General features: G+C 45.0%; 88 protein-coding genes and 2 tRNA genes. 70 read left to right on the top strand and 20 right to left on the bottom strand.

The window, feature by feature from the left end; genetic code table 11:
• The 6 genes from BLR50_RS06440 to BLR50_RS06415 all read left to right on the top strand — a co-directional run.
• A partial coding sequence (locus tag BLR50_RS06440; protein ID WP_205408674.1) for a transposase occupies nt 1-214 on the top strand: 214 nt, incomplete at its 5' end.
• Between the two features lie 395 nt (nt 215-609).
• Nucleotides 610-1,914 (top strand): ABC transporter substrate-binding protein, encoded by a 1,305-nt coding sequence (locus BLR50_RS06435; protein WP_162840348.1) that lies wholly within the window; start codon nt 610-612, stop codon nt 1,912-1,914.
• A 122-nt stretch (nt 1,915-2,036) separates the two neighbouring features.
• Entirely contained in the window at nt 2,037-4,310 is a 2,274-nt protein-coding gene (locus BLR50_RS06430) for a tetratricopeptide repeat protein (RefSeq protein WP_162840347.1), read from the top strand.
• Between the two features lie 66 nt (nt 4,311-4,376).
• The gene (locus BLR50_RS06425) at nt 4,377-4,733 is read left to right on the top strand and encodes a late competence development ComFB family protein (RefSeq protein ID WP_162840346.1); all 357 of its coding nucleotides are present in this window, start codon (nt 4,377-4,379) and stop codon (nt 4,731-4,733) included.
• 170 nt (nt 4,734-4,903) lie between these two features.
• Nucleotides 4,904-5,344, top strand: coding sequence for a LytTR family DNA-binding domain-containing protein (locus BLR50_RS06420; protein ID WP_162840345.1), 441 nt, complete (start codon nt 4,904-4,906; stop codon nt 5,342-5,344).
• 26 nt (nt 5,345-5,370) lie between these two features.
• A complete protein-coding gene (locus tag BLR50_RS06415; protein ID WP_162840344.1) occupies nt 5,371-5,826 on the top strand; it encodes a DUF3021 domain-containing protein in 456 nt (151 codons plus the stop codon).
• A gap of 105 nt (nt 5,827-5,931) precedes the next feature.
• Here the strand turns inward: BLR50_RS06415 and trhA are convergent, their stop codons facing one another.
• Nucleotides 5,932-6,576, bottom strand: a complete 645-nt coding sequence (gene trhA / locus BLR50_RS06410; protein WP_092639734.1) for a PAQR family membrane homeostasis protein TrhA — start codon at nt 6,574-6,576, stop codon at nt 5,932-5,934.
• A gap of 208 nt (nt 6,577-6,784) precedes the next feature.
• Between trhA and BLR50_RS06405 the strand changes: the two genes are divergently transcribed.
• The 3 genes from BLR50_RS06405 to BLR50_RS06395 all read left to right on the top strand — a co-directional run bounded on the left by BLR50_RS06405 (nt 6,785) and on the right by BLR50_RS06395 (nt 8,493).
• The gene (locus BLR50_RS06405) at nt 6,785-7,216 is read left to right on the top strand and encodes a hypothetical protein (RefSeq protein ID WP_092639732.1); all 432 of its coding nucleotides are present in this window, start codon (nt 6,785-6,787) and stop codon (nt 7,214-7,216) included.
• A 258-nt stretch (nt 7,217-7,474) separates the two neighbouring features.
• On the top strand, nt 7,475-7,999 hold the full coding sequence (locus BLR50_RS06400) for a GNAT family N-acetyltransferase (protein WP_092639730.1): 525 nt from the start codon (nt 7,475-7,477) through the stop codon (nt 7,997-7,999).
• A 263-nt stretch (nt 8,000-8,262) separates the two neighbouring features.
• Entirely contained in the window at nt 8,263-8,493 is a 231-nt protein-coding gene (locus BLR50_RS06395; RefSeq protein ID WP_092639728.1) for a hypothetical protein, read from the top strand.
• 158 nt (nt 8,494-8,651) lie between these two features.
• On the opposite strand, the gene BLR50_RS14860 is transcribed toward BLR50_RS06395, so the two are convergent.
• A complete protein-coding gene (locus tag BLR50_RS14860) occupies nt 8,652-8,810 on the bottom strand; it encodes a M23 family metallopeptidase (protein WP_092639750.1) in 159 nt (52 codons plus the stop codon).
• A 225-nt stretch (nt 8,811-9,035) separates the two neighbouring features.
• On the opposite strand from BLR50_RS14860, the gene BLR50_RS06385 reads away from it, so the two are divergent.
• The 3 genes from BLR50_RS06385 (at nt 9,036) to BLR50_RS06375 (ending at nt 10,474) form a co-directional block, all read left to right on the top strand.
• Entirely contained in the window at nt 9,036-9,464 is a 429-nt protein-coding gene (locus tag BLR50_RS06385) for a Fur family transcriptional regulator (RefSeq protein WP_162840343.1), read from the top strand.
• A gap of 46 nt (nt 9,465-9,510) precedes the next feature.
• On the top strand, nt 9,511-9,885 hold the full coding sequence (locus BLR50_RS06380) for a metal-dependent transcriptional regulator (RefSeq protein ID WP_092639724.1): 375 nt from the start codon (nt 9,511-9,513) through the stop codon (nt 9,883-9,885).
• A 103-nt stretch (nt 9,886-9,988) separates the two neighbouring features.
• The gene (locus tag BLR50_RS06375; protein ID WP_092639722.1) at nt 9,989-10,474 is read left to right on the top strand and encodes a GNAT family N-acetyltransferase; all 486 of its coding nucleotides are present in this window, start codon (nt 9,989-9,991) and stop codon (nt 10,472-10,474) included.
• A 70-nt stretch (nt 10,475-10,544) separates the two neighbouring features.
• On the opposite strand, the gene BLR50_RS06370 is transcribed toward BLR50_RS06375, so the two are convergent.
• Complete coding sequence (locus tag BLR50_RS06370; RefSeq protein WP_092639748.1) at nt 10,545-11,492, bottom strand: RluA family pseudouridine synthase; 948 nt, start codon at nt 11,490-11,492, stop codon at nt 10,545-10,547.
• A 406-nt stretch (nt 11,493-11,898) separates the two neighbouring features.
• Between BLR50_RS06370 and pyrE the strand changes: the two genes are divergently transcribed.
• The 6 genes from pyrE (at nt 11,899) to BLR50_RS06340 (ending at nt 19,687) form a co-directional block, all read left to right on the top strand.
• On the top strand, nt 11,899-12,486 hold the full coding sequence (gene pyrE / locus BLR50_RS06365; protein ID WP_092639720.1) for an orotate phosphoribosyltransferase: 588 nt from the start codon (nt 11,899-11,901) through the stop codon (nt 12,484-12,486).
• A gap of 74 nt (nt 12,487-12,560) precedes the next feature.
• Complete coding sequence (gene radC / locus BLR50_RS06360) at nt 12,561-13,202, top strand: RadC family protein (protein ID WP_092639718.1); 642 nt, start codon at nt 12,561-12,563, stop codon at nt 13,200-13,202.
• 65 nt (nt 13,203-13,267) lie between these two features.
• A complete protein-coding gene (gene uvrB, locus BLR50_RS06355) occupies nt 13,268-15,229 on the top strand; it encodes an excinuclease ABC subunit UvrB (RefSeq protein WP_092639716.1) in 1,962 nt (653 codons plus the stop codon).
• A gap of 78 nt (nt 15,230-15,307) precedes the next feature.
• Nucleotides 15,308-18,130, top strand: a complete 2,823-nt coding sequence (gene uvrA, locus BLR50_RS06350; protein WP_092639714.1) for an excinuclease ABC subunit UvrA — start codon at nt 15,308-15,310, stop codon at nt 18,128-18,130.
• A gap of 130 nt (nt 18,131-18,260) precedes the next feature.
• On the top strand, nt 18,261-18,419 hold the full coding sequence (locus BLR50_RS06345; RefSeq protein WP_092639712.1) for a rubredoxin: 159 nt from the start codon (nt 18,261-18,263) through the stop codon (nt 18,417-18,419).
• 65 nt (nt 18,420-18,484) lie between these two features.
• Nucleotides 18,485-19,687 (top strand): FprA family A-type flavoprotein, encoded by a 1,203-nt coding sequence (locus tag BLR50_RS06340; protein WP_092639710.1) that lies wholly within the window; start codon nt 18,485-18,487, stop codon nt 19,685-19,687.
• Nucleotides 19,688-19,802: 115 nt separating this feature from the next.
• On the opposite strand, the gene BLR50_RS14265 is transcribed toward BLR50_RS06340, so the two are convergent.
• The 9 genes from BLR50_RS14265 to BLR50_RS06295 form a co-directional block, all read right to left on the bottom strand.
• On the bottom strand, nt 19,803-20,069 hold the full coding sequence (locus tag BLR50_RS14265; protein ID WP_143008056.1) for a hypothetical protein: 267 nt from the start codon (nt 20,067-20,069) through the stop codon (nt 19,803-19,805).
• 124 nt (nt 20,070-20,193) lie between these two features.
• Nucleotides 20,194-20,778: a GrpB family protein gene (locus BLR50_RS06330; protein WP_092639706.1), complete on the bottom strand. Its 585-nt coding sequence runs from the start codon at nt 20,776-20,778 to the stop codon at nt 20,194-20,196.
• Between the two features lie 79 nt (nt 20,779-20,857).
• A complete protein-coding gene (locus BLR50_RS06325) occupies nt 20,858-21,100 on the bottom strand; it encodes a carbon storage regulator (RefSeq protein WP_092639704.1) in 243 nt (80 codons plus the stop codon).
• A gap of 3 nt (nt 21,101-21,103) precedes the next feature.
• Nucleotides 21,104-21,538: a flagellar assembly protein FliW gene (fliW, locus tag BLR50_RS06320; protein ID WP_092639702.1), complete on the bottom strand. Its 435-nt coding sequence runs from the start codon at nt 21,536-21,538 to the stop codon at nt 21,104-21,106.
• A 74-nt stretch (nt 21,539-21,612) separates the two neighbouring features.
• Nucleotides 21,613-22,233 (bottom strand): DUF6470 family protein, encoded by a 621-nt coding sequence (locus BLR50_RS06315; RefSeq protein ID WP_092639700.1) that lies wholly within the window; start codon nt 22,231-22,233, stop codon nt 21,613-21,615.
• A 48-nt stretch (nt 22,234-22,281) separates the two neighbouring features.
• Nucleotides 22,282-23,265 (bottom strand): flagellin N-terminal helical domain-containing protein, encoded by a 984-nt coding sequence (locus tag BLR50_RS06310; RefSeq protein WP_092639698.1) that lies wholly within the window; start codon nt 23,263-23,265, stop codon nt 22,282-22,284.
• A gap of 33 nt (nt 23,266-23,298) precedes the next feature.
• A complete protein-coding gene (flgK, locus tag BLR50_RS06305) occupies nt 23,299-24,807 on the bottom strand; it encodes a flagellar hook-associated protein FlgK (protein WP_092639696.1) in 1,509 nt (502 codons plus the stop codon).
• A gap of 35 nt (nt 24,808-24,842) precedes the next feature.
• A complete protein-coding gene (locus tag BLR50_RS06300; RefSeq protein ID WP_092639694.1) occupies nt 24,843-25,325 on the bottom strand; it encodes a flagellar protein FlgN in 483 nt (160 codons plus the stop codon).
• A gap of 42 nt (nt 25,326-25,367) precedes the next feature.
• Nucleotides 25,368-25,679: a flagellar biosynthesis anti-sigma factor FlgM gene (locus BLR50_RS06295; protein WP_092639692.1), complete on the bottom strand. Its 312-nt coding sequence runs from the start codon at nt 25,677-25,679 to the stop codon at nt 25,368-25,370.
• A gap of 637 nt (nt 25,680-26,316) precedes the next feature.
• On the opposite strand from BLR50_RS06295, the gene flgB reads away from it, so the two are divergent.
• From flgB to BLR50_RS06140, 31 genes are all read left to right on the top strand, one after another.
• Nucleotides 26,317-26,685, top strand: a complete 369-nt coding sequence (gene flgB, locus BLR50_RS06290; RefSeq protein WP_092639690.1) for a flagellar basal body rod protein FlgB — start codon at nt 26,317-26,319, stop codon at nt 26,683-26,685.
• Nucleotides 26,686-26,745: 60 nt separating this feature from the next.
• Entirely contained in the window at nt 26,746-27,183 is a 438-nt protein-coding gene (gene flgC / locus BLR50_RS06285; RefSeq protein WP_092639688.1) for a flagellar basal body rod protein FlgC, read from the top strand.
• A gap of 39 nt (nt 27,184-27,222) precedes the next feature.
• Nucleotides 27,223-27,537, top strand: a complete 315-nt coding sequence (gene fliE / locus BLR50_RS06280; protein ID WP_092639686.1) for a flagellar hook-basal body complex protein FliE — start codon at nt 27,223-27,225, stop codon at nt 27,535-27,537.
• Between the two features lie 52 nt (nt 27,538-27,589).
• Nucleotides 27,590-29,185: a flagellar basal-body MS-ring/collar protein FliF gene (fliF, locus tag BLR50_RS06275; RefSeq protein WP_092639684.1), complete on the top strand. Its 1,596-nt coding sequence runs from the start codon at nt 27,590-27,592 to the stop codon at nt 29,183-29,185.
• A complete protein-coding gene (gene fliG / locus BLR50_RS06270) occupies nt 29,163-30,185 on the top strand; it encodes a flagellar motor switch protein FliG (RefSeq protein WP_423230284.1) in 1,023 nt (340 codons plus the stop codon). The genes fliF and fliG overlap by 23 nt, the downstream gene beginning before the upstream one ends.
• Complete coding sequence (locus BLR50_RS06265; RefSeq protein ID WP_162840342.1) at nt 30,178-30,972, top strand: FliH/SctL family protein; 795 nt, start codon at nt 30,178-30,180, stop codon at nt 30,970-30,972. Before fliG ends, BLR50_RS06265 begins: the two co-directional genes overlap by 8 nt.
• A gap of 69 nt (nt 30,973-31,041) precedes the next feature.
• Complete coding sequence (gene fliI / locus BLR50_RS06260) at nt 31,042-32,346, top strand: flagellar protein export ATPase FliI (RefSeq protein WP_242871702.1); 1,305 nt, start codon at nt 31,042-31,044, stop codon at nt 32,344-32,346.
• Nucleotides 32,347-32,368: 22 nt separating this feature from the next.
• Nucleotides 32,369-32,812 (top strand): flagellar export protein FliJ, encoded by a 444-nt coding sequence (gene fliJ / locus BLR50_RS06255; protein WP_092639678.1) that lies wholly within the window; start codon nt 32,369-32,371, stop codon nt 32,810-32,812.
• 155 nt (nt 32,813-32,967) lie between these two features.
• Nucleotides 32,968-34,221, top strand: coding sequence for a flagellar hook-length control protein FliK (locus BLR50_RS06250; protein WP_162840341.1), 1,254 nt, complete (start codon nt 32,968-32,970; stop codon nt 34,219-34,221).
• 15 nt (nt 34,222-34,236) lie between these two features.
• Entirely contained in the window at nt 34,237-34,722 is a 486-nt protein-coding gene (locus tag BLR50_RS06245) for a flagellar hook capping FlgD N-terminal domain-containing protein (RefSeq protein WP_092639674.1), read from the top strand.
• Between the two features lie 74 nt (nt 34,723-34,796).
• The gene (locus BLR50_RS06240; protein WP_092639672.1) at nt 34,797-35,195 is read left to right on the top strand and encodes a TIGR02530 family flagellar biosynthesis protein; all 399 of its coding nucleotides are present in this window, start codon (nt 34,797-34,799) and stop codon (nt 35,193-35,195) included.
• 76 nt (nt 35,196-35,271) lie between these two features.
• On the top strand, nt 35,272-36,570 hold the full coding sequence (locus BLR50_RS06235; protein WP_092639670.1) for a flagellar hook protein FlgE: 1,299 nt from the start codon (nt 35,272-35,274) through the stop codon (nt 36,568-36,570).
• Nucleotides 36,571-36,688: 118 nt separating this feature from the next.
• Nucleotides 36,689-36,889 (top strand): flagellar FlbD family protein, encoded by a 201-nt coding sequence (locus tag BLR50_RS06230; protein ID WP_092639668.1) that lies wholly within the window; start codon nt 36,689-36,691, stop codon nt 36,887-36,889.
• 46 nt (nt 36,890-36,935) lie between these two features.
• Complete coding sequence (locus tag BLR50_RS06225; protein ID WP_092639665.1) at nt 36,936-37,811, top strand: motility protein A; 876 nt, start codon at nt 36,936-36,938, stop codon at nt 37,809-37,811.
• 60 nt (nt 37,812-37,871) lie between these two features.
• Nucleotides 37,872-38,714: an OmpA/MotB family protein gene (locus BLR50_RS06220; RefSeq protein WP_092639663.1), complete on the top strand. Its 843-nt coding sequence runs from the start codon at nt 37,872-37,874 to the stop codon at nt 38,712-38,714.
• 42 nt (nt 38,715-38,756) lie between these two features.
• The gene (fliM, locus tag BLR50_RS06215; RefSeq protein WP_092639661.1) at nt 38,757-39,749 is read left to right on the top strand and encodes a flagellar motor switch protein FliM; all 993 of its coding nucleotides are present in this window, start codon (nt 38,757-38,759) and stop codon (nt 39,747-39,749) included.
• Nucleotides 39,750-39,764: 15 nt separating this feature from the next.
• Nucleotides 39,765-41,009, top strand: coding sequence for a flagellar motor switch phosphatase FliY (gene fliY / locus BLR50_RS06210; protein WP_092639659.1), 1,245 nt, complete (start codon nt 39,765-39,767; stop codon nt 41,007-41,009).
• A 19-nt stretch (nt 41,010-41,028) separates the two neighbouring features.
• A complete protein-coding gene (locus BLR50_RS06205; RefSeq protein WP_092639657.1) occupies nt 41,029-41,391 on the top strand; it encodes a response regulator in 363 nt (120 codons plus the stop codon).
• Nucleotides 41,392-41,414: 23 nt separating this feature from the next.
• Nucleotides 41,415-41,789, top strand: a complete 375-nt coding sequence (locus tag BLR50_RS06200; RefSeq protein ID WP_092639655.1) for a FliO/MopB family protein — start codon at nt 41,415-41,417, stop codon at nt 41,787-41,789.
• Nucleotides 41,773-42,567: a flagellar type III secretion system pore protein FliP gene (gene fliP / locus BLR50_RS06195; protein ID WP_092639653.1), complete on the top strand. Its 795-nt coding sequence runs from the start codon at nt 41,773-41,775 to the stop codon at nt 42,565-42,567. Before BLR50_RS06200 ends, fliP begins: the two co-directional genes overlap by 17 nt.
• 36 nt (nt 42,568-42,603) lie before the next feature.
• On the top strand, nt 42,604-42,867 hold the full coding sequence (gene fliQ, locus BLR50_RS06190) for a flagellar biosynthesis protein FliQ (RefSeq protein ID WP_092639651.1): 264 nt from the start codon (nt 42,604-42,606) through the stop codon (nt 42,865-42,867).
• Nucleotides 42,868-42,886: 19 nt separating this feature from the next.
• Entirely contained in the window at nt 42,887-43,666 is a 780-nt protein-coding gene (gene fliR / locus BLR50_RS06185; protein ID WP_092639649.1) for a flagellar biosynthetic protein FliR, read from the top strand.
• A 34-nt stretch (nt 43,667-43,700) separates the two neighbouring features.
• Nucleotides 43,701-44,771, top strand: coding sequence for a flagellar biosynthesis protein FlhB (flhB, locus tag BLR50_RS06180; protein ID WP_092639647.1), 1,071 nt, complete (start codon nt 43,701-43,703; stop codon nt 44,769-44,771).
• Nucleotides 44,768-46,816, top strand: coding sequence for a flagellar biosynthesis protein FlhA (flhA, locus tag BLR50_RS06175; protein WP_092639645.1), 2,049 nt, complete (start codon nt 44,768-44,770; stop codon nt 46,814-46,816). Before flhB ends, flhA begins: the two co-directional genes overlap by 4 nt.
• 36 nt (nt 46,817-46,852) lie before the next feature.
• Nucleotides 46,853-47,638: a sigma-70 family RNA polymerase sigma factor gene (locus BLR50_RS06170; RefSeq protein ID WP_092639643.1), complete on the top strand. Its 786-nt coding sequence runs from the start codon at nt 46,853-46,855 to the stop codon at nt 47,636-47,638.
• A 45-nt stretch (nt 47,639-47,683) separates the two neighbouring features.
• Entirely contained in the window at nt 47,684-48,448 is a 765-nt protein-coding gene (locus BLR50_RS06165) for a flagellar hook-basal body protein (RefSeq protein WP_092639641.1), read from the top strand.
• 45 nt (nt 48,449-48,493) lie between these two features.
• Nucleotides 48,494-49,225, top strand: a complete 732-nt coding sequence (locus tag BLR50_RS06160; protein WP_092639639.1) for a flagellar hook-basal body protein — start codon at nt 48,494-48,496, stop codon at nt 49,223-49,225.
• A gap of 45 nt (nt 49,226-49,270) precedes the next feature.
• Complete coding sequence (locus BLR50_RS06155) at nt 49,271-49,894, top strand: chemotaxis protein CheC (RefSeq protein ID WP_092639637.1); 624 nt, start codon at nt 49,271-49,273, stop codon at nt 49,892-49,894.
• Nucleotides 49,895-49,923: 29 nt separating this feature from the next.
• A complete protein-coding gene (locus BLR50_RS06150) occupies nt 49,924-50,388 on the top strand; it encodes a chemotaxis protein CheD (RefSeq protein ID WP_341465411.1) in 465 nt (154 codons plus the stop codon).
• A 23-nt stretch (nt 50,389-50,411) separates the two neighbouring features.
• Complete coding sequence (locus tag BLR50_RS06145; protein WP_092639633.1) at nt 50,412-51,818, top strand: DUF342 domain-containing protein; 1,407 nt, start codon at nt 50,412-50,414, stop codon at nt 51,816-51,818.
• Between the two features lie 19 nt (nt 51,819-51,837).
• Nucleotides 51,838-52,464, top strand: coding sequence for a PilZ domain-containing protein (locus BLR50_RS06140; protein WP_092639631.1), 627 nt, complete (start codon nt 51,838-51,840; stop codon nt 52,462-52,464).
• A gap of 36 nt (nt 52,465-52,500) precedes the next feature.
• Here BLR50_RS06140 and BLR50_RS06135 read toward each other — a convergent pair whose 3' ends face one another.
• Both BLR50_RS06135 and BLR50_RS06130 read right to left on the bottom strand, forming a co-directional pair.
• A complete protein-coding gene (locus tag BLR50_RS06135; RefSeq protein ID WP_092639629.1) occupies nt 52,501-52,815 on the bottom strand; it encodes an EscU/YscU/HrcU family type III secretion system export apparatus switch protein in 315 nt (104 codons plus the stop codon).
• Nucleotides 52,802-54,220 carry a hypothetical protein gene (locus BLR50_RS06130; RefSeq protein WP_092639627.1) on the bottom strand — a complete coding sequence of 473 codons (1,419 nt, stop codon included), beginning with the start codon at nt 54,218-54,220 and terminating at the stop codon, nt 52,802-52,804. The genes BLR50_RS06135 and BLR50_RS06130 overlap by 14 nt, the downstream gene beginning before the upstream one ends.
• A 172-nt stretch (nt 54,221-54,392) precedes the next feature.
• Here BLR50_RS06130 and BLR50_RS06125 point away from each other — a divergent pair, with 172 nt between their 5' ends.
• The 4 genes from BLR50_RS06125 (at nt 54,393) to BLR50_RS06110 (ending at nt 59,059) form a co-directional block, all read left to right on the top strand.
• A complete protein-coding gene (locus BLR50_RS06125) occupies nt 54,393-56,522 on the top strand; it encodes a chemotaxis protein CheA (protein WP_092639625.1) in 2,130 nt (709 codons plus the stop codon).
• Between the two features lie 40 nt (nt 56,523-56,562).
• The gene (locus BLR50_RS06120; protein ID WP_092639623.1) at nt 56,563-57,069 is read left to right on the top strand and encodes a chemotaxis protein CheW; all 507 of its coding nucleotides are present in this window, start codon (nt 56,563-56,565) and stop codon (nt 57,067-57,069) included.
• A gap of 104 nt (nt 57,070-57,173) precedes the next feature.
• Nucleotides 57,174-57,980: a CheR family methyltransferase gene (locus BLR50_RS06115; RefSeq protein ID WP_092639621.1), complete on the top strand. Its 807-nt coding sequence runs from the start codon at nt 57,174-57,176 to the stop codon at nt 57,978-57,980.
• A 53-nt stretch (nt 57,981-58,033) separates the two neighbouring features.
• Nucleotides 58,034-59,059: a protein-glutamate methylesterase/protein-glutamine glutaminase gene (locus tag BLR50_RS06110; RefSeq protein WP_092639619.1), complete on the top strand. Its 1,026-nt coding sequence runs from the start codon at nt 58,034-58,036 to the stop codon at nt 59,057-59,059.
• A 102-nt stretch (nt 59,060-59,161) separates the two neighbouring features.
• Here BLR50_RS06110 and BLR50_RS06105 read toward each other — a convergent pair.
• Nucleotides 59,162-59,253: transfer RNA gene (locus tag BLR50_RS06105), tRNA-Ser, on the bottom strand.
• Nucleotides 59,254-59,408: 155 nt separating this feature from the next.
• Between BLR50_RS06105 and BLR50_RS06100 the strand changes: the two genes are divergently transcribed.
• A complete protein-coding gene (locus BLR50_RS06100) occupies nt 59,409-60,542 on the top strand; it encodes an acyltransferase family protein (protein WP_092639616.1) in 1,134 nt (377 codons plus the stop codon).
• Nucleotides 60,543-60,712: 170 nt separating this feature from the next.
• Here the strand turns inward: BLR50_RS06100 and BLR50_RS06095 are convergent, their stop codons facing one another.
• Complete coding sequence (locus BLR50_RS06095; RefSeq protein ID WP_092639614.1) at nt 60,713-63,667, bottom strand: GH36-type glycosyl hydrolase domain-containing protein; 2,955 nt, start codon at nt 63,665-63,667, stop codon at nt 60,713-60,715.
• A gap of 252 nt (nt 63,668-63,919) precedes the next feature.
• Between BLR50_RS06095 and BLR50_RS06090 the strand changes: the two genes are divergently transcribed.
• The 6 genes from BLR50_RS06090 to BLR50_RS06065 all read left to right on the top strand — a co-directional run bounded on the left by BLR50_RS06090 (nt 63,920) and on the right by BLR50_RS06065 (nt 69,215).
• On the top strand, nt 63,920-64,282 hold the full coding sequence (locus BLR50_RS06090) for a PadR family transcriptional regulator (protein ID WP_092639612.1): 363 nt from the start codon (nt 63,920-63,922) through the stop codon (nt 64,280-64,282).
• Nucleotides 64,263-65,291: a hypothetical protein gene (locus BLR50_RS06085; RefSeq protein ID WP_092639610.1), complete on the top strand. Its 1,029-nt coding sequence runs from the start codon at nt 64,263-64,265 to the stop codon at nt 65,289-65,291. Before BLR50_RS06090 ends, BLR50_RS06085 begins: the two co-directional genes overlap by 20 nt.
• A gap of 140 nt (nt 65,292-65,431) precedes the next feature.
• Nucleotides 65,432-65,507 (top strand) — tRNA-Pro (locus tag BLR50_RS06080).
• A 289-nt stretch (nt 65,508-65,796) separates the two neighbouring features.
• The gene (locus tag BLR50_RS06075) at nt 65,797-67,329 is read left to right on the top strand and encodes a histidine kinase N-terminal 7TM domain-containing diguanylate cyclase (protein ID WP_092639608.1); all 1,533 of its coding nucleotides are present in this window, start codon (nt 65,797-65,799) and stop codon (nt 67,327-67,329) included.
• A gap of 133 nt (nt 67,330-67,462) precedes the next feature.
• Nucleotides 67,463-68,356 (top strand): DUF2156 domain-containing protein, encoded by an 894-nt coding sequence (locus BLR50_RS06070; RefSeq protein WP_092639606.1) that lies wholly within the window; start codon nt 67,463-67,465, stop codon nt 68,354-68,356.
• A gap of 25 nt (nt 68,357-68,381) precedes the next feature.
• Nucleotides 68,382-69,215 (top strand): GNAT family N-acetyltransferase, encoded by an 834-nt coding sequence (locus BLR50_RS06065; RefSeq protein WP_092639604.1) that lies wholly within the window; start codon nt 68,382-68,384, stop codon nt 69,213-69,215.
• A 38-nt stretch (nt 69,216-69,253) separates the two neighbouring features.
• Here the strand turns inward: BLR50_RS06065 and BLR50_RS06060 are convergent, their stop codons facing one another.
• Together BLR50_RS06060 and BLR50_RS06055 are read right to left on the bottom strand one after the other, a co-directional pair.
• A complete protein-coding gene (locus tag BLR50_RS06060) occupies nt 69,254-70,201 on the bottom strand; it encodes a polymer-forming cytoskeletal protein (RefSeq protein ID WP_092639602.1) in 948 nt (315 codons plus the stop codon).
• Between the two features lie 16 nt (nt 70,202-70,217).
• Nucleotides 70,218-70,844 carry a YhbD family protein gene (locus BLR50_RS06055; protein WP_092639600.1) on the bottom strand — a complete coding sequence of 209 codons (627 nt, stop codon included), beginning with the start codon at nt 70,842-70,844 and terminating at the stop codon, nt 70,218-70,220.
• Between the two features lie 375 nt (nt 70,845-71,219).
• On the opposite strand from BLR50_RS06055, the gene BLR50_RS06050 reads away from it, so the two are divergent.
• The 4 genes from BLR50_RS06050 to hydG all read left to right on the top strand — a co-directional run bounded on the left by BLR50_RS06050 (nt 71,220) and on the right by hydG (nt 75,211).
• Nucleotides 71,220-72,074: a PhzF family phenazine biosynthesis protein gene (locus BLR50_RS06050; protein WP_092639598.1), complete on the top strand. Its 855-nt coding sequence runs from the start codon at nt 71,220-71,222 to the stop codon at nt 72,072-72,074.
• 339 nt (nt 72,075-72,413) lie between these two features.
• On the top strand, nt 72,414-72,701 hold the full coding sequence (locus BLR50_RS06045) for a TM1266 family iron-only hydrogenase system putative regulator (RefSeq protein WP_092639596.1): 288 nt from the start codon (nt 72,414-72,416) through the stop codon (nt 72,699-72,701).
• Nucleotides 72,685-73,728 (top strand): [FeFe] hydrogenase H-cluster radical SAM maturase HydE, encoded by a 1,044-nt coding sequence (gene hydE / locus BLR50_RS06040; protein WP_092639594.1) that lies wholly within the window; start codon nt 72,685-72,687, stop codon nt 73,726-73,728. Before BLR50_RS06045 ends, hydE begins: the two co-directional genes overlap by 17 nt.
• 64 nt (nt 73,729-73,792) lie before the next feature.
• Complete coding sequence (gene hydG, locus BLR50_RS06035) at nt 73,793-75,211, top strand: [FeFe] hydrogenase H-cluster radical SAM maturase HydG (RefSeq protein WP_092639592.1); 1,419 nt, start codon at nt 73,793-73,795, stop codon at nt 75,209-75,211.
• Between the two features lie 28 nt (nt 75,212-75,239).
• Here hydG and BLR50_RS06030 read toward each other — a convergent pair whose 3' ends face one another.
• Nucleotides 75,240-76,142, bottom strand: a complete 903-nt coding sequence (locus BLR50_RS06030) for an ornithine carbamoyltransferase (RefSeq protein ID WP_092639590.1) — start codon at nt 76,140-76,142, stop codon at nt 75,240-75,242.
• A 140-nt stretch (nt 76,143-76,282) separates the two neighbouring features.
• Here BLR50_RS06030 and hydF point away from each other — a divergent pair, with 140 nt between their 5' ends.
• The 6 genes from hydF (at nt 76,283) to BLR50_RS06010 (ending at nt 80,392) form a co-directional block, all read left to right on the top strand.
• Nucleotides 76,283-77,494 carry a [FeFe] hydrogenase H-cluster maturation GTPase HydF gene (gene hydF / locus BLR50_RS06025; protein WP_092639588.1) on the top strand — a complete coding sequence of 404 codons (1,212 nt, stop codon included), beginning with the start codon at nt 76,283-76,285 and terminating at the stop codon, nt 77,492-77,494.
• 3 nt (nt 77,495-77,497) lie between these two features.
• Complete coding sequence (locus tag BLR50_RS06020) at nt 77,498-78,883, top strand: aspartate ammonia-lyase (RefSeq protein WP_092639586.1); 1,386 nt, start codon at nt 77,498-77,500, stop codon at nt 78,881-78,883.
• Nucleotides 78,884-78,974: 91 nt separating this feature from the next.
• A complete protein-coding gene (locus BLR50_RS14465) occupies nt 78,975-79,130 on the top strand; it encodes a hypothetical protein (RefSeq protein ID WP_162840339.1) in 156 nt (51 codons plus the stop codon).
• A gap of 67 nt (nt 79,131-79,197) precedes the next feature.
• Nucleotides 79,198-79,347, top strand: coding sequence for a CPC_1213 family protein (locus tag BLR50_RS14460; RefSeq protein ID WP_162840338.1), 150 nt, complete (start codon nt 79,198-79,200; stop codon nt 79,345-79,347).
• A 6-nt stretch (nt 79,348-79,353) separates the two neighbouring features.
• Nucleotides 79,354-79,995: an HDIG domain-containing metalloprotein gene (locus BLR50_RS06015; RefSeq protein WP_092639584.1), complete on the top strand. Its 642-nt coding sequence runs from the start codon at nt 79,354-79,356 to the stop codon at nt 79,993-79,995.
• 28 nt (nt 79,996-80,023) lie between these two features.
• Nucleotides 80,024-80,392, top strand: a complete 369-nt coding sequence (locus tag BLR50_RS06010; protein ID WP_092639582.1) for an HsmA family protein — start codon at nt 80,024-80,026, stop codon at nt 80,390-80,392.
• A 54-nt stretch (nt 80,393-80,446) separates the two neighbouring features.
• On the opposite strand, the gene BLR50_RS06005 is transcribed toward BLR50_RS06010, so the two are convergent.
• A complete protein-coding gene (locus tag BLR50_RS06005) occupies nt 80,447-81,406 on the bottom strand; it encodes a D-2-hydroxyacid dehydrogenase (RefSeq protein ID WP_092639580.1) in 960 nt (319 codons plus the stop codon).
• Between the last annotated feature and the right edge of the window lie 324 nt (nt 81,407-81,730).

Below are 81,730 nucleotides of genomic sequence, written 5' to 3'. Positions count from 1 at the left end.
TTTAATGATATTTGATAGGCATGCAAATTTGAAGTATAAGTATGGGAACAGGCATTTCTGGTGCAGAGGATATTATGTTGATACAGTAGGAAGAAATGCAAAAGTAATTGAAGAATATATCAAAAACCAATTACAAGAAGACATAGCTTCAGATCAAATATCATTCAAAGAATACATAGACCCGTTCACGGGTAGCAAGGAAACAAAGGCATGAAAAACGAACAGCCGCTTTAGCGGCTGCCCGTAATAGTAATGCGGTTGGCGGAACCATTCAGTGCGTCTTGAGACGCTGTGCCAGTAATATGCCCTTTTAGGGCTGGTGCATACCACCAGTTTAACTGGTGGTTTTGATTATCAGTGCGTTTTTACGCTTTTCTATAAAAAATTATATAAACATTATATATTAATACTCAGAATATCTGGTTGCAAATATGGGTGTCAAAGGCTATAATATTACCTGTATAGATATAATTTTCAAAGAAATTCTGTGTAAATAGTCGAAACGGTTAAGCGCAGATACGTTTCTTTGAGCGGGTTATCTTGTATTTTGATGGTTTTATGTCTTTCCTTACGCCTGGCATAAACCTTTGGGAAGGAAGGATTAAGCCTATGAAAAAGGCGGCGGCCTATTTAATTGCTGCAATATTGTGTTCTACAATGATCACAGCCTGCGCACAGGGAATTGACATACACAATACAACAATGGGCGATGAGTCCTCGGCTTCGACGTGCGCGGCACAGCTAACAACCTTTACTCTTTTTGCGGATGACAGCAGCGATGGTGCGGTGTATAAGTCCTTACTTGAAGAATTTAAGGCCAAAAACCAAGCCGTTCAGATTTCAGATACCTCAGAAGCCTTTAGCGAGGATATTGTAACAGAGCTTGCTGCGGCGTTTGAGAGTGGTAGCCAGCCTGATGTATTCTTTTTTCATACAGGCGTCAATGCTGCCGCATTTACTAAGGAAAACCTTATAGTGCCGGTGGATGAGATTAAAGTAAAATACCCTGATTATGCCCAAGATATAGCGCCCTATGCGCTGGAAAGCATAGCCGACGGCGGCAAAGCGATGGCGGTGCCGGTTCGTGGCTTTTATGAGGGGCTTTTTGTAAACACCGACCTGTTTGAGCAATACGAGCTTGAGCTACCTACCAACTGGCCGCTTTTTGTTAAAGCGATTAATGCCTTTTCAAAAGCGGGAATTATTCCGGTTTCTGCTTCTCTTAACGATACTCCGCACTATCTTCTTGACCAACTTATTCTTGCTGCAGGTGGTGCACAGAATTATAAAACGCTCCCTAAGGCGGTGGGTGAGGTGCCTCAAAGCTGGCTTAGCGCAATGCAGACACTTTCATCATTAAACAAGCAGGGCGCTTTTGGGCAGCCGGAGGCTTGCTCTTCCGAGGGTGAAGCAACCGACCTGTTTATGCAAAAAAAAGCTGCTATGAAAGCAGACGGCTCATGGCTTGTGGCAAGGCTGGAAGCAAGCGGCCTGGGCGATTCTACCATAGTGCTGCCATTTCCGATGCCTGAAGGCGGAAAACGTACAGACGGTGAGATAACGGGAGGGTTCTCCTCCGGTTTCTATATCTCCAGAAAGGCGTGGGATGATGTCCAAAAACAGGCTGCTGCCGTTAAGCTGGTAGAGCAGTTAACCACCGCCGAGGCTATCGGCCGGTTTAGCAATATCGCGGGGCTTCCCGCAGTAAAAGGCGGAAAGCCCGTTTCGCAGAGCAAGCTTGCGCAATCGGCGTTCGAGCTTTGCAGCAAGGTGAGCACAGCCATTAAACCGCTGGATGCGCGAATGGACGCAAATACATGGAATTCCGTTATCTCTAACGCAGCCGCAGTAGCAAAAGACGAACAAACAGCCGAACAGGTATTCGGAAAGGCGTTTGACAACACCGCCAATTAAAAGAATAATGCAGGGTGTTGAAAAAACCGGCAGATTGGAATATAATGGTAAATATAATTTCGAGCCTAAAAAGGATTTGGCCTTTTAAAAAACAATACGACGAAAAACGAGGAGGAGTTACAGTGCAGGGAAATACAGTTGCAAACAAGATTATGACTGCGCGCTTTGAGCCAGATAGCAGCGATACCTTTACTTTTTCTGTAGATCTGGTATCGGAGGAACTTAAAAGAAAAAAATGTACCATTGAGATAGCGTTTACCGATAGCCTATCCGGTAAGCCGATACATATAGCCGATGAAAATGAATATACCCAGTTTGCAAACGACAGGTCGGAGATTTGCATCTCCGTACCCGTTAAGCGCGAGGCTTTCGCCGGCAAAAAGATGCGTATCAACGTTCCTTACGAGATATTCTCCGATCTTTCCCCAAATCGCCGCGTAACCGCTAAGGTTTCCCTGCTTCTGAAGGATGAGGGGGAACAGGATTCAGCGAGCTTTGACCTTATCGTGAACCTCGGCAAAAAGTTTACCCTTTACTCGCTCGATAAATATGCCAAGTACCTGAAAACAATCGGCACCGAACAGGAAAAGCTTGATTTCGCGCTTGCACAGCTTGAAAAGGGCAATAAGGATCATGAGCTTTTCAATGCGGTGCTGGAACTGTTAAAAGACCTCGCAGAGAACGCTAACAATACGGCGGCGCAGTATACCCTTTATCGCGTATACCGGGATGAAAGTCTCGGCGTGTTTAATGCGGTGGTTGCCGTTAGCTGGTTAAAGCGTTCGGCGGCAGGCGGCTACGAAAAAGCCGTACAAGAGGTTGAAAACACTAGGAACTTGGAGGAGATAGAGAAGGCTGGCGATGAAAATGCCCTGTCGCTCTATAAAAAGGCTGCCGAGAACGGCGATGTGGACGCGCAGTATACCATGTATGAATACGCCACCCGCCCCGGAGATAACTTTAACGAAGAGTCGGCTGCCCACTGGCTGAAGCTTGCAGCCGGAAACGGCCATCGCGAGGCGGTTGAGAGGCTTTACAACATCTATAACGATTCCTTTGTTTCAGATGAATCTGTAGCCGATTACCTCTCGGTTATTGAAAAAGCCGCGGCCAAGAACTGCGGCGAGGCACAGCTTACGCTGTTCAATGCATTCTTCAGCGGTGAGTGCATGGGCCGCGAGGTGAGGATTGATAAAAAATATGCGGTAGAAAATCTGCTCAAGGCAGCCAATAACCGCTGCTATGCGGCGTGCTATAAGATATGGTCGCTCTATGTAGGCGGCAACGACCTGCTGATGGACGAGGAAACCGCAATTAACTGGCTAAAGGTTGCGGCAGATAATCATGTGCCGGAGGCACTGAATGATCTTGGAGAGTTGTATATCGAAGGCAAAAGCTTACCAAAGGACAACAATAAAGGTATCGAGTGTATCCTGAAAGCGGCGGAGCTGAACAACCACGGAGCGCAGCTAAAAGTATATGGTATGTACCGTGCCGGCCGCTATAAGGATGTTCTGCTGGAGAAGGATCTGGGCAAAGCTTTTTCCGGCTTGATTGATAATGCAAAAAAGGGTAACCCCATCGCCCAATTGACGCTATGGGAGCTTTATAAAAAGGATAACGAGGTTATGTTTACCCGTCAGGAGGCCATTGGGTGGTTGATGAAGGCCGACAGCCTGAATTATTATCCTGCTACCTACGAGCTGGCCAACCTCTATCTTACCGGTGAATACACCGATGTCGACCTGCAAAAGGGTGCAGCACTGCTGGAAAAAGCGGCAAAATACGGTGAAGGTAAGGCGCAGTTTGCGTTATATCAGCTTTATTATACCGGCGAATACCGTTCGTTAAAAACCGAGGTAAACAAAGAACGTTCCTATAAATGGCTGCTGCTTTCCGCAAAAAGCTATGCGCTGGCCCAATATCAGATGTGGGTTTTGTTCAAAAGCAGCAACGAAATGGGCCTTGATGACAACGAGGCGCTGAACTACCTCATTGAGGCAGTTAAAAATTCAAACCCCTCGGCCATGTATGATCTCGGCGTGCTGTATATCAAGGGCGATATGGTAACTAAGAATGTAGCAAGTGGCATTTCGTTTATCGAGCAGGCGATGAAGCTGTGCTACCCCAAGGCAATCTACGCGCTTTCTAAGATTCGAACCGACGGTGTTTGCGAGGGTGAGCCGGTGGAAAAGGATGAGGCAGAAGGCCAGCGTCTGCTAAAGCTTTCGGCCGAATACGGCTATGCTCCGGCCTGCTACGAGGTTTGGGAGCTTTCACAGCGCAACGATGGTATACGTATTGAAGAGTCTTGGGCAAGAAAGCTGCTGGAAGCGGCCGCCTCTCAGGGCTTTGCTCCGGCGGTAAAGGCATTAAAGACACTTAAGGCTGGTTAATGAAATTACCGTTTGGTGTATCAAAACTCCGGACTAATGGAGATATTAAATAGGAGGATGAGCATCTTGGCAAACGAGAATCCGGCAAATACCACAGCAGAACAACCTATTGCTCTTAACCCCAAGCTTACCACAATTACGGATGTCAGTGATCTAAATGTAAAGAACATTATGGTGGAGATTGTATGGGAGAAGATTGATTCTGTTTTGTCCCATGTAGAAGGTTGCTGCAACTGCACAAAATGCCGCAACGATATTCTCGCCATCGTGCTCAACAACATCCCATCCAAATACGTTGCCACCAAGCAAGGTGAGTTGTTTTCCCGAATCAATCTTTCAGATATTCAAAACGACATCAATCTATCCGCTATCATTACCTCTGCGGTGATGTATGTAAAAGATCACCCAAGGCACGAAGGCTAATCTCCGCCCCCGGTTTATTCCGGGGGCTTTTGCTATAATAAGGGCTTACTTTAGTAGGCTTTTCTGCCGTCTATGTTTAAATATCAACCATCCATATTCATTTTATTGTTTGTATAACGATTTCTTTTATAATAAAAACATAGCCTGCAGGAATAAAAGGGGGAATGACATTGAAGGTTGAGATCGTAATAGAACCTGGGGCAGCCGAGCCAAAGCTCGTGCTTCATACCGACGCTATGACACCGGAGCTTGCCAAGCTGGTAAGCAGGCTTTCCGACAATTTACCCGAGGTAATTATCGGTTATATTGAAAACGAGGCTTTCTTATTAGATCGCGCAGATATTCAGCAAATCTATGCACAGGAGCAGCGGGTGTTTGCAAAATCCGGAAACAGGGAGTACCGCTTAAAAAGCCGCCTGTATGAGCTGGAGGAACAGCTTGCGGGTACTACATTTGTGCGTATCTCGAATTCCGAAATTGCAAACTTCAGCAAGGTAGCAAGCATGGATATGGGCCTTTCTGGCACTATTACGCTGCGTTTTAAGAACGGTGAAACCACCTATGTGTCGAGAAGATATGTAGAAAAAATCAAACAATACTTAGGGCTTTAAGCCTGTTTAATTGGAGGAGTATGGTTATGACATTAAAAAAGGCGTTGTTAAGGGGCCTTATCGGTATTCCGATTGGCGTGTTTATTTCTCAGCTGATTGTATTGCTAATATCGCTTGGATGGGGCAAAGGAGAATATATTGCGGCAGTACCGTCGTTTATCCAGTTTGCAGGCGGAGAGCTTAATGCCGTTGGGCTGCAATTTCTATTTAGCTGCATTATAGGCTTTGCGTTTGCAGCAGCTTCCTGCATATTTGAGGTTGAGCAATGGGGTATCACCAAGCAGACGGTTCTGCATCTGATTATTCTTTGCGGGGTATTTTTCCCCGTTGCCCTGTTCTTGCGGTGGGTAAGCCCAACTTTTGCATCAGTTATCTCGTATTTTGCCATTTGGATTGTTATATATGCGTTTGTTTGGGTGCTTCAGTTTTTTGTTTGGAGAGGCAAAACACGCAGGCTGAACCAAAAACTCAAGAATAGATGACTCATTAATCCATAAGTATGACAAAGCGCCATACCGCGCAGGCGGTATAGGCGCTTTGTCTGTTGAGTGAAGAATAAAGGAAATAGCAATTTAATTGGAGATCACCTAAAGGATATAAGCATACACCATCGTAAAATGCATCAGGCTACCCAACATTACAAATACGTGAAACAGCTCATGAAAGCCGAATTTTTTGCTGATGTTTGGCTTTTTGATGGCATAAATAATGGCACCTACCGTATAGAATACACCGCCCAGTATCAGGAATACCCTTCCGCCAACCGAGAACCTCAGCATAGCCGGAATGTCTAAAAGAATCGACCAGCCCATTAGCAGGTAAAGTGTGACCGATATGGCACGCGGGCAGTTTATCCAGCAAACCTTAAACAGGATGCCGAGTATAGCGACACACCAGAGAGCAATGCAGAAATAAAGCCCCTTCGGCTGTGAAAACACCAGCATGCAAACGGGAGTATAGGTGCCTGCTATTAGTACATAAATCATAGAATGGTCAATCTTGCGCAGAACAGTACAAAGCTTTTCGCTGCCTTTGGTAAAATGATAGGTTGCGCTTGCCGTATACAGCAGTATCAGCGAAACCCCGAAGACCAACGCAGCCAGCAGTGAAATAATAGTAACGGTATCTGTAATCAGCGGCTTAATGGCAAGCAGAATTGTCCCAAAAGCACAGAGCAGTGCACCTATAAAATGCGTAAGAAAGCTTATTTCATCCTTAGCACGATGCAGCATAATTCCATCAACCACCTTTAACAAATAACATAATTATATAATCTAGTAATTAAAACTATATCATATAATTATTATAACACTAGTTTCTAAAAATGCAAGAGTCTTTTTATCATTTGTTTTCGTCAGATGTATAACCAATTTGTCGTGCGGCGGCATATCATGTAGGGAAGAAATCTTTACTTTACAACAAAAAGAAGGTGTTTAACTAATGCAGAAAAGCTTTAAAGAGGCGTATGATTATGCGTTACACCAGGCGGATGAGATGATGAACAGCTTCAATATAATCATGAACGCGGGTATCAAGCAAAAGCTCGCACATTCACTGATGGCGGTAAGAGATCAGCTGGTTATTTCCGAAAGGGTAGTATCCCGCGTAATGGCAAAGACGGAATACGATGCCGAAATGGCGCGCAGATTTGAGGTGTTGGCACAAACCATGTCGCTTATTAATGTTGCGGCTAAAAGAAATGCAATCAACACTCATCTGATTAACCTAAAAAGCAGCGTAGACAGCCTGAATGAGGTGCTCACACTGGTAAGTCGGCAGCCGCAAAGGCAGGGGCAGCATCAAGGCCAAAATCAAAACAACAACAGACGCGGGTATCCCGGCAGATCTGCTATGCCAGCCAAAGGGCGATAATACTAATCACTCATTAAAACCTTTTTAAAAATCATGCACAAACCCATAAATTCAAGCTATTTAATCGATTTTTTAGAGGCTTCCAATCGTGCTAAGTATAATACCAGGTATAAATTTATTGCCGTACATAGCGCGGCAGATATCATGTGCAGAAAATGAGTGTACCGAACCCGAGCCGGTACGCTCATTGCTTTACAGGGATGATTTGTCGTATTATAATTAATACAGTTTTATTGTGCATATAAAGGGGCTGATGTGATGGACGAGCTGAGGGTTGAAACCGAAAGGTTACTGCTGCTGCCTATGTCTTATGAATTTATGAATGCCATGCTTGAGAATAGACCGACTGATCTCGAGGAGCAGGGATATACGCTCAGCGAGGGGTGGATTAACCTGGAGGTACTCAACTATGTGGATATCCTTCGCTTGCTGATGCCCGAGGATCGTGTAATTGACGGTTTTTACACGTGGGTAATCATCGAAAAGCACGCCCGCAGGATTATCGGCGACGTGGGCTTCAAGGGGCGCCCGAATGAGCTGGGCGTGGTTGACATCGGTTACGGCCTGGCCCCTGCCGAACGAGGCAAGCATTACGCAACCGAGGCGGTGCGGGCATTGCTTACTTGGGTATTCTCACAGTCAGGTGTTCGGCGTGTTTCCGCGGAATGTGCCGAGGACAATACGGCCTCCATGCGTATCCTCACCAATATGGGTATGAAGCAGATGATGCATGACGGAAGCACAATCTTTTGGGAGCTCAAAAAGGATCAATTTGTATTATAGTTACAAATGTAAATTAAGGCCTGAGAAAATGGAATTTCTGTTTTCTCAGGCTTGCTTGTTTATTTGAATTGTAGTTGTAAATATAAAGAAATGGTTAAAATAATTACGGATATTATGTTAATTTGTATCCAAAATATGAACAAAGAATATAGTAATTTAATGAATTTCTCGTATCGTTTTGTTAGTTTAGCTATTGACTAAAATGTATAAAAAACGTAAAATTGCATTGTTCAAAAAGTATAACAAACGGAAGGGTCGTAAGGATGGTAATTTTGTCAGCGGCAGTTGGCGGCGGCAATCTTGGCGATTTCACTCTCTTTCTCGAAGCATTTAAGCCCGTACTTATTAACTATGTTATTCCTATTGTTCTGGCGCTCGGTGTTATCAAAATCATACAGGTTATCTCTCATAACATGAAAACCTACGTTGACCATATCAAGGCAGACGATGCAGCCGACATAAACAGCAATACCAAGCCCAAGCAACAGGCTTAGGCTTATTCATATAAACAACAAGCAGCCGGATGTTTTCAGCATCCGGCTGCTTGTTGTTTAGCTGTTTCTTGGGCGAAATTGGGTAAGATTTTGGATTGATGCATTTCCCATCTACGCGTAGTTCAAAATGAAGCTGATAGCCGGTCGTTGCGCCGGAGTTACCTGATAAACGCAATAGCATCTCCTCTTTCAACCGTACTTCCTGCTTCAGCATCTAAGCTTTCACAATGGGCATATAGGGTTTGTACACCATTACCATGATCAACAACAATGTATTTGCCATAACCTTCTTCGAATTCTTTCGCTACAGTAACTATTCCGCATTTGAACTACTGTTTGAAGAATTATCAGAGATGTTTACTATATCATCTGTAACTTTACTACTATTAACTATTGCTGCATCTAAAGAACTGGTGTTTCATACTTGAAGTGTTTTCAATTGCATAGTTTGAGCAATTTTAGTTTGTGATGATTGTGTCACCGGGTATTTTGTGCTAAACTAAAGCAGGATATATGTTGATGGCAGAAATGGAGGCAGAGTTGTGGGCATCGATATCTTGGATAGCTTAGGCATTAAGGTAACAAAGCAGCGCAGGGCAATCCTGAATGTAATCCTGCAGGCTGAAGTCCCGCTTTCCGCCGATGAAATATACGCACGTCTTGCGCAGGACGGAACCAACTTTTCCACGGTGTATCGTACCCTTGCCACACTTGCCGAAAAGGGTGCGCTGATAAAGGTTGGGGAGGCTGGCGCAAAAACCCTGTTTCAACTCAAAGACCATACGCACAAGCATCACTTAATCTGTACCGAATGCCGCAAGGTGCTGGAGATTGACGAATGCCCCATCGAGGCTCTCAGCCACGAGATTGCCGACAGCACCGGATTTAAGATAACAGGTCACTGTTTGGAGCTTACCGGTGTCTGCCCAAGCTGTGCGCGGCATCTATTGAAAGACGTAAAACCAAAATGACGATGACCTCCGGGTGTTTGCATGACGTTGAGAGGGGAGATTTTTTATGGCGATACTGGAATCCGGCGAGAATTATCTGGAGACCATTCTGATACTGCAGCAGAAAAAAGGCTATGTCCGCTCTATTGATATAGCGGCGGAGCTGGGCTTCACCAAGCCGAGCATCAGCCGAGCGATGGGTATTCTTAAAAAAAATGAGCTAATTGTAATGGATAAGGGCGGCCGTATCCAGCTCACCGAAAAGGGTTGGGAGAAGGCGGAGCAGGTTTACGAACGTCATTGCCTGATTGCAAAATACTTTATCGCCGCTTTGGGTATTGATGAAGAGACCGCCGACAGCGATGCCTGCCGCATTGAGCATGTTATCAGCGAGCAGAGCTTTGAAAAGATGAAGCTGTATGTCAACGAGCACTGCAAATAGCTCGCAGCAATAAACACACCCCAAATTCGCAAGAAGGAATGAGCATCAAAAAGCCCAAAATATCTGCGCTAATCAATATTATACATAATCAGGAGTTTATCGCATGAGTGTTTTTACCATCCGCAAAGCATTACCCGAGGACGCTGGACTGATCTACCGCTTTATTATGGAGCTTGCCCGGTACGAGAAGATGGAGGATTGCGTCGAAGCCACAGAGGCCATTCTGCACGATTCCCTCTTTGTGCGCGATGCCGCTAAGGCACTGATTGCCGAGGAGGACGGAACGCCCATAGGGTACGCCATCTATTTTAACAACTTCTCTACCTTTACCGGCAGGCCTGGAATCTACCTGGAGGATATCTATGTTACCCCCACCGTGCGCGGTAAGGGCTACGGCAAGGCCATGTTCAACTATCTGGCGCGTGTTGCCGAAGAAACCGGCTGTGCCCGCGTGGAATGGGCTTGCCTTGACTGGAACGCACCTTCGCTGAAGTTCTACGCAAGTCTTGGCGCCAAGAGCATGCCCACTTGGATATTGCACCGCCTGAGTAAGGACGGTATCCACCAACTTGCCGAATCGGCCAAATAATCACTATAACAAGAACACAGTAAAGCCCGCCGAACCATTAAGGCCCGGCGGGCTGCTTCTATGCTGGATATCAAAAATTATCCTTGAACCACACCTGCTTTACCTCAAACGTTTTATTGTTCAGGTAGTTCAGTATGCCCGCATCCTGCGTAAAGCGGAACACCAGCTTATAGGAGTACAGCGCCTGATATCGAAAACCGCTGCCCTTGTTCTGGCTGTTGGTGCCGTATTTGGTATCACCCAGAAGCGGGTGCCCGATGGAGGCTAAGTGGGCTCGTATCTGATGGGTGCGTCCGGTAAGCAGCTCCACCTCAAGTAAGGAGCTGTTATCCCTCTCAGCCAGCACAGTGTACTTGGTTTTTATGGTCTTAGCGCCCTCAAATGGTTTGCTTTGGACCTCAACGGTATTTGTATCGCTGTCCTTCTTCAGGTAGCCCGTAAGGATGGCGCTTTTGTTCTTTAAGATACCGTGCACAATGCACAGGTAATACTTCTGCAGCTCGCGGTTTTTAATCTTTTCATTGAGTATGCGCAGCGCCTCGGCGTTCTTAGCCGCAATCACAATCCCGCCGGTATTGCGGTCAATGCGGTTACAAAGCGCAGGCGCAAACGAATTCTCGTTTTCCGGGTTGTATTCGCCGCTGTTATACAGATGTTTTTGAATACGGTTAATCAGCGTGTCGACATTCTCCTGCTTATCCTCATGTACAATCAGCCCGGCAGGCTTGTCTACAAGCAGGATGTTCTCATCCTCATACAAGAGGTTAATATCCGAGGGTGCCAGCAAAAATGGGAACTCCTGCGTGGTGTCGCTGAAAAACTCATCCCCGATATATAATTCCAGCACATCGTTCTCATTCAACCGGGTAGAGTTTTCACAACGCTTGCGGTTGAGTTTAATGCGTTTTAACCGCAGGTATTTATGCATTAGCGCCGCGGGCAGACGCGGTACCGCCTTGGCAATGAATTTATCCAGCCGCTGGCCAGCGTCGTTTTTCCCGATGGTGTAGCTTCTCAAAACGGTTCCCTCATCTTTCAGCGCATTCCTAAAATTATCAGCTTGATTATACTCCCTTACGGTAAACCCGGTCAATGCTTTCATTGTTTCGCGGCTCGTTTAAGGATTATCTACAGTAATTTCTATGGAGCGCAAAGATTTATTTTCACCTTGGCACTATACAAACATATGTTTTTGTTATATAATAACATGTAGTTAAAACTGCCCGCCATGTCCTATATTATTATAGGACATGCGGACAAACTATGTGCCGGATAGTCCGGCGGATTGGAGCAAGTTTGAAAGATAGATCTTTCAAACTTTGGGTTTGTGCTTTTCGATCAGTGATCGAAATTTCGGCTAAGGCCGAAACCGCACGAACTCCACGCAATGCATCGCATTGCTTTAGAAAGGAATGGTTATAATTATGCTTACAAAAGAGCGTGTGGAAGAGGTTTTAAAAGAGGCTGGGGTACTGCTGGAGGGGCATTTTCTGTTAACCTCCGGCAAGCATTCCAACCGTTATCTGCAGTGTGCGAAGATATTTCGCAATACAAAATACAGCGAGGAGCTTTGTGCCGACCTTGCTTCTAAGTTTGCCCAGGATCATGTTGATGTAGTCATCGGCCCCGCAATGGGCGCAGTGCAGATGGCCTATGAGGTTAGCCGCAGCCTTGGCTGCGAAAACTTTTTTGCTGAGCGGGAAGACGGTAAGATGGTGCTTCGCCGCGGGTTTGAAGTAACCCCTGGTATGCGCTGTCTGCTGGTGGAGGACGTGGTTACCACCGGCGGTTCGGTTGTTGAGGTAAAAGAGCTTGTTGAAAAGGCCGGCGGCATCGTAGTGGGTATAGGTTCAATCGTAGACCGTACCGGCGGCGAGATTCAGTTCGGCGTACCCTACAGAGCGGTTTATTCGGTAAAGGTGGAGGCATGGCAGAGCGAGGATTGCCCGCTGTGCAAGGAGGGCAAGCTTCCGTTGGTGAAGCCCGGAAGCCGCAAGCTGCCAATGAAATAGCCCATTTGAAAAATGACATAAAGCAGGGCGGTGAACGAATCGTGTCAGAAGTCCATGAGGGGCACCGGGAGCGTATGAAAAAGCGCTTTCTTGATAACGGGTTGGATTCGTTCAGTGATCATAACATCCTGGAGCTGCTGCTGTTCTATGCCGTACCCCGCCGCGATACCAACGAGCTTGCCCACCGGCTGATAGATCGGTTCGGCAGCCTCTCGGCGGTATTGGATGCCCCTGTGGAGGAGCTTGCCTCGGTAAACGGGGTAGGGCGCGGTACCGCAGCCTATTTAAAGCTGTTTTCTCAGGTTGCGCGCGTTTATTTTAACGACAAGATGAAGGACGGTATACAGCTCGACAGCTCCGAAAAGGTTGGGCAGTATCTCATCCCGAAGTATATCGGCATTCCAAACGAGATGGTTCTGTTGGTATGCCTTGATTCCAAATGCAAGGTGACCGGTTGCACCACCATCATGGAGGGCAGCGTGAACGCCACGCAGGTTTCGGTGCGCAAGATTATCGAAACCGCGGTACGCAGCAACGCCTCCTCGGTTATTGTTTCCCACAACCACCCCAGCGGGCTGGCAATTCCTTCGCGGGAAGACCTGCTCACCACCGAGAAGATTAAGCAGGCGCTCGCGCTGATTAATATCACGCTGCTCGACCATATTATCGTGGCCGATAACGACTGGGTGTCGCTCAGGGATTCTTCCTATCTTTAGCAGGCCTTGTGCATAACAACCGGCAGACAAAGGGCGTTTATCTCACGAAAGGGCATGGTTTTCCTATGGAAGGGTTTAAGCTGAAATCTGAATACGTCCCAACGGGCGACCAGCCGGAGGCGATTCGCACGCTGGTTGAGGGGATACGCCGCGGGGCAAAGGAGCAGACGCTTCTTGGCGTTACCGGTTCGGGCAAAACCTTTACCATGGCCAACATCATTCAGGAGCTTAACCGCCCAACACTGGTGCTTGCCCACAACAAAACCCTCGCCGCGCAGCTGTGCAGCGAGTTTAAAGAGTTCTTCCCCGAAAACGCGGTGGAGTACTTTGTAAGCTACTACGATTACTATCAGCCGGAGGCGTATATTCCCGGCACCGATACCTATATCGAGAAGGACAGCGCCATCAACGCCGAAATCGAGAAGCTGCGCCACTCGGCAACCGCAGCTCTTTCAGAGCGGCGGGATGTTATAATTGTGGCAAGCGTTTCCTGCATCTACAGCCTTGGCGACCCGATTGATTACCGCAGTATGGTGCTTTCGGTACGCCCCGGTATGCGCAAGAGCCGCGAGGAGGTAATTGCAAAGCTTGTGGAGCTGCACTACGAACGCAACGATATTGCGTTTGAGCGCAACAAGTTTCGCGTGCGCGGCGATGTGGTAGAGGTGTTTCCCGCCTACTCCAGCGAGCTGGCTTTGCGGTTTGAGTTTTTCGGCGATGAGATTGAGCGCATCTGTGAGCTGCAGGCGCTTACAGGCGACGTAAAGGCAGTGTTGAACCACGCTGTGGTGTATCCTGCCTCTCACTTCCTTGTATCAAGAGAAAAGATGGATGAAGCTATCGTAGAGATAGAGGAGGAGCTTACCGAACGCCTGCATTACTTTAACGATAACAATAAGCTGCTGGAGGCCCAGCGTATTGAGCAGCGTACCAACTATGATATTGAGATGCTGCGCGAAGTCGGGTTTTGCAGCGGCATAGAAAACTATTCCCGTGTACTTTCAAGACGTAAGCCGGGCACGATGCCGTTTACGCTAATCGATTACTTCCCCCAGGACTTCCTTATGTTTATAGATGAGTCGCATGTTACGCTGCCACAGATTCGCGGTATGTTTGCTGGTGACCATGCGCGTAAAAAGACGCTGGTGGATTACGGATTCCGCCTGCCGTCAGCATATGATAATCGTCCCTTGAACTTCGACGAGTTTTACAGCAAGGTGAATCAGGTGGTGTTTGTATCTGCTACACCCGGCGAACTGGAGCGAAGCAAGAGCGCGCAGGTGGTAGAACAGGTAATCCGCCCCACCGGCCTGCTTGATCCCGAGATTATCGTAAAGCCCGTGGAAGGGCAGATAGATGACCTGCTTTCCGAGATTAACTTGCGCACCCAAAAGGGTGAGCGTGTGCTGGTAACCACGCTTACCAAGAAGATGGCAGAGGATTTAACCGCATACCTTGATAACATGGGCTGCAAGGTGCGCTACATGCATCATGATATTGATACCATCGAGCGCATGGAGATTATCCGCGACCTGCGTCTCGGCGAGTTTGATGTGCTCGTGGGCATTAACCTGCTTCGTGAGGGCCTGGATATCCCGGAGGTATCGCTGGTTGCGATATTGGATGCCGACAAAGAGGGCTTCCTGCGCAGTGAGACATCACTGATACAAACCATCGGCCGTGCTGCCCGTAATTCAGAGGGTAAGGTAATCATGTATGCCGATACGGTTACGCGTTCCATGGAAAACGCTATCCGTGAAACCGAGCGCAGAAGACGCATCCAGCACGAATATAACGTAAAGCACGGTATTACCCCCACCACTATTAAGAAGGGTGTAAGAGATTTAATCGAGATTAGCGCCCGCGATACGATTGACAAAACCTTTGATAAGAAGATCAATGCGCGGGATAAGGCAAAGCTTATCGACCAGCTTACCAAGGAGATGCGCGCGGCGGCCAAGCTGCTGGAGTTTGAGCATGCGGCCTATCTGCGCGATAAGATAAAGCAGCTGGAAAACAAGAAGTAGTGAATCGGCAGCAAAATTCAGGGTGTAAGCTACCCTGCTAAAAGAACAAATGTTTACCATCGTTTGGAGGAATCGTTTTTGTCTAAGGATAAGATCATCATCAGGGGTGCAAGAGAACATAATCTAAAGAATGTCGACCTCGAGATTCCGCGTGATAAGCTCGTGGTATTTACCGGCCTTTCCGGTTCGGGCAAGAGCTCGCTGGCGTTTGATACCATCTATGCCGATGGTCAGCGCCGCTATGTAGAGAGCCTTTCATCCTATGCACGGATGTTTTTGGGGCAGATGGAGAAGCCGGATGTCGACTCAATAGAGGGCCTTTCTCCGGCTATCTCAATCGACCAAAAAACCACCAGCAAAAACCCGCGCTCCACGGTTGGCACCGTAACCGAAATATACGACTATCTGCGTTTGCTGTATGCACGTATCGGCAGGCCTCACTGCCCGGTGTGCGGGCGAGAGATTTCACAGCAAACCATCGACCAGATGGTGGATAAGGTACTCGCTCTGCCTGAGGGCAGCAAGATTCAGATACTGGCGCCGGTTGTTAGGGCACGCAAAGGCGAGCACCAAAAGGAATTTGATTCCGCCCGTCGATCAGGCTTTGTACGGGTACGTGCAGACGGCAGTATCTACGATCTCTCCGAGCAGATAAAGCTGGATAAGAATAAGAAGCATGATGTTGAGATTGTTGTGGATCGCCTGGTGGTAAGGGAGGATATCAAATCTCGACTTGCGGATTCACTGGAAACCGCTGTTTCGCTTACTGGCGGGCTTGTAATTGTTGATGTGCAGGACAGCGAGGAGCTGCTCTTTTCGCAAAACTATGCCTGCCCCGATCACGGCATCAGCATTGAAGAGCTCGCGCCACGTATGTTCTCCTTTAATAACCCCATCGGCGCCTGTGAGAAATGCACCGGCCTCGGCACCTTTTTAAAGGTAGATCCCGACCTTATTTTACCTAACAAGCACCTCACCATCCGTGAGGGAGCGGTACGCGCCAACGGTTGGTATTACGGAGACGGCGGCACCATTGCCCAGATGTATTATGACGGCTTGGCAAAGCATTACGGCTTTTCCTTGGATGTGCCGATATCTCAGCTCACCCAGGATCAGATTGATAAAATCCTTTATGGCACCAATGGCGAAGCAATTGAGATTACGCGCAAGAACGAATATGGTGAAGGCACCTATCGCGCACCGTTTGAGGGCGTTGTAAATAACCTTGAGCGTCGTTTCCGCGAAACCCAGAGCAGCTTTGTAAAAGATGAACTGCAGGGCTATATGTCGTCGGTGGATTGCCCCGAATGCCATGGCGACCGTTTAAAGCCCGAATACCTCGCGGTAACGGTGGGTGGCATCAATATCAGCCAGTTCACCCGTATGTCGGTTACCGACGCGCTTGCGTTTGTGAACAGCCTGTCGCTTTCGGGCAGGGAAGAGATGATTGCCGCACAGATATTGAAAGAGATCAGGGAACGCCTTGGCTTTTTGCAGAGCGTAGGGCTTGAATACCTTACCCTTGCGCGCTCCGCCAGCACCCTTTCGGGCGGCGAAAGCCAGCGTATCCGTCTGGCAACTCAGATCGGCTCCTCGCTGATGGGGGTACTATATATCTTAGATGAGCCGAGTATCGGCCTGCATCAGCGCGACAACGATAAGCTCATTGCCACGCTCAAACGCCTGCGCGACCTCGGCAACACCTTAATTGTGGTAGAGCACGATGAAGACACCATGTATGCCGCCGATTATATCGTGGATATTGGCCCCGCCGCCGGTGTCCACGGCGGCGAAGTGGTATGCGCGGGAACCATCGACGAAATCAAGGCTTGTGAGCAGTCGATTACCGGCCGTTACCTAAGCGGCAAAGCAAAGATTGAGGTACCAAAGAAACGGCGTAAGGGCAACGGTAGGCTTTTAGAGATTAAGGGCGCACGCCATAACAATCTCAAGAATATTGATGTATCTATTCCGCTGGGCACCTTTACCTGTGTTACGGGCGTGTCCGGGTCGGGTAAGAGCTCGCTGGTAAACGAAATACTGTATAAAAAACTATGGGCAACGCTGGAAAAAAGCCGTATCAAGTCGGGGGCACACGACGCCATCATTGGCATGGAATACCTCGATAAGGTTATTGATATCGACCAGTCGCCCATCGGCAGAACGCCGCGTTCCAATCCCGCCACCTATACCGGTGTATTTACCGATATCCGCGAGGTAATGGCACAGACCAACGATGCCAAGATGCGCGGTTTTTCTTCCAGCCGGTTCTCATTCAATGTAAAGGGCGGCCGCTGTGAGGCCTGTGAGGGCGACGGTATTATTAAAATAGAGATGCACTTTTTGCCCGACATCTATGTGCCATGCGAGGTGTGTAAGGGCAAGCGCTACAACCGTGAAACGCTGGAGGTTAAGTTCAAGGGCAAAAGCATCTACGATATTCTGGAGATGACGGTGGATGAGGGCGTAGAGTTTTTCGCAAACATCCCCAAGGTTGCCCGTAAGCTCGAAACATTGCAGAGTGTAGGCCTCGGCTATATTAAAATCGGCCAGCCGGCAACCACTCTTTCGGGCGGCGAGGCACAGCGCGTGAAGCTTGCAACCGAGCTTTCCAAGCGCTCCACCGGCAGAACCATCTATATCCTCGACGAGCCCACCACCGGCCTGCATGCCGCAGATGTGCATAAGCTGATAGACGTACTGCAGATGCTGGTGGAGTCGGGGAATACCGTTCTCGTAATCGAGCATAATTTGGATGTTATCAAAACCGCCGATTATATTATCGACCTAGGCCCCGAGGGCGGCGATAAAGGCGGCGAGATCGTTGCCACCGGTACGCCGGAAGAGGTTGTTAAGTGTAAAAAATCTTATACCGGACAATATTTAAAGAAACTCTTATGATTTTAAGCTGATTTGCCATAATAATATTATTAATTTTCTATTTTTACTCTTTACAATAAATATACCTTTATGGTATATTTATTGTATCGAATATCTAATCACAATTTTAAATAAGAAAGGACGTAATATTATGGCTAAGTATGTTTGCTCGGTTTGCGGTTACACCTACGATGAGGAGAAGGGCGACCCCGATGTTGGCATTGCCCCCGGCACCAAGTGGGAGGATATCCCCGATGACTTTGTTTGCCCCCTGTGCGGCGCTGCAAAGGACATGTTCTCCGAAGCCTGATAAAACCATGTAAAGATGTCAGCAGGGTACTGCTGGCATCTTTTATAGAAGGGAAGTATAGGTTTATGAGCAGCTTAAAAATAACGGATGGTATCTATTCAGTAGGCGTATTAAACCCAAGCATGAGGGTTTTTGATATCGTAATGGCTACCGAATACGGTACCTCCTATAATTCCTATATCGTGAAGGGGGCGGAGAAAACCGCCCTGATAGAAACCTGCCATCTTACCTTTTTCGATGCCTACCTTGAAAATATCAAAGAGGTATGCAGCCTTGATGAGATCGATTATATTGTGCTAAACCATAATGAGCCGGATCATTCCGGTTCGCTTAGAAAACTTACGGATTTAATGCCCAAGGCGCAGGTGGTGGCTTCCCAAGCAGGAGCCATCTATTTAAAGAACATCACCAACAAGCCACAGCTCCAGTATAAGATTGTCAAGGACGGCGAAACAATCGACCTTGGCGGCAAAACGCTGCAGTTTATTAATGCGCCGTTCCTTCATTGGCCAGACTCCATGTTTACCTGGGTAAAGGAAAGCAAAACCCTTTTCAGCTGCGACTTCCTTGGCACCCATTACTGTGAGCCGCTGATGCTCGACAGCAAGATAACCTATCAGTCGCTGTATGAAGAGGCGTTTAAGAATTACTACGATGCCATCTTTTCTCCCTTTAAGCCTTATGTTTTAAAGGGCATCGAGAAGATGGAGCACCTTGGCGCGGAGTTTGTATGCACCAGCCACGGCCCTGTATTAACCGCGCAGGGTAGTCTTGCTGCCAATATTGAAAAGTACCGCCTGTGGAGCACCCCCACACTCCATGAGTATAAGCGAATCCCCATTTTCTACTGCACCGCCTACGGCAACACCGAGCAGCTCGCCAAGGCTATGCGTGAAGGTATCTTAGAGGTGATTCCCGATGCTGTCGTAAATATGTATAACATCATTGAAAACGATATGCATATGCTTCAGGCACAGTTGAATGATGCCGATGCTTTTCTAATCGGTTCACCAACTATCAACCGTGACGCGGTTCCGCCCATCTGGGCACTGCTTTCGCACTACGACGCTATCTCCAATACCAAGAAGCCTTGTACTGCTTTTGGTTCCTTTGGCTGGAGCGGTGAGGCCGTGCCGATGATTAAGACAAGGCTTGAGGGGCTCAAACTCTCCTTCTTTGGCGAGGGATACCGTATTAACTTTGTACCAAGCGAGGCTGAACTAACAGCAGCTAAGGCATACGCTATAGAGTTTGCAAAGACCTTATAAAACTGATAATACCAAAAGGCTCTATAATAAATGTTGTGGTAGACAGCAAATAGAGCTAAAAAAAGAGCCAAACAACTAAAGATGCCACAGAAACTGCGGCATCTTTAGTTGTAACTTATTTTGACTGAGTAGCAGATGAAGCCATCGAGCTGGTATTGGATGTCATGGAAGAGAAGCTCTGCTTTACCTCACTCACGGTAGAAGATACTCCCGAGGTAACACCGGATACAACATTTGAAACAACACCGCCGGAAGAAGCGCCCGGTGAGCCGGGAGAGGTAGCAGCCGGTGATGATGTGTTATTACCGCCTACATTAGCTCGGCAAGATGCAAGCATTAGCAAGCAGGCAACCAAAGCGATAGGCAACATATATTTTTTCAAAACTCAAACCTCCTGAAAATTTTTGCACATGTTCATTCAGTGCTTTATTCTATTTTTTGAACAAGACCGCAAAATATACTCAAGAGGAGTAAAAGTTTATAATATATCAAAATATTCCAAAAGCTTAACGGATTTTATATTTTTCACCCAAAACTTTTCTGGCTAAAGTAGTAACGTGATTTACAAATTCAGTTTTAGCGTTGGTATATCCATCACGATTATGTGTAAATTGTTGCTGCAGTTCCTTTTTAAGCTTTTCGTATTCGGCTGCCTCTGAAGGGTTATCATTCAGGTAATCTCTAAAATAAAGCTCATCCCAATCGTCGGGGTAGCGCACATGCACATGATATACCTTTTCAGCAAAGCCATTTGGGGTATAACCCTTCATAAACATCATGTGGGGGGCCGGATTATCCGGCTGCGGGCAGTAGATATAACCGTTATGCTCCATCACTGATATAAGTCCATGTTCGTCTGTACCATTGGATATTTCAAGAAGGATGTCTACAGTAGGTTTTGCCATAATGCCTTTAATTGAGGTGCTCCCAATATGACTGATTCTGGTGATATTCTTCGTGCCAATAGCTTGAATCAACAGCCTGCTTTCATCTTGATAATCTTTAGCCCAGACGGGATTATGCTCTGTTAATATAATAGGGAAGAGCTGCCACAGTTCTTCGTTTGTCATATCCTTTAGTTGTTTACTCATATCCTGCACCCATCCTATTTAAATACAAAAAGTAGTGCCAGCGGTAGAATAGACCTCATACCGCTGGCTAAAATATTATTTAAGGCTTCTTGGGTGCCTTGCCAAATAAACTGATCAGGTCTTTAGTAACAACCGCCGCCTTAGGGGTTGCGGCCTCACGGTTTACCTGTTCGGTTTGCAGAAGCTCATTGCGTATAACACGTATCTCACGGGGAGCATTAATTCCAAGCTTAACCTTATCGCCCGTAATGTCAACGATAACCAGTTCTATATTTTCACCAATTACAATGCCCTCGTTAATCTTTCTGGAGATAACAAGCATTTCTCAAACCCCCTTTTCGGCAAACAGGGGATATCTTATCAGATAATCCGCTTCCAATACTGCTTGGATGGCAAGGTTGTTTCGGATATTGATTACCAAGGGGCTTTTTAAATTAATGGTGGTTTGTGTCATATCTTCCGGTATCACGGCAATAACAAGATATCGCAGGTCTTCAGTGTTCTCACATTTCAGTTCGCTTCTGTCACTATGTGATATAACAGGTTCATAATCCGCAACATATAAAAAAGGGTCGAAAACAATAAAGCACAGCGAGCTGTCGTCCACCGATTGAAGCCACATCGGGGCAATGTTTTCGTGCGGATAGTTAATTAAAACATACCGGGTGAGATTTTCAAATGCGGGTATACCTTTTGGAAAACAGATAATATCCTTTTCATTGATTTCCAATTCACCAAAGTCCCTGGTTTTTATCAGCACAAGACACCACTCCCTTTATAGTTTAAAACGGTGCCGAAAAAGCACCGTTTATAATAGTATAATTATATCATAGTTTAGGCTTCTGCGTCAAAGGAAGTTGGTTCATAGTTCGGGTTTGCGCTCGGGGGTACATAGATAGGCCCGCCAAGGTATTCAATAATTACCTTTGGCATCTGCAGCACGGTAAGCTCAATCTTCGGGGGGATAAACTCAAACTGTGGGTGAGAGATTTCCCAATCAAAATTCAGTTTGTCGGCTGTGTATTGTATGTTCAGAGTACCGCCGTCCCAGCTCATATTGGGTGCCTGCGAGGGGATAAAGGCAAGCATGGTTTCAATATCGCGGTTGAAGTAATTCATTGCAATATCCGGAATAGGGTTTTGCGAAGCGGGTGTGTCCGATAAATAATTACCCTCATCCACATATTGTGCAGTAGCCTCGTAGGCAATTCTTATTCCATCCTGTGCGTAACTCTTGTTCAGATCCTGAGTGGTTTGGTAACCTACACTCTTTCGCATCTCAGTACTGTCTATATTTAAGCGTATGGGGTCGGAGGTGAGCTGTAGCCCGCCCTTATTACGCGAAAAAGACAGTTTGGGGCCTACGCCATCCTGCTGCGAAGTATTCTTCAGCTGTGCCCGGGTTGTCTTAATCTCAATTGAAATCGGAATAGAGGTAATCTTAATTAACTGCATAATAACACCACGCTTATAAATGATTATATTTAAAAGCCATGATACTAGCTATTTAAGATAATCAAAAAGGGAATTTTGAATGAGCCGTGATCCCATCTGAAGGCAGGTCTTGTAAGAAAGCTCCTCAGTCTTCATATCGGTAATGGCTTGGGCAGGGTTGATAACTTCAAGGTTATTTTGGGTTTGCTGTAGGTTAAGAGTGTCAGAATCCAATCGCTCAATATTATAATCAATATAATTGATACGGTTACCCAAGTCAGCTATTCCGGTTAACACCTTAGTATGCTGTTCATCAAGCTTTTTTACATACTTTCTGCATTCATCGGTATCAATATTGTTCTGACGCAACAATTGTGCCGCCTTTGTAAGCTCATTGCAGATATTGTTATCAAGCCCGTCGGCGTCAACACCAAACCCCAAGAAATCCACGCCCGAGGTAGAGATTTTGAGTGCGGTTTGGGGATCGACCTCGCCTGAACCATTGAACTTCATTCCTAAACCAATGTCTATGTAAACTGATTTATTACTAGGAAAATCGGCAGAGGATGTGGCCGTAGCAACCGACTGACCGTTGAAAAGCAACATACCATCAGCACCCAAGGTAAAGGGTGCCTCATTTTTAGTACCACTGAAGATATAGCGACCGGAGAAGCTGTTGTTCATCGTTTTGATAATTTCGTCACGGTAATTTTCAAGCTGCTGTGCCATAACCTCTTTATTGGTGGCATTGGTGCCGTTAATGGCCTTAAGTAAATTGGTGGAGGCCAACTTTATGCTGCCGGCAACCTTCGTGGCAGAGGTTTCGGCAGAAGAGAGAAGGTCTTTTGCCGATTTCAAATTGGTCTCATACATCTCGTTCTTGGCGATCTGATCCCGTACCAGAAAGGCGTTGACAGCAGCAGTCGGATCTTCAGAAACCTTATCAAACTTTCTCCATGAGGACACCTTATCACTGAGCTTGTTGAGTCGTGCAAGGCTATTATTATAGTTGTTCATGTATCTGCGGTTGGTAATACTTCCAGGTACTCTCATCCCTAAAACCTCCCTTAGTAACTAAAGAAATAATTACAAGCCAACGCGCCCCATCTTGTTGATAATTACATCCAAACACTCATCCATGGCGGTAATTACCCGCGCGGCGGCGTTATAGGATTTCTGATACTTCATCATATTAATGGCTTCCTCGTTTTCTGATACCGCCGAAATCTGGTCCCGTTGATCCAGCAAATCCATGGCAACGCTGGAGGTTGAATCCTTAATGCCGCTAATATATTTCTGCTGATTACCCAGTTTTCCTTGAAAATGTATCAGATACCCCTTAAAGGTTCCCTTGAACTCGGTATAGGAAGAGGATCCAAAGTCAAAAGAGTCGTCAAACATCTTTATCATCTTTAGGGTATTACCGTTTGCAAGTTTATCCCCATCCACAGAGATTACCAGATAGCTGGGATCATTCATCCAGTTGTCAGAGATTCGTATATTCCCTGCGGTAAAGTTTGTTGCACCGTCAGATATTGAAAATAAGTCACGGGGGGCAGGGGGAGTGGTTACATTATTGGCATTGTTGAATTGTTTGGCAAAGGTATCGGTGAACGAATTTAATATTTCACGGTAATAGGCTATTCCCTCGTAGTGGTTTTCTCCGCCCGAAGCATACCCCCCTTTGCCAGCAATAACATCAATATAGGCAGTAATGGCACCGCTATCAGAAGAAAAGGTCTTCATAGACGTTCCCCACTGTAAGATGTCTTTTCCGGCTGCATCCTTCACCTGATTCAAAGTTTCATATCTGGAATCCTTCACTGCTACCGTACCACCGAAGGTAACGGTAATGGTTCCGTCATTTTCGCTCTTCACATCAACTTCGCCATATGCGGATAGCTGGTCTAAAAGCAGGTTTCGGTCATCCAGCAGTTCATTAGGGCCATAGGGGCCAAGAATGCGTCTGTCGCCGGTAATCGGGTCGGTTGTGCTGTTGGCAAGGCAGGCATCCTTTATCTGAGAGTTAAGGGCTCCGAGTTTCTGAAGAATAGAGTTTACATCATTAACACAGCTGTCAAGCCCGGTTTTATTCCGTGCTTCCAGCTGGTCGAGTTTGGAGTTATAAGAGTTGATAAGCTGCACAACATTTTTAGCAGCTGTAAGTACGTTATTGGCAACCTCAGCCTTATCCGAGTTGCCTGATACAGACTGAAGCTGAGCCAGTAACTTGGACATTCCATCCTGAAGGCCGGAAGAGGTAACGTCGTCAAATAGGTTCTCCAAATCGGTATAAGCGGTGTTCTGGGTTTCAAGGCTACCCACATAGGTAGACTGCTCACGGTAGCGAGCATCAAGAATCGGGTCGCGGCACTGGCTTACACCGGCAATATATACACCTTGTCCGGCAAGGGTAGTACCGGTAGAATAACGATTTGCTGAACCCGAAAACGCCATAGAAACCAAATCAACTCGCTGACGGGTATAGCCCTCGGTATGTATATTGGCAACGTTGTTTCCGGTGATATCAAGTGCTTTCTGGCTTGCAACCAATCCTGATCTTGCCGCCTCAAAGCCTAAAAATGTTGGACGCATAGCAAACTCCCTTCAGCCGACTTTCGGCAAACCAGTTATACCGATTTTGTAATTAAGCTTTTGTTAATGCCTGCATTATTTTCAGAAACGGTTCCGGTACCGTCGTAGGTGTGCATATCCTGCACATAACCGGAATACTCAAGTCGTTTTTCAGATGTCCGCAGTCTTGTTTCAATCAGTTCCATGCTCTTGCTGTTTATACTTTTGATTTCATAAAGTGCTTTTAACAGCCTTTCGCGGTAGCCCTTCAATTTCTCGCAATCTTCACCATCGGATTGTTCGGCCATTTCCAGCAGCGTATAACCGTCGTATCCTAAATTATTCTGTATCTCAATCCGGTGGCGTTCGAGGGCATTAGATTGCATGATCATTGCCTGCTCGGTTTTAAGCATGGCTTCTAATTGTGGGATATCCTTTTGAACAATAACATCGTATTTATTGTTTTCAAAATCCAGCATATTTCCATAAAAAACAAGACATTCATCCAATACGGGGTAAAACACATCAAATTTGCTCATAGATAAAGCCCAAATCCTTTCTTGGATTTCATGTAACCTTTATTATTCAATACCCGGGCATCCACCGCTCAGCAACGCCGAGGCAATAACCGAAGAGGATACTCTGTAAGTGCCATCCGCAATACTTTGCTTAATCGCACTTAATCTTTCTATGGATGTGTTTTCATTTACTTCTGCAGCAATAGAACGTGTAAGAAAAGCGGATTTTGCCTGTGCAGCATTGGAAGATAACTCAAGCCTATCCAGCCGATCGGTACCACCCTTGCTTTCAACAACCTTTTCGGTCCCTTTCGAATTGGAATTAGCAGCGTAGTTTTTATAAAATTGAGCAGAATCAAAGCGCTGAATAACCATAAAAATGCCCCCATCCGCCGAATATACGGCATAGCATTGTATTAGCTTAAAAAAACCTATTATATTCCTTATATTTTTTATCGTTCACAAACGTTAAAACTTTAGCAGTTATCTAAATATTTCTTCATGGATTTTATTGGTTTATTGTTAAATATTATATTAAAAAACAGCGAAAATATGTCGAAAAAAGTAGTTAAGAATATAACGATGCCGAATTTACGAGAGAGAATATTCTTTTCATAATATTTATCCAAAATTTTAATAAAAATGAAGTATTTTATTGACTTTTCGCGAAAATTCGTGTAGCATATATATAGTATCAATCATAAAACGATTTCCACTATATAGTATTTTTATTTTATTCTAGACGTCGCAGTATTGAGGTTTTTATGATTATGCATTTGAGCAGTTTGAATCATTTTGTCGCAGCGTCCTCAAAGTATTTATACACATATATAAGATTTAAACACTAGGGTACTGACTTATGTCTATTCAGTTGGTATCTTGGTGCTTTTTAGCTTTATGGGCAAGCAAAACTGTAAATATTAATATATAGTATAAGGCTCATTGCTTGTAATAGCGCATTTTTTAGTACTTGAGACATAAATATAAAAATAAACAAGACGGAGGAACTGACATGAGTTTATTAGGCGGAACATCCTTTAATCTGCTGCAGCAAAGTATGGATGCTGTTTGGACAAAACAGCTTGTAACCATGCAAAATCTCGCGAATGTTGAAACTCCCGGATATAAAGCAAAGTATGTTGGTTTTGAAACTGTGTTTAAAAAGCTTATCGGTTCGAATGACGATAAACTTTACCCCCAAATTCAGGCTACCGTAAAAGAAGATACCGCAACCTCCATGCGTGAGGATGGCAATAATGTAGACCCGGAGAAGGAAAACCTTGAACTGCTAAGAGCACAGATACAGTTCGATTACCTGCAGAGTAAGATGAACTATCGGTTCAACAGCCTTGAGCATGTTATCTCCGAGGGAAGAAAATAATTCAGAATGGTTCGTAATAAAGATTAAAACTTAAATAGTTTCCAGAAAGGATCGGTTAAAATGTCATTTCTGAGCGCTTTAAATATTTCCGGTTCCGCACTAACTGCACAGAAATTCCGTATGGATATAATTTCGCAAAACATTGCAAACTCCACCACCACTAAAACAGCCGACGGCGGCCCTTATAAAAGAAGGCTTGTAGTACTGGAAGAGCAGAAGAACGCCTCGTTTAAAAACGTTCTTGCTGATAAGATGCAAAATTCCATTGTCGGCGGGGTTCGCGTGAGCGAGGTTGTTGAAGATACCACTCCGTTTACGGCAGTCTATAACCCCAAACACCCCGATGCAAATGAGGATGGGTATGTGATGATGCCCAATGTCAATACAACAGAAGAGATGCTTGATTTAATGTCGGCATCCACGGCCTATGATGCTAACATTACAGCTTTAAACGCTTTAAAAGCTATGGCTACTTCCGCACTTAACATAGGCAAGTAAGAATGAACAGATTATAAAGAATAGAACGGGGAAAAAGATATGTTTATTGTTCCAATTACACCCATTACCCCTATGAATGGTATTTCAGAGGTTGGCAAAATAGCCAAATCTGCGCCTGCATCTGGGGAAGAACAGTTTTCGTTTTCAAGCATATTGCAGGATGCCATAAAAAACGTAAAGGAAACCAGTGCCGCCGAAAATACGGATGCTTATAACCTTACCATCGGAAATTCCGATAATCTGCACGATCTTCAGATTAACCAGGAAAAGGCGTATCTCTCTATTGAACTGCTTCAGTCTGTAAGGAATAAGATGCTTGACAGTTATAAAGAGATTATGAATATGGGTGTATAGCTGTCGGTATGCTCTTTTGCACAGTATTTTATGAAACAGTTGGGGAAAGCGTATGGAAGAACAGCTTAAAAAGATACTTGCCTCTGCAAAAGAATTTTGGAATAAGCAGAGCAAAAAACAAAAGATAATATTCTTTTCGGTTCTCGGTGGAATAGCTGTACTGGCTGCCGCTATTACTTTGATTCTGAATATCGACGATTACGTTGTTATTTCCAGCGGTCTAGACGCTGCCCAGAGCAGTGAGGTTGTCTCCATGCTGCAGGAAATGAACGTGGATGTTCAGGTAGATAACGGAGGGGCTATCAAGGTTCCGAAAAAGCGTGAATCAGAGGTTCTGATGAAGCTTTCCATCGCCGGTTACCCGAAGGATAAGGTTAACTATAACATCTTCGCTTCTAAGGTAGGCTTTACAAGTACGCAGTTTGAACAGAACCAATACTTACGTTTTCAAACCGAGGAAAATATCCGTTCCTCAATAAAGACCATCCCGGGTGTTAAAGATGCCAGTGTAAATATAGCGCCAGCGGATAACAACGATTATGTGCTTACCGAGGAGAAGGTTGATACCAAAGCCTCTGCCAAAGTGGACATGTATCCGGGGTATGAACTGACATCTGCTCAGGTGAAGGGCATAGAGTCACTGATAGCCAACAGCGTTACCGGCCTTAAGGTTGAAAATGTTTCTGTTTTAGACAATAACGGCAAACTGCTTACCGCAAATGATGAAGAGAGCGGCGAGACCAACAAGTTAAAGCTTTCTTATGAGCGACAGGTTGAAGATAGCCTAAAGCAAAAGGCTCTGGAAATATTGAAAGGCCCGTTCGGCACCAATAACGTTTCGGTTGCCGTTACCGCTGTTCTTGATTATAACAAGATGATCTCTGAAGAGATGAGCTACGTGCCCTCCAACGATATCGGCGGCATTATAAGCCATGAAGAAACCAGCTCGGCACAGCAAACCGAGGGTAATCAGGGCGGAGTAGCCGGGGTTGAAAACAACGCCGAGGTACCAACCTATCCTAACGTGGTTGGTTCCAGCGGCAGTAACAGCGCCAGCGGTTCTCGCAGCGTTGATTATTTGGTTAGCTATATCAAAACACAAAAGGAAAAAAACGGGGCTGAGCGCAAGGCGGTTACCATTTCGGTGATGATAAACCGGGAGGTAATGACCGATGAAGAGCGCACAAGCCTGCAGAGCGCGGTTGCCATGGCTGCCGGTGTTGAACCGGCCAACGTGAACATTGTGAACATGAAGTTCCAGGATCAGAATGTCATCACCCCGCAGCTGAATACAAACATGATACTGATTGTCGGTATCGCGGTACTGGCTTTAGCAATTCTGCTTATAATCGTCATCACCCTTTTAGCTCGTAACCACAGGCGCAAGCGGGATCTGATGGATATGGTTGCTGCAGGGGGTGCCCAAATACAGGATATCAACCAATACTTTGGTAAGCAGTCTCCGGAAGATCAGTTGGGTATTCAACAGCCCAAACCGGATGTAAGTGTAGCAAAGCTGGAGGTTGCCGAAACCAAAGAGATGGCATTGAAGCGAGAGATACAATCCTTCTCTAGTGATAACCCGGATATTGCAGCGCAGCTGCTTAGAACTTGGCTAAAGGGAGATGATGATGATGGCCACTACTAAAAGCAGAATTTCTCCCAAACAAAAAGCTGCGGCCGTTATCATTGCTATGGGGGCGGAGAATGCTTCCCAGGTATATAAATACATGCGTGAGGATGAGGTCGAGGAGCTCACTTACGAGATAGCCAGACTTTACCGTCTAGAGGCTGAAGACCTTGAGCAGATTCTCAGCGATTTTTACGGCCTGTGTCTAACCCAGAAGGTCATTACCGAAGGCGGGCTGGACTACGCAAAGAATGTTCTTGAAAAGGCTTTTGGCAACCAAACGGCTGCCAATCTGTTGGATCGTGTAACTCGTTCGCTTCGCACAAAGGCGTTTGAGTTTGTACGCAAGGCAGATTCTAAAAACCTTATGGCAATTATCCAAAACGAGCATCCGCAGACGATTGCACTTATACTGTCCTATGCACGTCCTGATCAGGCGTCTACTGTTATCTCCGAGCTGCCTAAGGAAAAACGCATTGACGTGGTTGAACGTATTGCCAAAATGGATAGAACTTCACCGGAAATTATCAAAAACGTTGAACGGGTGCTTGAAAGAAAGTTTGATTCAGTTGTGTCTATTGATTATACCGAGATCGGCGGTGTTAACTACATTGCTGATATTATGAATCAGGTAGACAGAGGAACCGAGAAATATATCTTTGATGAATTAACCCGCAGAGACCCGAAGCTTGCCGACGATATTCGTAAGCGCATGTTTGTATTTGAAGATATTACCACACTCGATAATATGTCTATTCAGCGTTTTATCCGAGAGGTGGATTCCAAGGATATCGTTATTGCACTCAAGGGCGCAAACCCCGAGGTGGCCGAGGCATTCTTTGCAAATATGTCTCAGAGAATGGGCGAGACCATCCGGTCAGATATGGAATACCTGCATAATGTTAGAATTCGCGATGTGGATGAGGCGCAGCAGCGCATAGTAGCGATTATCAGAAAGCTTGAAGAGGATGGTGAACTCGTCATTTCCAAGGGTGGAAAGGATGATATCATTGCCTAAGATCGTGAAGGCGTTCAATACAAGCTTAAAGGATAATGTATTCATTAGTGCGTTTGCCACACAAGCTGCGGCTTCGCTGCACAGGCCCGATCTTGAGCCGGTTGAGGAGTTTTCTTCGGCGGGCAGAGAAGCACCTGCATCGGTAGATGAGCCGGCAGCGTTGGAAATGGCAACGATTCGCCAACAGATTCTTGACAATGCCCATGCCGAAGCACAAATGATTGTTGCCGAATCTCTTCGTAAGGCTTCAAAGCTTGAGGAGGAGATGCTTTCACAGGCTAAGATTCAGGCACAGAAATTGAAGGATGAGGCCTACCAAAGCGGTTTGGAGCAGGGAAGAACTGAGATAGCCAACCAGCTTCAATATAAGCTTGATGAGCTTGCCGCTTTGCTTGACCGCATTGATGATAAGCAGCGTGAGATTGTAGACGAAACCGAAAACGATCTGCGGCTGCTTGTTATTGATATCGTATCCAAGATAATTGGCAAAGAGCTGGCGGAAGACGATAAGGCGCTGGTAGGCATGGTAAAAAGGGCGCTGTCTAATTATAAAAATACCGACTGGGTTAAGATAACCGTTTCACAAACCGATGCGCAAACCAGTTGTATAACTAACAAAAAGATGATTGCGGAGCTTTTGGATGTCTCCGGCAGTATTGAGGTTGAGACTATTAAAGATGCTTCATCTGGCTTATGCATTGTCGAAACCCCAAGCGGTATCGCCGATGCAAGCCTTCAAACGCAGATCAGCAGCCTAAAGCAAATCTTAATGAACAAGAATGGTTAATCGGTAATCACAAGGCCAAACAAAAAGATAGTTCTCCAGTTCTACTGATTATTAAAGGGTGTGTTGTGTTTGGTTTTGGAAGGCGTCAGAAGTGCCGTACGAAGGAAGAGCTTAATAACCTTTTATGGTAAGGTAGATAAAATCGTTGGCTTAATGATAGAGTCTACCGGCCCCTTGGCAAATATCGGCGATGTTTGCCGCATTTATGCGGGTGAGAGCGGCCGGATTGTCAATGCTGAGGTTGTAGGTTTCAGAGAAAGCAGGGTTTTGCTGATGCCGTATGATGATATAGACGGCATCGGGCCCGGCAGCATTGTGGAATCAACAGGCGATAAGCTAAAGGTAAAGGTAAACGACAGCCTGATTGGCCGAATTCTCGACGGAACAGGTACCCCCATAGACGGTAAGGGTGAAGTAGAGGGCAATACCTATTATTCGGTAAACAATACCCCCTCAAACCCGTTATCCCGTCCCAGAATAGATACCCCTCTCAGCTTTGGTGTTAAGGCAATAGACGGTCTGCTTACCTGCGGTAAAGGGCAGCGGCTTGGTATCTTCTCGGGTAGCGGTGTGGGTAAGAGTACGCTTTTGGGTATGATTGCCCGTAATGTAACCGCAGATGTGAATGTTATCAGCCTTGTAGGCGAAAGAGGCAGAGAGGTTCGAGATTTTCTGGAGCGTGACCTTGGCAAAGAAGGCATGGCACGCTCGGTTTTACTGGTGGCCACCTCTGATCAGCCTGCTATGCAGCGGCTTAAATGTGCACTTACCGCTACCACCATCGCAGAGTACTTTAAGGATCAGGGCAAAAGTGTTCTGCTGATGATGGATTCGTTAACAAGATATGCAATGGCTCAGCGAGAGATTGGGCTTGCGACAGGTGAGCCCCCGGTTTCCCGCGGTTATACCCCTTCGGTATATTCGGTTATGCCAAAGCTTTTGGAGCGAACAGGTAATTTTGAAAAGGGTTCTATTACTGGCATATATACCGTTTTGGTCGAGGGCGACGATGTAAACGAGCCGATTTCCGATACCGTTCGTGGTATTATTGACGGGCATATCGTACTTTCCAGAAAAATAGCAATGCGCAACCAATATCCCGCAATTGATATCCTTGCCAGTGTCAGTCGTCTGATGAATGAAATTGTTGATAAGGATCAGCTGGAATTTGCAAACAAGATGCGCAGTATTCTTTCAGTTTACTATTCAAATTACGATTTAATAACAATCGGTGCATATAAGCAGGGTACCAACCCCGCATTGGACGCAGCCATTGCTAAAATAGATAATGTGAATGGATTTTTAGGGCAAGGCGTCAATGATGCATTTACCTATCAGCAAACCCTGGAACTGATGAAAAATGCCGTAAGCTAAGGCTTGGGAGCTTGCAGAAGCCATGAAGAAGTTTGAATTCTCTCTTGAAAAGATGCTTAGCTTTAAAGACCAGATGCTCTCCGGCGAAAAGCTAAAGCTTGCAGATCTTCGCAGCCGGTTGGCCAACCTGAACGAAGCACTGGAAAAGCTGCATCAGGAATACACCTACTGCGATGGGGAACTGAAGGAACAGGAACGTACAGGTCTTACACCGCATGATCTCGCTAGACGTAAGGCGTACCTGAATGTATTAAACGATAGGATTAAGTCACAGCAGTTACAAATCAGAACCATGGAAGCCAGGGTGAACGATCAGGTTGCCGTTGTGGTAAGGGTTTCGCAGGAGGTTACGACTCTTGAAAAGCTTAAAGACCGGCAGATGGATGAATACCGTGCGGCAGAGGGCAAGGAACAGGAACTGTTGATAGATGAATTTATTGCAAATAATTCTGTTTCGCTCAACTGATCATAATGCACAAAAAAGAAACAATCCTTTTTTACTTGCTTTTACAAAATACATATAATATCGAGTAAAAAGCGTCATTTTGGCAAAAAATCTGTTTTTTTCGTGCTTTTTATTTGGTATAATATATGCATATCATTACGAAAGGAGGTGAGAAAATGAATGTCGCTATGTTAACAGATATGGTGCTTCAGGTTTCAGGTTCCAATTATGGAAAACCGACAGCCGCTTCGCAGCCGAACGTTCAAAGCACCTTTTCCTTCAGTTCCGAACTGCAGAAACAGCTCAATAGCATGAACAAAGAGGTTAATAAGGCAACTCCTAAAGCAGCTACTTCTTCAAGCCAATCAGAGGATGTTGAAGCCGATAAAGCAGAATCGGAAGATAAGAACGAGAAAGTCGAAGCAGCTACATCAGTCCTTACCGCTCAAACTCTTCAAGCTGCCATGGTCCCTCAGGTACTGAATGTTGTTGATTCTCAAACCCAGATAGCGGTACCGGAAGTATTACTGATAAGTCAGCCGCAGGATTCAGTAGTACAAGCTGTAAATACGGTACAGGATGTTTCAGCCGTAACTGCTCAGGTTGTACAAACTGCCGCTGATATGCCTCAAGCGCAACCGGTTTCAACGCAACCACGGCAAAACATAATCTCTGAGTACCTGCCGCAGCAAGGCAATCCTGAGGTTGTTCAAAGCACTGCAACTCAATCCAGCGCGAGCTTTACACCCAGTGGTTCGTTCCAAAACCAAACCGATACTCAAACGTCAAATCAGCCTGCTTCACAGGCAACCGAGTCCGCACCAATGGCAACCGATAAGCCGGCAACCGAAAAGAGCGATAAGGATACGGTACAGCAGCTTACCCAGCAACTTTCATCATTTAACGATAAGCTCCATAACTTAGGGGTTACGTTAAAAGCTGAAGCGACTGCCGTAACTACTGTCCCAATGGCTCCGCAGACAAGCCCGTCAGAGCAGGTAGCTACCGGCATTTTGAATGCTTATTCAAACGGCAAAATGGAGTTTACCATGAAGCTGAAACCGGAATCGCTCGGCGAGTTGACGGTGAAGATGGTAATGAACGACGGTAAGCTTACCATGAACATTGTTACCGGTAACCAGCAAACCGCCAAGCTCATTGAAAGCCAGATTCCCGAGCTGCGTGCCAGCTTAAAGGACAGTAATGTTCAGATGGAAAGCTGCACGGTTGAGAACCAGTCCTTTAATAATTTGGCGTCTTCGGGCAACTACTTCATGTCCGGTTCCGACAGGGAAAACCAGCCGTATGAAACACGCAGAATTGTGTTGGCACGCCCCATACAAGAAATTTCGAGCGATGACACAACCCTTGCGGGCGGCATAATCGGCGCACGTTATGTACAGCAGGCAATGTTAAATTGTTATGTGTAATCAGGAGGTGATACAATGGCTATCGGTGCTGTTTCAGGTTATGGTTCACAGTCCAGCAGAGCTACAGGCACCAAGAAAACATATTATACCGAGGATGGCCACCCATATACCGTTACCGATAAAAACAACGGTGATATGGACATTCAGGACTTTTTTAAACTGATAGCTGCCCAGCTTTCCAATCAGGATTTCAATAACCCAACCGATAACACCGAGTTTATGGGGCAGATGGCACAGTTTACCGCCCTTCAGATTCAGCAGAAGGTGTTGTCGATGGCGAATTCCACCTTTGCATCTTCGCTGATGGGCAAAACGGTTATTGCGGCTACGCTTGATTCAAACGGGCAGCTTGTAAAAACCACCGGTGTGGTGGAGGGAATTAAGTTTACTGATGACAGTTTTGAGTTTATTGTAGACAATAAGACCTTCAAACCGGAAAACCTGATGGAGATTGTACCGGCCACCTCTTCAAACTCATCATCAGGCAGTGAATCCAAGTGATACTATTTAATCCAATCACCAGCGAATCGTAAGCAACAGGAAGGCTTTCGGTTTATCCATGGAGGGAAGATCCTATGGCAGATACTTTTATCAATAGGTTTCCCGTTACCATAACCACAGGTATTGTTACCCCTTCCTCCACGGCAGGAAAATCTGCCATACAACCGCAGCAGGGAACAGAATCCTTTGCCGAGGTGTTAAAAAGGCAGCAGCAGGAATTCGGTGTTAACTTCTCCAAGCACGCGCAGAATCGTATTTCCGACCGGAATATTGATATCAGTGCCGATAAGATGGAACGTTTAACCCAAGGTATGCGGCTGGCCGGTGAAAAGGGACTGGACGATACGCTTATTCTGATTGATAAAACGGCGTTTATTGTCAGTATAAAAAACGGTACGGTGGTTACTACAGTCAACGGAGACGACCTAAGCGGAAATGTATTCACAAATATTGACGGAACCGTAATAGTATAGCTGGACCTTTCAGGGGGCTATTTCAGTTTCTGACTGACTGAAGAAACTGACGGTTCTTAAGAAAAGGAGTATTTTAATGGTTAGAGCCATGTATTCCGGTGTTGCCGGTTTAAGGGCACACCAGACGCGCCTTGACGTTATCGGCAATAATATTGCCAACGTAAATACCTACGGCTACAAGGCATCCCGAACAACCTTCCGCGATGTATACTACCAGTCCATCAGCGGTGCTTCCGGTGGCACACAAACCCGCGGCGGTGTAAATGCTACGCAGGTTGGTTATGGTGCACAGGTTGCGTCTATTGATATCAATCAATCCCAATCCGGCTTCCAGCCAACCGACGTTTCCACCGACGTGGCAATTGCGGGGCAGGGCTACCTGCAGGTAATGGATGCGTCAGGCAATATATACTATACCAGAGCCGGTATGCTCACCATCGACAATAACGGAAATGTTATTGATTCACAGGGTAATTTTGTACTTGGTGTGAGCGGCTCGGGTGCTAAAACCGCGGCACCGGCCAGCGGTAAGATTCAGATTGTGGTACCTCCCATTACCGATAATCAGGCTTTTCATACCAAGACTGTTTCGGTTTTAGGCGTTTCTCAGACCGTAACACTGAAGGCAAAGGGACCAGGTACATTAGGTAATATGGTTGTAAACTTTATTACAGGCACTGCAGGCGGCGGCAGCAAGGCTGTTCTTGACGGTACCGAGTTAAATATTACGCTGGATCCTTCTGCCAATTATACTCAGGCCGATCTTGACAAACTGCTGACACTGGCTACCGGTACAGTCGGCGGCGCGCCAGATGCTACCAATGTGGGAGCTATTACAGATAAAAACGGCAAGGTATTAGCTACTTCTGCCATTCCTGGTGGCGGGTTTACACTAAGTGGGCTTACTTTCCCGACCGATGCTGGTGGCAACTCAATTCCGCTAGACGGTCAACAGATGAAGGATATATTGGGAGCGTTTAAAACGGAGCAAGGCCGCAGTTTTGCTTTACAGTCTGTAAAAGACCTTTCCAGCCTTGCAATCGGCAGCGACGGCATCATTACCGGTAACCATGCAGTGCACGGTCAGCTAACACTTGGCCGTATCGATTTGGCTGTTTTCAATAACCCGGAGGGCTTAACGCAGGAGGGCAACTCCTATTTTGCACAGAGCGCAAACTCCGGTGATCCTTCCTTATGTGTTGCAGGCACCTCCGGTTCCGGTCCGTTAAAGTCCGGTATGCTCGAAATGTCTAACGTAGACCTTTCCGCGCAGTTTACCGATATGATTACAACGCAGAGAGGCTTCCAGGCTTGCTCCAGAATTATTACGGTAACCGATAGTATGCTTGAAGAACTGGTTAACCTGAAACGTTAATCTATACCTGAGGCATAAGGGGCTTTTATAGCCCCTTATGCAAATCAGGTTCCTATTTTTCTGCTTTGTACATGCCTGTATAGAAATAAATAGATTGTCCGACAAAGGAGGGTGCGCCGTGATAAAGGTAACAAGGCTTGCAAAAAAAGAGGATAAAGAATTTATTCTCAACTGTGATTTGATAGAGTCTATTGAAGAAGCACCGGATACGACCATCAAGCTGTTAAACGGAAAAATACTTATTGTCAGTGAGTCCGCCAACGAGATTCTAGAGCGGATTATTGCCTATAAGAGAAAGATATATGGTAAGCTCGGTTAAAGATATTGCTTTTATATAGTAATTATGAAGAAGGGTGTAAACTCTTATGGATTTAATGTCACTCATTGGTTTTATACTTGCATTTGTTCTTGTAATATTTGGGATGGTTTTCAATATGCCCAAAAACGGTGATCCGGTTGTATTTGCGGAAATGTTTAAATTTGGAAGCGTTTTTACGTTTGTCGATTATCCCAGTATGGCTATTACCATTGGTGGTACCATTGCAACTTTGATGATCTCGTTCCCGGTGAAAGCTTTTAAAAAGATTCTACCGCATTTGAAGATAATCTTTTTCCCCAGAAAGTATAATCCCAATGAGCAGATTACCCGTATTGTGGAGCTTGCAAAGGCAGCAAGAAGTAAAGGCTTGCTGGCGTTAGAGGATGAGCTTAACGAAAAAGATGACGATTATCTGCGCAACGGCATTATGATGATTGTTGACGCAATTGATCCCGAGAAGGTTAAATCCTTGCTAGAAGAGGAACTGGACTTTCTTGACGAGCGGCATGGGCAGGACAGAGCGTTTTATGAAAAGGGCGCAACATTTGCTCCGGCATTTGGTATGATAGGAACTCTAATCGGTCTTATACTAATGCTTAAGAAGATGGATGATGCAACGCAGCTTGGTAATGGAATGTCTGTTGCCTTAATTACTACTTTTTACGGTTCGATGCTATGTAATATTCTTTTCATTCCTATCTCCGCAAAGCTGAAGGTACGCCATGAGGAAGAATACCTGTGCAAACTAATTATCTGTGAGGGAGTTCAGGCTATACAGGCAGGCGAGAACCCTCGCTTTATTGCTGAAAAATTATATAGGCTGTTACCAAGCTCTATCGCAAAGAAGAATGCATCTTCTAAAGGCGAAGATGAGACGGGCGCAGAAAAAGATAAGAAGGCTAGTAAAGGACCTAAAAAGTGATAATAAACTTAAAACAGTATTGATGTTGCGGTTTTATGATAGGTCTTTAGGGGTGAGTGTGTGGCTAGAAAAAAACACGAGGATGAAGGTATAAGCAATGAATGGCTAAATACATATGCAGATATGGTTACTTTGCTTTTGACATTTTTCGTTATGCTTTATTCCATGTCGACTGTTGATGCCGATAAGTTTACTTTTCTGGCCTCGGCGTTGTCTAACATCGGTATTAATACCGAGCAGCTTGTAGTAACGCCTGATCTGAAGAAAGATGCCACCGGTAAGGTTGGCAACACCGGTTCAGGTATCGGCGATAGTGATATAGCTAATGCTTCTCAAGAACCAATAAACCTTGAGACGCTGTATGATATGTTAAAGAACTATGTTGATACACAAACAGAGGGAGAAATAAAAGAGAGTATAGATGTTCAAAAGGGCAAGCATTATGTCTTTATCCGTTTCACCGATAATGTATTTTTTAATGCGGATAGTGCCGTGCTTCGTAACGAAGGCAAAGTGGTTTTGGATAATATCGGCGAAGGGATTAAAAACGCAGAGGCGTCGATCGGAACCATTCGTATCGAAGGCCATACGGCAGCCATACCGGAGAATGAAAACTATCACGTAGATGACCGTCAATTATCCTCTGACAGAGCAAATGAGGTACTGAAATATTTAGAGAAGAACTGCAAAATTCAGTCTGAGCTGCTTAGCTCGCTTGGGTATGGCAAATATCGGCCTATTGCCGATAATAATACCCCTGAAGGTCGTAAGCAGAACAGAAGGGTTGAAATCCTTGTTGTAGACAAGAATATTGATGTTGATGACAAGGACAGCCTCAAAGAACTTGTAGCAAAATTCTTTGGCGAAGATAAGTTTAAGCTTGAAGACAATTATATTCCCTGATGCTTTACCGGCAATAGCCTATGGAAAAGGAGTAACCCCCTCATGCCTGACATATTATCCCAAGCGCAGATTGATGAGCTGCTGAAAGGTTTGAATACCGGAACGCTGGACTTGGATGAGATTGATGAGAAGGCTTCCGAAAAAAAGGTGAAGGAATATGATTTCCGAAGCCCGAAGAAGTTCACCAAAGAACAGCTCAAAAAGCTAGACAGCATTTATAGTAATTACACCCGAAGTCTCTCCTCTTACTTTACAGGTATTTTAAGAATGTTCTGCCAGCTTGATGTTTCGCAAATTGAGGAACAGCGCTACCACGAATACAGCAATGCCTTGCCGGATTCGGTTTTAATGGGGGTGGTTGACCTTAATATTAAGGATTCCTCCGTCGCCGACGGTACCATTATCTTTGAGTTGTCAAGGCCTATGGTTTTCTCCATAATCGACAGGCTTCTCGGCGGCAGCGGCGATATAGTGAACATAGAAAGAGATTTTACCGAAATTGAGCTGTCTCTTGTTGAAAATGTACTTAAAAATATGGTAAAATTATTTAAGGATGCATGGAAGAGCTATACCGACATGGATCCCCAGCTGGTAGGTATCGAAACGAATTCTCGCCTCATGCAGACCATCTCGCTTGATGATATCGTTTTGATTACCGTAATAGATGTTACAATGAGGGGGCAGGTTGGTAACCTAAGCGTATGTATACCGGCAATCAATCTTGAAGAAATCATCAAAAAGATGAATGCGCGTTCTCAAAAGAGTGATAAAAAGCTGGATGAGTTTAAAGAAAATGAGCGCCGGGATATTATCTTCAGTTCGGTAAAGGATTCTGATTTAGAGCTTACAGCAGTCTTGGGTGAGGTAGAACTTACACTTAGCGATGTACTGAACCTTCAGGTTGATGATATTGTACAGCTTGATAAATCCATTAATGACGTAATTGATATCAGAGTAGGCACAAAGACGTGGTTAAGGGGCAAGATGGGGAACTACAAAAAGAAGAAGGCTGTACAAATTACCGAAATACTTTAGAAATGAGGTTTTACTATGAGTTCTGAACTTGACAAAAGCTCACCCGGCGAAGTCTCACAACACGACATTTTATCAGGTTTTGAGATAGATGTGATTGGCGAAATCATGAATATCAGCATGGGTTCGGCCGCTACCGCTGTTTCAACGCTGCTTGATAAAAAGGTGATTATCACCACCCCCGATGTTCATGTGGCCCAGGTGAAAGAACTTGACTATGATTCATTTGAGCCTGCGATATGTGTTGAGATTACATATATTACCGGAATCTCCGGTTCCAATGTAATGGTGCTCAAGCAATCGGATATGAAACTGATTTTAGACCAGCTTATGGGTATGCCGCCTACGCCAGACCCTGATTATGTGTTTGACGAAATCAGCATCAGTGCTGCGTGTGAGGTTATGAACCAGATGATGGGTTCGGCGGCCACCGCACTGTCAAACTTCTTAGGTCGGCCAATCAATATTTCCACCCCGGTAGCCTATGTGCTCAGTAATGAAGAGATTAAGAAAAACCTGCTGGTTAACCTTGAGGATTATGTCGTTGTAATCTATTTTGACCTGACGATTGAAGGTATCACACAGAGTAAGTTCATGAGCATCTTGCAGATGGACCTCGCAAAAGAGATTGTTTCACAGTCTCAGATGTTTAATATGACTGCTTCTGAATCTCCCGCACCGGCAAAACCTGAAGAACTGCCACAGATATCCCCTGCCGATGAAAAGCTGCTGAATAAGGTATATGATGCCCCGCAGTTTGATACACCTGTTCCGACTGCAGCCCCAGCTCCAGCTCCATCGCCAATGCCGCAGTATGCTGCTCAACCGTATCCTCCTCAAATGCCGCAACCGCAGCAGCCTTATCCGCAGCAGATGTACCCGCCTCAGTATTATCAGCAGCCTCCGATGCAGTATGATACCTCCAGACAGCAGCCTGTTGATATTCATAATGTTAATTATCAAAACTTCACCAATCTTGGCCAGCCAAGCCCCGATGGTCAGCATACGAATCTTGATTTGATCATGCAGGTGCCTTTACAGGTATCGGTTGAGATTGGTAAAACAAGGCGTAAGATTAAAGACATTTTGGAATTCAGTCAGGGTATGGTCATAGAGCTTGAAAAGCAGGCTGGTGCACCGGTAGATATTATTGTCAACGGTCAGCTGGTCGCTAAAGGCGATGTGGTTGTAGTAGAAGATAATTTTGGCGTTCGTATTACTGAAATACTAAAAAATACCGACTTCCTGAACGGTATATCTTAAGAATAGGCGGTGCAGTAAAATGGGAAAGAAAATATTAGTAGTTGATGACGCAGCTTTTATGCGACTGATGATTAAGGACGTATTATCTAAAAACGGTTATGCCGAGATTGAGGAAGCTGGTGATGGTGAGCTTGCTGTTGCGGCTTATCAGGCAGGGCATCATGACCTTGTTATACTGGATATCACCATGCCAAACATGGATGGCTTGGAGGCACTTAAGCGCATTAAGGGGATTGATGCCAGCTCCCGTGTTGTAATGTGTTCAGCAATGGGGCAGGAGTCGATGGTTGTTGATGCTATTAAGCTGGGTGCATTGGATTTCATCGTAAAGCCGTTTAAGCCCGACAGAATTATTCAAACCGTTAAGAATATTCTTGGCTGAGAAGTCTGTAGGGAGGCCATGCTTTGGACGAATTTTTTTCAGTTGCCGGCGCAGTTTTATTGATAATCGGCATCGTGGTTCTGGCTTTCTATTCAACCAAGTGGCTTGGTAAACGGGTAGGTACCCCATTAAGCGGCAAGTATCTTGCTGTTGTAGACAGAATTACGTTAGGGCAGGATAAGTCGATTGCAATAATTAAGGTGAATGATAAATATCTTTTGGTGGGAATTGCTTCAAGCGGAATCACTAACCTCGGCGAGTTGAGCAGTGAAGATATTGTACAGCTGCCCACAGCCCCCGGAACAATCAGCTTTAGCGATGCACTAAAAGAAAACCTTAAGAAATACGGGCTGCATGGATGGAAAAAAAGCGATAAGGAGCATGATACTCTTGACTAAAGCTGCTGCCAAGCAAAAAATCAACAAGAACCTGCGGCGTCTGCTGATATCGCTAGCCGCAGTGGTTCTTTTATCCGTTGTTTTATTCTCGATTACCGTTTATGCCGATCCGGGCGTTTCAATCAATGTGAACGGGGTAGAAAACCCGAATGATCGTGTTGAGGCATTAGATGTCCTCTTTTTATTAACGGTTTTGGCGCTGCTGCCCAGCATACTGATTATGATGACCAGCTTTACGCGCATCATTATCGTATTAAGTCTGCTACGCAATGCCATCGGTTTACAGCAAACCCCCCCGAATCAGGTTCTTATAGGAATTGCGTTGTTTTTAACCTTGTTTATCATGTCGCCGACAATCAGCGATATAGAAAAAACGGCCTACAAGCCCTATGTGGCGGGCACCGTCACACAGGAACAGGCTATCGACCTTGCTTCTAAGCCGCTTAGGGAGTTTATGCTCAAGCAAACCTATAAATCCGATTTAAACCTGTTCAGAACCGTTGCTAAGGAGCAGCGGCCAGAGACGTATGACGAGCTTTCCATGACAATTGTAATACCGGCTTTTATCACCAGTGAACTTAAGCGCGGCTTCATTATGGGCTTCTTGTTATACATCCCGTTTATTATAATTGACATGGTTGTATCCAGCGCATTGATGTCAATGGGTATGATTATGCTGCCGCCTTCCTCCATTGCAATGCCGTTTAAATTGCTGTTATTTGTTCTTGTTGACGGTTGGGGCTTGACGGTAAAAACGCTGATAACAAGCTTTAATTAGTTTACATAAAACTGATTCAAGAGAAAGGGTACATTTATGGATCAGGGAGAAGCAATTAGTATTTTGAAGGATGCCGTATTTACTGCACTCAAACTGTCTGCCCCCATACTTATTGTCAGTATAGCGGTTGGCTTTATTATATCGGTTTTACAGGCAGCCACGCAGATTCATGAGCAAACCCTTACCTTTGTGCCCAAACTGGTTGCCATTGCTTTGGTGCTGTTACTGTTGGCTTCCTGGATGATGACAACAATGTCTGATTTTACGCAGCAAATCTTTTCCATGATGGCAGCCTCCTGACCCTCTATTAGGGGTATTGATGATGATAGATGTTTCCTTCAGCAATTTCTATGTTTATATGCTTGTGCTTGCGAGAATGTCGGGTATGATAATGTTTAACCCCATTCTTTCACGCAGGAACATTCCTGCGGCGCTGAAAGGCGGGATTGCACTGGTGCTTACCTTTGTAACGGCTGGCACCATGCTTGGTACGAATATACAGATTAACTCTGCTATAGAGTTTGTCTATACCGCATTAAAAGAGCTTGCTGTCGGCTGGGTTTATGGTTTTATCCTGCAGATGTTCATCTCTGTTGTGCTTATGGCGGGCGAGGTGATGGACATGCAGATGGGCCTTGGCATGGCAAAGGTTTACGACCCTTCCAGCAATGTTCAGATGCCGCTGAGCGGTTCTCTCCTGAACATCCTGTTCTTTTTACTCTTCTTTTTAAGCGACTGTCACCTTACCATTATTAAGATGACAATTCTGTCTTTTCAGATTATTCCGGTTGGTGCCGGCACCTTCAACTTTGAGATTGGCTCTTACATCGCAACCCTATTCTCCGGAATCCTTACGCTCGCGCTAAAGCTGGCACTTCCTGTTATCGCCATCGAGATTATTACCGATGCCAGCATGGGTATTTTAATGAAAGCGATACCGCAGATTAATGTATTTGTTTTGAATATTCAAACAAAGGTTTTAGTGGGAATGCTGGTGCTTTTCATTCTAACGGTCCCCATGGCCTCCTTTATAGACGCTATTATCTCAAACTCATTCACAACGATGGAGCAGGCATTAAAGCTGCTTGCCGCACACTGATTATAAAGCTGTTGTAATAAGGGGGGATTAGCACATGGCGGGAGGTTCAAAAACCGAAAAAGCCACCCCCAAACGAAAAAGTGATGAACGAAAAAAAGGTAACGTTTTTCAGAGCCAGGACATTATAGTCGCCTTTTCAATACTCATCATGTTCTTCGCTTTGAAACTGCTTAGTCAATACCTTTACATATATATCGGCAATACCATTCGGAGTTATATCGGAAAGCTGGACGATTTTACCGCGCTTACTACTGCGGATGCATCGGCTATTTTTCGCGATGCAGCCCTTACCATTCTTTTTCTGGTTGGCCCGTTGCTGTTGATTTCGATTTTGGTAGCAGTGATATTCACCGGCGTGCAAACAAGGTTTCTGTTTGTCGGTGAACCGCTGAAGTTCAAATTCAGCCGATTAAGCCCTCTGCAGGGTTTTAAGCGACTTTTTTCGATAAGATCTGTTGTAGAGCTGTTGAAATCGCTTGTAAAGATACTGCTGGTAGGTGTCATCCTTTACACCGAAATCAGCAAAAGGGTTACTGAGCTTGGGTCATTGCTTCAGATGGATCTTTTGCAGGGAGTTATCTACATCGGTAATTCTGTTGTTTCTTTGGTGTTTACCATCGCAATTCTCTTTCTTGGCATTTCAGTTCTTGATTACGTTTACCAGTGGTGGGAGTATGAAAAGAACCTTCGCATGTCGAAGCAGGAGGTTAAGGAAGAGTTCAAACAGCTCGAAGGAGACCCAAAGATTAAGGCACAGATTAAAGAAAAACAGCGCCAGATGGCACAAAAACGCATGATGCAGCAGGTTCCTACCGCCGATGTGGTTATTCGTAACCCTACGCATTATGCCGTGGCAATCCGATACAAGCCCTCAGAAAACAAGGCCCCCGTTGTGGTTGCCAAGGGTGTAGACATGGTTGCCTTTCGAATCGTAAGTGTTGCGGAGGAAAACAACGTAACCGTAACCGAGAATGTCGCACTTGCCCGCGGCCTTTATGCGGCAGTGGAGATTGACTGTGAGATTCCGGCAGATTTTTATCAGGCCGTTGCTGAGGTACTGGCCTTTGTATATACCTTAAAGAAGAAGGATTTGAACATTAAATGAAGGTTCTAAACAACGTCGTATCTATATTTGTTGTTACCATTGTTCTGGCCTTTATTATCCCATTGCCGCCGTGGATGCTGGATTTCCTGTTCATTTTGAATATTACCCTCTCTATCATTATTCTGCTGATGTCAATGTACATCAAATCGGCACTTGAGTTCTCGGTTTTCCCCTCTATGCTGCTGGTAACAACCCTTTTCCGATTGGCACTTAATATCTCGTCTACAAGACTCATCCTCTCCCAAAAGGGTCAGGCAGGTAATGTCATTGCTGCAATAGGTGACTTCGTTTTGGGCGGAAATCCTGTGATCGGCTTTATTATCTTCATTATCATCGTTATTGTTCAGCTGGTTGTAATCACAAAGGGCGCGGAACGCGTATCAGAGGTTGCGGCCAGGTTTACACTCGATGCTATGCCCGGCAAGCAAATGGCGATAGATGCCGACTTAAACTCCGGCTTGATTGACGAGCAGCAGGCTAGAAAGCGCCGCTCCGATGTTCAGCGTGAGGCTGATTTCTTTGGTTCAATGGACGGTGCCTCGAAGTTTGTAAAGGGCGACGCAATTATTTCAATCGTCATCGCGGCGGTAAACCTGCTTGGCGGCGCCGCTATTGGTATGATCAGTAACGGCATGTCTATTGACCAGGTTCTGAAAGTTTATTCTATCGCAACCGTCGGCGATGGTCTGGTATCACAGATTCCGGCGTTCTTAATATCAACAGCTACCGCAATGCTGGTAACCAGAACAGCCTCTGAGAATAACTTCAACATTGAACTGCTCAAGCAATTTTCTATGCAGCCCACAGCCATGATTATCGCGGGCGTAGTAGCTGCGGTACTGGGGTTTATTCCTGGCTTTCCAACCATTCAAATTATCATTATCGCTATCGCGCTTATTGTGCTTGGCATAGCGCTCCGGAATTCTATGCAGAAGACAGCGCTTGCAAGCGAGGTTCCAGCTGCGGTGCCCGAAACAGAGCTTACCGAAACCAGCTTTTATAAGAATATTGACAATGTGTATACCCTGCTTACCGTAGAACAGATAGAAATGACCTTCGGCTACAGCTTGCTGCCGCTGGTAGATGAATCAAGCGGAGGCAGTTTTATAGATCGCGTGGTGATGTTCCGCAAGCAGTTCGCGCTGGATATGGGTATGGTAATCCCATCCGTGCGCATGCGTGATAACGGCCAGCTTAACCCGAATCAGTATTCAATCAAGCTTAAAGGGGAAGAGGTTGCCCGCGGTGAGGTGCTTGTGGATCATTTCCTTGCCCTCAGCCCCGGTGAGGTTGCTGAAAAGGTAGATGGCATAGATACAATTGAGCCTGCCTTTGGCATACCTGCCAAATGGATTACCGAATCAAAGCGAGAATTTGCCGAGATGGCAGGCTATACGGTTATTGACCCGACATCGGTTATCATTACGCATCTTTCCGAGGTCATCAAGGAGCATGCGCACGAGATGTTAACCAGGCAAGAGGTTAACACCCTTATCAACAACCTGAAGAAGGCCAATCAGAACCTGATAGAAGAGGTTATTCCCAATATTGTTTCTGTGGGTGAACTGCAGAAGGTACTGGCAAACCTTCTGAAAGAGGGTATTCCGATAAGGGATATGGAAACCATTATCGAAACGCTTGGCGATTACGGCACCTCAATTAAGGATGCAGACATGCTTACAGAATATGTCCGTCAGGCTCTGCGCAGAACCATTACCCGGAAGTTCTCCGACGCAAACCAGCTTCGCGTAATTACATTGGATACCGCAACTGAAAATCTTATTATGAACTCGGTAAAAAAATCCGATCACGGCTCCTATCTTGCACTTGACCCGGATACTGTACAAAAGATAGCAACCTCATTGGTACAGCAGGTAAATAAAGTCCGTGAGCTTCTGCCCACACCGATTATTTTAACCTCACCCATTGTCAGAATCTACTTCAGAAAACTGGCGGATCAATTTGTACATGGTATCGTGGTGTTATCATTCAGCGAGATCGATAATTCCGTTCAAATTCAGGCAATCGGAAATATATCCGTATAATACGTTTGTTGAAGATAGAAAACAGGTGGGCAGGGGGTGAGCAGGCTGATTACCAAGCCAGAAAATATCATAGATGCCTCTGCGTGGCGGGACTATAAACGTACCGGGGATGCAGCACTGCGCAACCAGATTATCCTCCACTATTCCTATATCGTGAAGTATGCGGTTATGAGCATGCGCAACATGTTTAAAAGCATAGCCGAGCAGGAAGACCTGATCAACGAGGGGATTGTTGCACTGATGGACGCAGTGGAACGGTTTAACCCCGATAAGGAGGTTAAGTTTGAAACCTATGCCTCCATACGTGTGCGTGGCGCCATTATAGATTTTATCAGAAGGCAGGATTGGGTGCCCAGAAGGGTTCGCAAGAATGCAAAGGATACCGAAACTGCGATTGCCTCTTTGTGGGCGGAGTATAACCGTCAACCCACAGACGACGAAGTGGCAGCCTATTTAAATATAACGGTAGACGAGCTGAGAACCAATATGGCGCAGTCTTACAGCGCGAGCGTAGTGTCGTTTGAAGAACTTCTTCAGGATAACCTTACGGGCTTTGAACCTGCTGCTTCAGCCGAAAGCGGTTCAGCGGATGACTTGCCCGAAGAAGCGTTCTTTTCAAAAGAGCTAAAGGATGTGATTGCGCAAACCATAGAAAAGCTGCCCCCAAAAGAGAAACTTGTGGTTGCAATGTATTATTACGAAAACCTTAAGTTAAAAGAGATTGCACAGGTTTTGGAGGTCAGTGAATCTCGCGTTTGCCAGTTACATACCTCCGCGATCGCAAAGCTCAGGCGTTCTATCGAAGCATATGTTAAAGATTAACTATATAACAATTCCCGCAGTGCCGAACAGAAAGGATGATAAACCATGTTCAGAGGGTTTTATACGTTAGCCTCAGGCATGCTGACACAACAGCGTACGCTTGATACAATCAGTAACAATGTAGCCAATGTTAAAACGGCAGGTTACAAACGCAAGATATTAACCAGTAGTACCTTTGATCAACAGCTGATTGCGAGAATACAGACGAATGATAACAAAAAGCTGGGTAAGGGTTGCATTGTACGATATGCAGATAAGGTATATACCGATTATAATCAAAGTGGGCTTACTGATACCGAAAGCCCGTTTGATATTGCGCTCGTAGGTGACGGTTTCTTCAAGGTAGAGAATGTCAACTCCGAAAAGCCGCTGCTCACCAGAAATGGCAGCTTCTCGGTGGATGAAGAGGGTTATCTGATTTCTAGTAACGGTTCCAGACTGCTGGGAGAAGGTGGGCCTATACAGGTTGGTGGAGGAGATTTTGTGGTTGATGAGGGGGGCTATGTCTACGTTGGCACAGAAGACAGCCCTGTTGACCGTATTGGTATTGCATACCCAGCCGACACAAAGAATCTTACAACCTACAGTGAAGGTTATTATATTGATAATAATCCCGACAATGCCCAAAACGAGGAAAAGGTTTATTCCACAGCCTTTTTACAGGGTAAGATTGAAAGTTCCAACGTAGATATGAGTGAAGAAACCTCCAGCCTCATGGAAACCAGCAGAACCTTTCAAACCTATAGTCAGGCACTTAAGATTGTTGATAAAATAAATGCCAAATCCGTAACCGAAATCGCTAAGCGGTAGTATTATTGAGCTTATTCTTAATCTGTTAAATGAAGGATGATTTAAATGAATACAGCATTTTATACAGCTTCGTCCGGTGTGCTTTTTATGCAAAAAAGCTTAGATGTTACCGCAAATAATATTGCAAATGTCGAAACACCGGGTTTTAAAACGTCTGTTTCGTCGTTTGCCGACTTACTGTATACGAACATTCACCGCGATGCGGTAGAAACAGCCAATAACCTGAAGGTAGGACATGGCGCAAGGCTATCGGGTGCAACGAAGATTATGAGCCAAGGCCCAATGCAGCCTACCGACCGGGATCTTGATTATGCAATAGTCGGAGAAGGTTTTTTTGCAGTAGAAAATCAAAACGGTGAGCGCTTCTATACCCGAGCCGGAAATTTCTGTGCTAAACTTGACGGTGAGATGGCTTACCTTACCACTTCGAATGGCGAATATGTTTTAAGTCCGGATGGAGAGCGTATAGAGCTAACTGCAGAAGGCAAAACCGGACTTAACCTCAAGGATATGAAAACTCGTATTGGAGTTTTTCAATTTGCCAACAAGTATGCTATGGAGCAGGTAGGAAACAATCTGTATCGTGCCACATCCGCTGCAGGTGAGCCGCAGGCCGGGGAAAACTACGATCTGCTTCAAGGCTCTCTGGAAGGCTCAAATGCAGAGCTAAGTAAAGAGATGGTGGATGTCATTACCACGCAAAGAGCGTTTCAGTTTAATGCCAGAGTGGTGCAAGCTGCCGATGAACTGGAGGCCACAGTGAATAATCTGCGATAATTTAAGGTACAAGCACTATAAAATAATAAATTAGGAGGTTAGAATATGCCTCAATTTCAATACGATCAGCTTAACGACATGCACATCGATGTTCTGCGGGAATTGGGCAATATCGGTGCTGGCAATGCTGCCACTGCGCTTTCTACCATGTTGATGCAGTCTGTTCAGATGTCTGTTCCCAAGGTGAAGGTACTCAATTTCCAAGATCTAACCAACATTTTGGGCGGGCCGGAGAATATCGTTGTAGGAATATTAACGCACCTGCATGACGATATTCAGGGGATGATAATGTTCATACTAGAGCAGAAGTTTGCCCATGTGGTTGTTAATATTCTGCTGAATAAAGAAATCAACGACTACACGCAGATGACTGAGGTGGATTATTCGGCACTGAACGAAATAGGAAATATTATGGCAGGTTCCTATGTGAATGCGATATCATCGTTGACCGGCCTTAAAATCAATATTATGGTTCCGTCTATTACAATTGATATGGCAGGTGCTATACTCAGTGTTCCTGCTATTGAGCTTGGCATGTCTGGGGATAAGGTTTTATACATTGAAGAGGATTTTATCGGCTCAAGCGAAAGTGTAAGAAGCTGTATGCTGCTCATCCCCGAGATGGATTCACTTAAATTAATTATGGAACGTCTGGGGATTGAGATATGAGTAATCTAGTTACGGTAGGTATATCCGACATGAATGTTGTAAATAAGCCTGATCGGCTTATAACCTATGCTTTGGGTTCCTGTGTCGGTATATGCTTATTTGACGTAAAGGTTGGCGTTGGCGGTATGGCCCACATCATGCTGCCCAGCAGTACCGAGTGTGTGCAGAATGACAATAAAATGAAGTTCGCCGATACCGCTATTGTTTTACTAATCCGTCGAATGGAGCAGGCGGGAGCTTCGAAGGCTCGCATGACTGCAAAGATTGCCGGAGGCGCCCAGATGTTTAAGATGGACGGTACATACGGCCTGAACGATAATATTATGAACATCGGTAAACGAAATGTCGCCGCTGTAAAGAAGGCACTGGCGGATGCAAACATCAGAATCGTTGCGGAGGATGTAGGTTTAAACTATGGCCGCACTGTTGAATTCGATGTTCAGTCTGGGATTATGACGGTTCGCTCGATTGGCAAGGCTAATGTAACGCTATAAAATACTATTAGGAGGGAAATGCCGTGACAGAGCAATTAACCGAGAATAATGAAAAGAAACCTCAAGACGCTGAATGCCGGGTTGAATTGTCAAATGATTTACTACAGGCTTTTGTTTCGGTACTTGCCCCGGAAGATGGCGGCTTGGATATTACCATTCCAGTGATTATGCAGGCTTTAAAAGATAACAATGTTGTATACGGCATTAAGCTCGATGTTATTCAAAAGATTGTTATCCAAAAGCTGTACGAGAAGAAGATACTTGTCGCAGAAGGGGTGCCGGCACAAAACGGTAAAAACGGAGAGATTACTAATCGTTTTGTGTTTGGCAAAAAGGGTATTCCCAAATACAATGTAGACGGTTCGGTTAATTTTAAAGAGTTAAATCTGATTTATAATGTTCAGAAAGATCAGGTATTGTGTGACATTATAGCTCCAACGGATGGCGTTGACGGGATGACGGTTACAGGCCAGAATATAGCATCGGTACGAGGGCGCGACGCCAGGCTTCCCCTTGGGAAGAATGTTTTGGTAAACCCTCAAAACACCGAAATCATTGCCGGAATCAGCGGTAATCTGGTAGAACGCCATAACGTGCTTGAAATAGACGACACCTTTGTTGTAGACGGCGATGTTGATAATGCAATTGGTAATATTGATTTTGTTGGCAATGTTTTTGTAAAAGGCGACGTTAAATCCGGTTTTTCTGTTAATGCCTTAGGTAATATAAAGGTTAATGGTATTGTCGAAGCGGCTACAGTAAAAGCCCGAGGCGATATCACCATTTTGGGAATGAACGGGGCCGGAGGTGGCCGGTTAACAGCGGAGGGAAATCTGATTGCCTCATTCCTAGAAAATGCTAATATTGAAGTTAATGGCTCTATTTCTGCAAACTCTGTAATGTACTGCAAGATCCGCTGTGGCGGAAATCTGGAGCTTAAAGGAAAGAACGGGAGCATGGTTGGCGGACGCTATGTAGTGGCAAAAGACCTAACGGCTCGGTCTATCGGTTCGCCTTCCCATATTATCACCGATATCACTTTAGGCTCATCCACAACACTGGTGAGCGAGATGGACACTATATTCAGAAGGCTGCAGCAGCTGCAGAATGATGAGTTGAAACTAGCTCAGATTATAGTCTTTTTAAGCAGCAAGGATAAAACGATGCTTTCACAGGATAAGCTTAAGCTTTTAGACCAAGCGGTATACAATAAATCGGTAATAACGCTTGAGAAAGAGAAATTGCAAGTTAAGTACAGTGTTATGGAGGAAGAATTACACCAGCCCAATGTCAGCAAGATTATCTGCAAGGGAACGATTTATGCAGGTACACGTATCACCATGGGCACTTCGAGTGTGCAGGTTACTGAAGACCGAGACAACGCATTGGTATATTTATCTGACAGTGAAATAATTTTCGGGGTAGCGTAACCGATTAAGGGGTGGTAAAGTGTTAAGAACGGTTCATCAAAAGGTTGAAATCTACAGTAAAAAGGATGCGTTGATTACAACCGGAGTACTAGTAGATGTCACTGATCATAACATGGAAATTTTAGGAGATATCTTTCCGCATTTTGATACTGGTGAGACGTTAAAAGTCTGTGCCTATGACGATATGAAGGGTATCTGCTGGTATTCGGCTATAGTCAGCTTCTCTGCAATTGACCGGATTATCTTAACCGATTACCATCTGCTTGACGTAATTCAACGCAGAAAAAGTATTAAAGTAAAAACCACATTTGAGACTAATATCTACATAGTTTACGATGTTGATGAAAATAAGATCACACTTGAGAACCCAATAAAGATTGTGGTTCGGGATATCAGCGCAGGCGGGATTTTCTTTACTGCAGATCAAATCTTCTTCGAAGGGAATCAATTTGAATTCTACTTTAATCAAGGCCCTAAGCACCTGCGTATTAAAACCCTGATACTCCGCCGTCAGGACATGAATAACGGTAAAAAGGGCTACGGATGTAGCTTTATTGATGCTACCGAAAAGGAGCAGGATATCCTGTTTGCCTTCTTGTGGGAGGTTCAGAGGCTTCAACTGAAGCGTATGCAGCTAAACTCATAGCTTAATAAAAAAAGCCTGCGTTTCAGCAGGCTCAAATTACTCTGGTTTTGCTAACGGCTTGGGGATATTCTTTTTGAGCTCGTCAGACATCCTTAACAGGTCAATATAGATTGCCGCAACAATTTCAAACAGCTCCGGTGGTACATTACTGCCTATTTCAAGCATAGCCAGCATATTGGCGGTTGTGTCGTCCCTATAAACCGGTATGCCGCTTTGGTCAGCAAGATCAATAATCTTCTCGGCCACATAACCGTAGCCGGATGCCACTATAATAGGAGCGGCATCGGTTTGCACATTGTATTTCAGGGCTACCGCCTTATTTCCTGCCTTGGATTGCTTACGCTCTGACATCTACACCGCTCCTTTTTATATTTAACTTTGGGAAAACCTCGTCCAGTCTGCGTTCTTTAACCAGTGGTTCAATGTTAATGTTGCTGAAGGAGTATGAAGTGTTTTTACATATCTGGATTAGTCTATCTTTATAATTTCTAAAGAAGTCGGTATAGTCTGTAGGGCAGAACATATATAGATCAATTTTATTTGCGATTACCATCATCTCTATTTCAAAATGCCCAATGGTATCGATATCAGATACAAAGAAAATTTTTATCGGAGTATCACCCGATTCTCCGCCTTTGGAGGAGTCAGGGTCAACCCATAATTCTGCAAGTGCGGAAGAATCACCTAGCTGCAGGGGCAGTATGTAATGCAAAAGCGGGGTAAATGAGGAGGGAGCAGCAGCGAGGCTCTGAAGGATATTGTTTATTTCCTGAGCAACTGCCGGTGTATTAAATCGTCCGTCCAGATGCTGCTTAATTACCTCGGAAAGATTATCGATTATCTTTGAATGCAGCACAGCACTTTCGCTCTGCTTTGTGGCAACTGCAAGGTAGTCCTCCAATGCCTGTTTGTAGGATTCTCTAATTTCTTCCGGCAAAAATCGCGAAAAATTATCAAAAGCTGCATTAATTTCATCTTTATCATTTACAAACTTCGAAAGATTATATACAATTAAAGCAGTAAGATTCATTGTTTTTTCGCTGACATAGATACTCGAGTTTAGTTCACGCAATACGCTTATTAGTGAATCCTTCATCTCGTTAAAAGTATTCACGTCCAGCAGTTCAGTTGACTGGCCTAAGGCCTTGAAGTTTGCCGAAAGGTTTTTCAACGCTTCGTAAGCTTCAGGCACTGAGCGCATCAGCTCGGCGTATTGATCAAGATTTATACTGATAGAATCAAGAATGTCTTTTGAATATACATGCCCGGTGATTGCTTTTAAAAGAGCCCCAATGCTCTCTTTGAATTCAGCGCTTGTGGTGCCTGAAAGCAGATTCCTTAGCGCATCAAAAAATTCCCCCTGAAACGATGAAATACCCTGCTGCTGGCTGAATATCTCTGTTAATAGTTCCTGCTCATTGAGCGTCAGAGAATTTATAAGGGTGTTTACTTCGGCTTTCTCGGCATTATCGCCGGTTATGGTAAGAAGCACCGTGCTCATTAGCAGTAATCTTCTCAGCGAGGTTATCGCAAGTCCGGGGTCTTTTAATAAAGCCCCAAGTGCATGCTTCATCTCCTGCTGAGTAGCCAGGTTCAGGCCGTTATTGTCCGGCGTTTCGCTTCGGTCATTTGGTTTTGTTACCCTAGCTAAGTCAACCAGGTTAAATACATCCTGCGATGAGTTTTGGTTAGACTTAACGTTGTTTACATAGTTCTTGGGAAGTATGGGAGTCGTAATTTTCATAAGATCCGACATCTTAGTTACCTCCCCTAAAAAATAATTATGTATTTTCCGTATTATATAGATATTATCGTATAAACACGATGAAAATTCAATATTCCCCGATATTTTTTTGAGTTTTTCATTTACCCCTTAATCGTTGCAGCAGTCTGAGCTCTCATTAAATTTAAGATATGCAGGTGAGATAATGGATAAGTTTGACATGAGTTTGGAATCGATGCTGGAGACATTCATTTTCGAAAGCAATACGCTGCTTGAGCAGTTGGATGCCATTCTGCTGAAATCCGAAAAAAGCAATGACATGGAGCAGGAGGATATTAACGAAATCTTCCGAATCATGCACACCATTAAGGGTTCCGCTGCGATGATGGGCATTGAGAATGTATCTACCGTGGCTCATCGAATTGAGGATTTGTTCTTCATTATCAGAGAAAACAAATCTGCTACAGCCGATTACAGTTCCATCTACGACATTGTTTTTCAGGGCTCGGATTTTATTAAGAGCGAGATTGAGAGCATTCAGGATGAAACCACCAAGGCTGCCGATCCTGAAGAACTGATAGGCCGTATTCAGGAAGAGATCGATTTTATTAAGGGCGGTACGGCTCAGAAAAAGGCAAAACCTGCGGCAAAGCAAAAGGCCAATAAGCCTGTGGTAAAAGAGGAGACAGAAGCTGCAGGACAGGAGCCGACTGTTGTTGAGGATAGTGCTGCGGAGCAGACAGCCGTGGCCGAAGAGCTACCCGAAAAAGAAGACAACGGCAAGGCAGAAACGGTTGTGCGCGTTTTCTTTGAGGACGGCTGCAAGATGGAGAATATTCGCGCCTTTATGCTGATTAACAACATGAAGGATTATTGCGAGAAGCTCACCTATGAGCCGCAGGATATCGAAACCGACCAAAACACCGCAAAACAGATTGTTGAGAGCGGGTTTATCATCTCCTTCGTTCCCTTTAATGGTAACGATGAGATATATAAGATTATAGAAACTTCCCTGTACATAAAATCGTATGAAGTACTCAGCGACGGCGCGGCTGTTGTGGAGGAAACGAAAGCTGCTGCGGCGGCTCAACAGGAAACCGCTGAAAAACAGGCTGCTGCTATCGAGAATGTAAATACTGCAGTGCAGCAGAGCAAATCTGTGAAGCAAAACCTTATCAGCGTAAACCTCAATAAGCTTGATGAGCTCATGGACTTGGTAGGTGAGTTGGTTATCACCGAATCAATGGTTATCGCAAACCCTGATTTAAAGGGGATGCAGCTCGAGAACTTTACAAAGGCGTCACGTCAACTGCGTAAGTTAACCGATGAGCTTCAGGATATCGTAATGTCCATTCGAATGGTGCCGGTTTCGGGTGTGTTTAATAAGATGAACCGCATTGTTCGCGATATGAGCAAGAAACTGAACAAAGAGGTTGAGCTTGAACTTATTGGCGAAGATACCGAGGTGGATAAGACTATTATCGACAGTCTCGGTGACCCGCTGATGCACCTGATCCGCAACGCGATGGATCACGGCCTTGAGGTAACTGAAGACCGCATTAAGAAGGGGAAGTCTCCTGTTGGTAAGGTTATACTCTCTGCCGAGAATACAGCCGGTGAGGTTGTTATCCGTGTTTCGGATGACGGTGCAGGCATTAACCCAAGTAAGATTCTTAAAAAGGCAAGAGCCAACGGCCTTCTCACTAAGAATGATGCTGATTATACCGAAAAAGAAATTTATAACATGATTATGCTCCCTGGCTTTTCCACCAATACCGAGGTAACCGAGTTCTCGGGCCGTGGTGTAGGAATGGATGTGGCGCGGAAGAATATCGAAAAGGTTGGCGGTTCTATCAGCATCGAGAGCAAGCTGGATAAGGGTACAACCTTTATTATAAAAATACCGCTTACCCTTGCCATTGTAGACGGCATGGAGGTTTCGGTTGGCGGGTCTATTTTAACTATTCCTATTACTTCAATCCGCGAGTCGTTTAAAATACAGCCTAAGCAAATCGTAAAGGATGTTAATGGTACCGAGATGATTATGATCCGCGGGGAGTGTTACCCAGTCATTCGTATCTTTGAAGCCTTTGGAATCGACACAAAGATTACCAATGTTCTTGACGGCATTATCATCCTTGTTGAAACCGAGGATAAGGCGGTTTGCTTATTGGCCGATCAGCTCATCGGTGAGCAACAGGTGGTTGTTAAGCCGTTGCCAAACTATCTCAATCGGTTTAACGTGAAGGAACGTGGCGTTGCGGGCTGCACAATTCTTGGCGACGGCAGCATTAGCCTAATTCTGGATATTAAGAATCTGATTGCCAATAACTGATTAATGAAATGACCAGAATATCTGAAAGGGTGTAGAAATTATGGCGCAAGTATTAGAGAATATTACAGATGTAGAAGACTCGCTAAAAGAGAAATACCTTACATTTATAATTGACGATCAATCATACTGCATAGACATTCGGTATGTTATTGAAATTATAGTGGTACAGCCCATCACACAGGTACCCGAGTTGCCGGAGTACTTGAAGGGTATTATTAATCTTCGCGGTAAGGTTATACCGGTACTGGATGTTCGTCTGCGGTTTGGGAAGGAGGAGCGTCCATACGACGACAAGACCTGTTTTGTTGTTGTAGATGTAAACGGAAATTCTGTCGGCATTATTGTGGATCAGGTTGATGAGGTAATGCGTATACCGGATGCGGATATTGCTGCGCCCCCCAGCTTCAGCAAAAACGGCTCCAGTCGCTATGTTAAGGGGATTGGTAAGATCGGCGAAGATGTAAAGCTGATTCTTGACTGCCAAAAGCTGTTAAGCGATGATGAAATGGATGAGCTTTCAGCCATTACCGAGAATATGGAGAAATAATTAATGTATTTTGTGCAATAGCGGCAGGCTGTGCGCTTGTCGCTATTGTTATCTGTTTTTTCACAGTTTAAATGGCTTATCGATAAGCCTGATTAGGAGTAGCTATGGTATCATTATCAGATATTGAATTTGACCGGATAACCGGTTACCTTAAAACCAATTATGGAATTAACCTTACTAAAAAAAGAACCCTGATTGAAAGCAGAATGGCCTCTACTTTGGCAGAAAAAGGCTTTACGAATTTTACAGATTACTTCAATGCTGTGCTGCAGGATCCTTCGAAAAAAGAAATGTCATTGCTCATCAGCAAGCTTACAACCAACCATACCTACTTTTTAAGGGAAGTCGAGCATTTTAACTACTTTACATCCACCATCCTGCCGGAGTTTGAGCGGACTAACAGGAACCACGAGATCCGTATTTGGAGCGCGGGCTGCTCTTCGGGTGAAGAACCCTATACCCTTGCTATGGTGATACAGGATTATTTCGGTACGAAAAAGCAGCAGTGGAATACCAAAATACTGGCCTCGGATATCTCGCTTAAGGTATTGGATAAAGCGAAGAGTGGTATCTATTCGGCAGAATCGATTCAAAATGTGCCCGAGAAATGGAAATCAAAGTATTTTACTGCAGTTGATGCCAATACTGTAGAGGTCAAGCCTTTTATCAAGGATGAGGTAGTATATCGTCAAATTAATTTGATGGATAATTTCACCTTCAAGAATAGTTTTGATATCATTCTTTGCAGAAATGTCATGATCTATTTTGATACACCGACAAAACAGCAATTGATTAGCAAGTTCTATAACAATACGCGCCCGGGGGGCTATCTATTTATTGGGCATGCCGAGACTATCAACCGGGAGTCCTCTCAGTATAAATATCTCATGCCAGCAATCTATCAAAAATAAAGTACGAAACAGAATCAGTTCTTGAATGGTTCGGAAAGGCATCGGTGCCGAATATGGCGAATCTACGAAAAATAAAAACATTGATTGTCGATGACTCAATGCTGTTTAGAGAGTTCCTTGTAAAAAGCATGAGCTCCGACAACGCAATCGAGATTGTTGGCACAGCTGCCGATCCCATAGAGGCGCTGAAGCTAATTGAGCAGCTTAGGCCGGATGTTGTAACGCTGGATGTTGAAATGCCTAAGATGAACGGTATAGAGTTTTTAAAAAAGCTGATGCCACAGTATCCTACACCGGTTGTGGTAGTTAGTTCTCTGCCGATTAATGCGCTGGATGCGTTGGATGCAGGTGCTGTTGACTTTGTAAAAAAGCCTAGCATAAAATCCTCTTCTGATCTTTTTAATTTTACACACGAACTGGTTATTAAGGTAAAGATTGCCTCGATGGCAAAGCTAAAAAAGGCAAAGCCGATTGAGCATGTAAGTTATACAAAGAGTAAAACAGTTAATGACTTTGTAATAGCTATTGGAGCTTCCACTGGCGGCACCGATGCAACCGTTGCGGTTATACAAGACCTTCCTACAACAACACCCGGTATTGTAATAGTTCAGCACATGCCCGAGATGTTTACGCGCATGTATGCCGAGCGTTTAAACCGCATCTGTAAGATGGAGGTTAAAGAGGCCGAGAGTGGAGACAGGGTTCAAACCGGCCGTATTCTGGTAGCTCCCGGGGATTTTCAGATGCGCCTTGTTAAGGACTCCGGCGGCTATGCCGTAAAGTGTACCAAGGAGGAAAAGGTAAGTGGTCACTGCCCGTCGGTTGATGTGCTGTTTGAATCGGTTGCAGCCACAGCAGGCAAGAACGCTATCGGCGTTATTCTAACCGGTATGGGTGCAGACGGTGCGAACGGGCTGCTTTCCATGAGAAAGGCGGGCGCTTATACACTTGGGCAAAACAAAGAAACCTGCGTAGTTTATGGTATGCCGATGGTGGCGTTTAACATCGGTGCCGTAATGAAGCAGGCCCCCATAGGCGAGATGACATCTCTCATTTATAACTACGTTCAAAAACTGTAAATACCCCTTTTTAACAGGTTGCTATAAACAGACAGGCCGGTGTACCACACCGACCTGAAAAAATATGAAAAAAGCCGCCCAACCTTTTAGGCTGAGCGGTTTTGGCGGAGAAGGAGAGATTCGAACTCTCGAGACGCTTTTGACGCCTACACGATTTCCAGTCGTGCGCCCTCGACCAACTAGGCGACTTCTCCATACACATTTTCAGTTTTACTGTCGAAACAGATGCAACCATCTTGACAGCGCTTAATTATTATATCTAATAATCTGCAGATTGTCAACTAAAATGTTTTAAATTTTATATATAAAGTGACATTTGTATTAAGAACATTTGAGAGGATGATATTTCATGCTGGTAGTTATTCTGCTCTTTGTTGCCCTTGGTCTGTTTGGATTAAAAATCTATGGGATAGGAAAATGGAATGAGGAATTTCTTTCGCTAGAGAATACAAAAGCACTGCAGGCACTCTGTGCTTTTGGGGTAATACTGCATCATCTTTCGCAAAGACTAAAAACGCCGGACGTACTTTCACCCTTTGTAGATGCCGGCGTGCTGTTTGTAGGAGTATTCCTATTTTGTTCAGGTTATGGCTTAATAAAAAGCTACCAATCAAAACAAAATTACCTGCAGGGCTTTATCCGTCGCCGTCTTCCTTCCGTGCTAGTACCTTTGTATGCGACAATAATCATCTATCTGGTTTATAACCTTATCGAAGGGCAGCGATTTTCACCGGTTGAAATAGTTCTGTTCTTAACGGGTTTTATTTTAATCAACCCTCAAGCTTGGTTTGCGGTAGCAATAGTAATATTCTATATCGCTTTCTATATCATTTTTAAATATTGTAAAAAGGAACGTACCGCATTTTGGGGTATGGCTGTTTTTCTGCTTGTCTATACAATCATATGTGCATGCCTGGGTCATGGTGGTTTTTGGTTTCAGGGGGAATGGTGGTACAACACCTGCTTCTTGTTCCTTTTCGGTATGTTGGCGGGAAGATTTGAAGGGAATATCATCTCCTTTGCTAAAAAGCGGTATGCAATCCTTACACCGGTTTTGATTGTTCTCTTCTTTCCCGTGTTTATTTTAAACTTATATATGCTTAAGCATGTTTCCTACTATGCAAATACCCCCTTTCAATCTGACATCCCCGAAAGATTCCTGTGTCTTTCGGTTCAATTACCAGCTATTGTTTTATTTGTTGCGGCGGTCTTATTGATTACAATGAAGGTGCGGTTTAACAATAAGATTTTACAACTTCTTGGCCAGATGACCTTGGAACTGTATTTGATACAATATCTATTTATAATACTGCTTCGTTCAAGGTTTATCCAGATTAACAATGATGTTATGTATGTTTTATTAGTTCTGATACTATCCACACTCACTGCTTTTGGTCTGCATATATTGGATACAAAAATAATAAGCCTAATAGGGGGCAAGCATAGGTATCTGAAACGGGTTGAATCAAGTATAAAACAATAATGTGATATTTGTACCCAACAATTCACTGCTGTACCTCAAGAAAGAATCCTTAATAATCCTGATTATTTACAACCGACAAAACAAGAGGGCTTGCTACCTGCGCTTTTGCAGACAGCAAGCCCTTCATTCAAATTAAATAACCCTTTTAGAGCCACTTTTAAATATAAAGATCAAAAAGTAAGCACCACAGTATGAACCTCACCATCACTGAAGAGCGGGAGCAGATTGCCTGTAAATGGCTTACCATCAAGCATAATGCCACAGCCGTCAGTTATGCGCTTAAAGCCCTTAGGCTTGCTTACGGTCACAGCGTAGGTGGTACCATTGGTTTTCAGGCTAAACGAGAGCGTTGTTTCCTCCGGGCGGAGCAGCGGGCTAAGCTTCAAGCCGTCTGCACGATACTCAATACCGAAGGACATCATGAGCGAAATCAGCAGCCATGTGGAGGTACCGCTCAAGGTCGGGCCGATGTTCTCTCCGGTTTCGTAGTTGTTATACTGTGTGCAGAAGCGGGGGTTACCACAGGTTACAAAAGGAGCCTGCAGAGTTTTGTAGGGCAGGATAACATCCATAATCCAGTAGGCGGTTTCGGTCAGACGTCTCGCCAATGCAGCATCCTTTACAGAATTTGCGGCTTTCAGCATTGCCGCGGCAGCCATGGTGTTCGCATGCTTGAATACGCCGCTGTTCTCTCGGTCGCCCTGGAAGTAGAGCGAAACCGAAACCTTCGGCGCAATGCGCGGGTAATCCACGCCGGAACACAGGCGGTAACCGTAAGGGGTTTTCAGGTTGTTATCAATAGTATCCAACATCACCGCAATCTGCGCATCGGTGGCAACGTCCGCAAATACAGCCCATGTAAACGAGTTTAAGAAGTAGGTTCCCTTAGCACCCGCTTCAATCTGCAGATTATCCCCTTGAGCACCGAGATAATCTATCGCGCCTCCGCGGTTGAACAGCACGCGCGCAAAGAAGTCGCCCTTCCAAGTATCCTTCTGCAAACGCTCCGCCAGCTCTGCCCCCAGGCGGTGATAGCTTTCGGCCTCGCTCGAAATGCCTCTGGCACTCGCCAGCCGAGCGGCTATGTCGATAGCTACCTTCAATAAGAAGGCATTCATGATGCTTTCGGAAAGATTACTCTCAAAGGGGTCTCCGTATCTGCCGCCTTTTTCGAGCTGAAGGTTATAGGCTTCCTCCTTTTGCTTGCCGTTTAAGCAGTCTGGGTCAACATGCAGGCAATCGTTCCAGTCTGCGGCATCAATCAGCGGGAAACCGTGCTTACCAACCGAAATCTTTGCTGAGTAGGTGATGATTGCTCCGATGGTATCGGCCAGCTTTCGCATACCGCCGTCGGCCATTGGAATCTCTTCCTCCAGTATTGTAAGGTCGCCGGTAAGGTCAACATATCTGCCGATTGCCTGCAAAAGCCACAGGCTGTCGTCGGAGTAAACACCGGGCTCCTTACCCTTCCAATAGAAATTGTGGTTGGCGTAGCCCATGCCATAAACGTTTGAGGCCCACTCAGTAATCAGCTGCTTTACAAAATCGGGGCGGTTCATGCCGGTAAAGTAGTACATCGAGGCAAAAATGTCCTGAATCTCTCTAAAGCCGATCTCACGGAAGCCTTTCTGTGTCTGGTCGAAGGAACGGGATACAAAGGTCTGGTAGAATACCTGAAAGGGGAGGTTGTGGTTAACGTAGCTGTCAAACAGCTTATCGCCGCTCTGCACGCTCAGAAACGATGAATACTTGCCGCAGAATGCGATTACCTCGTTTAAAGCGGCCTTTAATGCACCTTCTGCCTTAAAACGCTCAATCAATGCTGAAATCTGAGTGTAGGTAGTTTCAGGGTAGCTGTAGCTGTCGTCTACCGCATCAGAAACAAGCCCGGTAAAGTTATCAACGCTTACCGTTTCACCGGCCTTTACAGTAAGGGGAGCGCCTACCGCGAAGAAGCCCGGCCCCTTTCGGGTGTGGCGGTTAGGCAGGGCGGCAACAAACTGGGGATTACGCAATGTTCCGTCGCCAACCAGCTCATCATATTTAAAGCAGAAAGAATCGGGATATATTACACGGTCCCCGTCATGAATCAGCGTAGAGTGAAAACGGATATTGCCTCTGTCCCAAACAGGGTTATAATCGTAGCTTACAGCCGCTATCTCGCCGTTTTCGTTATACATTACATGCGACTGGCAGATAACGGTGGTATAGATAATATCCTGCATCAGCGCATGGGTAGCTGGTGTACCAAACATACCGGTATAAACTAAACGTAGGTTCCGGTCGGCTTTGCCGTGGTTTTCAACCTCAACCAGTTGGGCCTCCACAGCAAGCGGCAGGCCTTCGTATTGCGGCAGAATGAAGATGGTGCGGCGAATGAGAAGCCCGCAGGCGGTTTCATATTCAATAACGGTGCGGTTTTGTGCATGAATACAGCGTGCGGAGGTTACCGAACTGTTATCGGGCGAACCGGAATAGAACAGTACCTTGCCGTTTTCAACAAGATAGAACTGGCGGTTTACGGGGTTGCCGTTCTCCTCGGGGCGATAGTCCCAGCGTGTGGCGAGCACCTGTGTATCGGCATGAGAACGAAAACTGCCGCGCCCCAGCCTGTCCACCACCGATTTTGGGGTGCTCTGCAGGGGGCGCTTATCATTCATACGGTTTCCAATAAGCATGTTGGTATAGTAGTTCGGCCCAGGTTGGGGGGATTTCAAATCGCTGATATGGAACCCGTTTTCATCCAGCAGGCCGCCCCAAACAAGTGACTGTTCAATGATTGTGCCTGCACGCTCAGTCTCCTCGGAACTAAGGAGAAGAGGCTGGGAACTGCCGTTATTCCCCGAGAACGCCTGAACCTCTTTTGCGGCGGCATCCCATAAGATTAGTACAGAATATCCATCTGTGAACGCGCGTTCAAAAACGGGGTTTAAAAGGCTGTCAGACAATAATGTGCTGATAACTGGGGTATAGAAGGGGATACCGTCCACGCCGGCGGCAATATCCGTACGGTTGGCATGTGCAAAAACTGCCGACGCACTGGATGAAAGGGCTTTACCAATATGTTCTCCTAGAGCTTTTACCGGTGAAAGCTGCGGGCTTCTGGCCTTAATAGATGTCATCATATGTTTTCCTCCTAAAGTGCTTGAAGTTAAAATAGTTTTACCATTGTAATCGAATACACAAGCCTATTTTAACCCCAGTACAACAGTAAAAGCAATAGGGTAAATCGTTTACACAAATAATTATTTAGACAAGCTAATAACAATAATATCTAATATTAAATATTATTGTATTGACAATACTGTATTATATACAGTATAATAGGTGCAGAGGGTGAATATTACATATTAACTTTTAAAGATAGGGGTGGTTCTATGGAACAAAGGGATGTTTACGAATCCCTTTTGCTTGAGCTCAGGCGCGGTACGCTTGTGCTGAGCGTTCTCAGCCAGCTGAAAGCGCCCAGATATGGTTATGATTTGGTTCAGACATTACAAGAAAAGGGTATGCCGATAGATGCCTCAACCCTTTACCCGTTATTAAGGCGTCTGGAATCACAGGAACTTCTGAAAAGTGAATGGGAAACATCGGCAGCAAAGCCGCGAAAGTATTATGTACTAACTGGTTTTGGGCAGGAAGTATTCACCCGTTTATGCGAAAGCTGGAATAGCCTTACAGAGAGTATGAATATCTTAATGAGTGAAGGGGATGGAGAAGATGACAATAAACACAAATGAGAGCTACAAAGAGGAGATTATCAGCCGATATGTCTATGCCGTAACCAAGCGCTTGCCTGTAAACCAGCGTTCGGATATTGAAAAAGAGCTCAGCGGTTTAATCGACGACATGCTGCTGGAGCGCTGCGGTGATAATGTCCCCACCTCTAAAGAGGTGGATGCTGTTTTAATTGAACTGGGTGCTCCGGAAAAGCTGGCCCGGCGCTACAATGAATACCCGAACTACCTTATTGGCCCGGAATACTATGATACCTACATGCTGATTGTTAAGATTGTCATGGCATGTACTGCGTTTGGATTGTTTATTGCCAACGTTGTTCTGGCAGTGGTTTCATCCGGGCAGAACATTATAGGTGCTGTGGGGAGTTATCTTGCCACTACCTTTATGGCCTTGGTTCAGGCTTTTGCGTTCATCACAATCGGTTTTGCGTTTGCAGAATATTTTAAGGGTAAAGGCAAGGCAAAAAAGACCGAGGAAAGCTGGTATCCTAACATGCTGCCGCCCCTGCAGCCACAGCATACCGAAATAAAGAAGGGTGAGGCACTAACCGGTATCGTCTTTAGCTGTCTTATCATCATACTGTTCAATTTTGCTCCGCAGCTGATTGGCTTATATTCTTTCACTCCGCAGATGACTATAATTCCATTTTTCAATCTGGAGTATTTTAGAAGTGTATTGCCGCTGTTTAACCTCTGCTTCATTCTTGGGCTTGCACGTGAGATCGTCAAGCTTACCATTGGTCGATATACGATAGGGTTGTGTATCACTACCGTTGTAACCAATCTCGCGTCACTGATTACGGTATTCTTTATCTTTAGTTCCGAAAAGCTTTTTAACCCCAATATTGTGGCAGGATTTAAAGAGATGGGCATGCAGACAAGCGGGGCCGATTTCCCCATATGGTTAGGCAATTTTGAACACATCTTTTTAGCGATGGTTACCGTTGCTCTTATTCTGGATATGGCTGTGGTAGTTGTAAGAACAATCAGGCTTCAAAAGAAGCATTAGATTTGAGTCGTTTTCATGATTACCTAGATAGGTAAAACAATACCCCATCCTCCTTCAAAAATCCTTGACAATATCCCCGATATGACATATAATAATTCAGCGGCTTGTTAAAATCAGGCCGCTGAAAACTGAATAACTATCGGGGTGTAGCGCAGATGGTAGCGTGCTTGGTTCGGGACCAAGAGGCCGCGGGTTCAAATCCCGCCACTCCGACCATAAAAAGGGTATCTCATCTAGACAATGAGACACCCTTTTTAATTATTGTTCTATGAATAGTATTTATGATATTTAGGCGGATTTTTAGATCAAATAATATCCGATTAAAAGCTATGTAAAGCGGGGTAGCCGAAACCTTAGCAAAAATAAATAAGCAGATGTAACGTACTTCATTTGCTATCGTTCTAGTATCGAAAAATGCGAACAAGTATAGAAATATGCAGGAAAATATACTATAATAGTAAAAACAATCAGGCATCATTTTGGTATACTAAAGAAGGACAGAATTATGGAATACATACGCGTTATTCTTAGCGGAATTCTAATGGCTTCAGCTGTTTTTACTGTTTTAGTTACCATCTATATCTTTCAAAAAAAGAACCCGTCCATCAACTGTTTTGCATATTTCTGCCTGAGCGTTACCTTCTATTCCTTTGGGTATGCCATGGAACTCATCAGCAGCACATTAAACGATAAGCTGTTGTGGAATCTGTTTCAGTATATCGGATTACCGTTTATTCCGGCTTTTTGGATTTTGTTTTCGCTGAAGTATAACAACAAACCTGTTAGTTTACTTGCTAAAATCAGCTTATTTATAATACCTATCACCACGGTTATACTTCGATATACCAATATATGCCATTACCTGTACTATTCCGGTGTGAGCATTGAAAGTAATGGGTTGTTTCCGATCCTCTATATTGAAAAGGGGCCTTGGTATTGGGCGAATTGTATCTATCTAACCGCATGCTATATCATTTCAAACTACATCTATATTGGCATGTATAAAAGGTCTGTCGGTACGATTCGCCGCCAAAGCACACTGATGTTGATAGCCTCTTTCCTTCCATGGACTTCACTGTTGTTGGATCTGTTTAACATCTCCCCATATAATATTGATTATGGCCCCTATGCGGTAACATCGTCGGTGCTGTTGTTTTTTATTGCCTTCTTAAAATATCAATTTCTGAATATTAAACCACTGGCCAGAGATAAGGTCTTTGAGTCAACCAACGATGGAATTATTGTGCTTGATGAAAACTATCATATCATTGATTATAATCTATCGGCGGCGGCTATCTGCGCAACTCTAAATACTGATTCAATCGGTAAGGACGCTCGGGAAGTTTTTAAAAAGAACAAACCGATTATTGATTCCTTTTCACAGCTTGTTGAATCACGGTTTGATTGCAGTTCGCCCAAAGGAAATTATAAGGTAAACACGGTAAGAATCCTCGAATCAGAACACAGGGAAGTTGGCTCCATCATCACCTTTACGGATATTACCAAGTATATGGATATGATGGCCGAGCTTAACCTTTTAGCCTCTAGGGATGCACTTACCGGGGTATATAACCGCAGATACTTTGTTGAGTTAAGCCAGAAGGAGCTTGAAAAGGCTAAAAGGCATCATCGCCCATTATCCATGATGATCATGGACTTGGACTTTTTTAAGCAGGTCAATGATCGCTACGGGCATCAGGCTGGGGATGCTGTGCTTCAAAAGCTTGCAGATATCTGCCGCGGTTCCATTCGTTCGGCAGACATACTAGGGCGTTACGGCGGTGAAGAATTTGTTATTTTATTGCCAGATACCACACTTGAAGACAGTAGGATGATTTCTGAACGAATATTAGCCAATGTGGCGAGTGCGGTTATCCATTATGAAGGGCAGACGATTCAAATAACCGCAAGCATCGGCCTAACCGGCGTTGATACCGTCACAAATCAAAATCTGGACTATTTTCTGAAATTTGCTGATAATGCCTTATACTTGGCAAAATCAGACGGTAGAAACTGCGTTCGTACCGCTTTATTATAAAACAAATCCAATGTCCTGTTTTCTCCTAACAATTTGTTATGATATGCAAAAGCCTTCAGGACAAAATAATATTGACTAAAATGCTGGCTGTCATTTGGCAGTCTTGCGTAACATTTGGGTAGGGATGTGTTATATGTTAGCGTTCAAAACAGTAGAATTGACAGACAAGGAAACAATAAACGCGTACATCCGCAAATTCGATTCGAAAAGCTGCGATTATTCTTTTACTAATAATTTTATATGGGCTAAAACAAATCATATACATTTCGCAATAGTAAACGGCTTCTATTGTCTCATAAATGATAATCAAGGTGATGTGGTCTATACTTATCCGGCAGGAAACGGTGATTTAAAAACTGTGGTCATTGCCCTGATGGAAGATGCCAAAGAGCGGGGCATTCCTTTCCGCCTTAGAGGCATTCTGCCCGAAGGAGTAACCCTGCTGGAAGATTTATTTCCCGGAACTTTCGAGTTTACCCCCAACAGAAGTGAATTTGATTATATCTATAGTGTAGATAGCCTTACAAATCTTACGGGCAAAAAATATCAAAGTAAACGCAATCATATTGCACGGTTTAAAGACAATCCCAATTGGGTATATGAAGAGATTAACGAACAAAACATTGAGGAATGTTTTGAAATGAACAAAAAGTGGTGTATGATGAACGGCTGCATAGAGAATGCTGGTCTTAGGCATGAGTATTGCGCTGTTCAAACAGCCTTTGATCACTTTTTTGAATTGAAGCTTAACGGCGGTTTGATACGGCGGGAAGGCAAGATAGTAGCATTCTCAATGGGTGAACCACTCTCCACAGATACCTATGTCGTTCATATAGAAAAAGCCTTTGCGGATATTCAGGGTGCTTACCCAATGATTAATCGCGAATTTTTGTCTCACAACTGCCAAGCATTTCGATATGTTAACCGGGAAGAGGATACCGGGGACGAAGGGCTTAGAAAGACAAAGCTATCCTACCAACCTGAAATTCTTCTGGAAAAGTACACAGCTACAATAAAAGATAATTAGCCAAATTATTGAAGGGGGCATCGTAATGATTCGTTTTGCAAAAAATTCGGATGTCCCCTTCTTAAAAGCACTATGGCGCGAGGCTTTTGGCGATGACGATAGTTTTATCAATTTTTTTTATGAGCATAGGTTTTCAGAGAGCAATACACTTATCTGGGCCGAAAACGAAATACCTGTTGCCATGCTTACATTGTTGCCCGCCCAGATGAAGATGGGAAAAAAGTTTTATCCTGTGAGGTACGTTTACGGGGTAGCAACAAAGCTGGAATACCGCGGCAGGGGAATAAGCTCTGAGCTGATTTGCTATATCAACGAGCAGGCAAATAAAAGTCACGAGATGCTGGTTTTGGTACCAGCACAAGAAAGTCTGTTTGAATTTTATAAAAAATTCGGTTATCAAAAATGCTTTTACCTTAAAGATTACAGCTTTCCGGTTCAAGAGAATTTGCCTGTGAGCTACGAAGTTCGACCTATAAGCCCTGACGAGTATAAAGCAATAAGAGATTCACGTTTTCAAGATGATGGTTATATCATCTGGGATGAAAAAGCGCTTGCTTACATTATAGAAGAAAACACCTTTTGGAACGGCTATACGGTAATGATAGAACACCACCGGGCTAAAGATATTTTAATGTACTATATAAAAGCTAAAACATTACACGTTAAGGAAACCAGCCTAAATAAGGATGTATTATTTCCGATTCTTTCGGATATTGCGTTTAAGATGGGATGTCACACCGTTCACGCAAGATTATCCCAGGGCCATGAACTTGATTTTACTTCAAGGGCATTTGGCATGATTTATACAAAAATTTCGTTGGATATTCCAAAAGCATATTTCAATTTGGTTTCTGATTGAAAATTAGCGGCTGCTTCGTATTAAAACAGCCGCTACTCTTATATTTTTCGTTCTTCTGTAACAACGGCATCTGGCGATTTTTTAAGGCTGCCCGTATATTCCACCAGCCCGATGCTACAATCTTTCCCGATTGTTATATTATTGCCTCGAACCACCTTGGACGTGGTGTTTTCCAAAACAATCTCGTTTCCCTCAATCAAATCGGTTTCCAGCTTGGGGTTATAGATTCCAAGTGCGGAGATAGCCTGCAGCACACCAAACCTATGCCTACCCACTGTAACGTTAATTCGTTCGCCGCCAATCTCGCGGGATTGGCTTTTGTGCATATACAGATGAATGTTAATGTCATCAGCATTGAGAAGGCCCCCAATTTCAAAAGAGCCAAACGATTCAAACCGTTCTGCACTGCAATCACCGCCTATCTTAGAGGAGCCATTAATGTTGATGATTTGTGCATTGAGGCTTTCTTTGATATCGATAGACCCGGATATATTGGCATTTTTACAGGTCATATTCTTGCGAATACTGGCTGTCCCGTTTACCTTAAAATCAGAGGCATTTACAGTGCCTTGAATATCCGCTGTGCCGCTGATAGACATCTTATCGCTTTTAATATTGCCCGACGCTTTGCAGGTACCGCTGGCCGAAAAATCATTGCAGCGGATATCACCCGTAATCATACCGGTTCCGCTTATTTTAACGGTATTATAAGTGCCGCCTGCAGCGCTGCCCGAGCCGCTGATGCGAATAGAGCCGTTTTCACCCTTCTCCACATGGCCGTGACCGTGAATCTTTACAGTGTTGCCGTTTTTATCGGTAGCACTGCCGGAACCGCTGATGTTGATAGAATTGTAATCAGCATTTCTAACATTTCCCGAGCCGTTGATTGTAATGTCATTATAGTTTCCACCGTTAATCTCGCCTGTACCGCTAATCTTTGCCGAATACTCGGCCGCTTCATTAACAGAGTCATTAAAATTGTTCATAATACATCTCCTTATCTTATACTAATTTCACCTTGAGTTCTTCAATTGCCGTGGGAATGCTGATTTTCTCAATAATTCTGATCCCCTTATCGGGGTAAAGCTTGCAAGGCGGGGATATCAGCAGGCAACTGAACACCCCAAGCTTGCGCATGAGCAGCAGCTCGCAAGGTTCACTGTTAAACTTTATCATCCCTTCATTGAGCACCTCAATCATCAGTCGCCCTTCATCAAGGCTTATCTTGCCGGAATCAATTAGTTTATTAAGAATATATAGTGCCAAAATATCATTGAAATCTAATGGTTCATTATTATGCCGAAATTCCTGATACTGCTCCAAAAGGCCTGGTATAACAATGTTTCGTTTTACAAGCTCGTTCGCTGCCAAGGATACGGAATCAACGGCGGGGGAGAATACATCCGCCAGTTCATCCAGTGAGATATCCTCTTTCATGTTCTTGATTTTTTCAATACGCGCCAGTACCTGCGCCTTCGGGAAAAAGGTTTCCTGGCCGGTGAAGGTAGACTTTCGTATAAACCACTCCTCGGGGATAAGCCCTTTTCGTTTCCAACGGTATAGCTGTCCGTAGGAGATATCAGTCAGCTCTAACAGGTCTTTTTTAGAAATGATATCATCATTGTTCATTTGTAGTAGCCCTATCCTTTCATCTGATTTGTATCCACTGTTAATTCATGCACAGCTTAAGTAAAGAAATGGTCGTACTAATACAGAAAAATTGAAACAAGCCGGCCTGGAATCTTGACATTTGATACGGTTTGCCTCATTCCTCAGCAATCTTTCACCTTTACATATTCCTTAATTGCTAAAGTTTTCATATCTGTTTTTACTCCCGTTTATAAACTACACATAGAATATAACATAACACTGTTACGTTGTAAAGAGGCAATTTGAAAAAAGTCTAGCTGGAATCGTTTGATTTGTTTTATTCGGTAATAATGCATTTTGGTAAGCTTTGTGGTATACTAAGCCAAACCATCAAAGTGAAGAAAGAGTAGAGTTATGAATTACTTTCACGTAGATGTCTTTTCTGAAAAGCCCATGACGGGTAACGGTCTGACGGTAGTCTTTCCGAATGCACCGTTAAATGAAACAGTCATGCTTGATATTGCGAAAGAGTTTAAGCAGTTTGAAACGATTTTTTTGTTTCAGGATGAGCGCAGCAGTTTTACAGCGCGAATCTTTACGGTAGATGAGGAGTTGGGGTTTGCGGGGCACCCAATTCTAGGGGCCGCTGCGGTTGTACATCAAATTTACTTTTCTCACCTGCAAACTGCAACTATCCGTTTTCAACTTTCGGGCAGGTCGATAGAAGTACAATCAGAAACATCGAAAACAGGGTATCAGGTGGTGATGAACCAAGGCACACCGGAGTTTATTACACAGGTAGAAAGCTGCCAGTATGAAAGCATTGCCAAGTCTTTAAACAATCAGCCTGTCGATATTGATAAAGCTTTGCCCTTGGAGGTTGTTTCAACGGGATTGCCTTACCTGCTTGTACCACTGAAAAGTGATTTACATAATGTAAAAATCAGCATTCCAAACTTTGAAGTATTTTTATCAAACTTCAGAGCAAAATTCGTTTATATCTTTAATACCGAAACCCTCGAGTGCCGTACATGGGATAACAACGGCCTTGTTGAAGACATTGCAACCGGCAGCGCCGCAGGCCCATTGTGCGCATATTTAGTCAAGCACGGGATTAAAGCTGAAAAAGAAGTAATTCGCCTCCGACAGGGAAGCTTTGTTGGGCGCCCAAGCGTAATAGAGGGTTGGGCGGATAGCTCGAAGGGCACAACAGATATTTTTATTCGTGGCAGGGTATCGTTTTTTGCCCAAGGGCGCTTAAGCATCTGATGAGTTTGTGATTTCCACATTAGTGCAAATACCTTGCTACCGCTTGCCAATGCGGCCTTCTGGGTACTGCTCTGTATTACCTCCATCGCCGTACTAATGGCTATATGTGATAAAGTTGCTATAAAGTAATCAAGTGAAGCTTGCTAAAATATTAACAATCTGGTATAATATAAACAAAGAAAGCTTAGCGGCAAGATTCGTTCTTTCCGTACAGCGTCCATAAAACTCAACTGACACTTTAAGAGTTTATCTGAGGTGAAAGGGAAGCAGGCAAATAGTATTATTGCGCCCTTTCCAGGGGCGCTTTTTTATTTTCCTACATTAGAAAGGCTGATGATTATGGAAACGAGGGTAGCTTTAATTGGTATTGTAGTGGAGAACGCGGATTCTGTTGATAAGCTGAACCACATCCTGCACCAGTACGGCAGTTACATCATAGGCAGGATGGGGTTGCCGTATGCTAAAAGACAGGTAAATATTATCAGTATCGCGGTGGACGCACCGGCGGATGTAATCAGTGCGCTCTCGGGCAAGCTTGGCATGCTTGATGGTGTAAGCTCCAAGGCCATCTATGCAAAGCTAACCGAAAAAGATGAATCGGGGGGTGCCAATGAAACAACTGGTTGATAAACTTGAACGCCGCAGAACCCTTTCAAAAGAAGAATTTGTGTACCTGATTGAGAACCGCACGGCAGAGCTTGATGAATACCTTTTTGAAAAGGCCAGAGCCGTTCGTCACCGGTATTATGGGCATGATATCTACATTCGCGGGCTAATTGAGTTTACGAACTACTGTAAAAACGATTGCTATTACTGCGGTATCCGCAAAAGCAATATAAGCGCCGTACGATACCGCCTTACCAAAGAGCAGATTCTCTCCTGCTGCAAAAACGGGTACGATCTGGGCTTCCGCACCTTTGTGCTGCAGGGTGGGGAGGATGGTTACTACACCGACGATAAAATGGTTGATATTATTGCTTCCATTAAATCGCAATACCCTGATTGTGCTGTTACACTCTCCATCGGCGAAAAAAGCAAAGAGAGCTATCAAGCCTATTTCAATGCGGGGGCAGACCGTTATCTGCTTCGCCATGAAACGGCGAATCACAGCCATTACGCAAAGCTGCACCCTGCATCCCTGTCGATAGATAACCGTAAGCAGTGCCTTTACAACCTTAAAGAGATCGGGTATGAGGTGGGCTGCGGCTTTATGGTGGGTTCCCCCTTTCAAAAGCCCGAGTGTATTGCCGAGGATATGCAGTTCATGAATGAGCTTCAGCCGCAGATGGTCGGTATTGGGCCGTTTATCCCGCACCACGAAACCCCTTTTGCGGATGAAAAGTGCGGAACCATAGAGCTTACCCTGTTTCTGTTGGGGCTCATACGGCTTATGTTGCCTAGTGTGCTGCTTCCGGCCACCACGGCACTTGGAACAATCCACCCGATGGGCAGGGAAAAGGGTATCTTAGCAGGGGCAAATGTGGTAATGCCCAATCTGTCACCGGTTGAGGTTCGCAAGAACTATCTGCTTTATGACAATAAGATCTGTACGGGAGACGAAGCTGCCGAATGTCGATTCTGTATGCAGCGACGCATGGAGAGCATCGGCTATCACGTTGTAGTCGACCGCGGAGATTTTAAGTCAGCTAAATAATTGAATTAAATCAAGCTGAAGGGGAAGGTATAAAACCTAACCTGATTAAGAAAGGAAGATTATTATGTATAACCCTGCATCCTCCAAAGCGGAGGAGTTTATCAGTCATGAGGAGGTAATAGAGACCCTCCAATATGCAGAGACAAACAAGCATAATTCAGCGCTTATTGACAGCATCCTTGAAAAGGCAAGGCTCAGAAAAGGGCTCACCCATAGAGAAGCCGCAGTACTGCTGGATTGTGATATTGAAGAGAAGAACAAAGAGATTTACGCGCTCGCCGAGCAGATTAAAAAAGACTTTTACGGGAACAGAATTGTGATGTTCGCGCCGCTTTACCTTTCCAACTACTGCGTAAACGGATGCGTATACTGCCCTTACCACATGAAGAACAAGCATATCGCACGCAAAAAGCTTACACAGGATGAGGTGCGCAAGGAAGTAATTGCGCTGCAGGATATGGGGCACAAGCGTTTGGCCATCGAGGCGGGCGAACACCCCGAGATGAACCCGATTGAGTATATACTGGAATGTATCGATACCATTTACAGCATCAAGCATAAAAACGGCGCCATACGGCGTGTAAATGTTAATATCGCCGCCACCACCGTAGAAAACTATAAAAAGCTCAAGGATGCGGGCATTGGCACCTACATCCTGTTTCAGGAGACCTACCATAAAGAGAGCTACGAAAAGCTGCACCCCACCGGACCAAAACACAACTATGCCTACCATACCGAAGCGATGGACAGAGCAATGCTGGGCGGCATAGACGACGTAGGGCTGGGCGTGTTGTTTGGCTTGGAGCTGTACCGTTATGAATTTTCCGCGTTATTGATGCATGCAGAGCATCTGGAGGCGGTGTTCGGCGTGGGTCCGCACACCATCAGCGTTCCGCGTATCCGTAAGGCCGATGATATCGACCCGAATGTCTTTGATAACGGCATTGACGACGATACCTTTGCCAAGCTGGTTGCGTGTATCCGCGTGGCGGTACCCTATACCGGCATGATCGTATCTACGCGCGAAAGCCAGCAATGCCGCGAGAAGGTACTTCACCTTGGAATCTCGCAGATCAGCGGCGGCTCCAAAACCAGTGTTGGCGGTTATGCCGAACCCGAGGCGGAGGATGAAAAATCCGAGCAGTTTGATGTAAGCGATACCCGCACCCTTGACGAGGTAGTAAACTGGCTAATGAGACTAGGTTATATTCCTAGTTTTTGTACGGCATGCTACCGCGAGGGGCGCACGGGGGACCGTTTTATGAGCCTGTGCAAGAGTGGCCAGATACAAAACTGCTGCCACCCCAACGCCCTGATGACCTTAAAGGAATACCTGATTGACTATGCCTCAGAGGATACCCGCAAAATCGGAGAGGCACTGATTGAACGCGAGATTGCTAACGTACCGAAAGAGAAGGTACGGGAGATTGCCCTAAAGAACCTTCAGGCAATCGAGAACGGTAGCCGGGATTTCCGCTTTTAAGCACCACAGATTGGTAGGTGAAGAGGGATTAGCAGCCAGCCAAAAACTCAAGAACAGCATTTTGGCTGTGAAGCAAATAATCCTTAGCTTCGTAATTCAAGCAAACAGGGGATTTCATTGCATTAAAAGATACTTCTTGCCCACGTGTTACGGGGGGGCATGGTAAAAACAATGCACCTTCTTTGAGTAATTGAAGATGCGTGCTTGTTATCTGGTAGGGAAGAAACATTTCTTTTATTCTATGTGCATCATCATTATTATCAGCGCGCGGCCAACAATCCGTATAAATAAGGTCAGCATTTCGGAGTAACGGATCAAGATGACTGCTTACAAGAATTTCACCTACGGATTGAGCATTAAGTTGTTGTAACAGGGCTTTATCGGCTAAATATCCATCCGGTGCAACCTGTGTTACAGAGATAGGGAGCCTTACGGCAGCTTCAAACCAACTCATGCAAAGGTTTGTAATTTCCCCGACAAAAACGACATTTAACCCGTCAATCGAGCCCCGATATTTCCTTATAAACTGTAAATCACCAAGGATTTCGCATGGATGATTATAATTTGTTCTGGCATTGATAATGGGGGTATCAATATTATTTGATAAATAGAGAACATCTTTGTGATTTTTGGAACGAATTACAAGGAGCGAGAACCAGTTATCCAAATAATGCCCAACATCCTCTAGCGGTTCGTTAATACCTAATTCACCGGGAATATATGAAACAGAAGCGCCCATAGCCCTCGCGCCAATTTCAAATGCTACCCGGTTGCGGAAACCCTGCCCATAAAACCACAAGCCTACCTGTTTGTTTTTTAAAACCTGAGGCATTTTGTTCTGTTTCCAAGCATCCGCTAGGATATCAGCTCTGTCCAGAATACGAATCAAATCGTCGCCCGATAAATCCGTTAGCGCAATTAAACCCGGCATTGTATGTCAACTCCTTAAAAGTTAATGAGCACAATTGTATCATAGAATTCAAGTTTATGGAAGACTCGACGATTTGATTCATAATTATTTTATTTCCGAATACAGGAATACAAGGAATACTATACAAGGAGGTAATTGCGATGAGCTTAAATACTACTCCGTCATCTGATCGTGTACATATCGGAGTCTTTGGCAGGCGCAATGCGGGAAAATCCAGCGTAGTAAATGCGGTTACAGGGCAAAACCTTGCCATTGTTTCCGATATCAAGGGAACAACAACCGATCCGGTATATAAAGCTATGGAGCTGCTTCCACTCGGCCCCGTAATGATTATTGATACTCCCGGTATTGATGACGAGGGTGAACTGGGTGCCTTGCGTGTTAAGAAAAGCAAACAAGTACTCAACAAAACCGATATTGCGGTGTTGATTATAGACGGTACAGCGGGTAAAACGAGGGAAGACGAAGAACTTATTACCCTTTTTAAACAGAAGGGTATTAGTTATCTGGTGGTATACAATAAGGCAGATCAGTGCAAAGAGAGACCAGCCACCAATGAGCGGAATGCGCTATGGATAAGTGCCGCAACCGGAGAGAATATCCAGGTGCTGAAAGAAATGATTGCAAAGCTCGCCCCTCAGGAGGAGTCAAAGCTGCGCATTGTTGCCGACCTAATAAACCCCTCCGATTTTGTGGTGCTGGTAGTGCCCATCGATAAAGCAGCACCCAAAGGCAGGCTGATTCTGCCCCAGCAGCAGACCATCCGTGATATTCTGGAATCCGACGCAACGGCGATTGTGGTGAAGGAATATGAGCTTCGCGATACGCTTATGAGCCTTGGTAAAAAGCCGAAGCTGGTGATAACCGACAGTCAGGTTTTTGCAAAGGTATCAGCTGATACGCCTAAGGATATCTGGCTTACCTCGTTTTCTATCCTTTTTGCACGTTATAAAGGGAATCTTGAACTTACAGTAAAAGGAGCAAAGGCTGTAGAAGCATTAAATGATGGCGATACGGTACTAATCTGCGAGGGTTGTACTCATCACCGGCAGTGTGACGATATCGGTTCAGTGAAGCTGCCCCGCTGGATGAAGCAGCATACCGGCAAGCAGCTGAATTTTAAGTTCACCTCCGGCACCGAGTTTCCCGATGATCTGAGCCAGTATAAGCTGATTGTGCACTGCGGCGGCTGCATGTTAAACGAACGCGAGATGAAATACCGCTTACAATGCGCTGTTGACCAGAACATTCCGGTGACAAACTATGGCCTGCTGATAGCTTATATGCAAGGAATTCTAAAACGCAGCATTGAGCCATTCCCAGACATTGCGATGTCTTTAGAGGAGGAGTAAACGGTGCGAACCGAACAAGATCTGCTTGGTGAAGTCCTTTTGCCGGATGATGCACTGTATGGCGCTCAAACCGCACGCGCTAAAGATAATTTTGCGTTGGGTGAGCAACAGGTAAATCTTTCTCTCATCTACGCAATCGTTACGGTTAAAAAGGCGGCGGCGGTTACCTACCGGGAGCTTGACTTAATGGAAAGCCAAAAATGTGATGCTATCATTTCTGCCTGTGACGATGTACTGGCGGGCAGAGTTAACGACGCTTTTATTACCCATCCGCTGCAGGGCGGAGCGGGTACCTCGACGAACATGAATGTAAACGAGGTTCTGGGAAATCTGGCGCTGCAAAAGCTTGGCAAAACGGCAGGGGAATACTCGGTCATCCATCCGCTGGACGATATCAACCGAGGGCAGTCTACAAACGATGTTTACCCTACCGCATTAAGAATTGCGTCGATATGGGCGGTGCGAACGCTCAGCGACGAATGTGCAAAGCTTCAGGAGGCACTGCAGAAAAAGGAACAGGAGTATGCCGATGTTTTAAAGCTTGGGCGCACAGAACTGATGGACGCGATGCCTATCACCCTTGGGCAGGAGTTTGGCGCCTATGCGCAGGCTATAGCGCGAGACCGTTGGCGTATCTATAAGGCAGAGGAACGTTTACGTCAGGTTAGCCTTGGCGGCACTGCAGTTGGTACAGGCAGCCTTGCCGAGCGGCGGTATGCGTATAAGGTGATTGAGGTGCTGCGTGACCTTACCGGTATCGGTTTGGCTAAATCAGAATATCCTATGGATATTACCCAGAATAACGATGTGTTTGTTGAGGTATCGGGGTTATTAAAAGCACTGGCAGTCAGCCTGATGAAGATATCCACCGATTTAAGGCTCATGAATTCAGGGCCAAAAGGCGGCTTGGCTGAGATTATTCTGCCCAAACTTCAGATGGGCAGCACCATTATGCCGGGTAAGGTGAACCCCGTTATCCCGGAGATGGTCACACAGGTGGCTATCCGGGTAATAGCAAACGATACGGCAATTTCCATGGCAGCCGCAAACGGCAATTTTGAACTCAACGCTTTTATGCCGTTGATTGCCCACAGCCTGCTTGAAAGCTTGGAGCTGCTCACAGCCTCGGTAAAGTTGTTCAGAACAAAATGTATCGAACTGGTTGTTCCCAATGTGAAAAGGTGTCGTGAGCATCTGGAGCGTTCCATGGTGCTCATTGCTTCGCTTGCACCGGCAATCGGTTATGATAATGCCGCGGATATTTATAGGGAATGTGGGAACGACCCTGAAAAAATCCGTGAACTCGTACTTGAAAAAAGACTACTAAGCCCAAAGGAGCTTGACAATCTTCTCGATTATAAAAAATCCGCAACCTATCGCAATATGTAAGCCGATTTTTGACAGCTTTAACTCTTGGCATATTGCCGCTGCAATAAGAAATACTAAGTATCATCGCCGTATGAAAGGGTTGATAGATGCTATGGCAAAGAACAACATCAAGAGTAAGCAGAAAACGTTCGAGGGTGCAAATAACACCCAGCAAAAGCTCTCGAATTCCGAAAACAGCCGCAAAAGCGGGATAAATCTGCCTCATAACGCAAGAAAAGAAGGTCTTGGCCCCAATACCGAGCGCTAAGGTAGGTTGAAAAGAATAAGCGGTTTTGTTATTATTGAATCTGTAAAGAAGAGGTATTGTAAAGAAAATGGGCGAGGAAGGTAAACGCAAGAGTACACGCAACAACAAAAAGGCCGACGGGAAGTTCCGCTCCAAGCATATCAAACACGACCCGCAGGCAGAAAGCGCAAGGGCTGTATATGGGCTGCAGGCGCCCGAAAAGGACAGGAAGGATTAAACCTTAATGAAAGCCGATATCGCATTATTCAACGAATTGGAAAGACACCTGATGCAGGACGAAAGGCCTTCGGAGTATCTGAATAACTTAGCCTGTAAACCAGAGTTTACAGGCTATCCGTTTACTATGCTTCAAAAGCAGATAGCTACGAAACAGTCACCCAAGCACCACCCTGAGGGCAGTGTGTGGAATCATACCTTGCTGGTTGTGGATGAAGCTGCAAAGGTAAAACGTTTAAGCAGCAACCCAAGAGTGTTTATGTGGGCGGCATTGCTCCACGATATCGGCAAACCCTCAACCACCAAAGTCAGGGATGGAAAGATTACCTCTTATGACCACGATTTGATAGGAATGAACCTGGCACGCAATTTTCTGTCTGCCTTTTCATTGGATAAAGTAATGGTTGATGCCGTCTGTGGGTTAGTTCGTTACCATATGCAGATTCTTTTTGTGGTGAACGGGATGCGTTTTGCCGATATAAAGGGCATGCTGGAACATACCGATGTTAATGAGGTTGCGCTGCTTGGATTATGTGACAGGCTTGGGCGGCTCAATTACAATCGCGAGCTGGAAGAAGAAAATATCCGGCAGTTTCTAATCAAAAGTGGTGTAGGTTTAAATGATGAACGCTGGGGTTTTTTACGATAACAGTATTTATTAAGGAGGCATACTATATATGCTGATTGTTGCGATTATCACCATCACGCTTGCTTTGCTATTCTATTCGGTGGGCGTGTGGAGTGAAAAACTACAAGGCGGGCTCAAACGATGGCATGTGATTATTTTCTGGATTGGTCTTGTTTTTGATACCACCGGAACCACCTTGATGAGTAGGCTTACAAACGATGGTTTTACATTCAACTTTCATGGCATCACCGGTGTAACGGCAATATTACTTATGCTTATACACGAAGTATGGGCAACGGTTGTTATCCTACATAACAACTCCAAGCAAAAGCAGAACTTCCACCGATTCAGCATCGTGGTATGGATTATCTGGCTCATACCGTTCGTTTCCGGAATGCTGTTTGGCGTTTCCCGATAGCCTTGATTGATAAAACTGCAGCGCCCTGATACCGATATCAAGGGCGCTGCAGTTTTATGGGTTTACGATATTTTTGGGGCTGCCGGCTATAAAGGACTTCAAATTGTCGGAAGCCATTTCAACCAGCCTTATCCGCGTTTCTATCGGAGCCCATGCTATGTGCGGTGTGATGATGCAGTTCTTGGCAGCGAGGAGCGGGTTATCTGCGTCAATCGGTTCCTTTGCGGTAACATCCACTGCTGCACCCGAAAGCCTTCCCCCATTGAGCGCATCAGCCAAAGCCTGCTCATCCACAATCGGGCCGCGCGCAGTATTTATCAGCACAGCGCCTTGTTTTATTTTTGCAATTCGCTGTGCTGATATTAAGCCTCTGGTGCTGTCAAACAGCGGCAGATGGATTGTTATGATATCACTCTGTGCCAGAACCGTATCCAGCGCTGCAAAATGAAGCCGTTCATGCTCGGCCTCTGGTTTTACCGTTCGGCTGTATACAAGCACATTCATATCAAAGGCTTCAGCCAGTCTTGCCACCGCACTGCCGATGGCACCAAAACCGACAACCCCTATGGTTTTGCCGTAAAGCTCCCGCAGAGGATAACACCACATGGCGCGTTCACGCTCCCGCTGCCATATCCCGCTGTGAACGGCATGATTGTAGTCACCCACATGGTTGTAAAGCTCCAGAATCATGGCAAACACCATCTGCGCCACAGCGCTGGTTGAATAGCCGGGAATATTGGCAACCGCAATGCCCTTTTCCTTGGCAGCATTGATATCAATTAGATTGTAGCCGGTTGCAAATACTCCAATCCATTTCAGGTTTGGCGCCTTTTCAATAACCTCCCGGTTAATGGGGGTGCGGTTGGTGAAGATGAAGTCGGCGTCTCCGATGTGCTCCAGAATTTGTTCTTTGCCTGTAAAGTCATAGATGGTTGTAGGCGCAATGGATTCTATAGGCGCCCAGCTGACATCATTGTTACTTACCGCCATACCGTCTAATATTGCAATCTTCATATAAAAGACCATTCCTTTCTGCGAAAGGCACCAACAAGACATGAAACGGAGTTGGTGCAACTCGCAGTCAAAATAAAACTCTGCTATACTTACCTCCGAGAGACGGTATACTACAGAGCACGTGGAGGTGAGTGGTGAAGCGGTTTGCCGCTATCTCGCATATAAATAAGTCGCCGGACGTTCGTTCAAGCACCAACAAGTAGGTTTTTTGAACCTGTAAACTAATCTTTGTAAAGACATTACTCGTTTTTAGCAGAACGTTCAGTCAATGCCGTTCCTCAAATCAAATTGAAAAGAGGAACTCAATGGCAAAAACAGTAGAAA

This window comes from Acetanaerobacterium elongatum, from assembly GCF_900103835.1.
Taxonomy (GTDB): Bacteria; Bacillota; Clostridia; order Oscillospirales; family Ruminococcaceae; genus Acetanaerobacterium; species Acetanaerobacterium elongatum.
The sequence above is the reverse complement of the archived record's forward strand: the minus strand, read 5'-3'. Positions and strand labels throughout refer to the sequence as shown.

Bases quoted from the DNA above. Each gene is read 5' to 3' on its own strand.
- BLR50_RS06340 (WP_092639710.1), top strand. From the start codon at position 18,485: ATGAGCAGCTTAAAAATAACGGATGGTATCTATTCAGTAGGCGTATTA.
- BLR50_RS06315 (WP_092639700.1), bottom strand. From the start codon at position 22,233: ATGCAGTTAATTAAGATTACCTCTATTCCGATTTCAATTGAGATTAAG.
- BLR50_RS06435 (WP_162840348.1), top strand. From the start codon at position 610: ATGAAAAAGGCGGCGGCCTATTTAATTGCTGCAATATTGTGTTCTACA.
- BLR50_RS06090 (WP_092639612.1), top strand. From the start codon at position 63,920: ATGGAACAAAGGGATGTTTACGAATCCCTTTTGCTTGAGCTCAGGCGC.
- fliG (WP_423230284.1), top strand. From the start codon at position 29,163: ATGATGATGATGGCCACTACTAAAAGCAGAATTTCTCCCAAACAAAAA.
- hydE (WP_092639594.1), top strand. From the start codon at position 72,685: ATGAAACAACTGGTTGATAAACTTGAACGCCGCAGAACCCTTTCAAAA.
- fliQ (WP_092639651.1), top strand. From the start codon at position 42,604: ATGGATCAGGGAGAAGCAATTAGTATTTTGAAGGATGCCGTATTTACT.
- BLR50_RS06325 (WP_092639704.1), bottom strand. From the start codon at position 21,100: ATGCTTGTTATCTCCAGAAAGATTAACGAGGGCATTGTAATTGGTGAA.
- BLR50_RS06100 (WP_092639616.1), top strand. From the start codon at position 59,409: ATGCTGGTAGTTATTCTGCTCTTTGTTGCCCTTGGTCTGTTTGGATTA.
- BLR50_RS06295 (WP_092639692.1), bottom strand. From the start codon at position 25,679: ATGGTTATTCAGCGCTTTGATTCTGCTCAATTTTATAAAAACTACGCT.
- BLR50_RS06250 (WP_162840341.1), top strand. From the start codon at position 32,968: ATGAATGTCGCTATGTTAACAGATATGGTGCTTCAGGTTTCAGGTTCC.
- BLR50_RS06160 (WP_092639639.1), top strand. From the start codon at position 48,494: ATGAATACAGCATTTTATACAGCTTCGTCCGGTGTGCTTTTTATGCAA.
- BLR50_RS06155 (WP_092639637.1), top strand. From the start codon at position 49,271: ATGCCTCAATTTCAATACGATCAGCTTAACGACATGCACATCGATGTT.
- BLR50_RS06070 (WP_092639606.1), top strand. From the start codon at position 67,463: ATGTTAGCGTTCAAAACAGTAGAATTGACAGACAAGGAAACAATAAAC.
- BLR50_RS06165 (WP_092639641.1), top strand. From the start codon at position 47,684: ATGTTCAGAGGGTTTTATACGTTAGCCTCAGGCATGCTGACACAACAG.
- fliF (WP_092639684.1), top strand. From the start codon at position 27,590: ATGGAAGAACAGCTTAAAAAGATACTTGCCTCTGCAAAAGAATTTTGG.
- flgC (WP_092639688.1), top strand. From the start codon at position 26,746: ATGTCATTTCTGAGCGCTTTAAATATTTCCGGTTCCGCACTAACTGCA.
- BLR50_RS06240 (WP_092639672.1), top strand. From the start codon at position 34,797: ATGGCAGATACTTTTATCAATAGGTTTCCCGTTACCATAACCACAGGT.
- BLR50_RS06075 (WP_092639608.1), top strand. From the start codon at position 65,797: ATGGAATACATACGCGTTATTCTTAGCGGAATTCTAATGGCTTCAGCT.
- fliP (WP_092639653.1), top strand. From the start codon at position 41,773: ATGATACTCTTGACTAAAGCTGCTGCCAAGCAAAAAATCAACAAGAAC.
- BLR50_RS06130 (WP_092639627.1), bottom strand. From the start codon at position 54,220: ATGTCGGATCTTATGAAAATTACGACTCCCATACTTCCCAAGAACTAT.
- fliR (WP_092639649.1), top strand. From the start codon at position 42,887: ATGATGATAGATGTTTCCTTCAGCAATTTCTATGTTTATATGCTTGTG.
- BLR50_RS06005 (WP_092639580.1), bottom strand. From the start codon at position 81,406: ATGAAGATTGCAATATTAGACGGTATGGCGGTAAGTAACAATGATGTC.
- BLR50_RS06115 (WP_092639621.1), top strand. From the start codon at position 57,174: ATGGTATCATTATCAGATATTGAATTTGACCGGATAACCGGTTACCTT.
- BLR50_RS06150 (WP_341465411.1), top strand. From the start codon at position 49,924: ATGAATGTTGTAAATAAGCCTGATCGGCTTATAACCTATGCTTTGGGT.
- fliE (WP_092639686.1), top strand. From the start codon at position 27,223: ATGTTTATTGTTCCAATTACACCCATTACCCCTATGAATGGTATTTCA.
- BLR50_RS06375 (WP_092639722.1), top strand. From the start codon at position 9,989: ATGAGTGTTTTTACCATCCGCAAAGCATTACCCGAGGACGCTGGACTG.
- flhA (WP_092639645.1), top strand. From the start codon at position 44,768: ATGAAGGTTCTAAACAACGTCGTATCTATATTTGTTGTTACCATTGTT.
- BLR50_RS06380 (WP_092639724.1), top strand. From the start codon at position 9,511: ATGGCGATACTGGAATCCGGCGAGAATTATCTGGAGACCATTCTGATA.
- BLR50_RS06065 (WP_092639604.1), top strand. From the start codon at position 68,382: ATGATTCGTTTTGCAAAAAATTCGGATGTCCCCTTCTTAAAAGCACTA.
- BLR50_RS06095 (WP_092639614.1), bottom strand. From the start codon at position 63,667: ATGATGACATCTATTAAGGCCAGAAGCCCGCAGCTTTCACCGGTAAAA.
- flgB (WP_092639690.1), top strand. From the start codon at position 26,317: ATGAGTTTATTAGGCGGAACATCCTTTAATCTGCTGCAGCAAAGTATG.
- BLR50_RS06245 (WP_092639674.1), top strand. From the start codon at position 34,237: ATGGCTATCGGTGCTGTTTCAGGTTATGGTTCACAGTCCAGCAGAGCT.
- BLR50_RS06050 (WP_092639598.1), top strand. From the start codon at position 71,220: ATGAATTACTTTCACGTAGATGTCTTTTCTGAAAAGCCCATGACGGGT.
- BLR50_RS06015 (WP_092639584.1), top strand. From the start codon at position 79,354: ATGAAAGCCGATATCGCATTATTCAACGAATTGGAAAGACACCTGATG.
- hydF (WP_092639588.1), top strand. From the start codon at position 76,283: ATGAGCTTAAATACTACTCCGTCATCTGATCGTGTACATATCGGAGTC.
- BLR50_RS06225 (WP_092639665.1), top strand. From the start codon at position 36,936: ATGGATTTAATGTCACTCATTGGTTTTATACTTGCATTTGTTCTTGTA.
- BLR50_RS06125 (WP_092639625.1), top strand. From the start codon at position 54,393: ATGGATAAGTTTGACATGAGTTTGGAATCGATGCTGGAGACATTCATT.
- fliY (WP_092639659.1), top strand. From the start codon at position 39,765: ATGAGTTCTGAACTTGACAAAAGCTCACCCGGCGAAGTCTCACAACAC.
- BLR50_RS06045 (WP_092639596.1), top strand. From the start codon at position 72,414: ATGGAAACGAGGGTAGCTTTAATTGGTATTGTAGTGGAGAACGCGGAT.
- BLR50_RS06310 (WP_092639698.1), bottom strand. From the start codon at position 23,265: ATGAGAGTACCTGGAAGTATTACCAACCGCAGATACATGAACAACTAT.
- flhB (WP_092639647.1), top strand. From the start codon at position 43,701: ATGGCGGGAGGTTCAAAAACCGAAAAAGCCACCCCCAAACGAAAAAGT.
- BLR50_RS06030 (WP_092639590.1), bottom strand. From the start codon at position 76,142: ATGCCGGGTTTAATTGCGCTAACGGATTTATCGGGCGACGATTTGATT.
- trhA (WP_092639734.1), bottom strand. From the start codon at position 6,576: ATGCTGCATCGTGCTAAGGATGAAATAAGCTTTCTTACGCATTTTATA.
- BLR50_RS06395 (WP_092639728.1), top strand. From the start codon at position 8,263: ATGGTAATTTTGTCAGCGGCAGTTGGCGGCGGCAATCTTGGCGATTTC.
- BLR50_RS06400 (WP_092639730.1), top strand. From the start codon at position 7,475: ATGGACGAGCTGAGGGTTGAAACCGAAAGGTTACTGCTGCTGCCTATG.
- BLR50_RS06415 (WP_162840344.1), top strand. From the start codon at position 5,371: ATGACATTAAAAAAGGCGTTGTTAAGGGGCCTTATCGGTATTCCGATT.
- flgK (WP_092639696.1), bottom strand. From the start codon at position 24,807: ATGCGTCCAACATTTTTAGGCTTTGAGGCGGCAAGATCAGGATTGGTT.
- BLR50_RS06055 (WP_092639600.1), bottom strand. From the start codon at position 70,844: ATGAACAATGATGATATCATTTCTAAAAAAGACCTGTTAGAGCTGACT.
- BLR50_RS06010 (WP_092639582.1), top strand. From the start codon at position 80,024: ATGCTGATTGTTGCGATTATCACCATCACGCTTGCTTTGCTATTCTAT.
- fliJ (WP_092639678.1), top strand. From the start codon at position 32,369: ATGAAGAAGTTTGAATTCTCTCTTGAAAAGATGCTTAGCTTTAAAGAC.
- fliM (WP_092639661.1), top strand. From the start codon at position 38,757: ATGCCTGACATATTATCCCAAGCGCAGATTGATGAGCTGCTGAAAGGT.
- BLR50_RS06345 (WP_092639712.1), top strand. From the start codon at position 18,261: ATGGCTAAGTATGTTTGCTCGGTTTGCGGTTACACCTACGATGAGGAG.
- BLR50_RS06135 (WP_092639629.1), bottom strand. From the start codon at position 52,815: ATGTCAGAGCGTAAGCAATCCAAGGCAGGAAATAAGGCGGTAGCCCTG.
- pyrE (WP_092639720.1), top strand. From the start codon at position 11,899: ATGCTTACAAAAGAGCGTGTGGAAGAGGTTTTAAAAGAGGCTGGGGTA.
- uvrB (WP_092639716.1), top strand. From the start codon at position 13,268: ATGGAAGGGTTTAAGCTGAAATCTGAATACGTCCCAACGGGCGACCAG.
- BLR50_RS06060 (WP_092639602.1), bottom strand. From the start codon at position 70,201: ATGAACAATTTTAATGACTCTGTTAATGAAGCGGCCGAGTATTCGGCA.
- BLR50_RS14460 (WP_162840338.1), top strand. From the start codon at position 79,198: ATGGGCGAGGAAGGTAAACGCAAGAGTACACGCAACAACAAAAAGGCC.
- radC (WP_092639718.1), top strand. From the start codon at position 12,561: ATGAAAAAGCGCTTTCTTGATAACGGGTTGGATTCGTTCAGTGATCAT.
- BLR50_RS06120 (WP_092639623.1), top strand. From the start codon at position 56,563: ATGGCGCAAGTATTAGAGAATATTACAGATGTAGAAGACTCGCTAAAA.
- BLR50_RS06085 (WP_092639610.1), top strand. From the start codon at position 64,263: ATGACAATAAACACAAATGAGAGCTACAAAGAGGAGATTATCAGCCGA.
- BLR50_RS06205 (WP_092639657.1), top strand. From the start codon at position 41,029: ATGGGAAAGAAAATATTAGTAGTTGATGACGCAGCTTTTATGCGACTG.
- BLR50_RS06330 (WP_092639706.1), bottom strand. From the start codon at position 20,778: ATGAGTAAACAACTAAAGGATATGACAAACGAAGAACTGTGGCAGCTC.
- hydG (WP_092639592.1), top strand. From the start codon at position 73,793: ATGTATAACCCTGCATCCTCCAAAGCGGAGGAGTTTATCAGTCATGAG.
- BLR50_RS06235 (WP_092639670.1), top strand. From the start codon at position 35,272: ATGGTTAGAGCCATGTATTCCGGTGTTGCCGGTTTAAGGGCACACCAG.
- BLR50_RS06405 (WP_092639732.1), top strand. From the start codon at position 6,785: ATGCAGAAAAGCTTTAAAGAGGCGTATGATTATGCGTTACACCAGGCG.
- BLR50_RS06110 (WP_092639619.1), top strand. From the start codon at position 58,034: ATGGCGAATCTACGAAAAATAAAAACATTGATTGTCGATGACTCAATG.
- BLR50_RS06300 (WP_092639694.1), bottom strand. From the start codon at position 25,325: ATGAGCAAATTTGATGTGTTTTACCCCGTATTGGATGAATGTCTTGTT.
- BLR50_RS14465 (WP_162840339.1), top strand. From the start codon at position 78,975: ATGGCAAAGAACAACATCAAGAGTAAGCAGAAAACGTTCGAGGGTGCA.